Source organism: Pelomonas sp. BJYL3 (assembly GCF_027257975.1).
Lineage (GTDB): Bacteria > Pseudomonadota > Gammaproteobacteria > Burkholderiales > Burkholderiaceae_C > Roseateles_B > Roseateles_B flavus.
This window is the reverse complement of sequence record NZ_JANZKX010000003.1, coordinates 1-112406: the sequence shown is the minus strand read 5'-3', so window position 1 is coordinate 112406 and position 112406 is coordinate 1. Positions and strand designations below refer to the sequence as shown.

General features: G+C 68.9%; 101 protein-coding genes and 2 tRNA genes (1 of these 103 running past the window's edge). 52 read left to right on the top strand and 51 right to left on the bottom strand.

From position 1 onward, the window contains the following. A protein-coding gene (locus O9Y01_RS10185; RefSeq protein ID WP_269631486.1) for an autotransporter assembly complex protein TamA crosses the window boundary here: on the bottom strand, positions 1-639 show its 5' end (the start). It extends 1230 nt beyond the left edge of the window; 639 of the gene's 1869 nt are visible here — the first part of the coding sequence; its start codon is at positions 637-639; its stop codon lies beyond the left edge, outside the window. Continuing rightward, positions 636-1823 carry a vWA domain-containing protein gene (locus O9Y01_RS10180; RefSeq protein ID WP_269631485.1) on the bottom strand — a complete coding sequence of 396 codons (1188 nt, stop codon included), beginning with the start codon at positions 1821-1823 and terminating at the stop codon, positions 636-638. The genes O9Y01_RS10185 and O9Y01_RS10180 overlap by 4 nt, the downstream gene beginning before the upstream one ends. A gap of 120 nt (positions 1824-1943) precedes the next feature. Between O9Y01_RS10180 and O9Y01_RS10175 the strand changes: the two genes are divergently transcribed. Beyond that, positions 1944-3260 (top strand): EAL domain-containing protein, encoded by a 1317-nt coding sequence (locus O9Y01_RS10175; RefSeq protein WP_269631484.1) that lies wholly within the window; start codon positions 1944-1946, stop codon positions 3258-3260. 59 nt (positions 3261-3319) lie between these two features. Here O9Y01_RS10175 and O9Y01_RS10170 read toward each other — a convergent pair whose 3' ends face one another. Then, positions 3320-5356: a S9 family peptidase gene (locus O9Y01_RS10170; protein ID WP_269631483.1), complete on the bottom strand. Its 2037-nt coding sequence runs from the start codon at positions 5354-5356 to the stop codon at positions 3320-3322. 91 nt (positions 5357-5447) lie between these two features. Beyond that, positions 5448-6290 carry an AAA family ATPase gene (locus O9Y01_RS10165; RefSeq protein ID WP_269631482.1) on the bottom strand — a complete coding sequence of 281 codons (843 nt, stop codon included), beginning with the start codon at positions 6288-6290 and terminating at the stop codon, positions 5448-5450. Positions 6291-6378: 88 nt separating this feature from the next. Here O9Y01_RS10165 and O9Y01_RS10160 point away from each other — a divergent pair, with 88 nt between their 5' ends. The 4 genes from O9Y01_RS10160 to O9Y01_RS10145 all read left to right on the top strand — a co-directional run bounded on the left by O9Y01_RS10160 (position 6379) and on the right by O9Y01_RS10145 (position 11758). Next, entirely contained in the window at positions 6379-7020 is a 642-nt protein-coding gene (locus O9Y01_RS10160) for a c-type cytochrome (RefSeq protein WP_269631481.1), read from the top strand. A gap of 128 nt (positions 7021-7148) precedes the next feature. Beyond that, entirely contained in the window at positions 7149-8417 is a 1269-nt protein-coding gene (locus O9Y01_RS10155; RefSeq protein ID WP_269631480.1) for an HD-GYP domain-containing protein, read from the top strand. A gap of 124 nt (positions 8418-8541) precedes the next feature. Beyond that, positions 8542-10542 (top strand): hypothetical protein, encoded by a 2001-nt coding sequence (locus tag O9Y01_RS10150; protein ID WP_269631479.1) that lies wholly within the window; start codon positions 8542-8544, stop codon positions 10540-10542. A 91-nt stretch (positions 10543-10633) separates the two neighbouring features. Further along, entirely contained in the window at positions 10634-11758 is a 1125-nt protein-coding gene (locus O9Y01_RS10145) for a DUF484 family protein (protein WP_269631478.1), read from the top strand. Here O9Y01_RS10145 and O9Y01_RS10140 read toward each other — a convergent pair. The 3 genes from O9Y01_RS10140 to O9Y01_RS10130 form a co-directional block, all read right to left on the bottom strand. Continuing rightward, the gene (locus O9Y01_RS10140) at positions 11742-12245 is read right to left on the bottom strand and encodes a hypothetical protein (protein ID WP_269631477.1); all 504 of its coding nucleotides are present in this window, start codon (positions 12243-12245) and stop codon (positions 11742-11744) included. The genes O9Y01_RS10145 and O9Y01_RS10140 overlap by 17 nt on opposite strands. A gap of 84 nt (positions 12246-12329) precedes the next feature. Next, positions 12330-12419, bottom strand: a tRNA-Ser gene (locus O9Y01_RS10135). 40 nt (positions 12420-12459) lie between these two features. Beyond that, a complete protein-coding gene (locus tag O9Y01_RS10130) occupies positions 12460-13092 on the bottom strand; it encodes an FMN-binding negative transcriptional regulator (protein WP_269631476.1) in 633 nt (210 codons plus the stop codon). A gap of 138 nt (positions 13093-13230) precedes the next feature. Here O9Y01_RS10130 and O9Y01_RS10125 point away from each other — a divergent pair, with 138 nt between their 5' ends. Then, positions 13231-14124 carry a LysR family transcriptional regulator gene (locus tag O9Y01_RS10125; protein ID WP_269631475.1) on the top strand — a complete coding sequence of 298 codons (894 nt, stop codon included), beginning with the start codon at positions 13231-13233 and terminating at the stop codon, positions 14122-14124. A gap of 9 nt (positions 14125-14133) precedes the next feature. On the opposite strand, the gene O9Y01_RS10120 is transcribed toward O9Y01_RS10125, so the two are convergent. Further along, the gene (locus O9Y01_RS10120; RefSeq protein WP_269631474.1) at positions 14134-14961 is read right to left on the bottom strand and encodes a symmetrical bis(5'-nucleosyl)-tetraphosphatase; all 828 of its coding nucleotides are present in this window, start codon (positions 14959-14961) and stop codon (positions 14134-14136) included. Between the two features lie 118 nt (positions 14962-15079). Between O9Y01_RS10120 and O9Y01_RS10115 the strand changes: the two genes are divergently transcribed. The 4 genes from O9Y01_RS10115 (at position 15080) to O9Y01_RS10100 (ending at position 20014) form a co-directional block, all read left to right on the top strand. Continuing rightward, the gene (locus O9Y01_RS10115; RefSeq protein ID WP_269631473.1) at positions 15080-16381 is read left to right on the top strand and encodes a hemolysin family protein; all 1302 of its coding nucleotides are present in this window, start codon (positions 15080-15082) and stop codon (positions 16379-16381) included. Further along, on the top strand, positions 16378-17124 hold the full coding sequence (locus tag O9Y01_RS10110) for a SapC family protein (RefSeq protein ID WP_269631472.1): 747 nt from the start codon (positions 16378-16380) through the stop codon (positions 17122-17124). Before O9Y01_RS10115 ends, O9Y01_RS10110 begins: the two co-directional genes overlap by 4 nt. A gap of 211 nt (positions 17125-17335) precedes the next feature. Then, positions 17336-18958, top strand: coding sequence for an amidase (locus O9Y01_RS10105; RefSeq protein ID WP_269631471.1), 1623 nt, complete (start codon positions 17336-17338; stop codon positions 18956-18958). 417 nt (positions 18959-19375) lie between these two features. Next, positions 19376-20014, top strand: coding sequence for an N-acyl amino acid synthase FeeM domain-containing protein (locus O9Y01_RS10100; protein ID WP_269631470.1), 639 nt, complete (start codon positions 19376-19378; stop codon positions 20012-20014). 103 nt (positions 20015-20117) lie between these two features. Here O9Y01_RS10100 and O9Y01_RS10095 read toward each other — a convergent pair whose 3' ends face one another. After that, on the bottom strand, positions 20118-20942 hold the full coding sequence (locus O9Y01_RS10095) for an IclR family transcriptional regulator (protein WP_269631469.1): 825 nt from the start codon (positions 20940-20942) through the stop codon (positions 20118-20120). A gap of 94 nt (positions 20943-21036) precedes the next feature. Here O9Y01_RS10095 and O9Y01_RS10090 point away from each other — a divergent pair, with 94 nt between their 5' ends. The 7 genes from O9Y01_RS10090 (at position 21037) to O9Y01_RS10060 (ending at position 26999) form a co-directional block, all read left to right on the top strand. Beyond that, positions 21037-21996 carry an MBL fold metallo-hydrolase gene (locus O9Y01_RS10090; RefSeq protein WP_269632107.1) on the top strand — a complete coding sequence of 320 codons (960 nt, stop codon included), beginning with the start codon at positions 21037-21039 and terminating at the stop codon, positions 21994-21996. A gap of 71 nt (positions 21997-22067) precedes the next feature. Next, positions 22068-22610: a VOC family protein gene (locus O9Y01_RS10085; RefSeq protein ID WP_269631468.1), complete on the top strand. Its 543-nt coding sequence runs from the start codon at positions 22068-22070 to the stop codon at positions 22608-22610. 39 nt (positions 22611-22649) lie between these two features. Further along, positions 22650-24332 (top strand): FAD-dependent oxidoreductase, encoded by a 1683-nt coding sequence (locus O9Y01_RS10080; protein ID WP_269631467.1) that lies wholly within the window; start codon positions 22650-22652, stop codon positions 24330-24332. Then, the gene (locus tag O9Y01_RS10075; protein ID WP_269631466.1) at positions 24329-24538 is read left to right on the top strand and encodes a DUF2783 domain-containing protein; all 210 of its coding nucleotides are present in this window, start codon (positions 24329-24331) and stop codon (positions 24536-24538) included. The genes O9Y01_RS10080 and O9Y01_RS10075 overlap by 4 nt, the downstream gene beginning before the upstream one ends. Before the next feature lie 79 nt (positions 24539-24617). After that, complete coding sequence (gene fahA / locus O9Y01_RS10070; RefSeq protein ID WP_269631465.1) at positions 24618-25937, top strand: fumarylacetoacetase; 1320 nt, start codon at positions 24618-24620, stop codon at positions 25935-25937. A 282-nt stretch (positions 25938-26219) separates the two neighbouring features. Continuing rightward, positions 26220-26615, top strand: a complete 396-nt coding sequence (locus O9Y01_RS10065) for a DUF4844 domain-containing protein (protein ID WP_269631464.1) — start codon at positions 26220-26222, stop codon at positions 26613-26615. Positions 26616-26618: 3 nt separating this feature from the next. Then, positions 26619-26999, top strand: coding sequence for a hypothetical protein (locus tag O9Y01_RS10060; protein ID WP_269631463.1), 381 nt, complete (start codon positions 26619-26621; stop codon positions 26997-26999). 262 nt (positions 27000-27261) lie between these two features. Here O9Y01_RS10060 and O9Y01_RS10055 read toward each other — a convergent pair whose 3' ends face one another. Together O9Y01_RS10055 and gbpA are read right to left on the bottom strand one after the other, a co-directional pair. Then, a complete protein-coding gene (locus tag O9Y01_RS10055; protein WP_269631462.1) occupies positions 27262-27675 on the bottom strand; it encodes a hypothetical protein in 414 nt (137 codons plus the stop codon). 270 nt (positions 27676-27945) lie between these two features. After that, positions 27946-29361 carry an N-acetylglucosamine-binding protein GbpA gene (gene gbpA / locus O9Y01_RS10050; protein ID WP_269631461.1) on the bottom strand — a complete coding sequence of 472 codons (1416 nt, stop codon included), beginning with the start codon at positions 29359-29361 and terminating at the stop codon, positions 27946-27948. Positions 29362-29554: 193 nt separating this feature from the next. On the opposite strand from gbpA, the gene O9Y01_RS10045 reads away from it, so the two are divergent. Then, positions 29555-30355, top strand: a complete 801-nt coding sequence (locus O9Y01_RS10045; protein ID WP_269631460.1) for a helix-turn-helix transcriptional regulator — start codon at positions 29555-29557, stop codon at positions 30353-30355. A 21-nt stretch (positions 30356-30376) separates the two neighbouring features. On the opposite strand, the gene O9Y01_RS10040 is transcribed toward O9Y01_RS10045, so the two are convergent. The 6 genes from O9Y01_RS10040 to prfB all read right to left on the bottom strand — a co-directional run bounded on the left by O9Y01_RS10040 (position 30377) and on the right by prfB (position 36877). Then, positions 30377-31123, bottom strand: coding sequence for a substrate-binding periplasmic protein (locus O9Y01_RS10040; protein ID WP_269631459.1), 747 nt, complete (start codon positions 31121-31123; stop codon positions 30377-30379). 167 nt (positions 31124-31290) lie between these two features. Further along, positions 31291-31656: a VanZ family protein gene (locus O9Y01_RS10035; protein WP_269631458.1), complete on the bottom strand. Its 366-nt coding sequence runs from the start codon at positions 31654-31656 to the stop codon at positions 31291-31293. Between the two features lie 80 nt (positions 31657-31736). After that, positions 31737-31812 (bottom strand) — tRNA-Thr (locus O9Y01_RS10030). Between the two features lie 24 nt (positions 31813-31836). After that, positions 31837-32850, bottom strand: a complete 1014-nt coding sequence (locus O9Y01_RS10025; RefSeq protein ID WP_269631457.1) for a class 1 fructose-bisphosphatase — start codon at positions 32848-32850, stop codon at positions 31837-31839. 37 nt (positions 32851-32887) lie between these two features. Then, complete coding sequence (gene pepN / locus O9Y01_RS10020) at positions 32888-35575, bottom strand: aminopeptidase N (protein WP_269632106.1); 2688 nt, start codon at positions 35573-35575, stop codon at positions 32888-32890. A gap of 197 nt (positions 35576-35772) precedes the next feature. Next, positions 35773-36877, bottom strand: a protein-coding gene (prfB, locus tag O9Y01_RS10015; RefSeq protein ID WP_269631456.1) for a peptide chain release factor 2 whose coding sequence is annotated in 2 segments (ribosomal slippage) — positions 35773-36795 and positions 36797-36877 — 1104 coding nt in all. Because the reading frame shifts where the segments join, the coding sequence is not laid out codon by codon here. Between the two features lie 210 nt (positions 36878-37087). On the opposite strand from prfB, the gene O9Y01_RS10010 reads away from it, so the two are divergent. Together O9Y01_RS10010 and O9Y01_RS10005 are read left to right on the top strand one after the other, a co-directional pair. Beyond that, entirely contained in the window at positions 37088-37372 is a 285-nt protein-coding gene (locus O9Y01_RS10010) for a DUF4212 domain-containing protein (RefSeq protein WP_269631455.1), read from the top strand. Positions 37373-37613: 241 nt separating this feature from the next. After that, complete coding sequence (locus O9Y01_RS10005; protein WP_269631454.1) at positions 37614-39464, top strand: pre-peptidase C-terminal domain-containing protein; 1851 nt, start codon at positions 37614-37616, stop codon at positions 39462-39464. A gap of 189 nt (positions 39465-39653) precedes the next feature. Here O9Y01_RS10005 and O9Y01_RS10000 read toward each other — a convergent pair whose 3' ends face one another. Beyond that, entirely contained in the window at positions 39654-40565 is a 912-nt protein-coding gene (locus O9Y01_RS10000; protein ID WP_269631453.1) for an alpha/beta fold hydrolase, read from the bottom strand. A 221-nt stretch (positions 40566-40786) separates the two neighbouring features. Here O9Y01_RS10000 and O9Y01_RS09995 point away from each other — a divergent pair, with 221 nt between their 5' ends. Further along, a complete protein-coding gene (locus O9Y01_RS09995; RefSeq protein ID WP_269631452.1) occupies positions 40787-41251 on the top strand; it encodes a hypothetical protein in 465 nt (154 codons plus the stop codon). Positions 41252-41285: 34 nt separating this feature from the next. Continuing rightward, positions 41286-41777: a GNAT family N-acetyltransferase gene (locus O9Y01_RS09990; RefSeq protein ID WP_269631451.1), complete on the top strand. Its 492-nt coding sequence runs from the start codon at positions 41286-41288 to the stop codon at positions 41775-41777. Between the two features lie 21 nt (positions 41778-41798). Here O9Y01_RS09990 and arsC read toward each other — a convergent pair whose 3' ends face one another. Continuing rightward, entirely contained in the window at positions 41799-42137 is a 339-nt protein-coding gene (gene arsC / locus O9Y01_RS09985; RefSeq protein WP_269632105.1) for an arsenate reductase (glutaredoxin), read from the bottom strand. A gap of 134 nt (positions 42138-42271) precedes the next feature. Between arsC and O9Y01_RS09980 the strand changes: the two genes are divergently transcribed. After that, positions 42272-44005: an acyl-CoA synthetase gene (locus tag O9Y01_RS09980; protein WP_269631450.1), complete on the top strand. Its 1734-nt coding sequence runs from the start codon at positions 42272-42274 to the stop codon at positions 44003-44005. Between the two features lie 6 nt (positions 44006-44011). Here O9Y01_RS09980 and O9Y01_RS09975 read toward each other — a convergent pair whose 3' ends face one another. Genes O9Y01_RS09975 through O9Y01_RS09965 form a run of 3 tightly spaced genes read right to left on the bottom strand, consistent with a single transcriptional unit; the run spans position 44012 to position 45533 of the window. Further along, positions 44012-44701 (bottom strand): hypothetical protein, encoded by a 690-nt coding sequence (locus O9Y01_RS09975; protein WP_269631449.1) that lies wholly within the window; start codon positions 44699-44701, stop codon positions 44012-44014. A gap of 26 nt (positions 44702-44727) precedes the next feature. Continuing rightward, a complete protein-coding gene (locus O9Y01_RS09970; protein ID WP_269631448.1) occupies positions 44728-44973 on the bottom strand; it encodes a helix-turn-helix domain-containing protein in 246 nt (81 codons plus the stop codon). Continuing rightward, the gene (locus tag O9Y01_RS09965) at positions 44973-45533 is read right to left on the bottom strand and encodes a DUF2975 domain-containing protein (RefSeq protein WP_269631447.1); all 561 of its coding nucleotides are present in this window, start codon (positions 45531-45533) and stop codon (positions 44973-44975) included. Before O9Y01_RS09965 ends, O9Y01_RS09970 begins: the two co-directional genes overlap by 1 nt. Positions 45534-45660: 127 nt before the next feature. On the opposite strand from O9Y01_RS09965, the gene ybaK reads away from it, so the two are divergent. Genes ybaK through O9Y01_RS09950 form a run of 3 tightly spaced genes read left to right on the top strand, consistent with a single transcriptional unit; the run spans position 45661 to position 47237 of the window. Next, the gene (gene ybaK, locus O9Y01_RS09960) at positions 45661-46155 is read left to right on the top strand and encodes a Cys-tRNA(Pro) deacylase (protein WP_269631446.1); all 495 of its coding nucleotides are present in this window, start codon (positions 45661-45663) and stop codon (positions 46153-46155) included. Positions 46156-46161: 6 nt separating this feature from the next. After that, positions 46162-46890, top strand: a complete 729-nt coding sequence (plsY, locus tag O9Y01_RS09955; protein WP_269631445.1) for a glycerol-3-phosphate 1-O-acyltransferase PlsY — start codon at positions 46162-46164, stop codon at positions 46888-46890. Next, positions 46890-47237, top strand: coding sequence for a RidA family protein (locus O9Y01_RS09950; protein ID WP_269631444.1), 348 nt, complete (start codon positions 46890-46892; stop codon positions 47235-47237). Before plsY ends, O9Y01_RS09950 begins: the two co-directional genes overlap by 1 nt. Positions 47238-47312: 75 nt before the next feature. On the opposite strand, the gene O9Y01_RS09945 is transcribed toward O9Y01_RS09950, so the two are convergent. The 13 genes from O9Y01_RS09945 to O9Y01_RS09885 form a co-directional block, all read right to left on the bottom strand. Further along, complete coding sequence (locus tag O9Y01_RS09945) at positions 47313-48092, bottom strand: MBL fold metallo-hydrolase (RefSeq protein ID WP_269631443.1); 780 nt, start codon at positions 48090-48092, stop codon at positions 47313-47315. Between the two features lie 154 nt (positions 48093-48246). Beyond that, positions 48247-49557: a M56 family metallopeptidase gene (locus O9Y01_RS09940; protein ID WP_269631442.1), complete on the bottom strand. Its 1311-nt coding sequence runs from the start codon at positions 49555-49557 to the stop codon at positions 48247-48249. Further along, entirely contained in the window at positions 49554-51083 is a 1530-nt protein-coding gene (locus tag O9Y01_RS09935; protein ID WP_269631441.1) for a M56 family metallopeptidase, read from the bottom strand. The genes O9Y01_RS09940 and O9Y01_RS09935 overlap by 4 nt, the downstream gene beginning before the upstream one ends. Further along, positions 51076-51441: a BlaI/MecI/CopY family transcriptional regulator gene (locus O9Y01_RS09930; protein ID WP_269631440.1), complete on the bottom strand. Its 366-nt coding sequence runs from the start codon at positions 51439-51441 to the stop codon at positions 51076-51078. The genes O9Y01_RS09935 and O9Y01_RS09930 overlap by 8 nt, the downstream gene beginning before the upstream one ends. A gap of 272 nt (positions 51442-51713) precedes the next feature. Continuing rightward, a complete protein-coding gene (locus tag O9Y01_RS09925; RefSeq protein WP_269631439.1) occupies positions 51714-52103 on the bottom strand; it encodes a TonB family protein in 390 nt (129 codons plus the stop codon). Further along, the gene (locus O9Y01_RS09920) at positions 52100-53650 is read right to left on the bottom strand and encodes a methyl-accepting chemotaxis protein (RefSeq protein WP_269631438.1); all 1551 of its coding nucleotides are present in this window, start codon (positions 53648-53650) and stop codon (positions 52100-52102) included. Before O9Y01_RS09920 ends, O9Y01_RS09925 begins: the two co-directional genes overlap by 4 nt. Before the next feature lie 202 nt (positions 53651-53852). Continuing rightward, positions 53853-54485 carry an L-threonylcarbamoyladenylate synthase gene (locus tag O9Y01_RS09915; RefSeq protein WP_269631437.1) on the bottom strand — a complete coding sequence of 211 codons (633 nt, stop codon included), beginning with the start codon at positions 54483-54485 and terminating at the stop codon, positions 53853-53855. A 68-nt stretch (positions 54486-54553) separates the two neighbouring features. Beyond that, positions 54554-55708 carry a M56 family metallopeptidase gene (locus O9Y01_RS09910; protein WP_269631436.1) on the bottom strand — a complete coding sequence of 385 codons (1155 nt, stop codon included), beginning with the start codon at positions 55706-55708 and terminating at the stop codon, positions 54554-54556. Next, the gene (locus O9Y01_RS09905) at positions 55698-56069 is read right to left on the bottom strand and encodes a BlaI/MecI/CopY family transcriptional regulator (RefSeq protein ID WP_269631435.1); all 372 of its coding nucleotides are present in this window, start codon (positions 56067-56069) and stop codon (positions 55698-55700) included. Before O9Y01_RS09905 ends, O9Y01_RS09910 begins: the two co-directional genes overlap by 11 nt. 94 nt (positions 56070-56163) lie before the next feature. Further along, positions 56164-57030: a 3',5'-nucleoside bisphosphate phosphatase gene (locus tag O9Y01_RS09900; RefSeq protein WP_269632104.1), complete on the bottom strand. Its 867-nt coding sequence runs from the start codon at positions 57028-57030 to the stop codon at positions 56164-56166. A gap of 98 nt (positions 57031-57128) precedes the next feature. Continuing rightward, positions 57129-58694 carry a methyl-accepting chemotaxis protein gene (locus O9Y01_RS09895; RefSeq protein ID WP_269631434.1) on the bottom strand — a complete coding sequence of 522 codons (1566 nt, stop codon included), beginning with the start codon at positions 58692-58694 and terminating at the stop codon, positions 57129-57131. A gap of 175 nt (positions 58695-58869) precedes the next feature. Then, the gene (gene recJ, locus O9Y01_RS09890) at positions 58870-60606 is read right to left on the bottom strand and encodes a single-stranded-DNA-specific exonuclease RecJ (protein WP_269631433.1); all 1737 of its coding nucleotides are present in this window, start codon (positions 60604-60606) and stop codon (positions 58870-58872) included. Further along, positions 60603-61520: a hypothetical protein gene (locus O9Y01_RS09885; RefSeq protein WP_269631432.1), complete on the bottom strand. Its 918-nt coding sequence runs from the start codon at positions 61518-61520 to the stop codon at positions 60603-60605. Before O9Y01_RS09885 ends, recJ begins: the two co-directional genes overlap by 4 nt. Positions 61521-61605: 85 nt before the next feature. Here O9Y01_RS09885 and O9Y01_RS09880 point away from each other — a divergent pair, with 85 nt between their 5' ends. Together O9Y01_RS09880 and ppk1 are read left to right on the top strand one after the other, a co-directional pair. Further along, entirely contained in the window at positions 61606-62556 is a 951-nt protein-coding gene (locus O9Y01_RS09880) for a UDP-2,3-diacylglucosamine diphosphatase (RefSeq protein ID WP_269631431.1), read from the top strand. A gap of 9 nt (positions 62557-62565) precedes the next feature. Beyond that, positions 62566-64638, top strand: coding sequence for a polyphosphate kinase 1 (gene ppk1 / locus O9Y01_RS09875; RefSeq protein WP_269631430.1), 2073 nt, complete (start codon positions 62566-62568; stop codon positions 64636-64638). Positions 64639-64659: 21 nt separating this feature from the next. Here ppk1 and O9Y01_RS09870 read toward each other — a convergent pair whose 3' ends face one another. Next, the gene (locus O9Y01_RS09870) at positions 64660-66198 is read right to left on the bottom strand and encodes a Ppx/GppA phosphatase family protein (RefSeq protein WP_269631429.1); all 1539 of its coding nucleotides are present in this window, start codon (positions 66196-66198) and stop codon (positions 64660-64662) included. Between the two features lie 206 nt (positions 66199-66404). Here O9Y01_RS09870 and O9Y01_RS09865 point away from each other — a divergent pair, with 206 nt between their 5' ends. Next, positions 66405-67199 (top strand): ZIP family metal transporter, encoded by a 795-nt coding sequence (locus tag O9Y01_RS09865; protein WP_269631428.1) that lies wholly within the window; start codon positions 66405-66407, stop codon positions 67197-67199. A gap of 58 nt (positions 67200-67257) precedes the next feature. Here the strand turns inward: O9Y01_RS09865 and O9Y01_RS09860 are convergent, their stop codons facing one another. The 4 genes from O9Y01_RS09860 to O9Y01_RS09845 form a co-directional block, all read right to left on the bottom strand. Beyond that, on the bottom strand, positions 67258-67692 hold the full coding sequence (locus O9Y01_RS09860) for a universal stress protein (RefSeq protein ID WP_269631427.1): 435 nt from the start codon (positions 67690-67692) through the stop codon (positions 67258-67260). A gap of 181 nt (positions 67693-67873) precedes the next feature. Beyond that, the gene (locus O9Y01_RS09855; protein ID WP_269631426.1) at positions 67874-68728 is read right to left on the bottom strand and encodes a sulfurtransferase; all 855 of its coding nucleotides are present in this window, start codon (positions 68726-68728) and stop codon (positions 67874-67876) included. After that, positions 68725-69633 (bottom strand): DMT family transporter, encoded by a 909-nt coding sequence (locus O9Y01_RS09850; RefSeq protein WP_269631425.1) that lies wholly within the window; start codon positions 69631-69633, stop codon positions 68725-68727. The genes O9Y01_RS09855 and O9Y01_RS09850 overlap by 4 nt, the downstream gene beginning before the upstream one ends. A gap of 166 nt (positions 69634-69799) precedes the next feature. Beyond that, positions 69800-70906: an aromatic ring-hydroxylating oxygenase subunit alpha gene (locus O9Y01_RS09845; protein ID WP_269631424.1), complete on the bottom strand. Its 1107-nt coding sequence runs from the start codon at positions 70904-70906 to the stop codon at positions 69800-69802. A 354-nt stretch (positions 70907-71260) separates the two neighbouring features. On the opposite strand from O9Y01_RS09845, the gene xseB reads away from it, so the two are divergent. From xseB to O9Y01_RS09820, 5 genes are all read left to right on the top strand, one after another. Beyond that, positions 71261-71533, top strand: a complete 273-nt coding sequence (gene xseB, locus O9Y01_RS09840) for an exodeoxyribonuclease VII small subunit (protein WP_269631423.1) — start codon at positions 71261-71263, stop codon at positions 71531-71533. A gap of 3 nt (positions 71534-71536) precedes the next feature. Then, positions 71537-72424, top strand: coding sequence for a polyprenyl synthetase family protein (locus tag O9Y01_RS09835; protein WP_269631422.1), 888 nt, complete (start codon positions 71537-71539; stop codon positions 72422-72424). A gap of 23 nt (positions 72425-72447) precedes the next feature. Further along, complete coding sequence (gene dxs / locus O9Y01_RS09830) at positions 72448-74370, top strand: 1-deoxy-D-xylulose-5-phosphate synthase (RefSeq protein WP_269631421.1); 1923 nt, start codon at positions 72448-72450, stop codon at positions 74368-74370. A 181-nt stretch (positions 74371-74551) separates the two neighbouring features. Beyond that, positions 74552-75346: a GTP cyclohydrolase FolE2 gene (folE2, locus tag O9Y01_RS09825; protein WP_269631420.1), complete on the top strand. Its 795-nt coding sequence runs from the start codon at positions 74552-74554 to the stop codon at positions 75344-75346. 612 nt (positions 75347-75958) lie between these two features. Next, positions 75959-78592 (top strand): TonB-dependent receptor plug domain-containing protein, encoded by a 2634-nt coding sequence (locus O9Y01_RS09820; protein WP_269631419.1) that lies wholly within the window; start codon positions 75959-75961, stop codon positions 78590-78592. 166 nt (positions 78593-78758) lie between these two features. Here the strand turns inward: O9Y01_RS09820 and O9Y01_RS09815 are convergent, their stop codons facing one another. Both O9Y01_RS09815 and O9Y01_RS09810 read right to left on the bottom strand, forming a co-directional pair. Next, positions 78759-78935, bottom strand: coding sequence for a hypothetical protein (locus O9Y01_RS09815; protein WP_269631418.1), 177 nt, complete (start codon positions 78933-78935; stop codon positions 78759-78761). Between the two features lie 227 nt (positions 78936-79162). Continuing rightward, positions 79163-80083, bottom strand: coding sequence for a LysR family transcriptional regulator (locus tag O9Y01_RS09810; protein ID WP_269631417.1), 921 nt, complete (start codon positions 80081-80083; stop codon positions 79163-79165). A 107-nt stretch (positions 80084-80190) separates the two neighbouring features. Between O9Y01_RS09810 and lysA the strand changes: the two genes are divergently transcribed. From lysA to ahpF, 3 genes are all read left to right on the top strand, one after another. After that, positions 80191-81435 (top strand): diaminopimelate decarboxylase, encoded by a 1245-nt coding sequence (gene lysA, locus O9Y01_RS09805; protein WP_269631416.1) that lies wholly within the window; start codon positions 80191-80193, stop codon positions 81433-81435. A gap of 155 nt (positions 81436-81590) precedes the next feature. Further along, the gene (gene ahpC, locus O9Y01_RS09800) at positions 81591-82154 is read left to right on the top strand and encodes an alkyl hydroperoxide reductase subunit C (RefSeq protein ID WP_269631415.1); all 564 of its coding nucleotides are present in this window, start codon (positions 81591-81593) and stop codon (positions 82152-82154) included. Between the two features lie 182 nt (positions 82155-82336). Next, positions 82337-83902, top strand: a complete 1566-nt coding sequence (gene ahpF / locus O9Y01_RS09795; protein ID WP_269631414.1) for an alkyl hydroperoxide reductase subunit F — start codon at positions 82337-82339, stop codon at positions 83900-83902. Positions 83903-83918: 16 nt separating this feature from the next. Here ahpF and rarD read toward each other — a convergent pair whose 3' ends face one another. Beyond that, positions 83919-84809 (bottom strand): EamA family transporter RarD, encoded by an 891-nt coding sequence (rarD, locus tag O9Y01_RS09790; protein WP_269631413.1) that lies wholly within the window; start codon positions 84807-84809, stop codon positions 83919-83921. Between the two features lie 154 nt (positions 84810-84963). On the opposite strand from rarD, the gene O9Y01_RS09785 reads away from it, so the two are divergent. From O9Y01_RS09785 to O9Y01_RS09775, 3 genes are read left to right on the top strand one after another with little or no spacing between them, the layout of a single operon-like run. Next, positions 84964-85233 carry a MoaD/ThiS family protein gene (locus O9Y01_RS09785; RefSeq protein WP_269631412.1) on the top strand — a complete coding sequence of 90 codons (270 nt, stop codon included), beginning with the start codon at positions 84964-84966 and terminating at the stop codon, positions 85231-85233. 35 nt (positions 85234-85268) lie between these two features. Next, positions 85269-86357, top strand: coding sequence for a WD40/YVTN/BNR-like repeat-containing protein (locus tag O9Y01_RS09780; protein ID WP_269631411.1), 1089 nt, complete (start codon positions 85269-85271; stop codon positions 86355-86357). Positions 86358-86402: 45 nt separating this feature from the next. Next, on the top strand, positions 86403-88331 hold the full coding sequence (locus O9Y01_RS09775) for a CocE/NonD family hydrolase (RefSeq protein WP_442952742.1): 1929 nt from the start codon (positions 86403-86405) through the stop codon (positions 88329-88331). Positions 88332-88448: 117 nt separating this feature from the next. Here the strand turns inward: O9Y01_RS09775 and O9Y01_RS09770 are convergent, their stop codons facing one another. Next, complete coding sequence (locus O9Y01_RS09770) at positions 88449-89228, bottom strand: pseudouridine synthase (RefSeq protein ID WP_269631409.1); 780 nt, start codon at positions 89226-89228, stop codon at positions 88449-88451. Further along, positions 89225-89641, bottom strand: a complete 417-nt coding sequence (locus O9Y01_RS09765) for a YchJ family protein (protein ID WP_269631408.1) — start codon at positions 89639-89641, stop codon at positions 89225-89227. The genes O9Y01_RS09770 and O9Y01_RS09765 overlap by 4 nt, the downstream gene beginning before the upstream one ends. Before the next feature lie 55 nt (positions 89642-89696). On the opposite strand from O9Y01_RS09765, the gene O9Y01_RS09760 reads away from it, so the two are divergent. Beyond that, the gene (locus O9Y01_RS09760; protein WP_269631407.1) at positions 89697-92216 is read left to right on the top strand and encodes a UvrD-helicase domain-containing protein; all 2520 of its coding nucleotides are present in this window, start codon (positions 89697-89699) and stop codon (positions 92214-92216) included. Between the two features lie 385 nt (positions 92217-92601). Here the strand turns inward: O9Y01_RS09760 and O9Y01_RS09755 are convergent, their stop codons facing one another. The 5 genes from O9Y01_RS09755 to O9Y01_RS09735 form a co-directional block, all read right to left on the bottom strand. Then, on the bottom strand, positions 92602-94038 hold the full coding sequence (locus O9Y01_RS09755; protein WP_269631406.1) for a peptide MFS transporter: 1437 nt from the start codon (positions 94036-94038) through the stop codon (positions 92602-92604). Positions 94039-94251: 213 nt separating this feature from the next. Beyond that, the gene (locus O9Y01_RS09750; RefSeq protein WP_269631405.1) at positions 94252-96219 is read right to left on the bottom strand and encodes a PhoX family protein; all 1968 of its coding nucleotides are present in this window, start codon (positions 96217-96219) and stop codon (positions 94252-94254) included. Between the two features lie 180 nt (positions 96220-96399). Continuing rightward, on the bottom strand, positions 96400-97251 hold the full coding sequence (locus tag O9Y01_RS09745) for a BPSS1780 family membrane protein (RefSeq protein WP_269631404.1): 852 nt from the start codon (positions 97249-97251) through the stop codon (positions 96400-96402). Continuing rightward, positions 97252-98232, bottom strand: a complete 981-nt coding sequence (locus O9Y01_RS09740) for a homoserine kinase (RefSeq protein WP_269631403.1) — start codon at positions 98230-98232, stop codon at positions 97252-97254. A 34-nt stretch (positions 98233-98266) separates the two neighbouring features. Then, positions 98267-98635 (bottom strand): hypothetical protein, encoded by a 369-nt coding sequence (locus tag O9Y01_RS09735; protein WP_269631402.1) that lies wholly within the window; start codon positions 98633-98635, stop codon positions 98267-98269. 89 nt (positions 98636-98724) lie between these two features. Here O9Y01_RS09735 and polA point away from each other — a divergent pair, with 89 nt between their 5' ends. The 6 genes from polA to O9Y01_RS09705 all read left to right on the top strand — a co-directional run bounded on the left by polA (position 98725) and on the right by O9Y01_RS09705 (position 106090). Next, on the top strand, positions 98725-101511 hold the full coding sequence (gene polA, locus O9Y01_RS09730) for a DNA polymerase I (protein ID WP_269631401.1): 2787 nt from the start codon (positions 98725-98727) through the stop codon (positions 101509-101511). A 210-nt stretch (positions 101512-101721) separates the two neighbouring features. Beyond that, on the top strand, positions 101722-102978 hold the full coding sequence (locus O9Y01_RS09725) for a lipoprotein-releasing ABC transporter permease subunit (protein ID WP_269631400.1): 1257 nt from the start codon (positions 101722-101724) through the stop codon (positions 102976-102978). Further along, positions 102971-103663, top strand: a complete 693-nt coding sequence (locus tag O9Y01_RS09720; protein WP_269631399.1) for an ABC transporter ATP-binding protein — start codon at positions 102971-102973, stop codon at positions 103661-103663. The genes O9Y01_RS09725 and O9Y01_RS09720 overlap by 8 nt, the downstream gene beginning before the upstream one ends. 45 nt (positions 103664-103708) lie before the next feature. Beyond that, positions 103709-104578: a formyltetrahydrofolate deformylase gene (gene purU / locus O9Y01_RS09715; protein WP_269631398.1), complete on the top strand. Its 870-nt coding sequence runs from the start codon at positions 103709-103711 to the stop codon at positions 104576-104578. A 15-nt stretch (positions 104579-104593) separates the two neighbouring features. Beyond that, positions 104594-105415, top strand: a complete 822-nt coding sequence (locus O9Y01_RS09710) for a TatD family hydrolase (protein ID WP_269631397.1) — start codon at positions 104594-104596, stop codon at positions 105413-105415. A 12-nt stretch (positions 105416-105427) separates the two neighbouring features. Next, entirely contained in the window at positions 105428-106090 is a 663-nt protein-coding gene (locus O9Y01_RS09705; RefSeq protein ID WP_269631396.1) for a GNAT family N-acetyltransferase, read from the top strand. 13 nt (positions 106091-106103) lie between these two features. On the opposite strand, the gene O9Y01_RS09700 is transcribed toward O9Y01_RS09705, so the two are convergent. Then, positions 106104-106916: a mechanosensitive ion channel family protein gene (locus O9Y01_RS09700; RefSeq protein WP_442952741.1), complete on the bottom strand. Its 813-nt coding sequence runs from the start codon at positions 106914-106916 to the stop codon at positions 106104-106106. A gap of 123 nt (positions 106917-107039) precedes the next feature. Here O9Y01_RS09700 and O9Y01_RS09695 point away from each other — a divergent pair, with 123 nt between their 5' ends. The 5 genes from O9Y01_RS09695 to O9Y01_RS09675 all read left to right on the top strand — a co-directional run bounded on the left by O9Y01_RS09695 (position 107040) and on the right by O9Y01_RS09675 (position 112235). Next, on the top strand, positions 107040-107579 hold the full coding sequence (locus O9Y01_RS09695) for a DNA-deoxyinosine glycosylase (protein WP_269631395.1): 540 nt from the start codon (positions 107040-107042) through the stop codon (positions 107577-107579). Continuing rightward, positions 107527-108354, top strand: a complete 828-nt coding sequence (locus O9Y01_RS09690) for a spermidine synthase (RefSeq protein WP_269631394.1) — start codon at positions 107527-107529, stop codon at positions 108352-108354. The genes O9Y01_RS09695 and O9Y01_RS09690 overlap by 53 nt, the downstream gene beginning before the upstream one ends. Before the next feature lies 1 nt (position 108355). Then, on the top strand, positions 108356-110149 hold the full coding sequence (locus O9Y01_RS09685; protein WP_269631393.1) for a GspE/PulE family protein: 1794 nt from the start codon (positions 108356-108358) through the stop codon (positions 110147-110149). 106 nt (positions 110150-110255) lie between these two features. Continuing rightward, positions 110256-110717 (top strand): tripartite tricarboxylate transporter TctB family protein, encoded by a 462-nt coding sequence (locus tag O9Y01_RS09680; protein WP_269631392.1) that lies wholly within the window; start codon positions 110256-110258, stop codon positions 110715-110717. Between the two features lie 9 nt (positions 110718-110726). Beyond that, complete coding sequence (locus tag O9Y01_RS09675; RefSeq protein ID WP_269631391.1) at positions 110727-112235, top strand: tripartite tricarboxylate transporter permease; 1509 nt, start codon at positions 110727-110729, stop codon at positions 112233-112235. The last annotated feature ends 171 nt before the right edge of the window (positions 112236-112406 follow it).

Genomic DNA, 112406 nt, shown 5'->3' with positions numbered 1-112406 from the left:
GTCGACGTCGGCCTCGCTGGCCGCCCATCGGGCCAGCGGATAGCCCTGGGCGCGCGCCCGGGCCAGCACCGCGGACTTGGCGGAGGCCCAGGCGGCCTGGGTGAAGGCGCGGCCCTTGCCCAGCGGCCACAGCTGGCGCAGCTCCGCCTGCAGGGCCAGGGCCCGGGGGGACTCGGGCTGGCCGGCCTCGGCATCGAGCTCGCCCTGGAACTGCAGGTCCAGCTCGCCCACGACGCTTCGGGGGCCGGGGTCGACGATGAGGGTCAGGTCTTGCTGGGTGTGGTCGGCGTTGGCCTGGCGCTGGACCTCGACATGGGCGTCGAAGTAGCCCAGGGTTTCCAGCAGGCCACGCGCCTGCTCGGGCGCGACGGCCGCCAGGCGGTCCAGCTCCACCGGGCTGAGGCTGTCGCTCTCGGCGATCTGCTGGAAGCGGGCCAGGTCCAGGTGGCGGGCGAGCAGGTCCTGCACCTCGCCACTGGCCTGGATGTCCAGGCGGTAGGCGGCCTTGAGCCGTGCATTGGCCGCTGCAGTCGCCGCCGACTTCCCCCCCAGGGCCTCCTGCAGGCCGCCCAGCGTGCCGCAGGCGCTCAGCAGCAGGCTCAGGCCCAGGGCCGCGAATGCGCGCAGGGCCGCCCTCATTTGCTCAGCAGCCGCATCGCCGACTCCAGCCCCGTGATGGAGAGCGGGAACATGCGCTGGTGCATCAGCTGCTGGATGATGGAGATGCTCTGGCGGTACTGCCAGACGCCCTGGGGCTCGGGATTGATCCACGCGTATTTCGGGAAGGCATGCGTGAGCCGCTGCAGCCATTCGGCGCCGGGCTCCTCGTTGTTGTACTCGACGCTGCCGCCGGGCTGCAGGATCTCGTAGGGGCTCATGGTGGCGTCGCCCACGAAGATCAGCTTGTAGTCCTTGTTGTACTTGCGGATGACGTCCCAGGTGGGCATCTTCTCGGCGAAGCGGCGGCGGTTGTTCTTCCACACGAAGTCGTAGACGCAGTTGTGGAAGTAATAGAACTCCAGGTGCTTGAACTCGCTCTTGGCGGCCGAGAACAGCTCCTCGACGCGGTGGATGTGCTCGTCCATGGTGCCGCCGACGTCCATCAGCAGCAGCACCTTCACCTTGTTGTGCCGCTCGGGGATCATGCGGATGTCCAGCATGCCGGCGTTGGCGGCGGTCTTGTGGATGGTGTCGTCGAGGTCCAGCTCGAGCTCCGAGCCCTCGCGGGCGAAGCGGCGCAGGCGGCGCAGGGCGACCTTGATGTTGCGGGTGCCGAGCTCGAGGTTGTCGTCGTAGTCGCGGTAGGCGCGCTGGTCCCAGACCTTCACCGCGCTGCGGTTGCGGCCGCGGTCCTGGCCGACGCGCACGCCCTGCGGGTTGTAGCCGTAGGCGCCGAAGGGGCTGGTGCCGCCGGTGCCGATCCAGCGGTTGCCACCCTCGTGGCGCTCCTTCTGCTCTTGCAGGCGCTGACGCAGGGTCTCCATCAGCTGCTCCCAGCCCAGCTTCTCGATCTCGGCTTTCTGCTCGGGCGTCAGTTCCAGCTCGAGGTGCTTGCGCAGCCATTCCTCGGGCAGCTCGCGGGCGAAGTCGGTGAGCAGCTCCACGCCCTTGAAGTAGGCGGCGAAGGCGCGGTCGAACTTGTCGAAGTGGGCCTCGTCCTTGACCAGGGTGGTGCGGGCCAGGTAGTAGAAGCGGTCGACCGTGGGGCCGCCGTCCTCGGCGTCCAGCACGCCCAGCTTGAGGGCCTCGAGCAGGGTCAGGTACTCCTTCACCGAGACAGGCAGCTTGGCGGCACGCAGGGTGTAGAAGAACTGGATCAGCATGGCAGGCAGTGGGAGTCTCGCGGTGATTATCCACAGAGCAGCGCTTGCTGCAGGCCACGCCGCAAGCCTGACGCAAGGCAGGGGCTTAGCATCTTGGGATCGATTCTTGCCGGAAGCGCCATGAACCAGGACGTGGAGCGGACCATGCAGGCCCTCTATGCCGCCATCCAGGAGGAGGACGGGCGCTGGGTGGGCCAGCACCAGGGTTTGCGCATCAGCAGCCAGTTCCAGCCCATCTACAGCCTGCCGCACCGCAGCCCGGTGGGCTACGAGGCCCTGGCGCGCTTCGCGACACCGGCGGGCGAGGCGCTCGATCCGGGTCAGGTCTTTGCGCAGGTCCAGGCGCAGCGGGAGGGCGCGGGCTCGCAGATGCAGCTGGACCGCCTGTGCCGCCTGCTGCATGTCCACAACTTCGTGACGCAGCAGGTGCCCGACTGCTGGCTCTTCCTCAACATCCATCCCGAGGTCTTCGTCAGGGCCGCGCATGAGGCGCCGATGCTGGCCCGCGCCGTCAGCACCGTCGAGCAACTGGGCCTGCCCATGCACCGCCTGGTCTTCGAGGTCACCGAGGAGATCATGGCCCAGGGCGCACGCTTCGAGGACGCCGTGGAGCGCGCCCGCGCCACGGGCTGCCTGCTGGCCCTGGACGACTTCGGCGCCGGGCATTCCAACTTCGACCGGGTCTGGCGCATGAAGCCCGAGATCGTGAAGCTGGACAAGAGCCTGCCCCAGCGCGCCCTGGCCTCGCCGCGCATCGCCCGCATCATGGCGCAGATGGTGGCGCTGCTGCATGAGTGCGGCGCGCTGGTGCTGCAGGAGGGCATCGAGGGGCGGGACGACATGCAGCTGGCCCTGGATGCCGACGTGGACCTGCTGCAAGGCTTCGGCCTGGGCCGGCCCGCGGCCGACCTGCTGGCGCCCCAGGCCAATCCCACCATCGACGGCTTCTGGGACCTGATCGAGGACCGCCAGATGCTGGGCCGCGAGCGCGAGGACGAGGTCCTCCAGCCCTTCCGCAGCGCCGTGCTGACCGCCGTGGCCCGGCTGCAGGCCGGAGACAGGCTGGAGCAGGCCTGCCAGGGGGTGCTCTCGATCGCAGGGGCGCAGATGTGCTTCCTGCTCGACGAGCACGGTCATGACCTGGGCATGCGCATCCACCCTGACGTGCAGTCCGACAGCCCCGACCTGCGCTTTGCGCCGCTGGACGCCTCGGGCGATGCGCGCTGGTCGCGCCGGCCGTATTTCCGCCGCGCCATGGCCGCGGTGGGCACGCTGCAGGTGACGCGGCCCTACCTGAGCCTGCACGGCGCGCGCATGTGCGTGACCCTGTCCCTGGCCTTCTGGCAGGACGCGCGGCTGCGCGTGCTCTGTGCCGATGTGGACTGGGGCGAGGGCGACGAGCGCGGCCTCGGCCGCCCGCGCCGCGGCGCTCGCTGAATCCACTGAACCCGCAGAACCCGCAGAACCCGCAGAACCTGCAGAACCTGCAGAACTGGCTAGCTGCGCCTGCGCGCGGGCGCCCGAACGGTCTTGCGTGCCGCCCCGCGGCGCGCCGGGTCATGCGCCGCCAGCCAGCCCAGGAACTCGGCATACCAGAGCTGGCTGTTCTGCGGCTTCAGCACCCAGTGATTCTCGTCGGGGAACCACAGCAGGCGGGCATCCACGCCGCGGGCCTTGAGGGTGTTGTAGTAGGCCAGGCCCTGCGCGTCCGGCACGCGGTAGTCCTGGGCGCCGTGGATGACCAGGGTGGGCGTTTCCATGCGATGGGCAAAGGCATGCGGGCTCTGGGCCGCCACGCGGGCCGGGTCGTCCCAGTACCAGGCGCCCAGCTCCTTGGCGTGCCAGGTGTAGGCGTCGTCCGCGAACATGGCCTGCCAGTCGTAGCAGCCCGCGTGGCAGACATAGGCCTGGTAGCGCCCGGCCTTCACGTGCCCGTTCATCCAGGCCACCAGATAGCCGCCAAAGCTGCCGCCGCCGGCGAAGACGCGGTCGCGGGCGACCCAGGGCTTCTTCAGCAGCCAGTCGGTCGCGGCCTCGATGTCCTGCAGCTCCAGCTCGCCCCAGCGCTGCGTGATGGCGTCCTTGAAAGCCTGTCCGTAGCCCGAGGAGCCGTGGTAGTTCACGCAGGCCACCACATAGCCCTGCGCGGCCAGCAGCTGGGCGTTCCAGCGGAAGTGCCACATGTCGCCGAAGGCCGAGTGCGGGCCGCCGTGGATCAGGTGCAGGACGGGGTGCCTGCGCTTGGCATCGAAGCCGGGCGGGTAGGTCAGCCACATCTGGACCTCGTCGTCCTGTGCGCCCTTGAAGCTCACCGGCTCGACGCGGCCCAGGCGCAGGGGCTTGAGCAGGGCGTCGTTGAAGTTCTCGATGCGCAGGGGCGTCTCGCCCTCCATCACGCTGAGGCGGGGCGGATGCTGCGCGCTGTCATGCAGCACGACCAGGGTGCCGGCCTGCAGGTCGAAGGCCGCGGCATGGCCGCCCTCGAACTGCGTGAAGGCGGCGCAGGTCTTGACGTCGAAGCGCCAGAGGTGGCGCCGGCCCTCGTCCTCGGCGCAGAAGAGCACGCCCAGGTCGTCTTCGTCCCAGCGCAGCGGAGCCTGGACCTCGCGGTCCCAGTCCTCGGACAGCACGGCCCAGTTGCCATGCGTGTCCAGCACGCCCAGCTGGTCCGGCATGGTATGCCTGAGGCCGCGATGGCAGGCCAGGAAGGCCAGGTGGTGGCCCGCGTGGCTGTAGACGGGCGCATGCAGATGCCAGCCGTCCTCCTGCAGCAGCGTGCGCACCTGGCGGCTGCGGACCTCCACCTCGGCCAGCGCGAAGCAATGGTCCAGGCGCTTCTCGGCGGCCGGGTCGAAGGCGAAGACGATGCGCCGGCCGTCGGGGGAGATGTCGAAGCAGTCGGCGTCGGGTTCGGAGCGGCTGAGCTCCCGGTCCGTGCCCTCGAACAGGTCGCGAACCTTGCCGCTGCGCGTGTCCAGCACGTGCAGATGGGGCACGCGGTCCATGGGAACGTGGTGATCCCAGAAGCGGTAGAGCGCCTCCGAGGTCACATAGCCGCTGGTCTTGCGGGCCTGGTGCGCGGCCCAGGCCTTGGCCTGCGCGGCCGCGCCCTTGAGATGGGGCCAGACCCAGGCCACGAAGGCGATGTGGCGGCCGTCCGGGAACCACTTGAAGGCCTCGACGCCCATGGGCAGCGAGGTGGCGCGCCGCGCCTCGCCGCCATCGGGTGCGATGAGGTAGAGCTGCGGGCTGTCGTCCCTGACGCCGTCCTGCTCGCGGCGGGCGATGAAGGCGATCTGGTCGCCCTGCGGGCTCCAGCGCGGGCTGGCGTCCTTGTCGCCGGCCTGGGTCAGGCGGCGGGGTTCGCCGCCCAGCGTGGAGAGCAGCCACAGGCTGCTCTGGCTGCTGTCCTTCTCGAGCGAGGGGCTCGTGAGGCTGGCCACGGCCTGCGCTCCGTCGGGCGAGAGGCTGGGCGCGCCGAGGCGCTCGATGGCCCAGAGGGCCTCAATGCTGAAGGTCTTGCTCGTGGCCATGCGCCTTGCTCCTCGTCATGCGGGCACGCCGGTGTGCGCACCGGGCCGCAGTGTAGGGGCGACGAGGCAGGGAAACCTGCCGCGCTGGCGCTCAGCGGTTGCGGCTCTGCATGAAGACCAGCTTCTCGAAGAGGGTCAGGTCTTGCTCGTTCTTCAGCAGCGCGCCCACGAGCGGAGGGATGGCGACCTTGTCGTCCTGCGCCCTGAGCGCGTCGACGGGGATGTCCTCGGCCAGCAGCAGCTTGAGCCAGTCGATCAGCTCGGAGGTGCTGGGCTTCTTCTTGAGGCCGGGCAGGTTGCGCACGTCGTAGAAGGTCTTGAGCGCCGCGGCCAGCAGCTCCTTCTTGAGGCCGGGGAAATGCAGGTCGGCGATGCGCTGCATGGTCTCGGCCTCGGGGAACTTGATGTAGTGGAAGAAGCAGCGGCGCAGGAAGGCGTCCGGCAGCTCCTTCTCGTTGTTGGAGGTGATGAAGACCAGGGGGCGGTGCTTGGCCCGGATCATCTGCCGCGTCTCGTAGCAGTAGAACTCCATGCGGTCGAGTTCGCGCAGCAGGTCGTTGGGGAACTCGATGTCGGCCTTGTCGATCTCATCGATCAGCAGGGCCACGGGCGTGTCCGACTCGAAGGCCTGCCACAGCACGCCCTTTACGATGTAGTTGTGGATGTCCTTGACGCGCTCGTCGCCGAGCTGGCTGTCGCGCAGGCGGCTGACGGCGTCGTACTCGTAGAGGCCCTGCTGCGCCTTGGTCGTGCTCTTGATGTGCCACTGCAACAGCGGCAGGCCCACGCTCTGGGCCACCTCCTCGGCCAGCATGGTCTTGCCGGTGCCGGGTTCGCCCTTGACCAGCAAGGGGCGTTTGAGGGTGATGGCGGCGTTCACGGCCAACATCAGGTCGGCGGTGGCGACGTACTGCTCGGAGCCTTGGAACTTCATGCTGTGGATCAATGCGGGTAAGCCTGCAAACCAGTATAAGGTCCGTCCCTATAATGCGCCCCGGTGTCAGATCAAGAACTTCGGGACCATGAACAAACTGTTGAAGCTCACCTTCGCCGTTCTCGCTGGCCTCACCGCTGTCGGCGCACAGGCGCAGGACGTCAAGGCGGGTGAGAAGAAGATCGCCATGTGCATCGGCTGCCACGGCATCGTCGGCTATCAGGCGACCTTCCCCGAAATTCACAAGGTGCCGATGATCGCTGGCCAGAATGCCAAGTACATCGCCTCGGCCCTGAATGCCTACGCCAAGGGCGAGCGCAAGCACCCGACCATGCGCGGCATCGCGCAGTCGCTGAGCGAGCAGGACATCGCTGACATCTCCGCCTACTACGAGCAGCAGGCCCAGGCCCCCGCCGCCGGCGATGCCGCTGCGGCGCCGGCCAATGTGGCCGAGCTGCTGAACAAGGGCGCATGCGCTTCCTGCCATGGCGCGAACTTCAGCAAGCCCATCGACGGCGCCTATCCCAAGCTGGCCGGCCAGCACGCCGACTACCTCTACGCCGCACTGAAGTCCTACCAGACCGAAGGCAACCCTTACGTGGGTCGCGGCAACGCCATCATGGCCGGCCAGGTCAAGCAGTTCAGCCATGCCGAGCTGAAGGCCATTTCCAAGTACCTGGCCTCGCTCAATGGCGAGCTGCGCACCGTGCCCCAGAGCAAGATGCGCTGAGCGCCCGCACGGTGTCGGATCAAGCCGCCTCGCTAGGCGGCTTTTTTGTGTCCGATTTGGCTTTTCATCGGGAGGGGCACCGTCGATACTGGGCGGCAGATTTCCGCTCCGGTTCCTACCCGCCTCCCATGCTCAAAAGAATACCGACCCAGCACGTCCGGCTCGGCATGTTCTTGCAGTCCATGGAAGGCTCATGGCTGTCCCACCCCTTCTGGAAGACCAAGTTCGTGCTGCGCGAGCAGAGCGAGGTCGACGCCTTGCTCAAGAGCGGTGTGGTCGCCGTCTGGATTGACGTGGAGAAGGGCCTGGACATCCAGGAGGCCGAGCCCAGGGTCGAGCCGGTGCCTGAGCCCGCGCCGGAACCCGCGCCCCAGCCTGCCAAGCCCCAGGAGCCTCGGCCGCAGGCCGCCGCCCCTGTGCCTGCCGCAACGCCGCCCGGCATGCGCGCCAGCCTGCATGACGAAATGGGCCGCGCCGCGCAGATCGTCAACCGTTCACGGGCCGCCGTCATCCACCTCTTCGGCGAAGCTCGCCTGGGCAAGGCCATCGATTCCGAGCAGTGCCTGCCGCTGGTGGAGGAGGTCGCCAATTCGGTGTCGCGCAACCCCTCCGCGCTGATCAGCCTCGCCCGGCTCAAGACCAAGGACGACTACACCTACATGCACTCGGTGGCGGTGTGCGCCCTGATGGTGTCCCTGTCCCGGCACATGGGCCTGGACGAGGCCCAGACGCGCGAGGCCGGCCTGGCGGGTCTGCTGCATGACGTCGGCAAGATGGCCATGCCCATCGACGTGCTCAACAAGCCCGGGCAGCTGACCGACGACGAGTTCGCCGTCATGCGCTCCCACCCGGTGCGCGGCTACGAGATGCTGCTGGAGGGCGGTGCTGTGCCGGCTGCGGCGCTGGATGTCTGCCTGCACCACCACGAGAGGATCGACGGCAGCGGCTACCCCAAGAAGCTCAAGGGCGAGGAAATCTCGCTGCTGTCCCGCATGGGCGCGGTCTGCGATGTCTACGACGCCATCACCTCCACCCGCCCCTACAAGAACGCCTGGGACCCCGCCGGCTCCATCCAGCGCATGGCGCAGTGGACGGGCCACTTCGACCCGGCCGTCTTCCAGGCCTTCGTCAAGAGCGTGGGCATCTACCCGGTGGGGACCCTGGTGAAGCTGCACTCCGGGCGTCTGGCCGTGGTGGTGGAGCAGAGCCCCGTGCGCCTGACGGCACCGCTGGTGCGGGTCTTCTTCTCGACCAAGTCGCAGCTGCCCATCCCCACGGAGCTGGTCAACCTGGACCTGCCCTCGGCCACGGACCGCATCGTCTCGCGTGAGAACCCCGCCGACTGGGGCTTCAAGCACCTGGACGAACTCTGGATGAAGGCGCCGGGGCAGGCCTGACCCTGCGGCCCTGTCTGACGGGCTGCCGTCGGCCAAGGCGCGCGATATCGGCTGTTTAGCGGCGCTTTTGAGCCCTTCGCATGGCGGCGGCTGCCGGGATACTGCCTCCATCCGTCTCCTGACGATGGCTCAGCCCCTGCCCACCATGCCTGCCTCGCCCCTGCACTCCTCGCGTCCTTCCACGTCCTTGCGCCTCCTGCCTGCGGCCGGTCGGTGGCTCAGCTGGAGCCTGGCCTTTGCATTGGTGGCCTGCGGCGGCGGAGGGGGCGGAGGCAGCAGTGGCACGGACACCGGCACCGGCAGCACCACGCCGCCGGTGCTCAGCGGCGTGGCGGCCACGGGCGCCCCGCTGGGCTCGGCCAGCGTCACGGTGCTGGACGCCAGCGGCGCCACGGTGGGCACGGGCAGCACCCATCCCACCGATGGCAGCTACAAGATCACGCTCGGCAAGCAGAGCCCGCAGGCGCCCCTGCTGGTGGAGGTGCGGGGGCTCAACGCCCTGGGCGACATGGTGCTGCTGCACTCGGCGGTGCCCAAGACCTCGGCCAGCATGGTGGCCAATGTGTCTCCCCTCAGCGAGGCCCTGCTGGCCCTGACCGTGGGCGACGCGCCCGGCACCGTGTTCAACGATGTGGCGGGCAACAGCAGCGCCGTGGCCCTCGTCGGCACCCAGCTCGCGGCTGCCTCGGACTTCCTCAAGACCCTGATCAAGTCCAATATCAGCGACGCCAAGATCACAGACGCCACCACCCTGGACCTGCTTGGCGACGCCAGCTTCGCCGCGAACAAGGGCGCGCTGGACCTGCTGATCGAGGCCCTGCGGGTGGACCTGGGCAGCAGCAGTGCCGGTGCGCCGCAGCTGCTGCTGGCCAACAAGCTCAAGCCGGGCGCGCCTGTCGAGGTGGTGGTGGACCTGCCCGCGCTGAAGGCCGAGCTGGCCAAGGGCAGCTCGGCCACGCCGCTCAACGCCGTCACCAGCACGCTCAAGGCCACGACCGGCGCCACCACCCTGCTGCCCAACGCGGCCAGCCTGGACGAGCTGCCGGCTGCGATCAACAAGATGCTGGCCCAGGGCCTCTCGGCCAGCGCGATCAGCAGCCACAGCCTGCTCTCGGCCTTCACCGTCAATGACAGCCGGGACAAGAACTCCATGGCCCTGTACTTCGCGGACCTGGCCAGCAAGAACCAGCAGCTGGGCCGATTCCAGATCGTGGCCTGCCTGGACGATGTGTTCGCCTCCGGCAACTGCACCCGTCTGCAGGTCAGCGCCTACGTGACGGACAGCGCCGGCAAGGTGCTGGACATCTTCCAGACCACGGTCAACTACCTCAAGTCCACCACCGCGGGCGTGCCGTCCTGGCGGCTCTACGGCAACGGGCGCGCGCTGGAGTTCAACGTCATCCCCATGACCGTGGCGAGCTTCGGGGGCGATGGCAGCCTGAAATCCGGCACCACGGTCAATCCGCGCGCCGGCGTGCAGCTGGACCTGCAGGGCCAGACGCTGGACGCCCCCATCACCAGTGCCCTGGACAGCGGCGTGGTGCAGACGCCCAACGGCTTCGCGATTGCCATGGCCTACTGTGCCCGTGCGCGCATGTGCATCACCAAGGTCCCCGGTGCCACCAGCACCACGGCCACCGGGCAGGCCACGGACTACGCCCTGCTGCAGGACAGCGTCGGCTGGATCGGCGGGGCGGACGCCCAGCGCTCGGCCAAGTACAGCGTCAGCTTCACGCCGCCCGGCAGCACGGCCCGGACCCAGCCGGCCTACCTGCGCGCCGAGGTGCCCGTCGCCCCCGCGACCAGCCGCTTCCCGATGATCGACGAGCTCGCCACCAGCGCCCTGCTGGGCCGCCAGCTCAGCTTCGGGCGCAAGTACAGCTGGGCCAAGTGGGCCGCTGCCAACCCGGACATGCGAATGCTGAGCATGCGGCTCGTGCAGGCCACCGACCCGGCTGCGCCCTCCATCCGCGAGATCAAGCTGGCCCTGCCGGTGAGCACCGAGCAGACCCTGGGCCCCAGCGTGCTGCCCGGTGGCGCCACGCCGACGACCAGCGAGCTCTGGCTGACCGCGGCGGACTCGCAGGGACGGCGTTTCCAGAGCCGCTTCGTGCTGAACTACTGAGTCTGGCCTGCTTGCCGGGGCCATCCCGGGCGCATGCCGCTACAGTTGCCGCATCCGCCCCCGAGGCCTCATCTTCCCCGCCCTTCATCGCATGACCGAGGCGCTCCAAGCCCAGAACGACCAGCTCCGTCGACGCCTGGAATCCCTGCTGCAGCAGGCGCGCAGCAACGAGGAGAAGCTGCGGCGCTTCGAGCGTCTGGAGCATGCCCTCATCGGCGCAGGCTCGCTGCCGGATCTGCTGCGCGTGATCCTGCAGGACTACCGCGAGAGCTTCGAGCTGGACGCCGTGGGCCTGTGCCTGCTGGACGCCGGTGGCGATCTTCAGCGCTGCCTGGACGAAGCCGGCACGGATCTGGCGGCCTCGCTGCCTGGGCTCCAGCTCCTGGGCACGGCCTCCGAGCAGCCTCTGCTGCTGCAGCTGGGCCAGCGGCCCGCGCTGGGGCAGTTCCAGTCCTGGCGCCATGCGGCCCTGTTCGGACCGGAGCGCGTGCCTGGCCTGGCTTCCTGCGCTGTGCTGCCCCTGGTGCGGCAGGGCCAGCTGATCGGCAGCCTCCAGTTCGCCAGCCGGGACGTGTCCCGCTACGAGGTCGACGCCGGCACCGAGTTTCTGGAGCGCCTGGCGGCCGTCGTCGCGATCTGTCTGGACAACGTGCTCAACCAGGAACGCCTGCGCCAGGCCGGCATCACCGATGCCCTGACCGGGCTGCACAACCGGCGCTACTTCGAGCAGCGCTGCCCCATCGAGGTGGGGGAGGCGCAGCGCCACGGCCATGGGCTGGCCTGCCTGTTCCTGGACGTCGACCACTTCAAGCGCATCAACGACAGCTACGGCCATCCCGTGGGCGACGAGGTGCTGCGCCAGGTCGGCCAGCGCATCCGCCAGCAGCTGCGGGCCGGCGACACCATCGCCCGCTACGGCGGCGAGGAGTTCGTCGTGCTGCTGCCGCGCTGCCCTGACGAGCATGCTCTGGAGACCGCCGAGCGGATCCGCCGCGCCCTGTGCGAGACCAGCGTGGAGCTGCCGGACGGCGTGCGCCTGCCGGTGACGCTGTCGGCGGGCCTGTCCCTGCTCTCCCAGCTGCTGTCCAGCTCACAGCTGCCGCAGCTGGCCGGCGGCCTGGTGGCGGCGGCCGATGCGGCGCTCTACGCCGCCAAGGCGCAAGGGCGCAATCGCATCGTGATGGCGGGCCGGGGCGCCTTCAGTCCAGGCGGCTGAGCGCCGGATCCAGCGTCGCGCCCCTCGCACCCGGCCCATGGGGCTGGCGCGCAGGCAGCAGGCGAAAGCCCAGCCAGGCCCCCACGACGATGGCCAGGCTGTTCTGCAGACCCCAGAAGGGCGGCATGCGGGCCGAGGTGAGCAGGGTGAAGGGCGACCAGACCTTGGTGACATCCAGCTCGGCCAGCAGGAAGAAGCCGGCGGTGAAGGTGAACACCATGGCCAGCCCCATGCCGATGCGATACCAGAGCCAGCTGCTGCGCCGGCTGCGCTGGCGGGTGCGCAGGCTGAAGTAGGTCCAGGCCACGGCAAGCAGCAGCGAGGGCAGGGCCAGGCCCAGCAGGCGCAGGAAGACCGCGAGGCCATCCAGGCGTCCGACCAGGAGCCAGTTCAGCGGCGTGGAGGTCGCGGCCACGGCGGCCGCGAGCCCGCCCACGTATAGGACGAATCCGGAAAGAAAGGCCAGGGGGCGGCGATGGCTCTGCATGCGTTGAACTGCTGCGATGCGTCAGCCGCAGGATGCGGCCGGGGCCATGCTAGCGCCGCGGTGTTCGGGCGCCACGTGAATTGTTGGCGGAGACGGTGAGATTCGAACTCACGGAGGGGATAAGCCCTCGGCGGTTTTCAAGACCGCTGCCTTAAACCACTCGGCCACGTCTCCCGGTGGAGCGCTGCGGATTCTAGCCTTCAATCGCCACCGCTCAGGTCGCCGGACCGGCTTCCAGGCGTTCGCGGCGGCGCATGGCCAGGGCCAGCGCGTGCTGGCCGTAGCGCTCGAGGCCGGCGTAGGTGTCTTCCATCACCTCGGGCGGATCACCCTGGCCGAGCTTGAACTGCGCCTGGGTGTCCAGGATGCGGGCCCTGAAGGCCACGATGTGCTGGGCGAGCTGCGCCTTGCGGGCGCCCATCTCGCTGGCATGCCAGGGGCGGGGGTAGGGGGCCTCGACGTGGGCGACCAGGGTGTCCAGGGCGGCTGCCGCGGCCTCGGGGCTGTCCTCCAGCGTGATGTGGACCTGCAGGTGCACGGCCTCGTAGTTCCAGGTGGGCGCGTAGCGGCGGTCGCGGAACCAGCTGGTGGAGATGTAGCCCTGGGCCCCGCTGAAGGCCACGAGGGCGCGCGGCTGGCGCCGGATCAGCGCCAGCTGCGGGTTGTGCCGGGAGAAGTGGCCGATGAGCACGCCTTCGCCCCGGGCGTCGCGCTGCAGGACCAGCGGCAGGGGCGAGGCCTCGATCTGCGTGCCCTCGCTGCTGATGACCAGGGCCAGGGGGTGGTGGGCGATCAGGCGGTCGATCTCGCTGGCATGGCGGGGGCGGAAGATCTCGGGGGTGTTCATGGCGCGGCGTGGCGAGTGGGTGGATGACTGAATTCTTGGCCTTGCCGCGCGCCGACCACACAGCAGATTTGCAAGCATGGCTGGCAAAATTGCTGTTCTGTTCAGGCCGCGTCGACGGCAGCCAGGGAAGGAGCGGCGATGAAGGACTCGATGCCGGACTGGGACGACCTGCGCCTGCTCGCCCAGCTGGCCAGGGCGGGCGGGCTGGAGGCTGCGGCGGGACCGCTGGGCATCAGCGCGGCCACGCTGTACCGGCGGCTGCAGGCCGCGGAGCGCCAGCTCGGCGTGCGCCTCTTCGAACGGGGCCGGGCGGGCTACAGGCCCACGAGTGCCGGCCAGGAGGTCGTCGCGCTGGCGCAGCGCATGGCCCAGGAGGTGCAGGCGCTGACGCACAGCGTGAGGAGCCGCCAAGCCTGGCCCGGCGGCCTCGTGCGCCTGAGTGCGGGTGACACCTGGATGAGCGGACCGCTGCCCGCCCTGCTGGCGTCCTACCAGAGCCGGGCCCAGGTGCAGCTGCAGGTCGGCTCGGCCAACACGCTGACCGACCTGATCCACGGGGATGCCGACGTGGCTCTGCGCACCGGCGGCGTCCCGCCCGAGTCCCTGGTGGGCCGGCGCCTGGGATGGGTCGCGGCCACGGTCTATGCCTCGAAGAAGCTGGGCGGCGTCCGGGCGGACCGGCTGGACACCCTGCCGTGGGTGGGGGTCGACGAGACGCTCGCCCACCTCGATTCGGCGCGCTGGCTGGAGCAGCAGGGCCTGGGGCAGCAGGTGTGCATCCGCACCCATTCGCTGGTGCATGTCCACCAGTTTGTCCGCCAGGGGCTGGGCCTGGGGGCGATCCCCTGCTTCCTGGGCGATGCCGATCCGGGCCTGCGCCGCGTCTTTGACCCGCCCCGGGACTGGCGCAGCGAGCTGTGGCTGCTGACACGCCCGGAGCTGCGCAAGGTGCCGCGCATCCGCCTGCTGCTGGACGCGCTGTACGAAGGAACGCGGCCCTTGCTGGACCTGATCGAGGGGCGGGGCGCCTGAGGACCCGCCTCAGCCCGGCTGCTGTGCCTGCGCGCAGCGCACCTGGATGATGTCGCTGACGCGGCCCTGGGCATCCAGCGCCGCTGCGCTCAGCGAGCCGCCCCAGACGCAGCCGGTGTCCAGCGCCAGCAGGTCGTGCCGCTGCTGAAGGCCCAGGGTGGACCAGTGGCCGAAGGCGATGGGCTGGCCCGCGCTGCGCCGGCCGGGCACCTCGAACCAGGGCATGAAGCCCGGCGGCGCCTCGCCGGCGCCGTCCTTGGTCTTGAACTCCAGCTGGCCCTCGGCCGAGCAGAAGCGGATGCGGGTGAGCACATTGACGATGAAGCGCAGCCGGGCCGTGCCCTGGAGGCCGTCCTGCCAGCGGTCCGGCTCGTTGCCGTACATCTCGTGGAGGAAGCCGGCGAGCTCCGGGCCGCGCAGCAGGGATTCGACCTCCGCCGCCAGCGCGAGCGTCTGTGCGCGGTCCCACTGCGGCACGACGCCGGCATGGACCAGCAGCCAGCCCTGCGCTTCGGCCGCCATGCGCTGATGGCGCAGCCAGTCCAGCAGGGCGTCGCGGTCGGGGGCCTCGAGGATGTCGCGCACGGTGTCGCTCTTGCCGGGCTTGCGCACGCCGTGCGCGGTGGCCAGCAGGTGCAGGTCATGGTTGCCCAGCAGGCACTGTGCGGCATCGCCCATGCCCTGCAGGCGGCGCAGGGTGCGCAGCGAGGCGGGGCCGCGGTTGACCAGGTCGCCCAGGCAGTGGATGCGGTCGCGCGAAGGGGAGAAGTCCAGGGTTAGCAGCAGGCGCTCCAGCGCATCGCAGCAGCCCTGCAGGTCACCGATCAGGTAGTTCATCACCGGGATTGTGCGGTCGGAAACGCCACGGGCTTCTGCTACGCTTGCGCGCTTCGACTGGTTTTTTCGCGCCTGGCCAGGGTTTCCCCCGAAATGCTCCTGCCGCCCGGCGCCCCCCATGGATACCGCCTTACTTCTCTTTCTGCTGCTGCTCAACGGTTTCTTCGCGATGTCTGAAATGGCCCTGTCGGCCAGTCGCAAGGCGCGGTTGCAGGTGCTGGTGGAGTCGGGTGAGTCCGGGGCGCAGGCCGCCATGGACCTGCACGACGACCCCACCAAGTTCCTCTCGACCGTCCAGATCGGCATCACCTCGATCGGCGTGCTCAACGGCATCGTGGGCGACGCGGCCTTCTCGGCACCGCTGGCCGCCTGGCTGAAGACCGTCACGCCCCTGCACGACCGCGCCCTGGAGGTCACCGCCACCGCGCTGGTGGTGTTGATCATCACCGTGGTGACCATCATCTTCGGCGAGCTGGTGCCCAAGCGCCTGGGCCAGATCTACCCCGAGACCGTGGCCCGCATGGTGGCGCCGCCCATGGAGTTCCTCTCGGTGGTGGCCCGCCCGCTGGTGCGCTTCCTGAGCTTCTGCACGGAGGCCACGCTGGGCCTGATGGGCCTGCGCGGCAAGGCCCAGCGCAGCGTGACCGAAGAGGAGATCGCCGCCAGCCTGGAAGAGGGCCTGGACGCCGGTGTCATCGAGCAGCACGAGCACCAGATGGTGCGCAACGTCTTCCGCCTGGACGAGCGCCAGATCGGCTCCATGATGATCCCCCGCGGCGAGATCGCCTGGCTGGACGTCGAGGACACGCCCGAGGCCGTGCTCAAGATGCTGCAGGCCCACGGCTACAGCCGCTACCCTGTCTGCCGCGGCGGGCTGGACGACGTGCTGGGCATTGCCACCGCCCAGGGCCTGCTGGCGCGCGTGCTGGCGGGGCAAGACCTGGCCCTTGGCGAAGACCTGGAGCCCTCGGTCTTCGTGCCGGAGACCCTCTCGGGCATGGAGCTGCTGGAGCACTTCCGGGCGTCCAATGCGCCCCTGGTCTTCGTGGTCGATGAATACGGTGAAGTGCAGGGCGTGATCTCTGTGCGTGATGTCTTGGAAGCGATCGCGGGCGAGTTCAATGCGCCCGGCGATGGCGATGCCTGGGCGGTGCAGCGCGAGGACGGGAGCTGGCTGATGGACGGCCTGATCCCCGTGCCCGAGCTCAAGGACCGCCTGGGTCTGAAGGAACTGCCCGAAGAGGATCGTGGGCGCTACAACACCCTGGCCGGCATGGTGATGCTGCTGCTGGGGCGCTTGCCGCGCACGGCCGATGTGGTGGAGTGGAACGCCTGGAGATTCGAGGTCGTGGACCTCGATGGCAAGCGTGTGGACAAAGTGCTGGTCAGCCGACTGGCGGAAGACGGAGAGAAAGAATGAGCACCCCCCCGATGTTTGGCAGCGTGGTTCCCCTGGACCGCGAGGCTCACAAGAAGCTGCACCTGCGCACGGACCTGTCCACGGTGGACAAGGTCAAGGGCCTGAACTCGATGTTCCTGACGACGGTCGAGTTCTCGGAAGCCTGCAAGGAATTCCCCATCGTCTTCGTGCGCGCCGGTGAGGCGCCCAAGGACGGCGGCAAGCAGCCCGTGGCCCCCCTGGCCGTGCTGGGTCTCAAGCCCGGCCACAACCTGTTCGTCGAAGGCGACAAGTGGACGGCCAACTACGCACCGGCCTATGTGCGCCGCTATCCCTTCATGATGGCCCACATCGATGACCAGGGGAACATGGCCCTGTGCATCGACGACCAGTGGGCAGGCTTCTCCGAGAAGGACGGCCAGGCCCTGTTCGCCGCCGATGGCGAGGCCACCGAGTTCCTGGTCAACGCCAAGAACTTCGTCGAGAGCTACGAGCGCGAAACCGAGCGCACCCGCGCCGCCTGCCACGAGCTGGTCGAGCTGGGCATCCTGCAGGACATGCGCTTCGAGTCCACCAACGAAGCCGGCAACAAGGTCGATGTCGACGGCTTCATGACCGTGGACGAGAAGAAGCTGGCCGAGCTGGACGACGCCACGGTCGTGCGCCTGCACCGCAACGGCCTGCTGGCTCTGCTGGAGATGCACCGCCTGTCCCTGGGCAATATGGCCCGCCTGGCGCAGCTGCAACTGGCTCGCAAGGACTGAAACAGCATCTGACCGCGCCCGCGCGGTCGGCAAGGCACCAGGGGCAGGGTAACCTGCCCCTTTTTCATGGGGGCCGCGGGCAGGCGCCGCTTTGCTGCGGCCGCGGCCCGGCCTGTGCAGGCTTGTTGCATTCGTCGGGCTTGTACCGAGGCTGCTGTCACAAGCCGCTGTCAGAATCCAGCGTCCCTTTTCGTTGGGGGTTGACAGGCACATGAACAACATCCTGAGCCGCCGCGGCTTTGTCGCGGGTTCCCTGCCCTTGAGCGCCGCGCTGACGGCTGCCCTGGGCCCCGCCGAGGCATTGCCGGCCGCCCGGCCCGCCGCCCAGTCGCCAGGCCTCAATGCGCCGTGGGACCAGATGGACGTGCGCGAGCTGCAGGCCGCCCTGCGCGAGGGCAAGCTCAGCTGCGAGCGCCTGACGCGCCACTACCTGCACCGCATCGAGATGCTGGACCGCCGCGGCCCGCAGCTGCGCTCGGTGATCGAGCTCAACCCCGACGCCCTGTCCCAGGCCCGCCAGCTCGATGCGGATCGGCACAAGGCGGAGCGCGGTCCGCTGTACGGCATTCCCGTGCTGATCAAGGACAACATCGCCACCGCCGACCGCATGGCCACCACGGCGGGCTCCCTCGCCCTGGCGGGGCTTCACGCGAAGCGGGACGCCTTCATCGTCAAGCGCCTGCGCGAGGCCGGCGCCCTGATCCTGGGCAAGACCAATCTCAGTGAGTGGGCCAACATCCGTTCCAGCCGCTCCACCAGCGGCTGGAGCAGCCGCGGCGGCCAGACCCGCCACCCCTATCTGCTGAACCGCAATCCCAGCGGCTCCAGTTCCGGCTCCGCCGTGGCCATGGCTGCCGGGCTGTGCGCGCTGGCCGTGGGCACCGAGACCGACGGCTCCGTGACCTCGCCGGCCAGCATCTGCGGCATCGTGGGCCTCAAGCCCACCCTGGGGCTGCTGAGCCGCGACGGCATCATCCCCATCGCCAGCTCGCAGGACACCGCCGGGCCCATGACGCGCTCGGTGCGCGACGCCGCCCTGCTGCTCCAATGCATGGCGGGCCGCGACAGCCGCGATGCCGCCACGCAAGACCTGCCCCCGGGCGCGGCGCTCGATTTCGAGGGCGCCCTGCGCAAGGACGCGCTGAAGGGCGCGCGCATCGGCGTGATTCGTGCCGCCATGCCGCCCCAGCCCCAGGTCATGGCCCTGTTCGAGCAGGCCCTGGAGGTGCTGCGCCAGCAGGGCGCGGTGCTCGTCGACAAGCTGGAAATTCCCAACCAGGCCAAGTACGCCGAGACCGAGCTGACCGTGCTGATGCACGAGCTCAAGGCCGGCCTGCGCGACTACCTGGCCGAATTCCAGCCGGATGCGCCCGTCAAGAACCTCGGCGAACTGATCGCCTGGAACCGCCAGCATGCCGGCACGGTCATGCCCTTCTTCGACCAGGAGCTCTTCGAGCAGGCCGAGGCCACCGAAGGCCTGGAGGCGGCCGCCTACCGCGAGGCACTGGCCACCAACCGCCGCTACTCGCGTGCCGAGGGGCTGGATGCGCTCTTCGCCGAGCACCAGCTGGACGCCGTGGTGGCACCCACCGGCAACGTGGCCTGGCTCACCGATCCCGTGCTGGGCGACCACTTCACCGCGGGCGGCTTCACCACGCCCTTCGCCGTGGCCGGCTATCCCCATATCACCGTGCCCATGGGCATGGCTGCGCGCCTGCCCGCCGCCCTGTCCTTCGGCGGCCTGGCCTGGCAGGACGCCAAGGTGCTGGGCCTGGCCCATGCCTATGAGCAGGCCAGCCGCCGTCGCGTGCTGCCGGCCTTTCTGAAGGACTGAAGGCCCGGAGCAGGATGCGAATGCACGGAGAGCACTGGACGAGGGTCAGGTCTTGCCGGGGGCAGGCCTTGCGAGGGTCAGGACTTGTCACAGGAGTCCGGGGACGTGGCGGCAGGCCCACAGGGAAGATCCGGGAAATCCCAGTGAATCCGGTGTTAACCCTGTGCTGATTTGGTCCATGTCAGAGGGGCTGGTGTAAGACTTTGTGTATGTTGTACGAAGCGATGTTTTTAACGGTTTTGATTCCGAATCGTCGCTAGACTGCGTCGACCTTGAACACCTTGAGGGAGTCTTTGGATGTTTGCTGACAGTGCAGGTTTTCTTGCCGCCGGGGCCGTTGACGCCCTGCGTGCGACCCTGCGGTCTGGGGGCGCCAACACCATTGCTCCCGTGCGAGCGTTCCGCATCAGTGCGGCCATGTCTGCCAGCCAGCGCCTGCAGGCGCGGGAGCTGGTGGGGCGCAAGTACGCCGCCCGTGGCTATGCCATCGCCGCCAAGGCCGGGCAGGCCGCTGCCAATGGCCGTGAAGGCCAGGAAGCCGATCTGCTGACCCTGACCGCCGCCCGCGAAGGCACCGTGCTGGGCACCCTCAGCGTGCGCTTCGACGGCAGCGAGGGCCTGGCCGCCGACCAGGTCTTCAAGACCGAGATGCGCCAGCTGCGTGCCGGCGGCCGCCGTCTCTGCGAATTCACCCAGCTGGCCATGGACATCGACGAAGCCTCCAAGCGCGTCCTGGCCTGCCTCTTCCATATGGCCTATCTGCAGGCCTTCCGCCTGCGCGGCGCCGAGCTGCTCGTGGTGGAGGTGAATCCGCGCCACGTGGGCTACTACCAGCGCATGCTGGGTTTCCGCATCTGCAGCGAAGAGCGCATGAACCCCCGTGTGAAGGCCCCGGCCGTGCTGATGTGCCTGGACTTCCAGTACGCCCAGCAGCAAGTGCTCCGCTACGGTGGCCAGCCGCACCTGGGCCCGGTGGCGCGCTCCCTGTACCCCTTCGGCTACTCGCCCTCGGAAGAGGCGGTGCTGCTGGAGGAGCTGACGTCTTCCCGCCAGTGAGCGCCTCCGGCCCCCTCCTGCACGCATGATCAACCGGCTTCGGCCGGTTTTTCTTTGCCTGTTTCAGTGGGTCGGGGTCAGATCTGGTGCCTGCGGGAGGTCCTCAGGGATGCTGGGCTGCCATGCCACCGTCTCGCCAGCCCAGCTGCCGGGACAGTTCACGGGCGACGCGCTTGAGCTCCCGGGCCGGCAGGCCCGTCTCCTGCAGCTCGAAATTGCCGCTCGGGCCGATGGCCGTGAGGCTGAGCACCATGCGCCCTCCATCATCGAACACTGGCGCCGCCAGGGCGGAAACGCCTGCCACCACCCCGTCGCGGGACTGGGCCAGGCCCGCGCTGCGGGTCTCGGCCAGGATGCGCTCGAAGGCAGGGCTCAGCGCGGGTGGCTCGCCGTCCGCGGCCTCATTGAGGCGCAGGGCCTCCAGGACCTGGGCCTGGGGGAGGAAGGCCGCGAACAGCCGGCCCGAGGCCGTGCCGCGCAGGCTCATCACCGTGCCATGCCGCATGCTCACATGCACCGGTGAGGGGGCTTCCGCCACCCGCACGATGGTGGGGCCGCGGTTGCCCCAGACGGCGATCGCCACCGTGTGGCCCAGGCTCAGGGCCAGTTCCTCGATGCGGGGGGTGGCCAGGCGCACCGGTTCGTACTGCTGCAGGCTGATCAGGCCCAGCTGCAGCGCCAGGGGGCCGAGACCGTAGCGCCCGCCGCCGGCTTCCTGCTCCACCAGTCCCAGCTTGATGTAGCTCACCAGATAGGGGTGGGCCTTGGCGGGCGTCATGCCGGCCTCGCGGGCCAGGTCCTTCAGGGCCAGGGGACGGCCCTGGTGGGCCAGGGCGATCAGCAGCTGGCCGCCCACCTCCACGCTCTGGATGCCGCGCGGGCCGCGGGTTTCACTGTCTTTGCCGGGGAAATCGGTGTCGTCGGACATGGTGCGCAGATCGGGGTGGCGGCGCATTATCGGGTGCGCTGGTGTTGCGATCTTAAATTAGATATAGTCAAACGCATTCGCAAGGATTGAATTGATCATGAGCAAGACCTTTGCCTCCCAAGCCGATCTGGAAGAGAAGCGCGTCAGCTTCGAGAAGCTCTCGGACCACGCCTACGCCTACACCGCCGAAGGGGACCCGAACACCGGCATCGTGATCGGCGATGACGCGGTGATGGTCATCGACACCCAGGCCACGCCCGTCATGGCTCAGGACGTGATCCGCCGCATCCGCGAGGTGACGGACAAGCCCATCAAGTACGTCCTGCTCTCGCACTACCACGCGGTGCGCGTGCTGGGCGCCTCCGCCTATGAGCCTGAGCACATCATCGCCAGCCAGGACACCTTCGACCTGATCGTCGAGCGCGGCGAGCAGGACAAGGCCAGCGAGATCGGCCGCTTCCCGCGCCTCTTCCGCAATGTCGAATCCGTGCCCGCCGGCCTGACCTGGCCAACCTTGACCTTCACCGGCAAGATGACCCTGTGGCTGGGCAAGCTGGAGGTGCAGATCCTCCAGCTGGGCCGTGGCCACACCAAGGGCGACACCGTGGTCTGGCTGCCCCAGGACCGCGTGCTGTTCTCGGGCGATCTGGTCGAGTTCGATGCCACGCCCTATGCCGGCGACGCCTACTTCCAGGACTGGCCGCAGACCCTGGAGAACCTGGCCGCCCTCAAGCCCGCCAAGTTGGTGCCCGGCCGCGGCGCCGCGCTGCAGACGCCCGAGCAGGTCCGTGCCGGCCTGGAAGGCACGCGCGCCTTCGTGTCCGAGCTCTATGCCGCCGTGAAGACCGGCGTGGCCGCCGGGCGTGACCTCAACACCGTCTACCGCGAGGCCTATGCCGCGCTGGAGCCGAAGTATGGCCAGTGGGTCATCTTTGCCCACTGCATGCCCTTTGACGTGACCCGAGCCTTTGACGAGGCCAGCGGCCACACCCATCCCCGCATCTGGACCGCCGAGCGCGATGTCGAGATGTGGCGCGCCCTGGAAGGCCAGTGAGCGTCACCTGCAAGACCTGACCCCTGACCAGACGCAAGACCTGACCCCCAACGAGGACCCGAGGAGAAGCCATGAAGATCGAACGCATCCACCACGTCGCCTATCGCTGCAAGGACGCCAAGACCACCGTCGAGTGGTACGTCAAGCACCTGAACATGGACTTCGTGCTGGCCATCGCCGAGGACAAGGTGCCGTCCACCCAGGCGCCGGATCCCTACATGCACCTGTTCCTGGACGCTGGCAACGGCAACATCCTGGCCTTCTTCGAGCTGCCCAACTCGCCCGACATGGGCCGTGACACCAACACGCCCGAGTGGGTGCAGCACATCGCCTTCAAGGTCGACAGCGTGCAGACCCTGGAGGAGACCAAGGCCCGCCTGCAGGCCGCGGGCATCGAGGTGATCGGCGTGACCGATCACACCATCTTCAAGAGCATCTACTTCTTCGATCCCAACGGTCATCGCGTCGAGCTGGCCGCCGATGTCGGCACGCCCGAGATGTACAAGGCCCTGGACGCCTGCAAGTGGGAGATGCTGGAAGAGTGGAACCAGACCAAGCGCGCACCCAAGCACGCCGCCTGGATGCATGACAAGGCGCTGGCCGCACCGCAGTAAGCCCGCCCCCAGCTCCATCGGCACCCAGCAGGACCGACCATGCTCAGCACCTACCAGTACCCCGTCTTCGACTACTACCAGAGCGAGGAGCAGCGCCTCGGCCAGCCTCAGGCGCACACCGTGGTGGTGGTGGGTGCCGGGCCCATAGGCCTGAGCCTCGCGCTGGACTGCGCCTCCCGCGGCCTGCGTGTGGTGGTGCTGGATGACAACAACAGCGTGAGCATCGGCTCCCGCGCCGTCTGCTATGCGAAGAGGACCCTGGAGGTCTGGGACCGCCTGGGCGTGGCCGAGCCGCTGGTGCAGCAGGGCGTGAAGTGGAAGGTCGGCAAGGTCTTCCATGGCGAAGGTCTGGCTTACCAGTTCGACCTCCTGCCCCAGGACCGCCACAAGCTGCCGGCCATGATCAACCTGCAGCAGTACTACCTGGAGGAGCGCCTGGTTGCGGCCTGCGAGGCTTCGCCCCTGGTGGAGCTGCGCTGGAAGCACAAGCTGCTGTCCTTGACGCAGGACGATGACGGCGTGAGCCTGCAGGTCGAGACGCCCGACGGCGTCTTCCCCATGCGCACCCAGTGGCTGCTGGCCTGCGACGGCGCCGGCAGCGACACCCGCCGGATGCTGGGCGCGGAGTTCCGCGGGCAGGCTTTCCAGGATCGCTTCCTGATCGCCGACGTGGTGGTCGAGCCTCAGGCTGCCGATGCCGCCGACGACGGCTTGCGCGGCCACGGCGCCACCCTGCGCCGCCTGGGCGCCGAGCCGGAACGCTGGTTCTGGTTCGATCCGCCCTTCCATCCGGGGCAGTCGGTGCTGCTGCACAAGCAGTGCGCCAACGTCTGGCGCATCGATTTCCAGCTGGGCTGGGGCGCAGATCCGCAGGAGGAGAAGAAGCCCGAGCGCGTGATCCCGCGCATCGAGGCCATGCTGGGGCCTGACGTGCCTTTCACGCTGGAATGGGTCTCCATCTACCAGTTCGCCTGCCGCCGCATGGAGCGCTTCCGGCATGGCCGCGTGCTCTTCGCGGGCGACGCGGCACACCAGGTGTCGCCCTTCGGTGCGCGCGGCGCCAACACGGGCGTGCAGGACGCCGAGAACCTGGCCTGGAAGCTGGCGGCCGTCGTCCACGGCGATGCGCCTGCGGCCCTGCTGGACAGCTACGACCACGAGCGCACCTTCGCGGCCGACGACAACCTGCTGAACTCCACCCGCTCCACCGACTTCATCACGCCCAAGAGCCGCGCCTCGCTGCGCCTGCGCAATGCCGTGCTGGAGCTGGCGCGCACCGAGCCCTTCGCGCGGCCGCTGGTGAACAGCGGCCGGCTGTCCACGCCCACGCCCTATCTCGACAGCAGCCTCAGCACGGCCGATGCGGCCGATGCCGGCTTCCCGCCAGGCAGTCCGCGCCCGGGGCATCCGCTGCTGGACGCGCCGCTGCGTGTGGGCGGGCAGTCCGCGTGGCTCAGCGAGCAGCTAGGGCGCGGCTTTCAGCTGCTGAGCTTCGGCCCCGCCCGGCCGCTGCAGGTGGGGCGCGTGGCGGTGGAGGTGCTGGAGGTGGGCCGCGACCTCATCGACAGCGAAGGCCTGCTGGCCCAGCGCTATGACGGCCGCCCCGGCACCGTCTACCTCTTCAGGCCCGACCAGTACGTGGCGGCCCGCTGGCGGCATTTCGATGCGGCCCGGGTCGAAGCGGCCGTTCGCAAGGCCCTGGCACAGGAGCTCCCGGCATGAACACGACCCACCTGATCCGCACGCCCAACCTGCCGGACCCGGACGGCTTCTACGAGCAGCTGATCGATGCGCAGCGCGACCTCTCCGATGAGCAGGCCGACCTGCTGCTCGCCAAGCTGGTGCTGATCCTGTCCAATCACATCGGCGACCGCCGCGTGCTGGCCGAGGCCCTGCAGCTGGCGCGCGACAACACGCTGGGGGCCTGAGCCCTGGCGATCGATTCCCCCGCCGGACCGAGGGCCGGCTTCCCCTGAAAATCCAAGCGACGACAAGACCAAGACTGCCATGAGCCTCATCGACCACACCCACGACCCGGCGGCCCTGAGCTGGGTGGCCAGCGCCAACACGCCCGACACCGATTTCCCGATCCAGAACCTGCCCTACGGCCTCTTCCGCCGCGCCGGCAGCAATGACAGCGCCCGCGTGGGCGTGGCCATCGGCGACCAGATCCTGGACCTGCGCCTGGCCGCCGCGGCCGGCAAGTGGAGCGCCGCGGACGCCGTGCTGCTGCACCACCTCGCCCAGGGCGACCTCAACGCCGTGATGGCCAAGCCCGCCGCCCAGCGCCGCGCGCTGCGCCATGCGCTCTTCGCCGCCCTCCAGGCCGGCTCGAAGCAGGAGACTGCCCTGGCCACCTGCCTGGTGCCGCAGGTCGAGGCCCAGATGGCGGTGCCCTGCCGCATCGGCGACTACACGGACTTCTACACCGGCATCCACCACGCCACTACGGTGGGCAAGCTCTTCCGTCCGGACAATCCGCTGCTGCCCAACTACAAGTGGGTGCCCATCGGCTATCACGGCCGGGTGTCCTCCATCGGTGTCAGCGGTAGCAGCGTGCGCCGCCCCTTGGGGCAACTCAAGGCGCCTGATGCCGCCGTGCCTGTGCTGGCCGCCTGCAAGCGCCTGGACTACGAGCTGGAGCTGGGTCTGTTCGTCGGTCCGGGCAATGCGCTGGGCGAGCCCATCCCGATGGCCGAGGCCGAGTCCCATGCCTTTGGCGTGACCCTGCTCAACGACTGGTCCGCCCGCGATGTGCAGGCCTGGGAGTACCAGCCTCTCGGCCCCTTCCTGGCCAAGAACTTCGCGACCACGATCTCGCCCTGGATCGTCACCCTGGAGGCCCTGGAACCCTTCCGCTGCGCCTTCGAGCACCCGGCCGAGGACCCGCAGCCGCTGCCCTACATCGACAGCGAGCAGAACCGCCGCGAGGGTGGCTACGACATCGAGCTGGAAGTCTGGCTGCAGACCGAGGCCATGCGCGCCGCCGGCCAGCCCGCCACCCGCCTGATGCGTTCCAACTTCAAGCATGCCTACTGGACCCTGGCCCAGATGCTGACCCACCACGCCAGCAACGGCTGCAACCTGCAGCCGGGCGACCTGCTGGGCACCGGCACGCAGTCCGGCCCGAATCCGGAAGAGGGCGGTTCCCTGCTGGAGCTGAGTCTGGGCGGCAAGCAGGCCTTGACGCTGCCCAATGGCGAGACGCGGACCTTCCTGCTGGACGGTGACACGGTCACCCTGCGCGGCTACGCCGTGAAGGACGGCGCGCGCCGCATCGGCTTCGGGGATTGCGCGGCGACCATCACGCCGGCGCCGGTGATGTGAGGCGGGGCTGAATCGCCGGCGCGCGAGGGGCCGTGAGGGCCCTTTGCGCGGTGGGGCAGCCGGCGATGCAGGCCGGACGCCGTGGGAGGTGCTCCTGCCCCGGCGCTGTGGGGGGTGTCCAGCGCCGCCAGCAAAGCCAGATCGCTGCCTGGAAGCGGGACACGGCAGTGCTGGCCGAATACCATAGGCGCCCATGTCCCGGTGTGCCTTCCCGCACGAGATGGGTCCCTTGACCGCGAAGCCGCACGCTTGATGCAACGACGCCGACTGATGACTGCTGCCATGGCTGCCGGACTGGGCGCCACCGCCCTGGCGCACCAGATGCTGACGGGTTCGGCCACCCCTGCGCTGCTGGCGCTGGACAGCGAGCGCCTGGGCCGGCTGCGTGCGCTGCGTGCCGAGCCCAAGTTCATTGATGCGCCGGGAGCGCTTGGCGCCGAAGAGCGTCGCCGCCTGGAGCCGCTCATCAACGAGTTGCTGGACCGCCTGATTGCAGGGCTGGGTGACCATCCCAACGAGGCCTGGGTGCTGGCCCAGATGGAGCCAACGGTGGAGGCCTTCCATCTCGAGGATACCGAGGCGCGTGAGCGCTGCTTGCACTACATCGACGCGATGTTCCGGATTCTGGGCATGCCCGATGATCGCGGGGCCTTCCGCAAATACATGATCTTCTGGTGACGCATGGTGGAGATCGCCTCCCTGTGCCTGCTGCTGGCCTGCGCCGAAACCCTGCACGGCATCGCCCGCACCACCCTGCTCATTCCGCGTATCGGCAAGGACCGCGCAATCAAGCTGAGTGCGCTGACTGGCACGCTGCTCGCGTTCGGCATTTGCTGGTGGTGGGTGCCCGGCATCGGCCTGCGCTCAGCCGGGGCGCACCTGGCGCTGGGCCTGGGCCTGGCGGCCTTCATGGCCGGCTTTGATGTGGCTATCGGGCGGTGGCTGATGCGGAAGTCGTGGACCAAGATCTGGCCCGACTTCGATCCGCGCAGCGGCAACTACCTGTTGTTCGGTCTGATGGCGCTGTGCGGCATCCCGCTGCTGGTCTGGCTGGGGCAATGAGCCCGGGCCTTCAAGTGCCTGCGGGCCCGGTCCCGCAAGCACTGGCGGCCCGTGCCGCATCCGCCAGAGGCGGAGATCTGCGTGGCGAAGGGGCCCGGCACATGGCGGCTTGACTGGAGCTCAGCCCGGGGCGCTCTGCATGGGGCTCGACCGGCCAAACCGCGTCGTTCGGGCCTACGACAGGCTGTGCTCCAGCCCTTATTTCCTGCAATCGTGAGAAGGTGGAAAAGAACCTCGGGCGTGCGACGCCCTTGGCAAGGTCTTACTTCGTGGCCACCGCGCGCAGCTTCCCGTCATTGGTGGGCTCGAACTCGCCGAAGCCGGTGGAGCCGTCCGCGAAGAGGACCAGCAGGCGGGACCCCATGAAATCACCCACGCGAACGCCGGAGGAGACATCCCCCTGGAAGTCTGGGTCGATGCCGGAGAACTTCACCGACTTGTCCGGCGAGAAGTTGGCAAAGCGGGCCGTCACCACCTCGGTGTCCACGCCATCGACGCCCACCAGGGTGGCAGGGCCGGAGAAGCCGCCGAAGGTGTCGAAGAGGATGGGGAACTTCGCCGTCCTTGCGCTGATGCCGACCTCGCGGATGTCCGTGCTGCTGGCGTTCTGCAGGTTGAGATTGATGCTGAAGCTGTTGAGCGGCCCGTCAAAGGTCGCGACCAGTTCCTGTGCCATGATGTACCTCACTGAGTTGGCTGTGAACGGCAGGCGCAGGGCCTGCCACCTCGATGCGGCCAGTGGCTTGCACTGCCCGCCAGCACACTATTGGTTCATCCGCGCATGTACGCATCCCCAAATCTGACCACTTGGAGGCGCGCCGGCTGAGCAATCTAGGGGGTAGCGTGCCCGGCCCGAGGTCGGTGAGGCACGCAGGCGGCCTGAAGGCCCGGCCCCCAGCGAACAAGGGGGCCTCGGCCCCCTTGTTGCATCACGACGCGCACAGGCTCAGCGCGCGATCCATGCATCCGCCCAGGCGGCGCCCACGCCGGGTTCGTAGGCATTGTTGCTGCTGCTCCAGATGTTGCACCAGCCGCTGTAGGGCGAGGGCCGGCATTCGTAGACCTTGCCGTTCTTGTTCTGCAGCACCCGGGTGCCGGCCTTGTAGCTGCCCAGGCCGGTGGGGAAGACATAGTCGTAGCTTGTGCTGCCGGCGGCCTTGAGGTTCACCGCGTAGGTCTTCTGGACCACGGTGCCGCCACTCTTGGGCGTGCCCTTGACGACCAGCTGGTAGCTGCCGGCCGCTGGCTTGCTGAGGGGCAGGCTCAGGCTCTGGCCGCTGTTGTTGAGCGAGGCGTTGGCACTGGCGCGGGCCACGCCGGCGGCATCGAACAGGGTGGCGTTGACGTCCAGCTGGCCGACGGCGGTGACGCTGAATCCGAGCGTCAGGTTGCCGTCACTGCCGATGGTGTATTCGGCGGCCAGGCCGCTGACCAGCACGTCGTTGGCGGGCGGCGGGGCTTTGTCGATCTGGATCTCCACGCGGGTGTAGGGGCTGTCGCTGCGGGCGAAGACCTCGTTCTGGCCATAGGCGGGGTTGATGCTGCCGTCCGCGGCCTTCTGGCCCGCCCGGAGCAGGGACTGTTCGGCATTGACCCGCGTCGCGAGGAGGTAGGGCCAGGTGGTCTTGGCGCCGTCGGCGGCGCTGCCGATGGTGATCCTGGTCGAGACCTCAGGGTGTTCGCCGGCGGCATCGAAGACGCGGGTGGAGGCCTTGTCCCCCACCGCCAGGTCGACGCTCGGGTAGATGGTGCCCTTGGCCGACCAGCTGTAGACCGGCGGCGTGCCGTCGAACTGCAGGTCCAGCAGGTTGTAGAAGCTGTTGGTGGTGTCCGCGATCTCCCAGACGGCCAGCACCAGCTGATAGCCGGCCCGCACGGGCACATTGCAGCTGTGGGTCAGCGGGCTTGGGGGCTGCTTGCCACCGCCATCCACCTGGCAGAAGGGCGTGGACTCGAAGCTGGCGCGGCTGAGCTTCACATTGGGATTCCAGTCGGCCCGGGTGATGTAGTAGCGCCAGTTGCGGGTGGCGTGGTTGGCGGTGAAGGTCCAGGTGAAGTTCTGCAGGCCGGACTTCATCGGGCGCTTGGTCCAGCGGGTGGCCGTCTGCTCGTCCAGCTCGGCGAACTGGGTCAGGCCGGCGCTGGCGATCCTGCCGTCGGCCGGGCCGGTGGCCGGATAGCCGGATGGCGCCTCCAGGCTCTGGGGCTCGTACTGGATGGCGCCGCAATTGCTGTTGCCGCCTTGCTTGCACAGCAGGGAGCGCGACTCCGGGCTGCTGACGTAACCGTGTGGGTACGCGCTCAGCGGCACGGCGAGCAGAGCGCACAAGGCGAAGCAACTACCCCAGAGACTTGTCCTCATCATGACCTCCATCGTTGTGGGCCCGATTGTGAAAATGGTGCGAATGACGCGCAAGTGGTTCTTTGTTGGTATTTATCCGGTATTTGTTTCGGTCCGTATCGCCTAAGGCAGTTGACGGCTTTCAAACAAGTGACATGCGCAGCCCCTAGGCTCATCCCTGCTCGCCACAAGGGACGACGCAGGGGGAGACCACATGACTCAGGACAGCGCACAGGCGTGCATCGAATGGGCCAGCCAGCGCCAGGCGGAAGCCTTCTGGCAATGCGCCGAGACGGCCCAGGCGGTGAGGCGGCGCCATCAGTTCTTCATCTGGACCCAGGCCAGCCTGCAGCGCCTGCTGCCCCACCAGCTGATGCTGTGCAGTGCCTGGTCGCCCCTGCGGCGGCAGCTGCAGCCCGAGCTGTTCAACAGCCTGCCGCTGCCCGAGCCGGTGCTGCAGTGGCTCCAGGACCCGGCCAGCCTGGCCTGGCTGCAGCAGGGCTGGCTGCGCGCGGGCAGCCAGGCCCAGACCCTGCCGCTGGCCGGGCTGGTGGCCTCCGGCGAAGGCACTGCGCAGGCCCTGAGCCTGCTGCAGACGGCGGGCTTGCAGCACCTGTCCGTCCTGGGGGTGTCGCGTCCGCAGTGCGCCGAGGAGCTGGAGAGCTTCTTCCTGCTGGTCTCGCGGGAGCCCCTGCCGTCCCCCCTGCTGAACCTGATGACGCCGCTGCTGCACTGCGTCTGGCGGCGCGTGCAGGCGCAGGAGCTGCAGCTGCAGCACAGTCCGGCCCAGGGCGGCGCGAGCACGCAAGGCGTGACCGAGCGCGAGCGCCAGGTCCTGGCCTGGATGCGTCAGGGCAAGAGCAACCAGGAGATCGGCCTGCTGCTGGGCATCAGTGCGCTGACGGTCAAGAACCATGTGCAGAAGATCCTGCGCAAGCTCTGCGCCAGCAACCGGGCGCAGGCGGTGGCGCAGGCGATGAGCCTGCAGCTGCTCAAGGAGAACGGGCTGCGCTGAGCCGGTCCGGCGGGGGCGGCGTCAGCGCCACTTCCAGCGCTGCTTCATCTCTTCGACCTGGGCGATCCGGTCGCGCATGAAGTCGCGCATCGCCAGCACCTCGGCGGGGTGCTTGTACGAGGACAGGTACCAGTGCCCGCTGGCATGGGGCAGGTCCGGGTCGAAGACCGGGGCCTCGCCGCTGTCGGTGCCCGCATGGGCGAAGTAGTACTCGGCAATGCGCGTGTTGAGGTAGGCCCCGTCCACACGACCCCTCTGCAGCTTTTCATAGAGCCGGTCGTACTGCACCGACTCCTCGATGCGCATCTGCCCTGAGTTGATCAGCTGCTGGTAAGGGTAGGGCGTGAAGCCGTTGGGGATGCCCAGCACCTTGATGCGCGCCACGCCCTTGCCCAGGTCCTGCGGGCGGACCAGCACGCCGTCGGTGAACTCCATCATGGGCGCGTAGGCGATGCGCAGATTGCCCTTGAGCGTCGTCACCCAGTTCGGGTTGTCGGGGAAGATGAAGTCCAGGTCCCCGCGCACGAACATGGCGTCGCGGCGCTTCAGGGGCAGGACCACATAGCGGAACTCCAGGCCGCGGGTGCTCGCGAAGGCATCGAGCATGTCGCGCCCCAGGCCGCTGTAGACGCCGTTCTTCCATTCCGAATAGGGCAGGAAGTTCTCGTAGTCTTCCACGCCCACGGTGTAGATGCGGCGGGCCTGGGCCCGGGCTGGGGCGGCGGCCGTCGTCAGCAGGGCGGACAGGAGCAGGTGGCGTCGCTTCATGGAACCTCCCGGTGCAGGGTATGGAGCGATGAAGAGGGCGGGTCGACAGCCACAGTGTCGCGCAGCGCGGGCCGGCTGAACAGCGGCAGGGCCGCCGCGGGTGGGCGATTCCTCAGGCGACCTTCAAGCGTCCTTGGCGCGACCTTGAAGCGACCTTGAAGCAACCTTCAGCGGCGCACCCGCCCGGCAAGGCGCCGCAGCACCCGCGTCAGCGCGAGGCCCAGCAGGATGCCGATGCCGTCCGCCAGCAGGTCCGCCCACTCGGCGGAGCGGCCCGGTACCTGGGTCTGCAGCAGCTCGATCAGGCCGCCGTAGGCCAGCAGTGCCGCCGCCGGGCGCCACAGTCGGGCAGGCCAGCTCAGGCCGCCCAGGACGGTCAGCGTGCCAAAGGCGGCGAAGTGGTTGAGCTTGTCCCAGCCCAGGTCCGCGGCCTTGGGAGGCGCGGGGCTCAGGGCGAGGTAGCTGACCGCGAGGAGGGTCAGGGCGAAGAGGGCGGGCGCCAGGCCGAGGAGGCGGCGTAGCAGGGGCGTCATGGCGGGAAGGCGCAGGCAGTCGTGAGCGAGCCGGGCAAGAAAAAAGCCAGACCCTCGCGGATCTGGCTTGATTCAATTTTTGGTGCCGGTGAAGAGAGTCGAACTCCCGACCTTCGCATTACGAATGCGCTGCTCTACCAACTGAGCTACACCGGCGAAAGACTGCGACTATAGCAGAATTTACTGTGCCTGCTCAAGGTGGTAGCGCGTCACACGCTCCACCTCGTTCTTCGAGCCCAGCACCACGGCCACGCGCTCATGCAGCTTGGTGGGCTTGAGGTCCATGATGCGCTCGCGGGCGTTGGTGGCCGCGCCCCCGGCCTGCTCCACGAGGAAGGCCATCGGGTTGGCCTCGTACATGAGGCGCAGCTTGCCGGCCTTGTTGGGCTCGCGCTTGTCCCAGGGGTACATGAAGACGCCGCCGCGGGTGAGGATGCGGTGCACGTCGGCCACCATGGAGGCGATCCAGCGCATGTTGAAGTTCTTGCCGCGCGGGCCTTCCTCGCCCGCCAGGCATTCGTCGATGTAGCGCTTCACCGGGGCGTCCCAGTGCCGCATGTTCGACATGTTGATGGCGAACTCCTTGGTGTCCTCGGGGATCTTCACGTCTTCCTGCGTCAGCACGAAGCTGCCCTGCTCGCGATCCAGGGTGAACATGGCCACGCCGTCGCCCACGGTGAGCACCAGCGTGGTCTGCGGGCCGTAGACGCAGTAGCCCGCGGCAGCCTGGGCGCTGCCGGGCTGCAGGAAGTCGTCCTCGCTGATGCCCTTGCTGCCTTCAGGCTTCTTCAGCACAGAGAAGATGGTGCCGATGGACACGTTGACGTCGATGTTGGACGAGCCATCCAGCGGGTCGAACATCAGCAGGTACTCGCCCTGCGGGAAGCGGTTGGGCACCAGGTAGATGCCCTCCATTTCCTCGGAAGCCATGGCCGCCAGGTGGCCGCCCCATTCGTTGGCCTCGATCAGCACCTCGTTGGCGATGATGTCCAGCTTCTTCTGGACCTCGCCCTGCACGTTCTCGCTGCCGGCCGTGCCCAGCACGTCACCCAGGGCGCCCTTGTTGACGCTGATGGCGATGCGCTTGCAGGCGCGGGCCACGACTTCGATCAGCAGGCGCAGCTCCTGCGGGATGTGGCCGTGCTGGCGCTGTTGCTCGATCAGGTACTGCGTGAGGCTGATGCGACGGGTCATGGAAACACCTTGAAGTTGCGAATGCGGGGCTGGGCGCTCAGGCGGTGGCGCCGCCGGAGGCCAGGGCGCGCTCGACGATCTCGCGCACGTCATTGGACAGCTCGGGCTTGGCGGCCACGCGGGCGATGGCCTCGCGGGCAGCGGCGCGGTAGGGCTCGGCCAGCACCGTCCAGCGGTCCATGGCGCGGGCCACGCGGCCGGCCAGCTGCGGGTTGATGCCGTCTAGCAGCTGCACCTGTTCGGCCCACAGCACGTAGCCGGCGGCATCAGCGCGGTGGAAGGCGGCCGGGTTGAACATGCACAGCGAGGCCAGCAGGCTGCGGGCGCGATTGGGGTTCTTCAGCGTGAAGTCCGGGTGCTGCAGCAGCTGCTTGACGCGGGCGAAGGTTTTGCCGCCGTTCTCGGTCGCGCGGGCCTGCAGGGCGAACCACTTGTCCACCACCAGGGCCTCGTGCTTGAACAGCGCGTGGAAGCGCTGCAGCGCGGGCTCGGCCAGCTCGGCATGGGCGTTGACCAGGGCGGACAGGGCGCCCAGGCGCTCGGTCATGTTGGTGGCGTCCTTGAAGCGCTGGTAGGCGCGGCCGGGCCAGACGGCGTCGCCGTTGCGGGTGGCATGGAGCACCAGCATGGACAGGGCCAGGTTGGCCAGGGCGCGCTGGCCGGACTGCACCGGGCTGGGCTCGTAGCCGGCCTTGACCTGGTTGGCCTCGTAGGCGGCGGCCCAGTCGTCCGCCAGGGCGGCGGCCAGCTGCACATGCGCGGCCTCGACGGCGGCGTGGATCTCCTGCGGGTCGACCACCTCCAGCTGCTCGGCCACATAGCCTTCGCCCGGCAGGGTCAGGGCCAGTTCCTTGAAGGCGGCGTCCAGCTGCGGGTCGCGCAGCACGGCGCGCATGGCATCCAGGTAGGCGGCATCCAGCACCAGGGCCTCGCCGGTGCGCACGGCCTGCAGGATGCGGTTCAGTGCCAGGCGCTGGCTGGCTTCCCAGCGGTTGAAGGCGTCGGCGTCATGCTGCAGCAGGACCAGCAGCTCGGCGTCAGTGAGGCCGTCGTCCAGGATCACCGGAGCCGAGAAGCCGCGCAGCAGCGAAGGCACAGGCTCGCTGGCCACGCCGGTGAACACGAAGCACTGCTCGGCCTGGTCCAGCACCAGCACGCGCTCGGTGCCCACCGGGGCGGCTTCGCCCTGCAGCTGCAGGGGCAAGACCTGACCCTCACGGCTCAGCAGGCCCATGGTCACGGGGATGACCTGGGGCAGCTTGTGCTCCTGGCCGGGCGTGGCGGGGTTGTGCTGCTTCAGTGTCAGGGTGTAGGTCTGGGCAGCGGCGTCGTAGCTGCCGCGGGCCTGCACACGCGGCGTGCCCGACTGCGAGTACCAGCGCTTGAAGGTCTCCAGGCGGGTGCTCAGGGCGGAGCCGGGGTTGGCGTCGGCGATGGCAGCGGCGAAGTCGTCGCAGGTCACGGCCTGGCCGTCATGGCGCTCGAAGTAGAGCTTCATGCCGGCCTCGAAGCCCTGGCGGCCGACCAGGGTCTGGTACATGCGCACCACTTCCGAGCCCTTCTCGTAGACCGTCGGGGTGTAGAAGTTGTTGATCTCGACGTAGGAGTCGGGGCGCACCGGGTGGGCCATGGCGCCGGAGTCCTCGGGGAACTGCACGCTGCGCAGCGCGCGCACGTCCTGGATGCGGCAGACGGCACGGGCGCTGGGCGCGGCGGCCATGTCCATGCTGAATTCCTGGTCGCGGAAGACGGTCAGGCCTTCCTTCAGCGAGAGCTGGAACCAGTCACGGCAGGTGACGCGGTTGCCGGTCCAGTTGTGGAAGTACTCGTGGGCGACGATGGACTCGATGCGGGCGAAGTCCGCGTCGGTCGCGGTGGCCGGCGAGGCCAGCAGGGCGCTGGTGTTGAAGATGTTGAGGCCCTTGTTCTCCATGGCGCCCATGTTGAAGTCGGACACGCCGACCACCATGAAGCGCTCCAGGTCCAGGGGCAGGCCGAAGCGGGCCTCGTCCCAGACGATGGAGGCGATGAGGCTGTTCATCGCATGCTCGGTCTTCTCCAGGTCGCCGCGGCGCACGTAGACCTGCAGCAGGTGGTCCCGGCCGGCGCGGGTGCGGATGCGCTGCTCGCGCGAGACCAGGTCCGCCGCGACCAGCGCGAACAGATAGCTGGGCTTGGGGAAGGGGTCGTGCCACTTGGCCAGGTGGCGGCCGTTGTCCAGCTCGGCGGTCTCCAGCAGATTGCCGTTGGAGAGCAGCACGGGGTACTTGGCCTTGTCGGCGCGCAGGGTGACCGTGTAGACGGCCATCACGTCCGGGCGGTCCAGGAAGTAGGTGATGCGGCGGAAGCCCTCGGCCTCGCATTGCGTGAAGAAGCCGCCGCCCGAGGTGTAGAGGCCCGACAGCGAGCTGTTCTTCTCGGGGGCGCAGGTGTTGCGGATCTCGAGGGAGAAGTCGGCGTCCGGCGCGCTCTCGATGATCAGCTCATGGCCCTCCTGGCGGAAGGACACGCTCTCGCCATCGATCAGCACGCGCAGCAGGTTCAGCTCCTCGCCGTGCAGGCGCAGCGGGCCGTGCGGCACGGCGGCATTGCGCTCGACCTTCATCTTGCTGGTCACCAGCGTCTTCGCCGGGTCCAGGTCGAAAGTCAGGTCGACGGTGCGGATCCAGTAGGCCGGAGCCACGTAGTCTTCGCGGCGGATCAGTGCGGCGGTGCCTTCACGCATCATGGCGGACTTCCTCGAGTTGTGTTGTCAGCGCCCCAGGCTCATGACCCGGAGCTGTTGGATTCAATCGGTTGAGACGCGCCAGATGGCACGCCTCAACCTGCATTCCCCAGCGGGTCCCGCTGATCCGGCTTTGCCGGGCAGTCGGGGCCGCCCCCTCGAGGGGGCCGGCGCAGCCGGTAGGGGGGGGAGCCTGTTCAGACGCCCTGTTTCAGGGACGCAGTGATGAAGGCGTCCAGGTCGCCGTCCAGCACCTTCTGGGTGTTGGAGACTTCCACGTTGGTGCGCAGGTCCTTGATGCGGCTCTGGTCCAGCACATAGGAGCGGATCTGATGGCCCCAGCCCACGTCCGTCTTGCTGTCCTCGAGCTTCTGCTGCTCGGCCATGCGCTTCTTCATCTCGTGGTCGTACAGGCGCGAGCGCAGGCGGCGCCAGGCGACGTCACGGTTGCTGTGCTGCGAGCGGCCGTCCTGGCACTGCACCACGATGCCCGTCGGGATGTGGGTCAGGCGCACGGCCGAGTCCGTCTTGTTGATGTGCTGGCCGCCGGCGCCGGAGGCGCGGAAGGTGTCGGTGCGCACATCGGCCGGGTTGATGTCGATCTCGATCGAGTCATCGATTTCCGGGTAGACGAACAGCGAGGCGAAGGAGGTGTGGCGGCCGCCCGAGGAGTCGAAGGGGCTCTTGCGCACCAGGCGGTGCACGCCGGTCTCGGTGCGCAGCAGGCCGAAGGCGTACTCGCCCTCCACCTTGATGGTCGCGCTCTTGATGCCGGCCACGTCGCCCGGCGTCTCGTCTTCCATCGTGGTGGTGAAGCCCTTGCGCTCGCAGTACTTGAGGTACTGGCGCAGCAGCATGCCGGCCCAGTCGCAGGCCTCGGTGCCGCCGGCACCGGCCTGGATGTCGATGAAGCAGTTGCTGGGGTCGGCCGGGTTGTTGAACATCCGGCGGAACTCCAGCTCCTCGACCTTCTCGGTCAGCTTGGCCGCGTCGGCTTCGATGGCCTCCAGCCCAGCGAAATCCTCGTCGGCCTTGGACATCTCGTAGAGCTCGGAGTTGTCGGCGAGATTGCTCGTGAGGTAGTTGATGGTCTCGACCACCTGCTCGAGCGAGCGCTTCTCCTTGCCCAGCTCCTGGGCGCGCTTGGGCTCGTTCCAGACGTTGGGGTTCTCCAGCGCCGCATTGACTTCATTCAGCCGCAGAGACTTGCGGTCGTAGTCAAAGATACCCCCTTAGCGCGTCGGTACGCGCTGTGAGGTCGGCGAGGGTCGTGCCGATTTGGTTGATGCGTTCGATGTCCATGACGGATCCTGATTGGTGCCCGTGGTGCTGCCTTCGCGTTCAGCGGGGCCAGCCGGGGGCTGGCAGCGGCTCGGCCGGGCCATGTCTTGTGAGCAACCGCGCATTTTAAGCTGGCCCGGGGCGGATCCCGGCTGCCCGGGCCGCCGAAATGGGGCCGGCCCGCTGTCGCCCGTGCGGCGGCTGAGGCACACTGCGCACCGGACACCCGCCATGGACCCCCTCCACCAGCCCGCCACGCCCGCCCGCGAACGCCGCCATCGCCGCTACTGGCGGGCCACGCGGCGCCTCACCCTCGTCCTGCTGGGCGGCTGGACCGTGCTGAGCTTTGGCCTCACCTGGTTCGCGCGGGACCTCAGCTTCAGCTTCTTCGGCTGGCCCTTCAGCTTCTGGGTGGCCTCGCAGGGCGCGCTGATGGGCTATCTGCTGATCGTGGTCCTCTATGCCTGGCTGATGGCCCGGCACGACGACGAGCACCGCGAGGACGCCGGCGACTGAGCCCGCGCCGCCAGACCGGCGCCTGCCAGGCTTCGCGCGGGCAGCCCATCAGGGTTGCCACGGCTGTCAATGCTGACACTTGGGCGATCAACGCCCGCTGACCATAGTCCGCATGGCGCCAGCATGCCGGCGGCATTCTGTGCCGGCGCTGGCCCGTCCCCGGCGCCGCAATGGCCGGCAGTACCCCGTTGCGATGCTTCACCCGCGGCACCGACCGCGTCTCCACACCGAGAGATCGTCCATGAAGCGTATGTTCCATTTCCCTTCGTCCCACGCACGCCTGCCGGCGCTGATGCTGGCCTGCCTCGCCGCCTGCTCGGCCACGTCCGCCCTGGCCGCCGATGGCACCGAGCTGGGCAGCGCCAGCGGCCTGATCCAGAGCCTCAAGCAGCAGCACCAGGGCCGCCAGGCCCTGAGCCTGCAGGCCCAGGACGGCACGGCGCTGCCGGTGCTGGTGCAGGACTTCTTCGAGCAGGGGGGCAAGGTGTCCATCGCCGGCCGCCACCGCGATGCCGAGGACTCCATGTTCTTCCTCAAGGGCGACGGCAAGACCCTGCGCGGCTTCCTGGTCCTGCACGGCCAGAAGAAGGCCTGGGAGTACAGCACCGACGCCCGTGGCGTGGTCAGCGTCAAGGCCGTGCCGCTGAGCCGCGTCTACCCCGACCTGGACGAGGACTTCCAGCGCAGCAACCGCAGCACCGCCAGCCTGGCCCAGATCGCGGCGGCGCACCCCGTCTACAGCCCCATGGCCCTGCGCCAGGCGCCCCACATCGGCCCCTACAACAACCAGGACGTCACCAAGCTGGAGAGCAAGCCCGGCAGCCCCTACGTCTTCTACCTGAACACGGCCGCGGTGATGAGCGGCAGCACGCCGCTCAACGGCGTGACCAAGGAGAACATGTACCGCGCCTGGCAGTCGGTGGCGGACCAGTACTCGATGCTGCAGCTCAACGTCACCACCAACAAGGCGGTCTATGACGCCGCCAAGGCGGCCAGCCTGCTGCGCACCGGCGTCATCAACTTCGTCAACCAGGACGGCCGCAGCTTCGCCCCGCTGCACTCCTTCGGCACCACCTCGGCCGGCACGCTGTACCGCAACCCCGCCAGCGGCTTCGACTACGGCTACGGCATCGGCATGACCGGCGCGCACGAGGTCGGCCACCAGATGGGCATGAACCACGATGGCGGCGGCACCGGCGGCGAGTACTTCGAGGGCATTGCGGCCTATCAGTGGGGGCCCATCATGGGCAACTACTGGATGGGCGGCTCCTGGACCAACCAGCTCTTCACCTGGAGCAAGGGCGAGTACAACACCGCCAGCAACAAGGAAGACGACCTCAAGATCATGACGGTCGACGAGGGCGTGCCCTACATGGCCGACGACAACGTCAACGGCAAGCCCCTGGCCCTGCGTGCCGGCGGCGAGATCAACCCGGCGGACAACTGGGGCCAGATCGAGCGCAACACCGACACCGACGTCTTCACCTTCAGCCTCGGCAGCGCCGGCACGCTGAACCTGCGGGTCGATCCCATCGAGTACCTGCGCATGCTGGACGTCGACGCCACCATCACCACCGCCGCCGGCACCCAGGTGGCGCGCAGCAACCTCTCGGTGAACCGCTCGGCGGAGTTCGTCAACCTGAACCTGGCGGCGGGCGACTACAAGCTCATCATCCAGGGCGGCGCGGAAGGCACGCCGGCGAACGGCTTCTCCAAGTACAGCTCCCTGGGCTACTACGCGATGAAGGGCACGCTGAGCGCCGCCACCACGCCTTCGACCATCCCGCTGACCAGCGGTGTGGCCCTGGGCAACCAGTCGGCGTCCACGGGCACCTGGACCTACTACTCCATCCAGGTGCCGGCGGGCAGCACCAAGCTCGTGGTCAACCTCGCCGGCAGCAATGGCGACGCCGACCTCTTCGTTGGCGCCGGCCAGAAGCCGACCGGCACCAGCTATGCCTGCAAGTCCGACGGCTCCACGAGCACCGAGACCTGCACGGTGAACTCGCCGGTGGCCGGGACGTACTACGTGGGGGTGCAGGCCTATGCCACGTACAGCGGCCTGAGCGTCAAGGCGACGGTGAGTCCTTGATCCCCCTACCGGCTTAGCCGGCCTTGCAGGCCGCGCCAGGCCAGAGGCCTGGCCCTTCGGCAGGCACAAACGGCAGGCACAAACTGCAGGCCGTTTGTGTCCGGCCTCAGCCCCCCAGGGGCGCGCGCATGTAGGACCGGCAAAGCCGGATCCTCATGCGCCGTGCGGGGCGGCCGGCGTCGGTCTCGCTCAGCGCAGGAAGTCCTCCAGCACGGCGGCCAGCGCCTCGGGCTGGTCGTGGTGCAGCATGTGGGCGGCGTCTTCGAGGCGAGCGCGGGTCAGCTGGGGCACGAGGGCGAGACGGGCCTCGAAATCCTCGCGCGGGTAGCGCTTGCCCCACCACTGGCTCAGCTCGGTATGCGCGCCTTCCACCCACAGCGTCGGGGCCTGGATGGACTGCCAGCAGGCCAGGGCCTCGGCCTTGCGGTACAGCACCGGATTGGTCCGCTTGTGGGCCGGGTCGCCGAGGATGTGGAAGGCGCCGTCGCGCTGCTCGGACCAATGCGGCGCCAGCCAGGCGGCCTTGGCGGGCGAGAGGCGCGGGTTGGTCTTCATCAGGCGCTGGGCCACTTCGTCCAGGCTGGCATAGGGCTTGAGCTGCTGGGGCTGCTTGAGCTCGTCCAGCCACTGCCGCAAGCGCTTGGGCGCTTCCTCGGGCTGGGTGTCGGGCAGGCCGAAGCCTTCGAGGTTGACCAGGCGGCGGATGCGCTCCGGCCGCACGCCGGCATAGCTCATCACCACATTGCCGCCCATGCTGTGACCCAGCAGGTCCACCGGCCGGTCGGGGCTGATGGCGTCGAGCAGGGCGTCGAGGTCTCCCAGGTAGTCGGGGAACCAGTAGGCGTCGCTGGCCGTCCAGTCGCTGAGACCGAAGCCGCGCCAGTCCATGGCCACCACATGGCGGTCCGAGGGCAGGGCGTCGACCACGAACTGGAAGGACGCACCCACGTCCATCCAGCCGTGCAGCATCACCAGCAGCGGGCGCTCTGGCGTCTCCATCGAGGCGTCGCCCCAGTGCATCACATGGTGGTGCAGGCCGCGCAGCAGGAGCATGTCGCTGCGGAAGCCGCGGCGTTCGGTGTAGGCGGTGGGGGTGTTCATGGCGGCGACTCTAGCGGCTTGCGGGAGGGTCTGCTGTCCGCGCAGTGACAGGCCCTGGCCGCCGTCGGGATCACCGGACACAGCGGCTATCGTCAGGCGCGCCCAGCGCAGGTCGCGACGGCGGTGGCATAGTCCCGTGCAGCTCGCAAGGGCGCACCCTCCGCAGCTCTATGCTTCAACGTGGCCGCTGGCCTTCTTGGATCGAAATCAGGGATCGTGCAGTGACAAACCTCGGGCCGTGGCACACAGAAGACTTTGAAGCGCTGTCCTGGCACGACGTGCATGTCCACGGCTTTCGCTTCGCGTCGTTCAACAAGGACAATGGCAGCGCCGAACTCGTCCTGGATCTGGACTACATCCTGAAATGGGAGTCGTCCGCGGACCAGTGCCTGTTCACCCTTTGTCGCGCTGAGCTCACCTTCCATGACGTCTTCGGGCTCAAGCTCGATGTTGACTACGCGACGCCCAAGGCAGGCATGTGCCCCTTCATGATTGATGGCATCCACCGGGAAGCGCTGGAATTTCCCACGGGGTTCAAGTCATTCCGCTGGCATATCGCCCTGAGCTGGCCGGAGGGCTCCTTGCGGTTCGAGGCGCCGGCATTCACGCAGGCGCTGATCGGGACGCCCGTCGTCAAGGCAGGCATTCAGTCGCTGACCTCGCAGGAACGCGACGAAACGGCCTAGACCTAGAACTGGACAGTCGAGCCAGAATCCGGCCATGAACAAGCAAGACTTCTCCATCCGCCCCGCCGAACCCCGCGACCTCGGCGCCGTCGTCGGCCTCATCCGCGAGCTGGCGGACTTCGAGCGGCTCACCCACCTGCTGCAGGTCGACGAAGAACGGCTGCGGCCGCATCTCTTCGGGCCCAGCCCCAAGGCCGAGGCCGTGGTGGCAGAGGACGGCACGGGCCAGGTGGTGGCCTTCGCGCTCTTCTTCCACAACTTCTCGACCTTCCTGGCCCAGCCCGGGCTCTACCTGGAAGATCTGTACGTGCAGCCCGCGCAGCGCGGCACGGGGCTGGGGCGTGCGCTGCTGACGCATCTGGCGCAGCTGGCAGTGGCCCGCGGCTGCGGTCGATTCGAATGGAGCGTGCTGGACTGGAACCGGCGCGCCATCGACTTCTACGAGGGCATGGGCGCCACGGTGATGCCGGACTGGCGCATCTGCCGCCTCAGCGGCGAAGCCCTGCAGGCCTTGGGCAAGACCTGACCCCGCCAGCGGGCCTGGGCTTCAGAGCCAGGCTTTGAGCCGCTCCGGCGGACGGGCGATCAGGGCCTGCTCGCCGCGCACGACGATGGGCCGCTGCAGCAGCTGCGGGTGGTGCAGCAGGGCATCGAGCAGCTGTTCGTCGCTGGCGTCGGCCAGGCCCAGCTCGGCATAGAGCGCCTCGCTGCTGCGCAGCAGCTCGCGCACCGGCAGGCCCAGCTGGCGCACCAGGGCTTTCAAGGTGCCCAGGTCGGGCGGCGTCTTCAGGTACTCGATGACTTCAGGCGCCAGGCCGGCCTCCTGCAGAAGGGCCAGGGCCTCGCGGGACTTGGAACAGCGGGGGTTGTGGAAGATCTTCATGATCGCAGGGCAGAAGCAAATGCGGCCGGCGCAAAAGGCGCAGTGTAGAACCGGCGGGCTTGGTGGAATCCATGAGGATCCCGCCGGGCCGGCTCGATAGCATGCGGCGCTTGACCTGCCGACGCAAGGAGGGCCCGATGGCCCAGGATGCCCTCGCTGCCCCCGCCTCCCGCCCTGCGGACGCCCCGGGCGATCTCCACGCCGCCCTGCATGCCGGCTTCCGCTGGCGGGTCCCGCCGGACTTCAGCCTGGCCGAGGCCTGCTGCGGCCGCTGGGCCCGGGACACGCCCGAGGCCACCGCCGTGATCTTCGAGGACGAAGGCGGCAGCCGCGCCAGCTACAGCTACGGCCAGCTGCAGCGGGCGGCGAACCGGCTGTCCAACGCACTCGCGCGCCGCGGCGTGCGGGCGGGCGAGCGCGTGGCCCTGATCCTGCCGCAGCGCTTCGAGACGGCCGTCGCCCACATCGCCATCAACCAGCTGGGCGCGGTGGCGGTGCCGCTGTCCATGCTCTTCGGCCCTGAAGCCCTGCAGTACCGGCTGCAGGACAGCGGTGCCGTGCTGGCCATTGCCGAGGGCAGCGTGCTCCCAGCCTTGCGAGGCCTGCGCGACAGCTGCCCGGCCCTGCGCGAGCTCATCGCCGTGGGCGAGGGCGCCGGCGCCGGAGAGAGCGCCTGGATGGACGCCCTGCAGTCCGAGGACGCCCGCTTCACGTCCGCCGCCGCCCACGCCGACGCGGCCGCCGTGCTGATCTACACCAGCGGCACCACCGGCCCGCCCAAAGGCGCGCTGATCCCGCAGCGGGCGCTGATCGGCAACTTGAGCGGCTTCGTGGCCAGCCAGAACTGGTTCGGCTTCGACCCTTTCGACGCCAGCCGCCCGAGCGGCGCGGTGTTCTGGTCCCCCGCCGACTGGGCCTGGACCGGCGGCCTGATGGACGCCCTGCTGCCCACGCTCTACTTCGGCCGCCCCATCGTGGCCTTCCAGGGCCGCTTCTCGCCCCAGCGGGCCTTCGAGCTGATGCAGCGCCACGGTGTCACCCACAGCTTCCTCTTCCCCACGGCACTCAAGGCCATGATGAAGGCGGTGCCGGAGCCGCGCCGCCACTACCGGCTGCGCCTGGAGGCGGTGATGAGCGCCGGCGAGGCCGTGGGCGACGCCGTCTTCCGCTGGTGCCAGCAGGCCCTGGGCCTGACCGTCAACGAGATGTTCGGCCAGACCGAGATCAACTACGTGGTGGGCAACTGCAGCCGCCTCTGGCCGGCGCGGCCGGGCAGCATGGGCCGGGCCTATCCGGGCCACCGGGTGGCCGTGATCGACGAGGCAGGCAAGACCTGCCCCCCGGGCACGCCTGGCGATGTGGCCGTGCACCGGCGCGACGTGCATGGGGATCCCGACCCGGTCTTCTTCCTGGGCTACTGGAACCGGCCCGAGGCCACGGCGGCCAAGTTCACCGGGGATCCGGCCGACAGCTGGTGCCGCACCGGCGACACGGCCGTGATGGATGCCGAAGGCTATCTCTGGTACCAGGGCCGCAGCGACGACGTCTTCAAGTCTGCCGGCTACCGCATCGGCCCCAGCGAGATCGAGAACTGCCTGGTCAAGCACCCGGCGGTGGCCAATGCCGCCGTCGTGCCCAAACCCGATGCCGAGCGCGGCGCCCTGGTCAAGGCCTTCGTGGTGCTGGCGCCGGGCCATCAGGGCAGTGATGCGCTGGTCGAGGCGCTGCAGGCGCTGGTCAAGGGGCAGCTGGCGCCTTACGAGTACCCCAAGGAGATCGAGTTCATCGAGGCCCTGCCCATGACCACCACGGGCAAGGTGCAGCGCGCCGTGCTGCGGCAGCTGGAGGCGCAGCGCGCGGCAGGGGCCTGAACGACGTCAGCGCTCCCGCATGGACGCATGGGCGCCGTTGCGACCGCTGGGCTCGGGGGGCGGCGGGCCGGCGGGCGGCGGGCTGCCCTTGGCGCATTTGCCCGTGGCCTCGGCCAGCAGGTAGAAGGGCGCGCTGAGCAGGCCCATGCCGCCGCCGGCGTACTGGCCCTTGGCGCAGTCGCCATAGCCGGCCTGCTGCATCTTGCGGCCCAGCTTGTCGCTGGCGCTGACGCCCATCTCCTGCTCCTGCGCCATCAGGTGCTTCTCGCCGTTGAGCGGCTCGCGGGCGGCCTGGCGCAGGGCCGAGCGGGTGGCAGCGCTGTCGATCAGGCGTTCCGGGCTGGCCGATGCGGCGGGCGTGGCAGGCAAGGCCAGGCTCTGGGGCACCTCTGCGGCACGGGGCGCGGGCGCCTCGGGCTGGATGCCCGGGGCCGGCGCGGCGTCTGGCCTGGGCCTGGCCAGCGAGGGAGCGGGCGAGCGCCGGGCCGGCGCTGCGGGGGGCTGGAGGGCGGCCGGCGTGCGAGGGCGGCGCTCCTGCAGCAGGGTCACGGTGATGCGTTGAGCCTCGTGCGCCTGCGGGGCCGCTGGGTGGCGCAGGCCCGCGCGCAGGCCGGCGAGCAGGAGCAGGTGCAGGGCGATGACCAGCAGAGTCAGCGGCCATCTTCTGGGCGTGGCGGGGAGGGGGGCGTGGTCCATGGGAGGCGGGAAATCAGGCGGGGCGCTCAGTCCTGCGCCTCGGGTTCGTCGGCGTCATCGGCCTCGGGACCGGGCTCGTAGGCCAGCAGCTCGCCGGGCTGGCATTGCAGCTCGCGGCAGATGCGGGCCAGGGTGTCGAAGCGCACGCCCTTGACCTTGCCGGACTTCAGCAGCGAAAGATTGGCCTCGGTGATGCCCACCCGCTCCGCGAGCTCCTTGGAGCGCATCTTGCGGCGGGCCAGCATCAGGTCCAGGGTGACGACGATGGGCATCAGACGAACTCCGCGTTCTCCTGCGCCACCCGCACGGACTCGCGCATGATGCGCGCCATGGCCACCAGCACCAGGCCCAGCATCAGCAGCGTGTAGTGGTCCGAGCTGATGCCCACCAGCAGCTGGCGCTGCCCCGGTGGGTTGTGCCAGCTCAGCGTCAGCACGGCCAGGGTGTGGCTCAGCGGCCGGGCCGCTGCCAGCGCCAGCAGGCCCCAGCCCAGCCACTGCAGATGGCGCACCGAGGCCAGGTCGAACACGCGCCCCGCGGCGTAGTGGCCGAACAGCCGCCACACATGCCATAGCAGCAGCAGGCCCGACACCAGGGGCAGGCTCAGAGACAGCCACAGCGCGGCCAACGTCGGCCCGTCCGGCGTGCGGTAGGGCAGCTCGGGCGCCACCTCGTGCAGGACGTACTGGATCATCAGCTCCGGGGCCCAGGCCAGCTGCACGCCGTACTGGGCCAGGCCGAAAGCGCCCAGCAGCGCGAGGATCTGCACGGCCCGTGCCAGGCCCTTGAGGGCGAAGGGCGAAGGCGGGGAAGGGCGGTGCGAGGCGGCCATCATCAATTTCGAAGTCTGAGAATTATTGTATGACAGCAATAAATTGATGTGCCAATGAAATTCGTCAGGGTGGGTTTGGCGGGCTGAGGCACACTGCGCTGCCTGCATTTCCCTTTGCTCCGCCTGCATGTCCAAGAAGTCCGCCCATGTCAGCGAAACCCCGGCCACCCAAGTGCTGCGCCGGCACGGCATTGCCTTCACCGAGCATGTCTACGACTACGTCGAGCATGGCGGCACGGGCGAGTCTTCCCGCCAGCTGGGCGTGCCCGAGCATGAGGTGGTCAAGACCCTGGTGATGCAGGACGAGAAGGCCCAGCCCCTGATCGTGCTGATGCATGGCGACCGCACGGTGAGCCTCAAGGAGCTGGCGCGGCAGATTCCCTGCAAGAAGGTCGAGCCCTGCAAGCCCGACGTCGCGCAGCGCCACAGCGGCTACATGGTCGGCGGCACTTCGCCCTTCGGCACGCGCAAGGAGATGCCGGTCTTTGTGGAGGCCAGCATCCTCGAGCTGGCGCGCATCTGCATCAACGGCGGCCGGCGCGGCTACCTGGTGGGCATCGAGCCCCGGGTGATCACCGAGCTGCTGCAGGCCCGGCCGGTGCAGTGCGCCAGTGCAGAATAGCGGCCCATGCAAGACCTCCTCTACCCTCTGCTGGCCGGCGTGGCCGGCTATCTGCTGGGCTCGCTCTCCTTCGCGGTGATCGTCAGCCGCGTGATGGGCCTGTCCGATCCGCGCAGCTACGGCTCCGGCAACCCGGGCGCGACCAATGTGCTGCGCTCGGGCAACAAGAAGGCCGCCCTGCTGACCCTGCTCTTCGACGCGCTCAAGGGCTATGTGCCGGTGCTGCTGGTGCTGCTCTACGGCGAGCGCTTCGGCCTGGGCGAGGACAGCGCCGCCTTCGTGGGCCTGGCCGCCTTCCTGGGCCATCTGTGGCCGGTGTTCTTCAGGTTCGAGGGCGGCAAGGGCGTGGCCACGGCCGCCGGCGTGCTGCTGGCGATCAACCCGCTGCTGGGCGGCGCCACCCTGCTGACCTGGCTGATCATTGCGTACTTCAGCCGCTATTCTTCGCTGGCCGCCATCGTGGCGGCGGTGTTCGCCCCCTTCTACCAGATGCTGATCTGGGGGGCCTCGCCCACGGTGCTGTACGTTGCGCTGATGGGCCTGCTGCTGGTGTGGCGCCATGAGGCCAACATCAGGAAGCTGCTGAACGGCACCGAAAGCAAGCTCGGCCAGAAGTCCGGCAGTGCCACGCCGCCCCAGGGCAGCAGCAAGAAGCATCCGCATGGCGAGGGCTACCAGGCTCGCGGCCATTCGCACCATCACACGAAGAACCAAGCCAAGAAGAAGGGCAACTGATGACGATCCAACGCTTTGATGTCGGGCAGCGCATGTCCGAGATGGCCGTGCACAACGGCGTGGTCTACCTGGCCGGCCAGGTGGCCTCGGACGCCAGCCTGGACATCACCGGCCAGACCGCCGACGTGCTGGCCCAGATCGACGCCCTGCTGGCCCGCGCCGGCAGCGACAAGACCAAGATCCTGCGCGCCCAGATCTACATCGCCGATGTGGCCGAGTTCGCCGGCATGAACGCCGCCTGGGACGCCTGGGTGCCGGCGGGCCACACGCCGCCGCGTGCCACCGTCGAGGCCAAGCTGGCCAAGCCGGAATGGAAGGTGGAGATCGTGGTCACCGCCGCGGTCTGATCCTCGATCCCGCAAGGCAAAGGCCCCGTCCGGCAGATCGCCGGCGGGGCCTTTGTCATGGGAGGGCGTGGGCGCTTACTCGGGGATCTGGTATTGCGCCGAGCCCATGAGGTCGATGCCGCACTGCAGGTTCTCGGCCCAGTCGATGAAGTCCTTCACCGCCGGGCCCGCCATGGGCGCGCCATGCTGGGGCACGATCATCTTGATGTCCAGCTGGCGCACCATGCCGGCCCACAGGCGCATCACCTTGTTGCTGACCATGTAGCGGCGGTGGAAGCCTTCCATGCGCTTGAGATGGGGGCCCAGGTCGGTGACGGTCTTCTCGGGGTTCAGGTCAGCGCCGATGGAAGCGCCCAGGTCGCCCGAGAAGAGGATGCGGCTCACCGGGTCGTAGAACTGGAAATTGCCCTCGGAATGCAGGAAGTGCGCAGGCAGGGCGATGAGGTCGAAGGCTGCGCCGCCCTCTCCCAGCCGCAGGCGCTGGCCCGGGTCGGGGATGCCCGCGATGCGGCCCACGGTCTTGCCGGGCTTGCAGAAGTGCGGGGCGAAGCGCTCCCAGATGCGCGAGATGTAGACGGTGGCGTTGGTCGCCGTCATCCAGCGGTCCAGGGAGGCAATGATGTCCGGATCCGCATGCGAGGCCAGGATGGCGGCCAGCTTGTGCGGCGGGAAGTGCTGGGACATGCCCAGGTACAGCTCGTTGTAGGCGAGGTTGCCACCCGGGTCGATGATGCAGCCCGTACCCTTGTTGACGATCAGGAACTGGTTGGACTGGACGGCCTCGCCTTCCTCCTCGCTCAGCTTCGCGAACATCAGACAGACGTGATCGTCCTTGCGGAACAACTCGATGGCCACGGGCTCTCTCCCTGCATTGGATGAGCCCCTACTCTAGGTGGGGTGGTGGGCCCGCGGCTTGAGGCATCTCAAGACGGACGGTGAATTCTTGGCCTGGATCAAGAAAGGCCGGGCCCTTTTCACGGGGCCGGCCGCGGACTTGTCGCAGTGGGGCCTACAGGACGGCCGTCTTTTGGCCTGTCTCCCGGGCCGGGTCCCGCGCCGGGTCCAGGGGCTGGGCCAGGAGGTCGATGCGCAGGGCGCGGCCCGCCTCGTTGACGTCCACGCGGATGGGCTCCCCGGCCTTGAACTCCAGGCGAGGCTGGGCCACCAGGGTCAGGGGCTGGCCCTGCTCCAGCTTCAGCACCACGTGATAACGGTTGCCTGCCACGGCCTGGGTCGTGATGCCCAGGCGCAGGGGCTGGCCGGGCTGTGCGCCGTCCTCGCTGCGGATTTCGACGGCCGCGGCCTGGCCGTCCTGCACCACCAGGCGGGGGCGGCCCAGCAGGGTCTCGCCCTCATGGATGCTGAGGTGCAGGTCGATGGGCTGTGCAGCGGGCTTGCTGCCCTGGGCCTGGACGCCATAGCCGAGGCCTGCCAGCAGCACGGCACACAGGCCGGCGCCGACGCGGGCCCGCCAGCGGTGGGTCGCGTGCAGGGGATGGGTCTTGAGCATCAGGATTCTCCTTTTGAGTGGATGGCAGTCTTGCCAGGAAGCGGCCAGCGCGGGCCAGGCCGCCTCGGCATCGGGGGCCTGCCCGGCCTTGAGCAGGGCGTGGGCGTAATGCGCCAGGTCCTGGGCGCCGGCCTGCTGCAGCACGAGGGCGTCGCAGGCCAGCTCCTGGTCTTGCGCGAAGCGGCGCAGCGCCCACCAGGCCAGCGGGTTGAACCAGTGCAGGCAGGCCAGCAGCCGGGCCAGCAAGGTCCAGGCGTTGTCGCCGCGGCTTGCATGGGCCGCCTCGTGGGCCAGCACCAGGGCCTGCTCGGCGGGCGTGAAGCGCTGCTCGAAATCAGCCGGCAGGACCAGACGCGGCCGCCACAGGCCGATCAAGGCCGGGCTGCAGCCGGCCTGGCTGCGCCAGGGCTGCTGGCGGCGGTCCAGCTGCTGCAGCACACGTGCGTGGGCCCGCCATTGAAGCAGCAGCAGGGCCAGGATGCCCGCCAGCCAGCCCAGCACCAGCAGTGCCGGCCAGGCCCTGCCCTGCGCGGCGGCCGCGGGCGCCGCGCTCCAGGGCAGCAGTGCGTCCGGGGGCGCCAGGCGCAGCAGGGGCAGGGGCGGCAGGGTCGCCGGCGTGGGCAGCAGAAGCCCCAGCAGGCCCAGGGGCAGGGCGATCCAGGCGGCATGCACCGCCCGGGGACCCGCCGCCCGCATCAGCAAGGGGCGCAGCAACGTGAGCAGCAGCAGCGCGAGGCTCAGAAAGGCGGTGCAGCGCGCCAGGCCCTGCAGGACGGCCGTGGCGTCCAGCCAGTCAGGCAGTGGACTCAAGGCTGCTCCCCGCGGGACAGGCGCCAGGCCTTGTCCTGGGCCTGCAGTGCCGAATGGTTGCGGCTGTGTTCGTCGATGTACTCGGTCATGCGGGCGAGCTGCTGAGGCGACATCTCCTCGATCTGCCGACGGTAAATGGCCTTGAAGCCCTCCGAGCGGGGATCCTCGAGGCGCAGGCTGACCTGGGCCTGCACGACCTCCTGCACGTCCTGCGGCAGGCGGGCCATGAGGCTGGTCTGACCCTTGCCCAGGACAACGGGCTGCAGCTCCGTGAGCGTCTTCCTGCAGTCCTTGTCCAGGATCTCGGTCTGGGGGCGGAACTCGCCGCCGGGCATGCGGTAGAGGTGCATGCCCAGGCACCAGTCCTTCATGGGCGCGACCAGCTGCATCTGAGAGTAGGTGTCTTGCAGGGTGTGGGCAAAGGCAAAGACCAAGTCCTTGTGCTTCCAGCCTTCCTGCCCTTGCTGACTGTCCAGCTGCACGACGAGGCCGATGGGACGCGCGCCCATGGTGGCCGACTCCTTCTCCAGGTACTGCATCATCCGCTCGAAGGCCTCCGGGCCAGAGACCGGCTGCGCGGCCCGGGCCAGCACGGTCAGGCCCAGGCACAGGCCGATGGCGCTGCCGCGGCCCAGCACGCGCTGCCAGGCCGGGCGGCGGTGCAGGCGCAGGCCCTTCACCCGCTCCAGCAGCGGATGGCGGTGTGCCCACCCGGTGCTCAGTACGGGCAGGGCGCGCTGGGGATGGGACTTCAGCAAGGCGTTGACATAGGTCTTCACAAGGGGCTCCTCTCCTGGGTTGTGGGGATGTGCTTGATTGAGTACGGCGGCGTCGCAGGCCACTTCCTGGTCCAGGCGCATGGCACGCAGGGCCCACCAGGCCAGTGGGTTGAACCATTGCAGGACCAGCAGGCCTGCGGCCAGCAGGTTCCAGGCGTTGTCATGGCGGCGTGCATGGACGGCCTCGTGCGCCAGGATCAGCGCCTGTTCACTGGCGCTGAACCGTGTCTCGAAGTCCTGAGGCAGGACGAGGCGGCCATGCCAGAGGCCCATCAGCGCGGGGCTTTCGCCAGCCGGGGCGCGCCAGGCATCGGCCTGGCGCAGCAGGCGGTCATTGAATCGGCGCTGGCGCTGTGCCAGCAGGGCGAGCAGGGCCAGGGCGCCCAGGCCCCAGCCGGCGAGCGCGAGCGCCTGGGGGGCCGGCCGGCCCGGGGCGGCGTCCGGCTGGGGCCGCGCTGCCGGGGTGCTGGATGCAGGCGTCTGCGCAGCGGCCGCCGGAGGCGCCCGCAGCCAGGCGGGCACGGCGCGCTCCAGCGTCTGCACCGGCGAAGGCAAGACCTGACCCTGCAGCAGGCGTGGCAGCGCCGGGCTCAGCATCATCAGGGGCACCAGCAGCCAGGCCAGGTAGACGGCGCCGGCGTCCAGCAGGCGCCGCAGCAGGGGGCGCAGCAGGGCCAGCAGCAGCACGGCGGCGCTGAACAGCAGGGTCTGCGTTGCCAGTAGCTGGATCCAGGGGGTCTCAGTCATTTTCATGCTCCCGGATCAGTTGCTTGAGGGCCTGGATGTCGGCCTCGCTGAGCTTGCGCTCGGACGAGAACTGCGCCACCAGGGGCGCCAGGCTGCCGCCGAAGAGGCGGTCCAGCAGGCCCATGCTCTGGCGCTTGAGCCAGTGCTCGCGCTGCAGCACCGGGCTGTAGAGGTAGCGCCTGCCGTCCTTCTCGGCGCTGATGGCGCCCTTGTTGAGCAGGCGGTTGAGCAGGGTCTTGATGGTGGCCAGCTGCCAGTCCTGGCGGTCCTGCAGGGCGGCGGCAATGTCCTCGGTGCTTTGCGGGGCATGGCCCCACAGCACTTCCATGATCTGGGCTTCGGCGTCGCTGATGTTCATGGTTAGATTACGGTTGTAAACGTTGATATTGTTTACGCGTGTAATCGAATGAGGCAAGGGCCCACTGCTAGGGACTTACCCGAGCCTGGCTCGGGCATGAAAAAACCCGCCGAGCGGCGGGTTTGCGGGGGGAGGCGGCCTGGCGCCTTGGCGCCTGCATGCGCCAAGCCCTGACGCAGGCAGAAGTGGCGGCTCTGGAGGCTTGGCGCTTGCATGCGCCAAGCCCTTCGCCAGGCACAAGACATGCCGCAGGGCATGTCTTGTGTCCTGCCTCAGTCCTCGTTCTTGAAGACGAGCTTGACTTCGTGGGTCTGCTTCTCGCCCGTGCCCTCGAAGCGCCATTCCATCAGCGCATTGGTCACCGCACGGTCGAAGATGCGCTTGGGCTCGGCCTCCAGGATCTCGACGCCGGTCACCTTGCCATCGGCATCGATCAGGATCTTGGCCTTGACGCTGCCGCCATTCACGCCCTTCTGCGTGGCCTCGCGCGGGAACTCCGGCGGCACCTTCTTGACGATCTTGGGGCTGGCGTGCGCTGCAACGCTCAGCAGGGCGGCGCCCACAAAGGCCAGCAGCCAGCGGGAGATGCCTGTCTTGTCGAACATGGGGTTCATGGCCTTGCGCTTCATCTGCATGGTGTTCCCTGGATGGTGGTGGTTCATGTGCCGGTACGGAAGAAGTCTACGGCCTGCAGCAGGCGCGAAGAGCTGTCGGTCAGGGCCTCGGTGGAGCGGGTCAGCTCGCTCACCAGGCTGGCGTTCTGCTGGGTGCTGCGGTCCAGCTCGTTCATGGCCTGGTTGACCACGCCCACGCCGCTGGCCTGCTCCTGGGCCGAGTGCGAGATCTCCTCGATCAGCTGGCCCATGTTGTTGACCTCGTCGACCACACTGCGGATGGTGGCGCCGGCATTGTTGACGTGGCCCGTACCTTGCTCGACGCGCACGGAGGATTCCTGGATCAGGACCTTGATTTCCTTGGCCGCCGCGGCCGCACGCGAGGCGAGGGCGCGGACTTCCGAGGCCACCACCGCAAAGCCCTTGCCGTGCTCGCCGGCACGGGCCGCCTCCACGGCCGCGTTCAGGGCCAGGATGTTGGTCTGGAAGGCGATGCCGTCGATGACGCCGATGATGTCGCCGATCTTCTTGGAGCTGGCGCTGATCTCCTGCATGGTCTCGACGACCTGGGCCACGGCATTGCCACCGGCCGAGGCCGACTGGCGGGCCTTGCCGGCGATGTTGGCAGCCTTGCGGGTCAGCTCGCTGGCGCCGCTGAGGTTGGCGGCGATCTCCTCCACCGAAGCGGCCGTGGTCTGCAGATTGGACGCCGATCGGGCGGTGCGCTCCGAAAGGTTGTTGTTGCCTCCGGCGATGTCCCCGGAGTTCTGCGCCACCTCGCGGGCGGCGGTGCTCACGCTGCTGACCACGCCGCGCAGGGCGCGCTGCATCTCCTGCATGGCGTCCAGCATCTGGCCGAGCTCGTCGCTGCCCATGGTGCGGATGTCGTGCGTCAGGTCGCCCTGGCTGATGGCCTCGGCGGCGCTGCGGGCCTCGTGCACCGGCACGATGATGCTGCGGGTGATCAGCAGGCCGCCCCCGGCACCCAGCACCACCGCGGCGATCACCAGCACCACGGTGACGATGACGGAATTGCGCGCCACCTCGCCGTCGGCGATGGCGAGGTCCTTGGCCGACTCGAACTGCAGGTCCACCAGCTGCTTGAGCCCGTCCTGGTAGGCCTGCTGGGCGGGGCGGACGTCAGTGATCAGGCTCTCGCGGGCTTCGTCGGGGCTGCCGTCGGCCTGGACCTTGAGGAACTTGGCGACCGAGGCGAAGAACTTGGCCTGGCGTTCCTTGACGCTGTTGAGGACCTCGGTCTCCTTGGGGGTGTCGATCTGCTGCTGCAGGGCGCCCAGCTGCTTGTCGATCTCCTGCAGGGCGCCGTCGATGGCCGCCTTCTGCTTCTTGATCTGGCGGGCCTCGTCCAGCAGCAGCAGGTCGCGCGAGGCGCGGGCAATGACGTTGACGTTGCCCTCCAGCGCATTGGCTGCCGCGATCTTGACCAGGCTCTGGTTGGCCGTGCGATCCAGATCCTTGGCCAGGCGGTTGGCGCTGTTGGCGCCATAGGCACCGATGACCACCAGCAGCACGATCAGCAGGCCATAGCTGAGAGAGAGGCGCTGGCTGATGCGCAGGCTTGTCAGAAAGCTCATGTTCTTGTCCTCGCAGTTGGCGCCCTGGAGGCGCAGGTTCAGGCTTCCAGGACGGGCGCGGGATGCTGGCGGGACCGGTGCCGCATCAAGCCGTGCCTGTTTCCGATTGTGTCGGCAGCACTCGCTCTTTTGGGTGGGTCAAATGCGCCTGATTTGATGCGCATTTCGCGGTCCGGGGGCAAATATGCGGCGTGTCGGGCGCCTACTCGAGCTGCAAACCGAGGCTCTCCGGGTTACCCCTGCCCTGTCGGATGAGCACGGGTTCGTCGCCGCTGAGGTCGATCACGGTGGTGGGCTGCATGGGGCAGGCGCCGGCGTCGATGATGGCCTGCAGCTGGCGGTCGAAGCGCTCGCTGATCTCGTGGGCGTCATTGAGGGGCTGCTCCTCGCCGGGCGGGATCAGGGTGGTGGCCAGCAGGGGCTGGCCCAGCAGCTCCAGCAGGTCCAGCGTGACGCGATGGTCCGGCACGCGCAGGCCAATGGTGCGGCGTGACGGGTGCGAGACCCGGCGCGGTACTTCCTTGGTGGCCTCGAGGATGAAGGTGAAGGGGCCCGGCGTGGCGGTCTTCAGCAGGCGGTACTGCCTGTTGTCCACCTTCGCGTAGGTGGACAGCTCGCTCAGGTCCCGGCACAGCAGGGTGAGGTGGTGCTTCTCGTCGACCCCGCGCACGCGGCGCAGGGCGTCCGCGGCGGCCTTGTCGTCGAGGTGGCAGACCAGGGCATAGCTGGAGTCGGTGGGGATGGCGACCACGCCGCCGGCATGCAGGATCTGCACGGCCTGGCGCAGGAAGCGGGGTTGCGGGTTGTCCGGGTGGACTTCAAAGAATTGGGCCATGGGGGCATTGTGTGCCTCCCATGGCCCGGGGGTGTGGCGTGGACGCCGCGGGAGGGCTGTGCGAAGGGTCAGTCGTAGCGGAACACGAAGTGCTGCTCCACCTCCAGGCCGCCCTGGGGCGACGTGCAGCCATAGCGGCTGATGGCCTCGCGCACCGTCTCGCGCAGCTGGGGCTCGCCGACCACGCGGATATTGGACGTCTCGCCCTTGGCATTGATCTCGAAGCGTGCGGTCAGCGAGTACTCGCCCTTGAGGTTCAAGTCAGGGACAACGGGCCGTTCCATCTGCGGGCAGGCCTGGGCCGCCGTCAGAGGGGGCTGGGTGGGCCCGGCCCGCAGGGCCTGGACGCCCGCCGTGGCGAGCAGGGCGGCCGCGCACAGGCCCAGGCGGCCAAAGCGACGGCGCCACAGGGGCAGGGTGGAATCGGACTTCAGCATGGCGATCCTCTCTTTCAGGGGGTGGCTGTGCTGCCAGGCCGAGGCAGCGATCGGTACTGCGGGAACGGTGAACTGGGGATCGGTCTTCAGCAGGGCCTGGGCATAGCGCCTCCACTGGCCGGGCTGCTGGCGCAGCAGGGCGGCGTCGCAGGCGAGTTCCTGGTCCTGCCGCAGGGCGGGCAGGGCCCACCACAGCAGCGGGTTGAACCAGGCCAGGGTCTGGAGCAGGGCGGCCAGCAGGCGGACGGCGTTGTCGTGCCGGCGGGCATGCATGGCCTCATGGGCCAGGACCCAGGCGCGCTCCTCGGGTGTGAAGCGATCCTCGAAATCCAGGGGGAGCAGCAGCCGGGGCCGCCACACGCCCACCAGTCCTGGCGAGCTGCCGCGCGGGGTGCGCAGGCAGGCCTGCGGGTCCTGGGGCAGGGCGTGCATGAAGCGCCAGTGCTGCAGCCCGTGCCAAGCCGCGACCAGCACGGCGCCCAGCGCCCACAGCAGCGGGCCGGCCCGCGCAGGCAGGGCGGTCGCCTGCGCGCTGGCCGCGAGTGAATCCCGGGCCGCCTGCCAGAGCACGGGCGCCAGCTGCAGGCGGGGCAGGCCGGTCTCCGGCAGGGCGGCGCAGGCCATGCACAGCAGCGGCAGCAGCCACAGCGCATAGGCCTCCCGGGGCCCCGCGATCCGGCGCAGAGGCCGGCGCAGCACGGCCACGGCCAGCAGGCCCAGGCTCAGGCCCAGATGGGCCTGCCAGAGACCGTGCAGCAGGGCATCGACTCCGGGCTCAGTGCTCATCGTCGTGCTCCTTCAGCAACTGGCGCAGGGCCTCGGCATCCTCGGCGCTGAGCCTGCGCTGGGCCGAGAAGTGCGCGACGAGCGGCGAGAGCCGGCCGCCGAAGACGCGGTCCAGCAGGCCCATCGATTCCGAGCCTTCCCACTGCGCCCGGTCGATCAGCGGCTCGTAGAGGTAGCGCCGGCCCTCGCGCTCGGCCTTCACGGCGCCCTTGTTGAGCAGCCGGTTCAGCAGGGTCTTGACGGTGCCCAGCTGCCAGCCGCCCTCGGCGGGCAGGGCGGCGAGGATGTCCTCGGCACTGAGCGGGTGCTGGCCCCAGAGGGCCTGCATGATCTGGGATTCGGCGTCTGAGATGGTGCTCATGATTCGACAACAGTTGTTGACGAATTGATTGTCAACACGTGTTGTCGAAGTGCCTAGATCAGGCAAACCCTAGGATGGCCGGGGTCGCAAAGCCTCAGTGGGAGGGGGCGATGATGCGCGGCTGCAGCGCTTCCCAGACCGGCTTCAGGCGGCCCGAGAGGGCGGCCAGCTTGCCGAGGTCGGTGTGGCTTTCGTCCGGGCTGTGGAAGTCCGAGCCGCGCGAGGCCAGCAGGTCGAATTCCAGGGCGGTCTCGGTGTACTTGGCCGCCTCGGCCGCGGTGTGGCTGCCCGTCACCACCTCGATGCCACGGCCGCCGTGAGCCATGAACTCGGTGATCAGCGCGTATTCCTCGGTGGGCGTGAAGTCGTAGCGCCCGGGATGGGCGATCACGGCCTCGCCGCCGGCCTGGGTGACCCAGCGCACGGCATCGCTCAGGCGGGCCCAGCGGTGGGGCACGAAACCGGGCTTGCCTTCGGTGAGGAATCGGCGGAAGACCTCGGGCACGTCCTGGCAATGGCCGGCGTCCACGAGGAAGCGGGCGAAGTGGGTGCGGGAGATCAGCTCGGGGTTGCCCACGTACTTCAGCGCGCCCTCATACGCGCCCTTGATGCCCACCTGGGCCAGGCCCTCGGCCATGTCGCGGGCGCGCTCGCCGCGGCCGCCGCGGGTCTCGCGCAGGCCCTGCACCAGCGCCTCGTCCTCGTGGTCGAAGCCTAGGCCGACGATGTGCACCACGCGGCCGGCAAAGGTCACGGAGATCTCGCAGCCGGTCAGGTAGTGCAGGCCCAGGCGGCCCGCGGCCTCGATGGCGCGGGCCTGGCCGCCGACCTCGTCATGGTCGGTCAGGGCCCACAGCTCGACGCCGTTGGCCTGCGCGCGCGCGGCCAGGGCCTCGGGCTCCAGTGTGCCGTCGGACACCTTGGAGTGGCAGTGGAGGTCGGCGTTGCTGAGGGCATGGATGGTGTTCACGCGCCCATTTTAGAGGGCCCACCCTGGAGGCCCGCTGCGCTGCAGCAAAGCCCCTGCGGGTCGCACAGCAGGCGCCCCGTTCGCCGCGATCAGGCGCGCCGCGGGCTCACGCGGAAGCTGCTGATGGCGGCCGTCAAGCCGACGGCCTGGTCGCGCAGGCTGCTGGCCGCGGCGGCGCCCTGCTCGACCAGGGCGGCGTTCTGCTGCGTCATCTGATCCAGGTTGGTGATGGCCTGGCCGACCTCACCGATGCTGGTGCTCTGCTCCAGCGTGGAGGCGCTGATCTCGCCCATGATGTCGGTGACGCGCTGCACGGAGCTGACGATCTCCTGCATGGTGCTGCCGGCCTCCTGGACCAGGCTGGCGCCGGCCTCGATGCGGTCCATGGAGCCGGTGATCAGGCTCTTGATCTCCTTCGCGGCCTCGGCGCTGCGCTGGGCCAGCGAACGCACCTCGCCGGCCACCACCGCAAAGCCGCGGCCCTGCTCGCCGGCCCGCGCGGCTTCCACCGCGGCGTTCAGCGCCAGGATGTTGGTCTGGAAGGCGATGCCGTCGATGACGCCGATGATGTCGCCGATCTTGCGCGAGCTGGTGCTGATCTCGCCCATGGTGTGCACGACCTGCTGCACCACATCGCCCCCGCGCTGGGCCACGCTGGAGGCGCTGCTGGCCAGCTGGTTGGCCTGGCGGGCGGAGTCGGCGTTGTGGCGCACGGTCTCGGTCAGCTGCTCCATGGAGGAGGCGGTCTCCTCCAGGCTGGCTGCGGCCTGCTCGGTGCGGGCCGACAGATCCTGGTTGCCCGTGGCCACCTCGGACGCCGCCACCTGGATGGACTCCGAACCCTCGCGCACCTTCAGCACGATGCCGCGCAGGCCCTCCTGCATGTGGACCAGGCTGGTGGACAACGCGGTCAGCTCGTCCTTACCCTCGATGTGCAGGTGCTCGTCGAGGTTGCCGTTCTCCACCGCCGAGGCGAAGGCCATGCCCTGCTGGATGGGCAGCAGCAGCGAATGGGCGATGCGCCAGCCGATGAAGGCCGCCAGGCCCATGCCCGCCAGCAGGGCCACCACGATCACGGTGGTGATGGTGGCGTAGACGCCGGCGATCTTGTCGTGGGCCATCTCGACGAAGCGGTCCACCGTGGTCAGCGCCTGCTCCAGACCCTGCTCGGCGAGGTCGATGGACTTCTTGGCCTCGCGCGGGGCGTCCCAGGCGGCCTTGAGGTCCCCCTCCATGCCGCCCTTGGCGAGCTGGGCCATGACCGACTGCATGCCACTGCGGTAGGCGTCGAAGTTGTTGCGGATGAGGGTCAGGCCTTCACGCACCTTGGGGTCCTTGACCCGCAGCTCCAGGTCCTTGAGGCCTTTGTCCGCGGACTTCATGGCCTCCTCCCAGCGCTCCTGTGCCCGCTTGAAGTCGGCCACGCCGATGGCGGCGAAGATCATGTCCTTCTCGTAGCGGCGTGCCGTGAGCATGCCCGAGCGCAGGTCGTCCACGCTGCGCAGCGAGGCCACGACCGAGGTATTGAAGGTCTCGAAGGCGCCGAACATCGCGCGGGTGGCCAGCCAGCCGCCCCCGCCCAGCACCAGCATCAGCAGCACCATCAGGCTGAAGGCCAGGCCCAGTCGGGCTTTGATGGACAGTTGTCGCAGCATGGCGGCGTCTCCTTTTCTTGTGGCTTGTGGCGTCAGGGCTGCGCCCCACGGAGAAAGCCTCCGGCCGGACCGGGCGCAGCCTGCAAGCATGCGCTTCGCCGCAGTCCCCCAGCAAGCAGAAATGCAGGGCAGCCGTGGCGCTCTTCACGCGAGCGGGCTGCGCGTGCTCAGGCACTCAGACGATGGCTTCCACCACCATCTGCACCCGCTGCTGCCCCTGGTATTCGTCCAGGCTCAGGCGGTAGGCCATGCGGGCCTGCTCGGGGACCGGGTCGGTGTGGCCGAACCAGATGGCGTCGCGCAGCAGGCCGCCCTGGCGCACCCGCAGCTTGAGATGGCGCTCTCCCACGATGCGCTGGGCCACGATCTGGACCTCGTCGCAGAACAGCGGGGCCTCGAAGGCCTGGCCCCAGACCTGGGACTCCAGCTCCTGCACGGTCTGGGCGTTGAAGGCCTCGGCGGGCAGGGGGCCGTCGGTGCGCAGCGTGCGCTGCAGCGAGGCCTCGTCCAGCCATTCGGCGGCGACCTGGGTGAAGGCCTGGCGGAAGGTCTCCACCCCGCCTTCGGCCAGGGTGCAGCCGGCCGCCATGGCGTGGCCGCCGAACTTCTTCAGCAGCTCGGGGTGGCGCTTGGAGACCAGGTCCAGCGCGTCCCGCAGATGAAAGCCGGTGATGGAACGCCCCGAGCCCTTGAGCTGCCCATCGGCACCGCGGGCCAGCACGAAGGTGGGGCGGTGGGCGGCGTCCTTGATGCGCGAGGCCACGATGCCCACCACGCCTTCGTGGAAGTCCTCGTCGAAGATTACCAGCGCAGGCGGCGTCTGCTGCTCCAGGCGGGTCTGCAGGCGGGCCAGCTGGGCCTCGGCCTGCTCGCGCATGCCGGCTTCGATCTCGCGACGCTCGCGGTTGATGGTGTCCAGCAGGCGGGCCAGCTCCAGCGCGCGGGCCGGGTCCTCGCAGAGCAGGCATTCGATGCCCACGGTCATGTCGGACAGCCGCCCCGCCGCATTGATGCGCGGGCCCAGCGCGAAGCCCAGGTCGAAGGTGTTGGCGCGGGCGGCGTCACGGCCCGCGGCGGTGAAGAGGGCGGCCACGCCCGGCTGCATGCGGCCCGCGCGCATGCGGCGCAGGCCCTGCGCGACCAGGCGGCGGTTGTTGGCGTCCAGCCGCACCACGTCGGCCACGGTGCCCAGCGCCACGAGGTCCAGCAGCCCGTCCAGGCGCGGCTGCTCGCGGCCCTCGAAGGCGCCGCGGCGGCGCAGCTCGCCCCGCACCGCCAGCAGCACGTAGAAGGCCACGCCCACGCCGGCCAGGTTCTTGCTCTCGAAGGCGCAGCCTGGCTGGCTGGGGTTGACCAGGGCATCGGCCGCGGGCAGCTGCACCACCTCGTCCACCAGGGCGGGCAGATGGTGGTCGGTCACCAGCACCTTCAGCCCCAGGGACTTGGCGTGCGCCACGCCGGCCAGGCTGGCGATGCCGTTGTCCACGGTCATCAGCAGCTGCGGCTGCAGCGGCAGGGCGAGGTCCACGATGGCCGGCGTCAGGCCGTAGCCGTGGATGGCGCGGTCGGGGACGACATAGTGCAGGGTGTCAGGTCTTGCCCCCAGCAGGCCCAGGCCGCGCAAGGCAACGGCGCAGGCGGTGGCGCCGTCGCAGTCGTAGTCGGCGACCAGGCAGATGCGCTCGCCTTGCTGGATGGCATCGGCCAGCAGGGCGGCCGCCGCGGCGATGCCCTTGAGGCCCTCGGGCGGCAGCAGCTTGTCCAGGCCGGCGTCGAGCTCGTCGGCGCTGCGCACGCCGCGGGCGGCGAAGAGCCGGGCCAGCAGCGGGGAGACGCCGGCCTGCTCCAGCGCCCAGGCGGCACGCGGAGGGGCGTCGCGGGTCAGCAGGGTGGGGCTGAGGGAAGGATTCACAGGCTCTCCAGGAGGCGGGCGGCCTGCCCGCGGGTCGGGCGCAGCTGCTGCCACAGGCGCTGCGTCCAGGAGCGCGGCTGCGGGCGAAGGGTCAGGGCTTGCCGCTCGCCGGCCAGGCTCAGCGTGGCGGTGCCGGCGGCGAGGGCGGGCAGCAGCGGGGCGATGCGCCGGGCGTCCAGCAGGCGCCACGCCTCGGCCCAGGCCGTCCAGTCGCCGGCGATCCAGGCGGTGCGCAGCTGCTCGTCGAGCTCGATGTCCGCGGGCAGCGCATGGCCCGCCGCGCTGCCGCAGCCCCAGATCCACACGCTGTTGATGGGGCGCAGGCCCGCCTGTTCGCGGGCGGTGTTCAGGGGATGGCCGTGCAGGGTCATCTGCGCCTCCATCTGCAGGCGCAGCAGCTGGCGCGGCTCGGGCAGCCAGGCATCGACATTGCGATGGATGACGCGGTCCAGGCTGGCGGTCTCCTGTCCTGCCAGGGCCTCATGGGCCACGAACCACTCGCCCGGCGCCACGTGCAGGCGGGTCCAGCCTTTCTCGTCCGGGAACAGCGGGGCCAGGGCCTCGAAGAAGGCCAGGGAGGCGGCCGTATCGAGGCCCAGCTGGGCGGGGTCCAGGGCCGTGACCTGGTCACTGCCCACATCGCAGTGCAGGGGCGTGAGGCGGGCCCAGACCTGCGAACCGGCCGACGCGCCCAGGAACCAGGCGGCCAGGGGCGGCGGGCTCTCGTCAGGCAGGCCGGCGAGCGCGGCGAGCAGGCGCTCCTGGGGCAGGGCGGGGCTGTATTCGTCGCCGCCGAAGCGGGGGGCGGCGCCCAGGTCGGCCAGGGCACGGTCCAGGGCCGGCAGCTGCAGGTCGGCCAGGACGGCTCGGGCCTGCGGGTCCATGGCGCTGGCATAGGGAATCACGAGATGCATGGGGCGGATTATCCGGTGCGGCCTGTCATCGCCCGGCCATGGTCCGGACATCAGGCGGACATCGCACGGCGGCAAGCTGCGCGGCATGCAGCACGACACCCTCCTGGCGCGCGCCGCCACCCTGGTCCCCGGCCTTCGCGGCGTTCCCGGCGCCGACGGCGAGGCGCCGGCCGAGGCTGGCGAGGGTCTGCCGCGGCTGCGGGTGCGCACGGTCTGGATCTCGGACCTGCACCTGGGCACGCCCGGCTGCCAGGCCCGCCACCTGCTGGACTTCCTGCGCACCGTGGAGTGCGAGCAGCTCTTCCTGGTGGGCGACATCATCGACGGCTGGCAGCTGCGGCGCAGCTGGTACTGGCCGCAGGCCCACAACGACGTGGTGCAGAAGCTGCTGCGCAAGGCGCGCAAGGGCTGCCGGGTGATCTTCATCCCCGGCAACCACGACGAGTTCGCCCGCAAGTACCTGCAGCACAGCTTCGGCGGCATCGAGGTGGCCGAGGACTGGATCCACGAGACCGCGGATGGCCGCAAGCTCTGGATCACCCACGGCGACCTCTTCGACGGCGTCATCCAGTGCGCGAAGTGGCTGGCGCACGTGGGGGATTCGCTCTACGAGTTCACCCTGCGTCTCAACCGCCACCTCAACAGCCTGCGGGCGCGGATGGGGCTGCCTTACTGGAGCCTGTCCCGCTACCTGAAGCTCAAGGTCAAGCGGGCGGTGAGCTATGTCTCGCAGTTCGAGGAGGCCGTGGCGCGCGAGGCGCGGCGCCGCGGCGTGCAGGGCGTGGTCTGCGGCCACATCCACCATGCGGAGCTGCGCACCATCGACGGCGTGCTCTATGCCAACGACGGCGACTGGGTCGAGAGCCTCACCGCCCTCGTCGAGCATGCCGACGGCCGCCTGGAGATCCTGGACTGGACGAGCTTCAGCCAGAACGCCGGCCAGGGCGGTGGCCTGGCGTCCGCTGCGCGCACGGCAGAATCGGCAGCGGCCGCATGTGCCGAACAGCGTCATGCGCCTGTCACGATGCCTTCATAAAGTGAGGACATGACCCTGATGCCTCCCGCCCTGCTCAATCGCGAACAAGCCATCCTGGAATTCAATGCCCGCGTGCTGGCCCAGGCTCAGCGCGAGGACGTCCCGCTGCTGGAGCGGCTGCGGTATGTGTGCATCGTGTCGTCCAACCTGGACGAGTTCTTCGAGGTGCGCTTCGCCGACATGCTGGACGCCGCCCGTGAGCCGGGCAGCGCGGTGAGCAACCGCGACATCGAGCGCGTGGCCGGCGAGGCCCACGCGCTGATCGACCGCCAGTACGACGTGTTCAACGAGCAGATCATGCCCAGGCTGCTGGAGCAGGGCATCGTGATCCACAACCACGCCGATCGCGACGAGGCGCAGCGCCACTGGGTCTCCCGCTTCTTCGAGCGCGAGGTCAAGCCCCTGCTGGTGCCGGTGGGCCTGGACCCGGCCCATCCCTTCCCGCAGGTGGCCAACAAGTCCCTGCATTTCGTGGTGAGGCTCTCGGGCAAGGATGCCTTCGGGCGCGACAACCGCATCGCCATCGTCAAGGTGCCGCGCGTGCTGCCGCGGGTGATCAAGCTGCCGGCGCAGATCAGCGGCGGGCGGCAGGTCTTCGTGCTGCTGACCAGCGTGATCCGCGCCCACCTCGAGGAGCTGTTCCCGGGGCGGCAGGTGGAGTCCTTCTCGCAGTTCCGCGTGACCCGCGATTCGGACCTGGAGGTAGACGAGGAAGAGGTGGCCAATCTGCGCCACGCCCTGCGCTCGGGCCTCACCACGCGCCACTTCGGCCGCGCCGTGCGCCTGGAGGTGGTCAACTCCTGCCCCGAGGAGCTGTCGCGCTTTCTGCTGGAGCAGTTCCAGCTGCCGCACGCGGCCCTGTACCGCGTCAACGGGCCGGTGAACCTGGTGCGGCTCAACGAGCTGATCGACCTGACCGACGCGCCCGAGCTGCGCTTCCCGCCGCACGAGCCCCTGTGGCCCCAGGCCAGCCTGCCGCGCCAGAAGCGCTGCTTCGAGCGCCTGCGCAAGGGTGACGTGCTGCTGCACCATCCCTTCGAGAGCTTCGAGCCCGTGGTGCAGTTCCTGCGCGAGGCCGTCGAGGACCCGGACGTGCTGGCCATCAAGCAGACCATCTACCGCACGGGCAGCCAGTCCGTGCTGATGGACCTGCTGATCGAGGCCGCGCGCCGCGGCAAGGAAGTGATGGCGGTGGTGGAGCTCAAGGCCCGCTTCGACGAGGAGGCCAACATCAACTGGGCCGAGCGCCTGGAGGCCGTCGGCGCGCAGGTGGTCTACGGCATCGTCGGCCTGAAGACCCACGCCAAGATGCTGCTGGTGACGCGGCGCGAGGGCAAGCCCGGCGGCAAGCACGTGCTGCGCCGCTACGCCCACCTCTCCACCGGCAACTACAACCCCAAGACGGCGCGGCTCTACACCGACATCGGCTGCCTCACGGCGGATCCGGATCTCACCGCCGACATCGACAACGTCTTCCGCCAGCTGGCCTCGCTGGGCAAGGCCAGGCCCGCGAAGCGCCTGCTGCTGGCGCCCTTCCACATGCACGAGCGCATGGTCGAGTGCCTGGCGAGGGTGGAGCAGTCAGCCCGCGAGGGGAAGGTGGCGCGCGTGGTGCTCAAGGTCAACGCGTTGACCGACGCCGAGCTGATCCACGCCCTGCTGCGCTGCGGGCAGGCCGGTGCCGAGATCGACCTCATCGTGCGCGGCGCCTGCATGCTGCCGCCGCAGCTGCCGGGCATCTCGGACCGCATCCGTGTGCGCTCCGTGGTGGGCCGCTTCCTGGAGCATTCGCGCGTCAGCTACTTCCGCTGGGGCGAGGGTGAGGAGGACGAAGCCCTGTACCTCTCCAGCGCCGACTGGATGAGCCGCAATATGTTCCGCCGCATCGAGGTGGCCTGGCCGGTGCTGGACCCCAAGCTGCGCCAGCGCCTCATTGACGAGACCCTGCAGCCCTATCTGCACGACAGTCTCGATGCCTGGGAGCAGCTGCCGGATGGGCACTACCGCCGCATCGAAGGCGAGGGTGAGGGCCGCGGGCTCAGCGCCCAGCAGGCCCTGATGCGGCGCTACGCCGTCGAGTGAAGCCGGGCCGCCGGCGCGGCCTCAGGTCTGGAGGCTCAGCTGCAGGCGGTCCAGCTTGCGCCAGGCCTCCAGCTCCTCGTTGAGCAGGTACAGCGCCCGCGGGTGCGAAGGCGCCCAGCCCTCGGCCATGCGCACCGTCACCCGGTCGCCCTCGCGCTGCAGGCGCATGGCCTGAGGGGCGATGGGCTGGCGGGCATGGCACATGATCAGCGCCAGGCGCAGGGCCAGCAGCTGCCACAGCAGGCTGTCGTCCTGCAGCTCCTGCTCCAGCTTGCGCAGCCCGCCGCGCTGGCCCAGGGCCAGGTCGCCCAGGCGGCGCAGCTGGTTCTGGGAGAAGCCGGGGGCATCCACATGGGCCAGCAGGTAGGCGCTGTGGCGGTGGTGGTCGTGGTGCGACACCATCATGCCGATCTCATGCAGCTTGGCCGCCCAGGCCAGCTCGCGCTGGCGCTCGCGCTCGGCCTTGGGGGCGAGCTGCTCGTGCAGCTGAAGGGTCAGGTCTTGCACGCGCTGGGCCTGCTCGGTGTCCACACCGAAGCGCAGCTGCAGGGCGGCCACGGACTGGTCCCGCATGTCACGGCCGCGGCTGAGCTCGCCCTGGCTGGCCTGCAGGCGCTCGGCGAGGTCGAAGACCACGCCCTGGCGCAGCGCACCCTTGGCCGGCTGCAGGCGCTCAATCTGGAACTGGCTCAGCAGGGTGTAGAGGATGCACAGGCCGCCGCCCACCACGGCGCGGCGGTCGTCCTTGAGGCCGGGCAGGTCCAGCGCGTCCATGTGGCCGGCGTCCAGGCAGCGCTCGATGCACCAGCGCAGGGCCTCGGGCGTGATGCTGCCGTCGGTGACGCCGCTGGCGGCCAGCAGCTGCGAGACGGCGCCCACCGTGCCCGAGGAGCCCAGGGCTTCCTGCCAGACCGGCTGGGAGCGCTCGCGGGCGAAGAGGTTCAGCGCCTCTTCCAGCTCGGCACCGGCGGCCACCTGGGCCGCGCGGAAGGCCTCGGGCGTGAAGCGGCCGTCGGGGAAGTAGCGCAGGGACAGGCTGACACTGCCGATCTGGAAGGACTCCGCCTTCAGCGGCTTGCGGCCCAGGCCCAGGATCATCTCTGTGGAACGCCCGCCGATGTCGATCACCAGGCGCGGCCGCTCGGAGGGCTGCAGCCGGGCCACGCCGGCGAAGATCAGGCGGGCCTCCTCGCGGCCCGAGATGACCTCGATGCCATGGCCCAGCGTCTTCTGCGCCATCTCCAGGAAGGCGTTGCGGTTGCGCGCCTCGCGCAGGGTCTGGGTGGCGACGGCGCGCACGCGGCCGGCCGGGAAGTCGCGCAGGTGTTCGGCAAAGCCGGCCAGGCAGTCCAGGCCGCGCTGCATGGCCTCGGCGGTGAGCATGTTGTCGCCGTCCAGGCCGGCGCCGAGCCGCACCGTCTTCTTCAGGTAGAGCTGGCGCTTGTACTGGCCGCGGTGCAGCTGGGCGATCTCCAGCCGGAAGCTGTTGGAACCCATGTCGATGGCGGCCAGGGCCTCGCCGGTCGGGGCGAGCGTGGAATCGGTGCGGAGCGCGTTCATGGCGACGGATTGTCGCGGCTGACGCGGGGTGTCATTGTGTAAGCGTGCGCGGGGTGTGGCGGCCTGCACAAAGCTTGCCGTTCCGTTCGCCGCTCTGCGCGGCGGCCCGGCTCCGGCGAGGTCATTGACAGGTCTGAGAGAATCCCGGCATGTGCAAACCCTGAAGGCGCGCCACCCGGTGCGCCTTTTGTTGTCGAGCGCCGGGCATGACGGCGCGCCTCGCCTCACGCATGACCCTGTCCTACATCCTGCTCGCCACCTTTGTCGGCGGCCTGCTCTCCGTGCTGATCGCCGCCAGCCTCACGGTGGCCCTGCTGGGGCGCCTGGTGCGGCATCTGGTCAGCCTCTCCACCGGGGTGCTGCTGGCCACGGCCCTGCTGCATGTGCTGCCCGAGGCCTTCGAGCGCCAGGCCAGCCCTCACGCCCTCTTCATGACCCTGCTGGGCGGGCTGATGTTCTTCTTCCTGCTGGAGAAGGCCGAGCTGTACCGCCACACCCACCACCACGAGGGCGACGGCCATCACCACCACCATCATTTCGATGCGGAACAGGCGGGGCGCGGCGGGCTCTCCGTGCTGGTGGGGGACAGCATCCACAACTTCTGCGACGGCCTCATCATCGCGGCCGCCTTCCTGGCGGACCAGCACCTGGGCTGGGTCACGGCGGCGGCCATCATCGCCCACGAGATCCCGCAGGAGGTGGGCGACTACATCGTGCTGCTCAACGCCGGCTTCAGTCGCGGCAAGGCCCTGCTGTTCAATGCGCTGTCCGGCCTGGCGGCGGTGGCGGGCGGCCTGCTGGGCTACTTCGTCGTGGGCCCTTGGGAGTCGCTGTTCCCCTATCTGCTGGTGCTGGCCTCCAGCAGCTTCATCTACGTGGCCGTGGCGGACCTGATCCCCCAGCTGCAGCGCCGCCTGCCCTGGCGCGAGACCGCCGCGCAGCTCTTCTGGCTGGCCGCGGGCATGGGCTTCATCGTGCTGGTGCTGGGCAGCAGCCACTGAACAAGCGCCCATGAAAAAGCCCGCCTCAGGGGCGGGCCTTGTCGAGGAGCGCGGGGTCTCAGCGCACCACGAGGACCGGGATGGTCGAGTGGGTCAGGACCTTCTGGGTCTCACTGCCCAGCAGCAGCGCCTGCACGCCGCGGCGGCCGTGCGAGGCCATCACCACGAGGTCAGCCTCCACGCGCTTGGCATGCTCGATGATGGCCTCCCACGGGTGCAGGGCCTCGATGCTGTGCGCCTCGGCGGGCACGCCGGCCTTCTCGGCGGCGGCCAGCACGGTGCGCAGGCGGGTCTGGGCGATGCGCTCCTGGGCGTCGAAGAACTCCTGCGGCGGCGTGGGCTGCATCTCGGAGACGGCGCTGTAGGGGAAGGGTTCCTTCACGCTGATCGCGAAGATCTTGGCGCCCAGTTCCTGGGCCAGGGCCAGGGCCTGTTCGAGGGCCTTGGCGGTGATGTCGGAACCGTCGGTCGGGACGATGATGCGCTTGTACATGCGAGCCTCCTTTGAGCTGATCCTGAAAGCCTTGGGTGAAGACCTCGCCGGACTTCTGGGGCGGCTGTGTCGGCCGCTGCTGAAATCCGGTGCTGATGCACAGAGTGTTGCTGTTCAGTAGGCCGCCGCGCTTGCGCTATGTCAAGACTCGGGCTCGCATCGCCGCGAGGGCGTCAGGGGCTCAGCCCTGGGCCACCGGGCGGCGCGGATCGCCCGACCATTCGCTCCACGACCCCGGGTAGAGACGCGAGCCGCGCAGGCCCGCATGTTCCATGGCCAGCAGGTTGTGGCAGGCGGTGACGCCCGAGCCGCACTGGTGCACGACCTCCGAGGCGGCGAAGGGCGGCAGCAGGGCTTCGAAGTCCGCCCGCAAAGCGTCCGCCGGCTTGAAGCGGCCGTCGGCCTGCAGGTTGTCCTTGAAGAAGCGGTTCAGCGCGCCGGGAATGTGGCCGGCCTGCTTGTCCAGGGGTTCGACCTCACCGCGGTAGCGTTCGCCGGCCCTGGCATCCAGCAGGCGCACGCGGCCCAGCTGGGCCTGCAGCGAGTCGGCCTGGATCGACGGGGCGAGCGAGGCGCTGGCCTGGAAGCTGCCGGCGCGGGTGGCGGGGACGTCGGTGCCCAGCGCGCCGCCGGCCGCCTGCCAGGCGGTGAGACCGCCGTCCAGCACGGCCACGGCCTCGTGGCCCAGCCAGCGCAGCATCCACCAGACGCGGGCGGCGTACATGCCGCCCTGCCCGTCATAGGCCACGACCTGCATGCCGGCGTCCAGCCCCAGGGCCGACAGGCGCTGCGCGAAGGCGGCCGGCTCGGGCAGCGGGTGGCGGCCGGTAAAGACCTGACCCTCCGCCGCCTTGGCGCCGCTGAGATCGCGGTCCAGGTGCAGGTAGTGGGCGCCGGGCAGGTGGCCCTGGGCATAGGCGCGCTCGCCGGCGGCGGTATCCGCCAGGTCGAAGCTGACGTCCAGCAGCAGGAGTGGGCGGGCAGCGGCCTGCAGGGCTTGCAGTTCCTGGGCGCTGATCAGGGTGGTGTGGCTCATGATTCGCTCGTGCCTTGCGGGCTGTCGGAAGGAAGGCTGCGTGTGCGCAGCAGCGTGGCCGCGAGGCCGGCGCCGATGATCAGCAGCATGCCCAGTATCGCAGCGGGCTCCAGGTGCTCCTGGAAGATCCAGACGCCGTAGAGGCAGGAAAAGACGATGCCCAGGTACTGCAGGCTGGCGTTCACCAGCGTGCGGCCCTTGCGGTAGGCGGCCGTCATCAGCAGCTGGGCCGCGGTGGCCAGCAGGCCCACGGCCAGCAGCAGCAGCAGGCCGCGGCCACTGTGGCCGTGCCACGCCTGGGGCTGGCCCCATTGCTGCGCGACATTGACCAGCGCGCCGGCCAGCGCGCCACCCAGGGAGAAGTAGAAGACGATGCGGTACTCCGGCTCACCCGCCCGCCCCAGGGCCGTGACCTGCAGATAGGCCAGGGCGGCCAGCATGCCTGCCAGCAGGCCGGCCAGGCCGTACCAGGCCTGCTCCTGGTGCATGCTGGGGCGCAGCACCAGGGCCACGCCCAGGAAGCCCGCCAGCACGCAGGCCACCAGGCGGCCGTCCACGCGGCGCCCGCCCATCAGCACGCTGCCGCCGATCAGGAACAGGGCCATCCAGACCGAGGACATGTAGTTCAGCGTCATCGCCGTCGGCAGGGGCAGCTTGCCGATGGCATAGAACCACAGGGACAGCGCCGCCACGCCGGACAGGCCCCGCCAGAAATGCATGGCCGGCACCGCGGTGCGCAGGCTCAGCCCGCGAGCCAGCACCAGGCCCGAGACCATGACCACACCGACCAGGCCGCGGTACATGACGATCTCGCCCGAGCTGTACTCGGCCGAGGCCAGCTTGACGCAGACACCCATGGTGGCGAAGAGCAGGGTGGCCAGGGCCATCATGAGGGAAGCAGGCATCGTGCGGCGGACTGTAGTGGCAAAGAAAAGGCTCTTTGCGCGTTGGGTCGTGATGCAGGGCCGGCGGCATGGCGCGAGCCCCTGGCGATCCCCACTTAGAGCGCAAGGAGCCAAGAAAAACCGCCCAGGGCACGGGGCCGATGGGCGGTTGGCGGACGCGGAGGCGTCAGAACTTCATCTCGCGGCGGTACCACTCATGGAAGTGCTTCATGCCGTCCTCCATGGGGCTCTGGTAGGGCCCGACCTCGTTGTCGCCGCGGTCCATCAGGGCCTTGCGGCCCCAGTCCATGCGCTCGGCGATTTCGTCGTCCTCGATGCAGGTCTCCATGTAGGCGGCCTGGTTGGCTTCGACGAACTCGCGCTCGAAGGCGGCGATCTCCTCGGGGTAGTAGAACTCGACGATGTTGGTCGTCTTCTGCGGACCCTTGGGATGAAGGGTGGAGACCACCAGCACGTGCGGGTACCACTCGACCATGATGTGCGGGTACAGCGTCAGCCAGATCGCGCCCTGCTCGGGCGGCTGGCCATTGCGGAAGCCCAGCACCTGCTCGTGCCACTTCTTGTAGACGGGCGAGCCGGGCGTCTTCAGGTCCTTGTGGATGCCCACGGTCTGCACCGAGTGGTTGCTGCCGAACTCCCAGGCGAGGTCGTCGCAGGTGACGAACTGGCCGAGGCCGGGGTGGAAGGGGCCGACGTGGTAGTCCTCGAGGTAGACCTCGATGAAGGTCTTCCAGTTGTAGTCGCACTCGTGCACCTGGACCTTGTCCAGCACATAGCCGCTGAAGTCCAGGTCGCGAGCCTTGGCGATGCGGGAGAGCTCCCCGGCGATGTCGCGGCCGTTGTCCTCGAACAGCAGGCCGTTCCATTCCCGCAGCTTGTAGCGGTTCAGGTGCTGGCAGGGGTCGTGGTCGAAGTGCGGGGCGCCGATGAGGGTGCCCTTGAGGTCGTACGTCCAGCGGTGCAGCGGGCAGACGATGTTGCTCTTCGTGTTGCCACGGCCGCGCAGCATCACCGCCTGCCGGTGGCGGCAGACGTTGGAGATCAGCTCGATGCCCTCCGGCGTGCGCACGAGCGCGCGACCATCGCCCTCCTGGGGCAGGGCGTAGTAGTCGCCTACCTCGGGCACGCTCAGGGCATGGCCGAGGTAGCGGGGTCCTGGCTGGAAGATGAGCTCGAGTTCCCTGCGGAACAAGCCCTCGTCGAAGTAGGAGGAAACGGGCAGCTGGGTGGTGCTGCTGTCAAGCGCTGAGAGAGTGAGGCTCAGGTCGGACATGATCCAAGAGGGTCTCCAAGAAACCAATGTCAACCCCCCGGGCCCGTCATTGGGGCTTGCTGCCTGAGGTGCGGGACCGGGTTTGTGTCAAAAAGCCCGGCCTATCTTGCTGAGGGGCGCGGCCTGTCGATGGAGGTCGATGTGCTGCGCCGCCATGCGATGGCCGGGCTCCCGAGGTCCGCCGCCTGGTGGGGCAGCGGGCGAGGGCGGGATTGTACCCGGGGCGCGGGAGCGCTGCTTGCTGAGTTGGATCAAGAGCCAGGGCCTTTGGCTGCGGCGCTCTGGTTACATTGCTCCAGCGCGCGGCAAGCCGGGCATGTTGGTACCCCACTACAATGCGCCTTTCGCATTTCTATGAGCAAAGCCACAGCGACTCACCGTCTGGCCTCCGGCGCATCATCCGATGAGCCAGGAACCCCCCAGCAACTCAGCTACGAGCAGGCGCTCGACGAGCTGGAGCGACTCGTGTCTGCCATGGAGGCGGGGCAGCTGCCCTTGGATCAGTTACTTGACAGTTACCGTCGGGGCGCCGAGCTCCTGGCCCTGTGCCGGGATCGCCTGCAGGCCGTCGAACAGCAGGTCAAGGTGCTGGAGACGGGCGAGATGCGTCCGTGGGAGGACGAATAAGGAATGGATGCAGGCGTGTTTGATCAATGGGCCGCGCGCAGTCTGGCGCAGGTGGAACAGGCATTGGATGAGTGGACGCCGGCCGATGCCCCGGCGGGTCTGGGCGAGGCCATGCGCTATGCCGTGCTCGGGGCCGGCAAGCGGCTGAGGCCGCTGCTGGTGCTGGCGGCTGCCGAGGCGGCTGCGGCGCAAGGCGAGGCCGCGCTGCGTGCCGCCTGTGCCGTCGAGCTGATCCATGCCTACTCGCTGGTCCACGACGACATGCCCTGCATGGACAACGACGTGCTGCGCCGTGGCAAGCCCACCGTGCACGTGCAGTTCGGCGAAGCGCAGGCCATGCTGGCCGGCGATGCCATGCAGGCCCTGGCCTTTGACGTCCTGACGCCCGACGGCGGCATGGACGCCGCGCTGCAGGCGCGCCTGTGCCGCCTGCTCGCGCGAGCCTCCGGCCACGCCGGCATGGCGGGCGGCCAGGCCATCGACCTCGCCAGCATCGGCAAGGCCCTGACCGAGGACACCCTGCGCGACATGCACCGCCGCAAGACCGGCGTGCTGCTGCAGGCCAGTGTGCTGATGGGCGCCGCCTGCGGCGACGTCTCCGAGTCGGCCTGGCAGGCCCTCAGCGATTACGGCTCCGCCCTGGGCCTGGCTTTCCAGGTGGTCGACGACATCCTGGACGTCACCCAGGACTCCGCCGTGCTGGGCAAGACCGCCGGCAAGGACCAGGCCTGTGACAAGCCCACCTACGTGAGCCTGCTGGGCCTGGACGGCGCCCGCAGCTATGCCGAGCAACTGCGCACCCAGGCCCATGCGGCGCTGGCGGCCAGCGGCCTCGAGAACACGGCCTGGCTCAGCGTGCTGGCCGACAAGGTCGTGGACCGCGACAACTGAATCCAAGAAGAGCAGGGTCCCCCATGAGCTTTCCCTTGCTGCAGACCATCTCCAGCCCCGCCGACCTGCGTCGCCTGCCGCGTGCGCAGCTCAAGCAGCTGGCTGACGAGCTGCGCGCCTACGTGCTGGAGAGCGTGTCCAAGACCGGCGGCCATCTGGGCTCCAACCTGGGCACGGTCGAGCTGACGGTCGCACTGCACTACGTGTTCAACACGCCCGAGGACCGCCTGGTCTGGGACGTGGGCCACCAGACCTATCCGCACAAGGTGCTGACGGGCCGGCGCGATCGCATGTCCGGCCTGCGTCAGCTGGGCGGCATCAGCGGCTTCCCCCGCCGCGACGAAAGCGAATACGACACCTTCGGCACCGGCCATTCCTCGACCTCGATCTCCGCGGCCCATGGCATGGCCATGGCGGCCAAGATCAAGGGTGAGGACCGCAAGGCCGTGGCCATCATCGGCGACGGCGCCATGACCGCGGGCATGGCCTTCGAGGCACTGAACAACGCCGGCGTGGCCCACGGCGGCCTGATGGGCGATGTGCTCGTCATCCTGAACGACAACGACATGTCGATCAGCCCGCCCGTCGGCGCCCTCAACAAGTACCTGGCCCGCCTGATGAGCGGCAGCTTCTACGCCGCCGCCCGCGAAGGCGCCAAGAGCGTGCTCAAGAACACGCCGCTGTACGAGTTCGCCCGCCGCTTCGAGGAGCACACCAAGGGCATGGTGGTGCCCGGCACCATCTTCGAGGAGTTCGGCTTCAACTACGTCGGCCCCATCGACGGTCACGACCTCGACTCCCTGATCCCCACCCTGGAGAACCTGCGCGACCGCGGCGGCCCGCAGTTCCTGCACGTGGTCACGAAGAAGGGCGCCGGCTACAAGCTGGCGGAGGCCGACCCGGTCAAGTACCACGCCGCCTCGGGCAAGTTCGACCCGGCCGTGGGCTTCGTCAAGTCCGCCACGCCGGCCAAGCCGACCTTCACCCAGATCTTCGGCGAGTGGCTGTGCGACATGGCCGAGCAGGACCCGCGCCTGGTGGGCATCACGCCGGCCATGCGCGAGGGCTCGGGCATGGTGGACTTCCACAAGCGCTTCCCGACCCGCTACCACGACGTCGGCATCGCCGAGCAGCACTCGGTGACCTTCGCCGCGGGCCTGGCCTGCGAGGGCCTGAAGCCCGTCGTGGCCATCTACTCGACCTTCCTGCAGCGCGCCTACGACCAGCTGATCCATGACGTGGCGCTGCAGAACCTGGACGTGCTCTTCGCCCTGGACCGCGCCGGCCTGGTGGGCGCCGACGGTGCCACGCACGCCGGCAACTACGACATCGCCTTCACCCGCTGCATTCCGCTGATGAGCGTGCTGACCCCGGCCGACGAAAACGAGTGCCGCCAGGCGCTCTACACCGGCTACCAGCACGAAGGTCCGGTGACGGTGCGCTACCCGCGCGGCGCCGGCGTCGGCACGGCCATCGAGAAGGACATGAAGGCCTGGCCCTGGGGCAAGGGGGAGATCCGCAGGGAGTCCGGCAGGCCGCAAGGCCGCGCCGGCGCGCCGCGCATCGCCATCCTGGCCTTCGGCACGGTGCTGTACCCGGCCCTGCAGGCGGCCGAGCAGCTGGACGCCTCCGTGGCCAATATGCGCTTCGTGAAGCCGCTGGATGTCGAGCTGGTCCGCCAACTGGCCGAAAGCCACGACGCCCTGGTGACGGTCGAGGAGGGCTGCATCATGGGCGGCGCCGGCAGCGCCGTGATGGAGGCCCTGCAGTCCATGGGCCTGAACCTGCCGGTGCTGCAGCTGGGCCTGCCGGACCAGTTCGTCGAGCATGGCGACCCGGCCAAGCTGATGGCCATGTGCGGCCTGGATGCGGCGGGCATCGCCCAGTCCATCCTGCAGCGCTTCGGCGCGCGGCCCGAGCTGCTGCGCCCGGCCGTCAACGAGTGAGGGCGCGGGCAGGCCTGCGGGCCTGCCGCCCCATCCTGACCGGGCGAGCCGCGGGCGGCCACCGCCGGCGCCCGATGTCACGCGGCAGGCATTTTTAGAGACCTTGCCCGCACGGGTTTCCCCGGGTCGTGTCATGCTTGCGGCTTCCGGTGCTTCCCCTGGCCGGCCGTATTCCCCGCTTATGAACCAAGTCACCAGCAGTCTCCACATCCCCGACACCCAGAGCGAGCGCGACGAGCGTCATCTCGTGATCCAGCGCGTCGGCGTCAAGGATGTGCGCTACCCGCTGCAGCTGCGCCTGGACCGCGACACCCAGCCCACCGTGGGCACCTGGGCCCTGGACGTGATGCTGCCTGCCGAGAAGAAGGGCACCCACATGTCCCGCTTCGTGGCCTGGCTGGATGCGCTGAAGCAGCCGCTGGACGCCGCCGTGCTGCGCGCCCTGCACGAAGAGATGCTGGCCAAGCTGGAAGCGCGCGAGGGCCGCATCGAGGTCCGCTTCACCTTCTTCCTGCGCAAGCGCGCGCCGGTCTCGGGCATCGAGAGCCTGCTGGACTACCAGGGCGCCTTCATCACCGAGACCCGCGAGGGTCGCAGCCGCGTCTGGCTGGAGATCGCGGCGCCGGTGAAGAGCCTGTGCCCCTGCTCCAAGGAAATCTCCGACTACGGCGCTCACAACCAGCGCTCGCTGGTGACCATCCGCGTCGAGCTGCTGGACGACAGCCTGGGCCTGGCCGAGCTGGTGCGTGCCGCCGAGCTCAGCGCCTCCAGCGAGATCTGGCCCCTGCTCAAGCGGGCCGATGAAAAGTGGATCACCGAGCACGCCTACGAAAACCCCAAGTTCGTCGAGGACCTGGTGCGTGACGTGGCCCTGCGCCTCAATGCCGAGCCGCGCATCGGCGCCTACCGGGCCGAGGTGGAGAACTTCGAGTCCATCCACAACCACAGCGCCTACGCCTGCATCGAGCGCGCCTGAGCGCCTGCATCTGGCTGTCGGCAGGGGGGCAGCGCACGGCTCATGCCCGCTGCGCCTGCGGCCCGGCGCTCGACGCAGGCCCGGCCCGCCTTGCGGCATCGACGCCACAGTCCCCGCCGCCGCGCCGGTCAGGACTTGCCCCTAGCCCCGTGAATTGTTGGCAGAGTGGCCCGCGCGAGGCCGAATTTTGTTCGGCGCCAGGCCGCCCCATCCGAGGGCGCGCCCGCACCACTTCTCAGGGTCCCTCCGGAGGCGCGTGCCTTGTGCGAGGGCCGGCTCGGCCAGACGGGCACCTGGCAATGGGCGGGCGCCCCTATCTGCGTTCGCCAGTAGCGAACGCGGCGTTCGTGTCTTCGGTGTGCTAGCGAACTTCCGAGTTCCGCACCACAGGGATAGGGCGCGAGTGTGGCCTGCTGGCCTCACCATTCTTGCGCCGGAAATTAGCGAAACATTCTGTAATCAGCTCCCAAGAATGCAATCTGCCAGACAGCGGATCTTCTGAAATCCGCGCCCGGCAAGCGCCGCGCCGGCCTCACGGCTGGCGTCATAAGAGACGAGGGACTGGCCGCCACATACCTACATCAACGGTGGCCGCATGCAGGAGCACTTGAAATGAATCATTCCTTGGGTAAACGCCGGGCCCTGGCCCTGGGTACCGTGGCTGCCGCCGCCGCCTTTGCTTGCACCGCCGGCCATGCCGACGAGGCGCCGAAGCAGCTGGAGCGCGTGGTGATCGTCGGCTCCAACCTGAAGCGCATCGACGCCGAAGGCCCGTCGCCGGTGCAGGTGTACAAGCGCGCGGACATCGAGGCGACCGGCGCCACCACGCTGGTGGACGCCCTGTTCACCATGAGCTCGACGACCGGCGGCTTCGACGGCACCAACAGCAATTCCTTCGCCCCCGGCGCCGCCGCCGTGTCGCTGCGCGGCATGGGTGAGAAGAACGTGCTGGTGCTGCTGAACGGCCGCCGCCTGGCCAACTACGGCTTTGCGCAAGGCACCGATTCCACCTTCGTGGACCTGAACAGCCTGCCGCTGTCGGCCATCGATGAGATCCAGGTGCTGCGCGACGGTGCTTCCGCGATCTACGGCTCGGACGCCGTGGCCGGCGTGATCAACTTCGTGACCCGCCGCGACTTCAAGGGGCTGGAGCTGGGCGCCAAGTACTCGCAGAACACCGCGGGCGACCTGAAGACCGGCTCGGCCAACATCACCGCCGGCTTCGGCGACCTGGGCCGTGACCGCTTCAACCTGCTGGCCACGCTGGACCTCTACCAGCGCGGCGCCAAGATCGCCGGCAAGCACGAGTTCACCCGCACGAACGACCTGCGCTCCATCGGCGGCCAGGACAACCGGGCCACCGACCGGAGCCCGGGCTCCTACTACAACGTCGGCACCGGCGAGCGCCATGCCATGCCCGGCTGCGCGGCACCTTCCGTCGTCGAGGTGGACGACCGTGGTGACGAGTACTGCCGCACCGACGTCGATGGCGGCACCAAGCTCACGCCCAACCTGAAGCGCGCCACCGGCATCCTGGTCGGCACCTTCGAGCTGAGCAAGGACACGCAGCTCTTCGGCGAACTCTCGCTGAACCGCAACAAGACCGACTGGGCCGACAGCTACTCCAGCATCGAGACCTACCAGGCTGACCGCTACATCATGCCGGACTGGGGCTCCTACAAGCCCGCGCTCGGCGGTGGCGAAGCGCTGATGGTGTTCCGCTCGGTGTACGAGGCCGGCCGCTCGCAGTCCCATGCCACCTCGGACAACACCCGCGTGCTCGCCGGTGCCCGGGGCTCCTTCGGCAACTATGACTGGGAAGCTGCCGCCAGCTACAGCAACAACTCCCTGTCCCTGGGTCAGGACGGACTGCTCAAGCGCGATGCCGTCACCCAGGCCCTGAAGACCGGCAGCTACGACCCCTTCGCGCTGAAGAACCCCGAATCGGCCTGGCGCCCCCTGCTGACCTCGGTGGAGCGCACGGCTTCGTCCAAGCTGAGCACGCTGGATGCCAAGATCAGCAATCCCGAGGCCTTCAAGCTGGGCGGCCCGGTGGGCATTGCCGCGGGCGTGCAGTTCATGAGCGAGTCCATGCGTGACACGCCGGATGCGCAGATCCAGGCTCACAACATCGAGAACTATGGCGGCACCGGTTCGGATGGCAGCCGTCGCGTGAGCTCGGCCTTCGTCGAGATGAGCCTGCTGCCGATCAAGAAGCTGGAAGTGCAGCTGGCCCTGCGCAGCGACCACTACAGCGACTTCGGCAACACCGTGAACCCGAAGCTGGCCGTGGCCTTCCGTCCCACGGACAGCCTGCTGCTGCGCGGTGGCTACAACACGGCCTTCAAGGCGCCGACCCTGCCGCAGATGCACATGGCCGAGACCACGGCCTACTCCTCGGGCGTGGCTGACTGGGTGCGCTGCCGTCCGCTGGGCTACGGGCCCGACCAGTGCCACTACTACCCCAAGATGCTGCTGGTCTCGAACACGGAGCTGAAGCCGGAGAAGACCAAGATTGCCTCCTTCGGCGCCGTGTTCAACCCGACGCGCGACTTCCTGCTGAGCCTGGACTACTACCGTCTCGAGCAGCGTGACGCGATCCAGCTGCTGGACGGCCAGTACCTGCTGGACCACGAGTTCGACACCCCGGGCTTCGACAAGCTGGTGATCCGTGATCCGCGCAATCCCGCCCTGGAGGCTCGCTTCCCCGGCCTGCGCCATGGCCGCCTGAACACCATCGTCACGCCCTTCATCAACGTGGGCCGCGTGAAGACCGATGGTGCCGACATCGAGGGCCGCTACGCCTTCGAACTGGCCGGTGGCAAGTTCTCGCTGCGCAACGAACTGAACTACCAGTTCCACTTCAAGCAGTCCGACGTGCAGGACCAGGACCCGACCGAGCGCCTGGACAGCTACTACCGCCCGAAGTGGCGCAATGTGCTGAGCCTGGGCTACGAGCGCGGCGCCTGGGCCGGCAGCCTGCGTGCGAACACCAGCGCCAGCGTCCTGAACATCGACGATCCCACGCACATCCAGGACGGCCAGGAAGTGGACCGCCTGCCCAGCTACACCACGCTGGACTTCAACGTCCGCTACAAGGGCTTCAAGAACATGGTGGTCAACGCCGGCATCACCAACTTCACCGACAAGCGCCCGCGCTTCTCGACGCAGTACGGCAACTTCCTGGAGGGTGACTCCAGGGATGGCCCCAACGCCTACGTCAGCGTCCGCTATTCCTTCTATTGATCCGGCACGGGGGCGACCCCGTCCTGATTCCCACGAGGCCCGCGCAAGCGGGCCTTTTTCATTTCGCAGGCGCCAATGACAAGTGCCCGCCGCAAGCCATCTGACGGGCACCGAGGTGCTCAGCGCTGTGGCGCTGAGTGGGTGTCTTGAATCGCTGGCGCTGCTCTTACAGCGGAGGAGGGGACGTCTCGTCGGGCTCCGGCGTCAGGCGGTCCTTGCGGGGCGGGTCGAACAGCGCACCACCGTCGCCAGGCTTGTTGCTGCTGCCGTCGACGGTGACCGTGGGCAGGGTGTTGGTGCCGCCAGCGACGGCCAGCAGCTCGTCAAGAGTCAGTGCGATCATGGATCTCCCTTCTTGGATGATTCGAGTTGGTTTGGATGCCATCGCCTGGTGCAGCTGGCATGACCCAGGAGCACACCGAACTCGCAGGTGGACGGCCTCTGCGCCTGTTGCCTGCCGGCGAGCTCTGCAATGGTGAAGGGATTCTAGTCAGGTGCTAACGCTGGAAATGCGTGCCTGGTTCTCGCTGTGCGAGGAGTGAGGCAGACGCTGCGCCCGGCGGGCACCGCTCAATGCGGCGACAGGGCTTGCCGGGCTGCAGCGGCTTCCTCCTGAATGGCCTGGCACAGACTCGCCCGCAGCGCATGGCGGCTGCGCAGCAGCGGCCGGATGATGTAGATCCGATAGGGCACCGACACCTGGAGCCGCCGCAGCTGCAGGCCCTGACCGCTGAACTGCAGGGCCGTCAGCGGGTTCAGGATGGACAGCCCCAGCCCCTGGCGCACGCATTCGCAGATGGCGGCGGCGCTGTGCGTCTCCAGCTGCAGGCGGCGCGCGATGCCGGCGGCTTCGAAGAGGGCGTCGAGCTGCTGGCGGTAGGGGTCCTGGCTGGCCAGGCTGATGAAGGCCTGGCCGCGCAGGTCCTCCAGGGCCAGGCTGGCGTGCGCGAGCAGCGGGTGGCCGTCGGGCAGCACGCAGACCTCGTCGGCCTCGAACAGCAGCTCGCTGTGCGTGCCCGGCGGCGAGGTCGCCTGCTCGCTCAGGCCAAGGTCGTAGCGCTGCTCGCTGAGCCACTCCTCCAGCAGGGGCGACTCCTGCGGCGTGATGCTGATGCGCCCTTCGGGGGCCAGGTCTTGCCAGCGCTTGCAGGCGCCCGGCAGCAGGGCCTGGGTCAGGGCCGGCAGGCTCAGCAGCTCCAGCACCGTCTCGTGGCCCTGGGCCAGGGCGCGGGCCCGCTGCACGATGCGGTCCAGGCCGGCGTAGCTGCGCTGCACCTCTTCAAAAAGACTCAGGGCCGCCTGCGTGGGCTTGAGTCGGCCGCGCACGCGGTCGAACAGCGCATAGCCCAGCAGGAACTCGAGCCGGGCCAGCTCGCGGCTCAGCGTGGGCTGCGAGGTGTGAAGGGCGCGCGCCGCCTCGCTGACCCCGCCGCTGAGCATCAGGGCGCGGAAGATCTCGATGTGCCGGTGGCTGATCAGGTCGGGATTCATGCCGAAAGCATATCAAGCATGAATGTATGATGAACAAAATGCTATTTGCGGATATGGGAAGGCGCCTGCATGCTGTGAAGCATCCCAGACCTCTCCCGGTGCCGACCATGACCCTGCCCCTGAACCCCGCCCGCATCCAGCAACTGGCCCAGCAGTTCGGCACGCCGCTGTGGACCTATGACGCGCCCACCATCCGCGAGCGCATCGCGGCGCTGAAGTCCTTCGACACCATCCGCTTCGCCCAGAAGGCCTGCTCCAACACCCACCTGCTGCGCCTCATGCGCGAGCAGGGTGTGAAGGTGGATGCGGTGTCGCGCGGCGAGATCCTGCGTGCCCTGGCCGCGGGCTACGAGCCTGGCACGCCGGCCCAGGAGATCGTCTTCACCGCCGACCTGCTGGACCGCGCGACGCTGGACACCGTGGTGCAGCACCGCATTCCCGTGAACGCCGGCTCCATCGACATGCTGCGCCAGCTGGGCCCGCGCTCGCCGGGCCACCCGGTGTGGCTGCGCATCAACCCCGGCTTCGGCCATGGCCACAGCAACAAGACCAACACCGGCGGCGAGCACAGCAAGCATGGCATCTGGCACGCCGAGCTGGGCGCCGCGCTGGCCGAGGTGAAGGCGCAGGGGCTGCAGCTGTACGGCCTGCACATGCACATCGGCTCCGGCGTGGACTACAGCCACCTGGCCCAGGTCTGCGATGCCATGGTCGATCTCGTGAAGCAGGTGAAGGCCGCGGGCCTGGACCTGCAGGCCATCTCCAGCGGCGGCGGGCTTTCCATCCCCTACCGCGAGGGGGACGCTGTGGTCGACACGGCCCACTACTTCGGCCTCTGGGACAGCGCCCGCAACACGGCCCAGGCGCTGCTGGGCCACGCCCTGCACCTGGAGATCGAGCCGGGCCGCTACCTGGTGGCCGAGTCCGGCAGCCTGATCACCGAGGTGCGGGCGGTGAAGGACGCCGGCCGCAATCACTTCATGATGGTCGATGCCGGCTTCAACGAGCTGATGCGCCCCGCCATGTACGGCGCCTTCCACGCCATGAGCCTGGTGCCGCAGGACGGCGCCCAGCGCCCGCTGCGGCCCACGGTGGTGGCTGGCCCGCTGTGCGAATCCGGGGATGTGTTCACCCAGGGCGACGGCGGCGTGGTCCAGCCCCAGCCGCTGCCGCAGGCGCAGGTGGGCGACCTCCTGGTGATCCATGACACCGGGGCCTATGGCGCCTCCATGTCCAGCAACTACAACTCGCGGCCCCTGATCGCCGAGGTGCTGCTGGACGGCGAGAACACCCGCCTGATCCGCCGCCGCCAGACGGTGGATGAGCTGCTCGCGCTGGAGTTGGGCCTGTGAAGGCCGAATGACAGAAAATTTCTATCAACCATGCCATTCGATAGGGTCGCTTAATAGCCAGGGCCAATAGGGGCGATTTGATAAATCAAAGCTAAGGGAGTCGGGATGACCATAAGATTCAGTCCATCCCAACAACCCTACAGCGGAGAGTCCCGATGTCCCTGATCAACACCCAAGTCCAGCCCTTCAAGACCGAAGCCTTCCACAACGGCAAGTTCGTCGAGGTGAGCGACGCCAGCCTGAAGGGCAAGTGGTCCGTGCTGGTCTTCATGCCGGCCGCCTTCACCTTCAACTGCCCGACCGAAGTCGAAGACGCCGCTGACCAGTACGCCGAGTTCCAGAAGGCCGGTGCCGAGATCTACATCATCACCACCGACACCCACTTCTCGCACAAGGTGTGGCACGAGACCTCCCCCGCCGTGGGCAAGGCCAAGTTCCCCCTGGTCGGCGACCCCACCCACAAGCTGACCCGCGCCTTCGGCGTGCACATCGAGGAAGAAGGCCTGGCCCTGCGCGGCACCTTCGTGATCAACCCCGAGGGCGTGATCAAGACCGCCGAAGTGCATGACAACGCCATCGCCCGCGACATGAAGGAAACGCTGCGCAAGCTGCGCGCCGCCCAGTACGTCGCCAGCCATCCCGGCCAGGTCTGCCCCGCCAAGTGGAACGAAGGCGCCAAGACCCTGACCCCTTCGCTGGACCTGGTCGGCAAGATCTGACCCCAGCTAAGCGTCACCGTTTGTCGTGAGACAGACCCGAGCCGCCGGCCCCGCAGGGCTGGCGGCCCTCCCAGCGCGCATCGAGCGACGCTGAAAGCGCCCCGGCGGCCCCGGCGGGTGTTTTCAGGGTGGCTTGGATGGCCACATCTGTACGAAACACACGCAAGGAAAGAGAGCCCGCCATGTTGGACGCCGCACTGAAGGAACAGCTCAAGGCCTATCTGGAGCGCGTTCGCGAGCCCTTCGAGATCGTCGCCTCGCTGGACGACTCGGCCACCGCGGCCGAGATGAAGGAGCTGCTGCAAGAGATCGACGGCATGTGCGACAAGATCCAGCTGCGCCTGGATGGCACCGACGCCCGCAAGCCCTCCTTCAGCCTGCAGCGCCTGGGCACGCAGCAAAGTCTGCGCTTTGCCGGCCTGCCGCTGGGTCATGAGTTCACCTCGCTCGTGCTGGCCCTGCTGTGGACCGGCGGGCACCCGCCCAAGGTCGAGCAGGACGTGATCGACCAGATCAAGGCCCTGGACGGCGACTTCAGCTTCGAGGTCTACATGAGCCTGAGCTGCCACAACTGCCCGGACGTGGTGCAGGCGCTGTCGCTGATGGCCGTGCTCAATCCCAAGGTGAAGACCGTGGTGATCGAGGGGGGCGCCTTCCAGGAGGAGGTCACCACCCGCGAGATCATGGCCGTGCCTTCGGTCTATCTGAACGGCCAGCACTTCGGCTCGGGCCGCATGACCGTGGAGGAGATCGTCGCCAAGCTGGACACCGGCGCCGCCGCCCGCGACGCCGCGAAGCTGAGCGCCAAGGATCCCTATGAAGTGCTGATCGTCGGCGGCGGCCCCGCTGGTGCGGCTGCGGCCGTGTACGCCGCCCGCAAGGGCATCCGCGTGGGCGTGGCGGCCGAGCGCTTCGGCGGCCAGGTCAACGACACCCTGGGCATCGAGAACTACATCTCCGTGCTGGAGACCGACGGTCCCAAGTTCGCGATGGCGCTCGAGGCCCATGTGAAGGCCTATGACGTGGACATCATGAACCTGCAGCGCGCCGAGAAGCTGATTCCCGCCACGCAGCCGGGCGGCCTGATCGAGGTGCAGCTGGCCAATGGCGCGGTGCTCAAGAGCCGCAGCGTCATCCTCTCCACCGGGGCCCGCTGGCGCAACATCAATGTGCCCGGCGAGGCCGAGTACAAGAACAAGGGCGTGGCCTACTGCCCGCATTGCGACGGTCCGCTGTTCAAGGGCAAGCGCGTGGCGGTGATCGGCGGTGGCAACTCGGGCGTCGAGGCGGCCATCGACCTGGCGGGCATCGTGTCCCATGTGACGCTGCTGGAGTTCGGCGACCAGCTGCGCGCCGACGCCGTGCTCGTGGACAAGCTCAAGAGCCTGCCCAATGTGGCCATCCACACCCAGGCCCAGACCACCGAGCTGACCGGGGACGGCAACAAGCTGGGCGGCCTGCGCTACACCGACCGCGCGACGGGCAGCGAGCACCACGTCGAGCTGGAAGGCGTCTTCGTGCAGATCGGCCTGGTGCCCAACACCGAGTGGCTCAAGGGCACGGTGGAGCTGTCCAAGTTCGGCGAGATCATCGTGGACCACCACGGCCGCACCTCGCTGCCCGGCGTGTTCGCCGCGGGCGATGCCACGACCGTGCCCTTCAAGCAGATCGTCATCGCCGCGGGAGACGGCGCCAAGGCCGCGCTGGGCGCCTTCGACTACCTGATCCGCACGCCGGCCGCGGCCTGAGCGGGCCGGGCCAGGGTCAGGCCAGGGCCGGCTGGCGGCTGCGCCACCAGCCCTCGGCGCTGTAGACGGCCAGGGCGGCCCAGATCAGGGCGAAGCCCAGCACGCGGCCGGCCGAGAAAGGCTCGTGGTACAGCCACACGCCCAGGATGAACTGGATGCTGGGCGAGATGTACTGCAGCAGGCCCAGCGTGGCCATGGGGATGCGGCGCGCGCCGGCCGCGAAGAGCAGCAGGGGCGCGGCCGTCAGCGGGCCCGCCAGCAGCAGCAGGCCGATGAGGCCAGCGTCGCCGCTGTTCAGCGCGCTGTGGCCCTGCTGGCCCCACCAGGCCAGCGCCGCGATCGCCACCGGTGCCACGACCAGGCATTCCAGCACCAGGCCTTCCAGCGCGCCCAGCACGGCGATCTTGCGCAGCAGGCCATAGACACCGAAGCTGCCGGCCAGGATCAGGGCCACCCAGGGCAGACGCCCGGTCTGCACCGTCAGCCACAGCACGCCGGCCGCGGCCAGGCCCACGGCCACCCACTGCGCGGGCCGGGGCCGCTCGTGCAGGAAGAAGAAACCCAGGGCCACATTGACCAGGGGGTTGATGAAGTAGCCCAGGCTGGCGTCCAGCACATGGTCGTGCTGCACGGCCCAGACATAGGTCAGCCAGTTCGCCGACAGCAGCAGGGCCGAGGCCGTGAAGGCTCCCAGCACCTTGGGGCTGCGCAGCACCGGGCCCAGCCAGGCCCAGCGCTTCATGACGCTCAGCACGACCACCATCAGCAGCAGGCACCAGACGATGCGGTGGGCCACCACCTCCATGGACGGCACGCCGCCCAGATGCTTGAAGTAGAGCGGGAACAGGCCCCACATGGCATAGGCGAGGGCGGCGCTGATGACGCCGTGGCGCAGGGAAGCGGTCATGAGAAGGGGCGTTGGTACTGCTGAAGGTGCGGCATTGTCGCGGGCCGTGCCGGGTCTGTCCTGCCGCGGGGCATTGCGCCCGGGGGATGGGTGCACAAAGTCATGGCGGGTAAGTCCGCTTCGGGACGGAAGTCCTTCGCGGCCTAATGCGGCCATGCCCCGCATCGTCTTCACGCCCCAGTTGCGGCGTTTCATCGAGGCGCCCGAGTTCGAGGCCACGGCCCTGGTCCTGCGCGAGGCGCTGGAGCAGGCCTTCGCCGCCCATGGGCTGCTGCGCGGCTATGTGCTGGACGACCAGGGGCATCTGCGGGCAAATGTGGTGGTCTATGTGGACGGGCGGGTGGTGCATGATCGCCAGCGCCTGGACCAGACCCTGCAGCCGGCTTCGGTGATCCACGTGCTGCAGGCGCTGTCCGGCGGCTGAGGCGACCGTCATCTCTCTTCCCGAAGGAGCCACGCATGAGTCTTCAAGCCTGGATTGCCACCCGCAAGGGGCTCTTCGAACTGCGCCACGAGGGCGCCCGCGGCTGGCAGGTGGCGGGCACCAGCTTCCTGGGGGACCCCGTCAGCATGGTGCTGCCGCGCGGTGCCGGGGCGCACGCCGGGCGCATGCTCGCCGGCTTGAACCTGGGCCATTTCGGCGTCAAGGTGCAGGCCTCGGATGACGGAGGCAAGACCTGGCACGAGCTGCCGGCCCCGGCCTATCCGCCACAGCCTGAAGGCGCGCCGGGCCCGGCCTGGAAGCTGGCGCAGATCTGGTCCCTGGAGCGCGATGGCCAGCGGCTCTGGTGCGGCACCAACCCCGGCGGCCTGTTCCGCAGTGATGACGGCGGTGCCAGCTGGGCCCTGCAGCATGGGCTGTGGGACCGACCCGAGCGCCCCGAGTGGTTCGGCGGCGGCTACGACAGCCCGGGCATCCATTCCATCTGCCCGCACCCGCAGGCGGCGGACGAGCTGCTGCTGGGCATCAGCTGCGGCGGTGTCTGGCGCAGCAGTGATGCGGCGGCGAACTGGGAGCTGCTGGGCGAGGGCCTGCTGGCCGAGTACATGCCGCCGGAGCTGCAGGGCGCGCTGAACACGCAGGACCCGCACCGCATCGTGCGCTGCGCGGCGCAGCCTGAGGTGCTGTGGTGCCAGCACCATTGCGGCATCTGGCGCAGCACGGACAACGGCCGGCGCTGGCAGCGCCTGCAGGGCCCGGTGTCCAGCTTCGGCTTCGCGGTGGCCGCCCACCCGACGGACGGCGGCACGGCCTGGTTCGTGCCTGCCATCAAGGACCAGTGCCGGGTGCCCGTCGACGGCGCCCTGTGCGTGCAACGCACCCGCGATGGCGGCCAGAGCTTCGAGGTGCTGCGCACCGGCCTGCCGCAGCAGGGCTGCTATGACCTCGTCTACCGTCATGGCCTGGCCGTCGATGCCAGCGGGCAGCACCTGCTGATGGGCAGCACCACCGGCGGCCTGTGGGCCAGCGATGATGGCGGTGACCACTGGCAAGACCTGACCCTGCGCCTGCCTCCCATCTATGCCGTCCGCTTCGAGGGCTGCTGAGCCCACGCCGCGGATCCTCCTCCACTCCACTGTCCTATGTCTTTCGTGAAGCCCACCGTCCTCCTCCCCTGCGCCCTGTCGCTGCTGAGCCTGGCCTGCCAGGCGCAGACCCCCGCTCCCGCCACGCCGGCCCCCTACGACCTCAAGGCCAACTACACGAAATATGAGTTCCGCGTGCCGGTGCGGGACGGCAAGAAGCTGTTCACCGTGGTCTATGTGCCCAAGGATGCGGAGGCCTCGGGCAAGCGCTATCCCTTCCTGATGACGCGCACGCCCTACAGCTGCGGCCCCTATGGCGTGGATCGCTACGGCAGCCGCTTCGCGCCGTCGGAGGACTTCCTCAAGGCCGGCTACATCTTCGTGTGCCAGGACGTGCGGGGGCGATTCATGTCCGAGGGCGTCTACCAGGAGATGGCGCCCATCAAGACGGGCAAGGGCCCCCGGGATGCCGACGCCAGCACCGACATGCACGACACCGTGCAGTGGCTGCTGGACCATGTGAAGGGCCACAACGGCAAGCTGGGCATCTGGGGCATCTCCTACCCGGGCTTCTACACGTCCACGGCCATCATCGATTCGCACCCGGCCATCAAGGCGGCCTCGCCGCAGGCGCCCATCGCCGACTACTTCCACCGCGATGACGGCTACCACGGCGGCGCCGTGATGCTGGCCCACAACTACGGTTTCCTGACCGGCTTCAAGCCCCAGGACAACCCCACGGTGGAGCCCAAGCGCTGGGCCAGCTTCGACTACAACAGCAAGGACGCCTACGACTACTTCCTGAAGCTCGGCAATCTGGACAACATCGCCAAGTCCATCGGCAAGGATCGCAACCCGTACTTCGACGAGCTGATCGAGAACGACCGCTACAACGACTACTGGAAGGCACGCTCCGTCGGCCCTCACCTGAAGAACATCAAGGCCGCCGTGCTGACGGTGGGCGGCTGGTTCGATGCCGAGGACCTCTCGGGCGCCCTGGCCACCTACCAGTTCATCGAGAAGCAGAACCCCGGCATCAGCAATGCCCTGGTGATGGGTCCCTGGGTGCATGGCGGCTGGGTGCGCAATGTGGGCAAGGGCCTGGGCGCGGTCGACTTCGGCAGCAAGACGAGCGAGCACTTCCAGAAGCAGATCCTGCTGCCTTTCTTCGAGCAGCACCTGCGCGGAGGCAGTGACGCCAAGCTGCCCGAGGCCAGCATCTTCGAGACGGGCACCAACGTGTGGCGCCAGTACAGCGCCTGGCCGCCCGTGGAGGCCAAGCCGCGCGCCCTCTACCTGCAGGCGGGCGGCAAGCTCGGCTGGACGGCGCCTGCCGCCGGCAAGGCCGAGTTCGACAGCTATGTCAGCGACCCCAACAAGCCCGTGCCCTTCATCGGCTACACCTCGCTGGGCATGCCGCAGGAGTACATGGTCGCGGACCAGCGCTTCGCGGCCACGCGGCCTGATGTGCTGGTCTACCAGACCGAGGTGCTGGAAGAAGACGTGACGGTGGCAGGGCCGGTGAGCCCGCGGCTCTTCGTGTCCACCTCGGGGACGGATGCCGACTGGGTGGTCAAGCTGATCGACGTCTACCCGCCGGACCTCGGCGAGGAGCCGATGCGCAACCGCGAGCAGATCGCCGACGTGCCGCCGCCGCCGGGCTTCCAGCTGGGCGGCTACCAGCAGCTGGTGCGCGGCGACCCCCTGCGCGGCCGCTTCCGCAAGAGCTTCGAGAAGCCCGAGGCCATGGTGCCGGGGCAGGTGGAGGAGATCCGCTTCGACATCCCGGACGTGGCCCACACCTTCCGCCGCGGGCATCGCATCATGGTGCAGATCCAGAGCTCCTGGTTCCCGCTGATCGACCGCAATCCCCAGAGCTTCGTGCAGATCCGCAGCGCCAAGCCGGAGGACTTCAAGGTGGCAACGCAGAAGGTCTTTCACTGGAAGGATCAGCCATCGGCGGTGCAGCTGAGGGTGATCGAGGGCGGGCGCTGACAAGGCGCTACGTCGATCGAAGGGCGCCACCTGGCGCCCTTTTTCCCTTGCGCGCAAGGGAGCGCCGCCCCGACGCGGGCTCTTCCGTCACTGAGCTGCTGTCAGCGCGCGAGGCGATCAGCGGGGGAGTGCCAGTGCCTCTCGCTCGTGTGCGGCATTGGCAGTCCAGCGCCAGTCGCCCCGCTTCAGCATGTCTGACCACTCCGGCCCGGGCTGGGCCTGAAGCGTCAGGAGTGCTCCCGTCTGCGGGTGACGAAGCTGCAGCGTCCACGCATGCAGCCACAGCCGCTGCAGCCCCAGGAACGCCGCCACCGCGCGGTTGTGCGTGCCCTTGCCATGCGTGGCGTCTCCGACCAGGGGGTGGGCGATGTGCTTGAAGTGGCGGCGGATCTGGTGGCGGCGGCCGCTGTGCGGCGCGGCCTCGACCAGGGCGTAGCGGCTCTCAGGGAAGCGGCCGTCCACGCTGAAGGGCCAGGCCACGCGGGCCAGGCAGCGGTAGTCGGTGCGGGCGTCGAGCAAGACCTGACCCTGCGAAGGCCGCTCCGGATCGCGCGCCAGCGGATGCTCGATCACGCCAGCGTCCTCGGGCCAGCCGCGCACCAGGGCCAGGTAGCGCTTGCGCGGCTCGCCCTGCTCGAAGGCCTGGCCCAGGCGCGAGGCGGTGTCGGCATCCAGCGCGAAGACGAGCAGGCCGGAGGTGCCCTTGTCCAACCGATGCGCGGGCCAGACCGGGCGGCCCAGCTGGTCCCGCAGCAGCTGCAGGGCAAAGCGCTCCTCGTGGGCGTCCAGCGCGGTGCGGTGCACCAGCAGCCCAGGGGGCTTGTCGATGACGGCGAGGTGCTCGTCGAGATGGAGCACCTTCAGCTGCGATTCGGGCGCCTCGCCCAACGCCGTCAACGCAGGTCTCCGTCCAGGTAGTGCCACTGCCCGTCCAGACGCACGAAGCGGCTGGTCTCGTGCAGGCGCCAGGCGCGGCCGCCCAGCTTGGACCGCGCGACGAACTCGACGGTGGCGTGGTCCGGGTCCTGCTGGGCCCGGGACTTGATCTGCAGGCCCAGCCACTTGAGGCCGGGCTCGTTGGGCTCCAGCGCGGCCGGGCGGGTGTCGGGGTGCCAGGTGGCGCGCAGGTAGTCCAGCAGGTTGAGGGTGAAGGCGCTGTAGCGCGAGCGCATCAGCGCCTCGGCATCCGGCGCGTCCCATCGGCCGGTGCTGGCGAAGCGCTGGTGCAGGGCGCCGCAGCAAGAGGCGTAGGGCAGGGGCCTGGACCGGGCGTCCAGGCGGCCGCAGGGGCAGGGGTCGGCATCGAGCATGGCGGCATCATGCCAGCTGACAGGACCGGGCCGGCGGCCTCTCTAAAATGCGCGGATGACCGCCCACCCCCACGACGCCCCCGGCACCGACTCCCTCGACGACCTCTTTGGCGACGCGCCCTCGCCGCGGGCGTCCTTCGCCGGATCAGGCGCCGGCGAGGCCCAGAACGGCCTGCTCAAGGGCCTGAACCCCGAGCAGCTGGCTGCCGTCACGCTGGGGCAGGAGCCGGCGCTGATCCTGGCCGGCGCGGGTTCGGGCAAGACCCGCGTGCTGACCACCCGCATCGCCTGGCTGCTGAACCAGGGCCACGTCGGCCCCGGCGGCATCATGGCCGTGACCTTCACCAACAAGGCCTCCAAGGAGATGCTCACCCGCCTCTCCGCCATGCTGCCCTACAACGTGCGGGGCATGTGGATCGGCACCTTCCACGGCCTGTGCAACCGCTTCCTGCGCGCGCACTGGAAGCTGGCCGGGCTGCCGCAGGGCTTCCAGATCCTCGATGCCTCCGACACTGTCTCCGCCGTCAAGCGCGTGATCAAGGCCATGAACCTGGACGAGGAGCGCTTCGTGCCCAAGCAGGTCAGCTGGTTCATCGCCGGCGCCAAGGAAGACGGCCTGCGCCCCAAGGACATCGACCTGCGCGACGAGCAGACCCGCAAGCTCGCCGAGATCTACCAGGCCTACGAGGACCAGTGCCAGCGCGAGGGCGTGGTCGACTTCGCCGAGCTGATGCTGCGCGCCTACGAGCTGATGCGCGACAACGCCGCCCTGCGCGAGCACTACCAGCACCGCTTCCAGTACCTGCTGGTGGACGAGTTCCAGGACACCAACAAGCTGCAGTACGCCTGGCTGAAGATGTTCGCGCCGCCGGGCCGCGGCCAGGGCGTGTTCGCCGTGGGCGACGACGACCAGAGCATCTACGCCTTCCGCGGCGCGCGGGTCGGCAACATGAGCGACTTCGAACGCGAATACCGCGTGCGCCGCGTGGTCAAGCTGGAGCAGAACTACCGCAGCTACGGCCACATCCTGGACGCCGCCAACGAGCTGATCAGCCGCAACAGCCACCGCCTGGGCAAGAACCTGCGCACCGAGATGGGCCCGGGCGAGCCCGTGCGCGTCAACGAGGCCGCCAGCGACTTCAACGAGGCCCAGTGGCTGCTGGAGGAGGCGCAGGCCCTGCACCGCCAGGGGCTGCCGCGCTCGGAGATCGCCATCCTGTACCGCAGCAACGCGCAGTCGCGGGTGATCGAATCGGCGCTGTTCAATGCCGGCGTGCCCTACCGCGTCTACGGCGGCCTGCGCTTCTTCGAACGCGCCGAGGTGAAGCATGCGCTGGCCTATCTGCGCCTGATCGAGAACGCCAACGACGACACCAGCTTCCTGCGCGTGGTGAACTTCCCGGCCCGCGGCATCGGGGCGCGCACGCTGGAGCTGCTGCAGGACGCCGCGCGCCAGAGCGGCCGCAGCCTCTACCAGAGCGTGGCCGCGGTGCCTGGCAAGGGCGGCAGCAACCTGGCGGCCTTCGTGAACCTCGTCGAGTCCATGCGCAACCTGACGCAAGGCCTGACCCTGCGCGAGATCATCGAGCAGATGCTGGAGACCTCCGGCCTGGCCGAGTTCTACCGCACCGACAAGGACGGCGCCGAGCGCCTGGAGAACCTGGCCGAACTGGTCAACGCCGCCGAGGCCTTCGTCACCCAGGAGGGTTTCGGCAAGGACGCAGTGGCGCTGCCGGTGGATGAACTGGGCGGCTTCAGCCCCGGCCAGATCGCGGCGGGCGATCCGCCTGCCATCGCCGCGGTGAACCTCACGCCCGATGCCGAGACCGGCGAGATCGTCTCGCCCCTGGCCGCCTTCCTGACCCACGCCTCGCTGGAGGCCGGTGACAACCAGGCGCAGGCCGGCCAGGACGCCATCCAGCTGATGACGGTGCACTCGGCCAAGGGCCTGGAGTTCGACGCCGTCTTCATCACCGGGCTGGAAGAGGGCCTGTTCCCGCACGAGAACTCGCTGTCCGACGGCGACGGGCTCGAGGAAGAGCGTCGCCTGATGTACGTGGCCATTACCCGGGCCCGCCAGCGTCTCTACCTGAGCTTCAGCCAGACGCGCATGCTGCACGGCCAGACGCGCTACAACGTCAAGAGCCGCTTCCTGGACGAGCTGCCCGAGGCCTCGCTGAAGTGGCTCACGCCGCGCAACCAGGGCTTCGGCTCGGGCTTTGCGCGCGAGTACCAGCAGGCTTGGGAGCGGGGCTCGGGGCTGAAGTCCATGGTGGGCGCCGGCCGGGTCGAGCGGCAGGCACCGGCCTGGCAGCAGGAGCGCGAGGGCAAGGACGCGCCGTCCTTCGGCGGCGCCCCCGTGCCCAAGACCATGAAGCAGTCCGCGGCCGCCAAGGTGGGCGACGAGCACGGCGGCCTGCGCGTGGGCAAGCCCGTCTTCCACAACAAGTTCGGCGAGGGCGTGCTGCTGACGCTGGAAGGCAGTGGCCCGGATGCGCGCGCCCAGGTCAACTTCGGGCGGCATGGGACCAAGTGGCTGGCGCTCTCGGTGGCGAAGCTGACGCCGATCGACTGATTGTCGAGTGCCTTCGTTGAAGCGCAGGCCGGCCGGCAGCCCGCCGCCGGGTTCAGTGCGTACGGGCCGCCCCTGCGGGCCGGCTCCCCTCGGTCCTCGCGTCACGGGTCGGGGTGCCGAACTCGCTCCATTCGCTGCGCTCATTGCGCTCGGACAGCGGCACCCAGTCAGTCATTGAAGCGTGCCCTGCGGGCCCGCCGACCCGTGCCGCTGCGGTCTCGGCCGTCCGCAATTCACCCGGCGGCGGGCTGCCGGCCGACCTGTGGACGCACCGAGTCTTGGCCCGACACTTTCAGAAATCACCCGCTGCCGTGCCCGCTCCACCGCCCGCTGAAAAAAAAATGGCCGGGTCACCCCGGCCATTCCGTCTCAATCGAGAAAGCGATCAGGCCGCAGCCGGCTTCGCGTGCTCGTCATCCAGCAGCTTGCCGAAGGCCAGCTTGATCAGCAGCAGCAGCACCGCCGCCGAACCCACCAGCCCGGCGTGCAGGGCCCAGAAGCTGGGGCCGCTGATCTCGTCCAGCAGGCCAGCCAGCCAGCCCACGAAGGTGTTGCCCAGGAAGAGGTGCAGGTAGTAGCAGCCGATCATCAGCCCTTCCATGCGCTGGGGCGCGGTCCGCGAGTACAGCGCCAGGCCCACGGGCAGGATGTTGGCGAAGCCCAGGTTGTTGAGCAGGTTGTAGCCGATGGTCCAGACCAGGCTGACGCGGCCGTGGTCCTGCTCGATCATGCCGGCGGCCAGCACGATCAGCAGCGGCGCCGTGCAGGCCAGGGCGGAGCCCAGGGCCATCTTGGTCAGCTCGTCGGGCTCGCGTCGGCGCTCGGCCCACCAGCGCCAGAAGGCGATGGAGCCCAGCATGGTCAGCAGGCTGGTCGTGGCATCCAGGGCCTGCAGCCAGGTCAGGGGCACGGACCAGCCGAAGAGCACCATGTCCATGTGCTTCTGGGCCCACAGCGGGTAGGCGTTGTTGAACTGCTGGTTGCCCACGATGGACAGCATCAGCACCGGGATCATGCACACCAGCAGGACCAGGCGGCGCTTGTCGCGGCCGCTCATGGGGGCCTTGGGGGCGCTGTCCTGCGCCTTGGTCTGGCGCGGCTCCTCGGCCGGCAGGTAGCGGCGGCCGGCCAGGTAGACGATCAGCCCGATCAGCATGCCCACGCCCGCGGCGCCGAAACCCCAGTGCCAGGCCACCTTCTCGCCCAGCGTGCCGCAGACCAGGGGCGAAGCGATTACCGCGATCTGCACCGCCAGCATGAAGATCTGGAAGGCGCTGGCGCGGCGCTTGTCCTCGGGCTTGTAGAGCGAGCCGACCTGCGCGGCGATATTGCCCTTGAAGGCGCCCACGCCCACCAGCAGGCAGGCGATGGCCAGCAGGAAACTGCGGTCGAAGGCCATCAGGAAGTGGCCCAGGGCCATCAGCACGGCGCCGATGGTGATGGTGCGGGTGCGGCCCAACCAGCGGTCCGCCACGATGCCGCCCAGCAGGGGCGTCAGGTAGACCAGACCGGCATAGAGACCGAAGACGATGGACGCCAGCTGCTGTGTCTTGCGCGGGCCGGTCACGGATTCGATCATCGCCCGCAGGCTGTCGATGCCGGCCACGTTGCCGATGTTCTCGGGCAGGAACAGATAGTTGCTGAGGTACAGCACCAGCAGCGCCTGCATGCCGTAGTAGGAGAAACGCTCCCAGAACTCGCAGAAGGCCAGCCAGCCCAGGCCGACGGGGTGTCCGAGGAAGGCACGGTCCAGGCGGTCAGCTGGCGCGGCAGTGGGTGGTGCGCCGCTCGTGGCGGCATCGGAAGGCAGGACGGCAGACATGGCAGGCCTTGTCAGTGGATGAAGGGGGCTACTGCAAAAAGGTCCGCCACTGTGGCTGAACTGGGAGCGGAGCGCCATCCAGGCTTCCCTGGATGACGATATATCGCGATATGCGACGGAAAGAAGCCCCTGGAGGACCGGGGGAGCCAGCAAAAAGGCCCCCGGCGAAGCGGGGGCCAAGCGAGACAGGCGGTGTGTACGGGTGCCGGGTGCTCAGACCTTGTTCAGCTTGAGGCTGGTCGCCTCGCTGGTCAGGTAGCCCACGCAGGCGCCGAAGCGGTTCTTGTAGTTGGTGTTGATCAGCGGCTCCAGCGTGCCCTTGACCACGCTGTGGATGGAGCCCCAGTCGCCCGGGTGCTGGAAGTTGCTGGTGATGTAGGTCCAGCCGTTGAGGTCGTCCACCACGCCAAGGCCGGTGGCTTCGGCGCCGGAGGGCATGGAGACCAGGCGGCTGAGCTGCTTGGTGTCGACGTTGTAGGCCCAGACGAAGTTGTTGACGTGCTGGCTGCTGTCCTCGCCGATGAAGAGAGTGCGCAGCTTCTCCGAGAACTTCAGGTTGTCGGGGTTGGCGACCTTGTCGGGGTGGCCGGTGTTGCCCAGGGCGTCGGCCGCGATGTCCTCGCCGACCAGCAGGGCGCGGGTCAGGCTGGGCACCCAGTCGCTGCTGATGGCGGCGCCGGCCGTGTCCTTCTGGCCGGTGCTGAGGGTGTGGGCGAACACGCCGCCGGCATTGAGGGCCTTGTCCACACCGACGCCGTAGGCCTCGTTGTAGGCCGCGTTGCCCTTGACCATGGAGGACTGGATGTTCTGCAGGGCCGAGTAGGCGATCTTGTCCTTGGCGTTGACCGTCGTGCCTTCCATCTTGGTGAAGGCCATGGAGGCCCCCTTCAGTGCGGCGTAGCGGTGGGTCTCCAGGAAGGCGGCGGCCTTGTCCATGCCGGCCTTCACGCGCACCCACTGCACCTTGCCGCCCAGCCAGATCTTGGTGAAGGAGGCGTCCTTGGGATCGGCGGTGGCCACGTCCATGATGTCCGTGGGCTTCAGGGTGTTGGCCAGGGCCTCGATCTCGGCACTGGTGGCCGAGCCCAGCTTGATCCAGCTGATGGGCGCGCCCGCGGCGGCCGGGTCCAGCGAGAAGCCGGCGCCGAACTTGGCCACGTACAGCGAGCCCGAGGACAGGTCCTTCTCCTTGTCCGCGACGAACATGAAGAAGCCGCCGTTGGTGGCGTCGTCACCCATGATGGCCGTGCGGTTGTCGGGCATCACCTGGATCAGCTCGTGCGAGATGCGGCCCAGGCAGTAGTGCTTCTTGATCGTGCCGGTGCCGTCCGGGTTGACGGTGACCTCGGGCAGGTGGCCGTAGTGGTAGGGGTTGGCCTTGGTCTCGTCGCCGAACAGGTTCTTGCTGTAGGCCTTGAACATGCTGTTGGACGCGATGGTGAAGGCGTCCGGCTCGTACTCTTCCGAGGACAGGTGGGTGCCCCAGGGCGAGAGGCTGGCGCCGCAGGTGATCCACAGGCCGTGGGCGGCCGAGGTGTCCACGTTGTGGTACTTCACCAGGCTCAGCTTGCCGGTGGTCTGGTCCTGGTCCAGGGTCAGCACGGCGATGGGGGAGGGCAGCTTGCCGTACATGTCGGTCTTGCCGTCCTGGGCCCAGGTCGTGTACTCGAACTGCACCACCGCGAACACGGCCTTGCCCTTGAGGCCGGTCACGGTGGGATTGGGCAGGCTCAGCAGCGAGGTGCCGTCCGGCGAGTCGCTGAAGAACTGGCGCTCCTTGCCAGCCACCGTGGTGTCCATGATGGGCTTGCCGTTGATGTCCACATAGGCGCCGGCCAGCACGGTGCCGCCCTTGCCGTCCGACACCAGGTCACCGGTCATGAAGAAGGGCTGGTAGGCCAGCTTGAAGCTCTGCTTGCTGGCGTCGCTGAGGGTCACATCCAGCGTGGAGGCCACCAGGGTCTTGGCCATGCCGGCCGGGTCGGCCAGCGTGGGCGCGGCCATCGCGGCGAAGCTGGCGGAGGTGAAGGTGGGGGCGGGCTTGGGGGCCGGGGCAGGGCTGTCGTCGCCGCCGCTGCCGCAGGCGCTGAGCACCGAGGTGGCGGCCACGCCGCTCAGCGGCAGCATGATGGGGGCGCCCAGGAACTTCAGGGCTTGGCGACGATTGGGTGTGCTGGACATGGTCTGGCTCGTTCTCTAAAGGATCCACGAACCGCGTCCCGGGTTGGGCGCGGTGCATGGGCCGGCACTCTAGGCAGGGGCCATGTCAGCGGCGTGAAGCTTTGATGGCGGCGCTGACACAAAAGCACGAGAGGCTCCCGGGGGAGCCTCTCTCACGCGATGAGCCAGGGGGGCAGGGGGTCAGGTCTTGCTGTCCAGCACGTCCTTGGGGGCGCCGAACATGAAGCAGTCCACGAAGGTGAAGTACAGCGAGGCGTAGAAGGCCGAGCCCAGGGCATACATCGCGACGATGCCCATCAGGGGCAGCAGGGCCTCCATCCCCACCAGCGCGAAGGCCGCGCTGAGCATGGCGCCGGCCAGGCTGGCGACGAGCTGCACGCCCAGCCAGCCGGTCATGTAGACCGCGAAGGCGCCGCGGTTGCGCCACACGCCCAGGGTGCTGGAGAACAGCGCCTGCAGCGCGCCCTGGCCGCCCCAGTGCACCAGGGCGGGGGCGTGCCAGTAGGGCGTGCTGATCAGTGCGATCCAGGACAGGCGCAGCAGGAAGCCGCTGAACAGGGCGGGGTCTGGCGCGGGCAGCTCGGCCGGCTGCTTGCCGCCCTCCTGGCTGACCTTGGCCATGGCGTCCATGAACTTGTCCAGGGCGCTGCCGAAGGCGCCGCCGTCCAGCTGGTCCAGCAGCAGCAGGCCGCCAACGGTCAGCAGCGCGAAGCTGAAGCCCAGCACCAGCTGGGTGTTGCGCCGTTCGGCCGTCAGCTGCAGGGGCGCGATGAAGACGCTGGGCACAGGCCGCTTGCCCTGCAGCACCAGGTGCGAGGCCAGCATGAAGCCCAGGGAGAACAGCGGCATGGTGGCCAGCAGCAGGAAGCGCAGCGGCGCGGGCAGGGCCAGGGTCAGCAGGTTCAGCAGCATCAGCGCCGAGAACAGGCCCACCATGCCCAGCGGCGCGCGCTGCACGATCTTGAAGCCGTGGCGCACCCACAGCAGGCCGTTGGCCGCGGGGACGTTCTGCAGATGGAGGGTCAGGGCCATTCAACGTTCCTGAGGGGCGAGAGCGTGCCAGGCGTGCGCCAGGCGCTCGCGCAGCACACGCTCGAAGTGGGTGGGGTCGTGCGGCTTGAGCAGCGAGGCCTCGCGGGGCAGGTGGTAGTCCCACAGGCGCGAAACCCAGAAGCGCAGGGCTGCCGCACGCAGCAGGGCCGGCATGAGGCGGTGCTCGGCGCCGCTCAAGGGGCGCTCGCGCTCGTAGGCCTGCACGAAGGCCTGGGCGCGGGCCTCGTCCAGGCGGCCGCTGGCGAGGTCGATGCACCAGTCGTTGAGGCATACGGCGATGTCGAACAGGAAGGTGTCGACACCGGCGAAGTAGAAGTCGAAGATGCCGCTGAGCTGCTCGCGGCCGGGCAGGCCCTCGAACATGACGTTGTCTCGGAAGAGGTCGGCGTGGATGGGGCCGCGCGGCAGCTCGGCATGGCTCTGCGAGGCCGCCAGCTGCTGCTGGAAGGCCAGTTCGCTGGAGAGCAGCTCGGCCTGCTCGGGGGTCAGATAGGGCAGGACCACGGGGACCGTCTCGGTCCACCAGGCCAGGCCGCGCAGATTGGGCTGGCTCAGGGGGAAGTCGCGCCCGGCGAGGTGCATGCGAGCCAGCATGGCGCCGACCTGCTCGCAATGGAAGAGGTCCGGTGCCAGCCGGTGGCCGCCGAGCAGCTTGTTGACCACGGCGGCGGGCTTGCCCTGCACGCGGTGCAGGATCTCGCCGGCCTCGTCGGCCTGCGGGTCCGGCACGGGGATGCCGCGGCCCGCCAGGTGCTTCATCAGGCGCAGGTAGAAGGGCAGCTGCTCGAAGCTCAGGCGCTCGAAGATGGTCAGCACGTAGTCGCCGCGCTCGGTGCTGACGAAGTAGTTGGTGTTCTCGATGCCGGCCGTGATGCCGCGAAGGTCGGTGACGGTGCCCAGTTGCAGGCGGTCCATCAGGACCTGGGCCTGGGCGGAGGAGACTTGGGTGAAAACGGCCATGGCGGAAGACGGGACGCGGCAGGCACCGCGCGAATCAGAAGCTGAACAGGCGCCAGACGCGCTGGCCGGCCCCGGCCTTGGCCGTACCGGCACCGGGGCTCAGGTCGCGGCCGGGCTCGCCCAGCAGGATCTCGTACTCCGGGGCCTTGCCCTTGGGCTTGACCTTGGCGCTGACCGTCTGGCCGCGCACGCGGAGTTCCTCGATGCGGACGCTGTCATCTTCCAGCTGGATCTCCTGCACCGCGGGTTCGGGCGGATCCTTGGGAAGGGGCGGGGCGGCCGGGGTCTCGGCCGCGTGTGCCACGGCGGCCAGGCAGGCGATCAGCCCGGTGGCCAGGGACAGGGCAGCCCGTGCCCCAGGCCGGGCCGGCGATGGCAGGAGGAGGGGAGACGGGTTCTGCATCCGGCGATTCTATGCGGCAGCCACCCCCGGCCCGGCACCCCCGGACTGCTGACAGCATCCAGCGGTGCCTTGCGTGACAATGCGCCCCCATGAGCAAACCCATCCTGCTGCTGGTCGACGGCTCCAGCTTCCTCTACCGCGCCTTCCACGCCCTGCCGGACCTGCGCGGCCCCGAGGGCCAGCCCACCGGCGCCGTGCATGGCTTCGTGGCCATGATGAAGAAGCTGCGCGACGACATCGGCGCCGAGCACGCGGCCTGCGTGTTCGACGCCAAGGGCCCGACCTTTCGCGATGACTGGTACCCCGAGTACAAGGCCCACCGCCCGCCCATGCCCGACGACCTGCGGGCGCAGATCGCCCCCATCCACGAGGTGGTGAAGCTGCTGGGCTGGCCGCTGCTGGAGGTGCCGGGCATCGAGGCGGATGACGCCATCGGCACGCTGGCCCGCCTGGGCGCCGAGAGCGGTCACCAGGTCGTGGTGGCCACGGGGGACAAGGACCTGGCCCAGCTGGTCAATGCCGACGTCAGCCTGATCAACACCATGGCCAAGCCGCCCGAGCGCCTGGACGTGGCGGGGGTGCTGGAGAAGTTCGGCGTGCCGCCGGACCGCATCATCGACTACCTGACGCTGATGGGCGACGCGGTCGACAACGTGCCCGGCGTCGAGAAGGTGGGCCCCAAGACCGCCGCCAAGTGGATCGCCGAATATGGCTCGCTGGACGGTGTCGTGGCCAACGCTGACAAGATCAAGGGCGTGGCCGGCGAGAACCTGCGCAAGGCCCTGGACTGGCTGCCCACGGGCCGCCGCCTGGTGACCGTCAAGCTGGACTGCGACCTGAACGGCCACGTGCCGCAATGGCCGGCCCTGGACGCCCTGGCCCTGCAGCCCGTGGACAAGCCCGGCCTGCTCGATTTCTTCACCCGCTACGGCTTCCGCACGCTCAAGCGCGAGCTGGAGGCGGAGCTGGGCGGTGGCGCGGCGCCCGCGCCCAAGGCTGCTGCAGCGGCGCAGGGCACGACGGGCGACCTCTTCGCGGATGCCGCGCCGCCGGCCGAGGCCGCGCAGGTCGAGCGCCGCTACGACACCCTCCTGGACTGGACCGCCTTCGACGCCTGGCTGGCACGCCTGCAGGCCGCACCCCTGGTCGCCCTGGACACCGAGACCGATTCCCTGGACCCCATGGCCGCGCGCATCGTGGGCCTGTCCTTTGCCGACAAGCCCGGCGAGGCCTGCTACATCCCCCTGCGCCACAACGGCCCGGACGCGCCCGCGCAGCTGCCGCTGGACGAGGTCCTGGCGCGGCTGAAGCCCTGGCTGGAGGATGGCACGCGGCCCAAGCTCGGCCAGAACGTCAAGTACGACCTGCACGTCTTCGCCAACCACGGTATTGCAGTGCAGGGCTATGTGCACGACACCATGCTGGAAAGCTATGTGCTGGAGGCGCACAAGACCCACGGCCTGGAAGCCCTGGCCGAGCGCCACCTGGGACGCCATGGCCTGAGCTACGAGGACCTCTGCGGCAAGGGCGCGCACCAGATCCCCTTCGCCCAGGTCGACGTGGCCCGGGCGGCGGAGTACTCCAGCGAGGACTCCGAGATGTGCCTGCACGTGCACGAGCTGCTGGAGCCGCGCCTGCAGGCGGATGCCGGGCTGGACTTCGTCTACCGCCAGATCGAGATGCCGGTGGCCCTGCTGCTGGCGCGTATCGAGCGCCACGGCGTGCTGATCGACGGCGCGCGCCTGCAGGCCCAGAGCCATGAGCTGGCGCAGCGCCTGGTGGCCATCGAGCAGCAGGCCTACGAGATCGCCGGCCAGCCCTTCAACATGGGCAGCCCGAAGCAGATCGGCGAGATCCTCTTCAACAAGCTGGGCCTGCCCGTGGTCAAGAAGACCGCCACCGGCGCGCCCTCGACCGACGAAGAGGTGCTGGACAAGCTGGCGCAGGACTACCCGCTGCCGGCCAAGATCCTCGAATACCGCGGCCTCGCCAAGCTCAAGAGCACCTACACCGACAAGCTGCCGCTGATGGTCAACGCGCAGACGGGCCGGGTGCACACCTCCTACTCGCAGGCGGTGGCGGTGACGGGGCGGCTGTCCAGCAACGATCCGAATCTGCAGAACATCCCCATCCGCACCGCGGAAGGCCGCCGGGTGCGCGAGGCCTTCGTGGCGCCGCCGGGGCATGTGATCGTCAGTGCCGACTACTCCCAGATCGAGCTGCGCATCATGGCCCACATCAGCGAGGACCCGGGCCTGCTCAAGGCCTTCCAGGACGGGCTGGACGTGCACCGCGCCACGGCTTCCGAGGTCTTCGGCGTGCCCGTCGACGCCGTCACCAGCGAGCAGCGCCGCTATGCCAAGACCATCAACTTCGGCCTGATCTACGGCATGGGCGCCTTTGGGCTGGCGCAGTCCCTGGGCATCGAGCAGAAGGCGGCCAAGGACTACATCGACCGCTACTTCACCCGCTTTGCCGGCGTGAAGACCTATATGGACGTGACCCGCCAATCGGCCAAGGACAACGGCTACGTCAAGACCTACTTCGGTCGGCGGATCTATCTCCCCGAGATCAACGGCGGCAACGGCCCGCGCAAGGCCGGTGCCGAGCGCCAGGCCATCAACGCGCCCATGCAGGGCACGGCGGCCGACCTGATCAAGCTGGCCATGATCGCGGTGCAGAAGGCGCTGGACGACGAGGGCAAGCACAGCCGCATCGTGATGCAGGTGCATGACGAATTGGTCTTCGAGGTGCCTGAGGCAGAGTTGGACTGGATCCGCGCCGAAGTGCCGCGCCTGATGGCGGGCGTGGCCGAGCTGAAGGTGCCACTGCTGGCCGAGGTGGGCGTGGGGGCCAACTGGGATGAGGCACATTGACCCCCCCCTACCGGCTGCGCCGGCCCCCCCAGGGGGGCGAGCCCGTAGGCCCGGCGGAGCCGGATCCTCGGGCTCCGTGCCTGGCGCCGGGCTGCGCCGGCGGGGGAGGGCGCTATGCCTGCTTCGCTCGCTAAGCCGGTGTCCTGGCGAAGCGGGATTGTCGGGGCCCACAGATTCAAGGCCGCGCAGGCGGCGCATGCAAGGTGATTGATGGATTTACCGTATGAATGGCAGGTCGGCTGGCGCTACACGCGTGCGGGCCGGGGCGGGCGGCGCAACCGCTTCATTTCCTTCATCTCCGGGGTGTCGATGCTGGGCATCGCGCTGGGGGTGGCGGCGCTGATCATCGTGCTGTCGGTGATGAACGGCTTCCAGAAGGAGGTGCGGGACCGCATGCTGTCGGTGGTGTCGCACATCGAGCTGATGGGCTGGCAGGGCGAGAGCTTCCCGGACTGGCTTCAGCTGGCCGAGAAGGCGAAGCAGAACCCGCAGGTGAAGGCGGCAGCGCCCTTCGTGGCCAACCAGGTGCTGGTGGCGCGGGGCGAGGACATGCGCGGCGCCATCGTGCGCGGCATCGACCCGGCCCTGGAGCCGTCCATGACGCCGCTGGCCGCCGAGCTCAAGGACACGGCGCTCAAGCGGCTGGTGCCCGGCGAGTTCGGCGTGCTGATCGGCGTGGAGATGGCCCGCGCGCTGCAGGTGCGCGAGGGCGACCGCATCACCCTGGCCGCGCCCACGGGCGACGTGACGCCGGCCGGCGTCTCTCCTCGCTTCAAGCAGTTCAAGGTGGTGGGCATCTTCAGTGCCGGCCACTACGAGTACGACAGTGCGCTGGCCCTGATCCACATTGGCGATGCCGAGCGCTTCTTCCGTGTCGAGGGGCCGACCGGCGTGCAACTGCGCCTGGCCGATGTGCACCAGGCCCGCGAGGTGGGGGACCAGCTCTCGCTGAGCTTCGGTCCGTCCATCCGTGTGCGTGACTGGACCCGCACCAACGCCAGCTGGTACGACGCCGTGCAGCTGGAGAAGCGCATGATGCGCATCATCCTGACCCTGATCGTCGCGGTGGCGGCCTTCAACCTGGTCTCGACCCTGGTGATGACGGTGACCGACAAGCAGAGCGACATCGCCATCCTGCGCACCCTGGGCGCGAGCCCGCGCTCCATCATGGGCATCTTCATGGTGCAGGGCGCTGCGGCCGGGGTGATCGGCACGGTCGGCGGCACGCTGCTGGGCCTGGTGACGGCCTTCAACATCGATGTGATCGTCCCCGCCATCGAGCGCCTATTCAACACGAGCTTCCTGCCCAGCAGCGTCTACGTGATCAGCCGCATGCCCAGCGATCCGCAGTGGTCGGACATCATCCCCATCGCCCTCACGTCCCTGGTGCTGGCCTTCCTGGCCACCCTCTATCCGAGCTGGCGTGCCAGCCGCGTGCAACCGGCGGAGGCGCTGCGCTATGAATGACCGTTCGAACGAGCGGGTGCTGCAGGGCACCGCGCTGAGCCGCCGCTTCAAGGAAGGCCCGCTGGACGTGACCGTGCTGACGGGCGTGGACATCAGCGTGCGCCGTGGGCAGACCCTGGCCATCGTGGGCGCCTCGGGCTCGGGCAAGAGCACGCTGCTGCACCTGCTGGGCGGCCTGGATGCGCCCAGCACCGGCCGCGTCGAGCTGATGGGCCGCGACTTCGCCGCCATGAGCCCCGCCGAGCAGGGTCGCTGGCGCAACGAGCACCTCGGCTTCATCTACCAGTTCCATCACCTGCTGCCCGAGTTCACCGCCCTGGACAACGTGGCCATGCCCCTGCGCATCCGCCGCCTGCCCGAGGCCGAGGCGCGCTCGCAGGCGCGGGCCATGCTGGAGCGCGTGGGCCTGGGCCAGCGTGCGATGCACCGGCCGGCCGAGCTCTCCGGTGGCGAGCGCCAGCGCGTGGCCATCGCCCGCGCCCTGGTCAGCCGCCCGGCCTGCGTGCTGGCGGACGAGCCCACCGGCAATCTGGACCGCGGCACGGCGGACGCCGTCTTCGGCCTGATGCTGGAGCTGGCCGCCAGCCAGGGCACGGCCTTCGTGATGGTGAGCCATGACCAGCAGCTGGCCGCGCGCTGTGAAACCCGTTTGAACCTCGTGAGTGGGCGGCTCCAGCAGGATTGAGCGCGGGCTGCAGTAGGATCGGTGCCCCACTGTCCTGGAGGCCCCATGTCTGCTGTTTCGCCCCGCTACATCCTCAAGCTCAGCTGCCCGGATCGGGCCGGCATCGTCCATGCCGTGACGGGTTTTCTGCTGGAGCAGGGCGGCAACATCCTGACCTCGGCCCAGCACGGGGACGCCGACCACCAGCGCTTCTTCATGCGCATCGAGTTCGAATGCGGCCGCGCCACGCCGGTGCCCGCCTTGCGCGAGGCCTTCGCGCCGCTGGCCCAGCAGCTGCAGATGGACTGGGAGCTGGTCGGCCGCGAAGCCAAGACCCGCGTGCTGCTGCTGGTCTCCAAGCTGGGGCACTGCCTCAACGACCTGCTCTTCCGTGTGCAGACGGGCCACCTGCCCATCGAGATCCCGGCCATCGTCTCCAACCACCGGGACTTCTACCAGCTGGCCGCCTCGCACAACATCCCCTTCCACCACTTCCCGCTGCTGAACGCCTCGCCCGAGCAGAAGGCGGCGCAGGAGCGCAAGATCCGCGAGGTGGTCGAGGAGAACCGCATCGACCTCGTCGTGCTGGCCCGCTACATGCAGATCCTTTCGGGCGAGATGTGCGAGTACCTCTCGGGGCGCGCCATCAACATCCACCACAGCTTCCTGCCCAGCTTCAAGGGCGCACGGCCCTACCACCAGGCGCATGAGCGCGGCGTGAAGCTGATCGGCGCCACCGCGCACTACGTGACCTCGGACCTGGACGAGGGCCCCATCATCGAGCAGGAGGTGGCCCGCATCGACCACAGCATGCCGCCCGAGCAGCTGGTGGCCATCGGCCGGGATACCGAGTGCGTCACCCTCGCCCGCGCCATCCAGTGGCATGCCGAGCACCGCGTGCTGATGAACGGCAACCGGACGGTGGTCTTCCGCTGAGGCCGGGGCGCTGGCATGTGGATCGACACCCACTGCCACCTGGATGCGCCCGAGTTCGAGGCGGACCGGGACGCCGTCGTGCAGCGCGCGCGGGACGCCGGCGTGCGGCAGATCGTGATCCCCGCCGTCGCGGCCTTCGACTTCGACAGCGTGCACGCGCTGGCGCATCGCCACGGCTTCGCCTATGCGCTGGGCATCCATCCGCTGTACGTGATGCAGGCCGCGGAGCAAGACCTGACCCTGCTGGCCGATCGCCTGCGGGCCTGGCGCGACGACCCGCGTCTCGTCGCCGTGGGCGAGATCGGCCTGGACTTCTTTGTGCCAGGCATCGACGGCGCGCGCCAGCAGCAGTTCTATGTGGCGCAGCTGAAGCTGGCGCGCGAGCAGGGTCTGCCCGTGCTGCTGCATGTGCGGCGCAGTGCCGATCAGCTGCTGGCGGGGCTGCGCCGGACCGCCGTGACGGGCGGCATCGCCCATGCCTTCAATGGCAGCGAGCAGCAGGCGCAGGCCTTCTGGCAGCTGGGCTTTCGCCTGGGCTTCGGTGGCACGCTGACCTTCGAGCGCTCCCTGCAGATCCGGCGCCTGGCGGCTGCGATGCCGGCCGAGGCCCTGGTGCTGGAGACGGATGCGCCGGACATCCCGCCGCACTGGCTCTACAAGACGGCGGCGCAGCGCGCGGCGGGCGAGTCCAGCCGCAACGAGCCGGCCGAGCTGCCGCGCATTGCGGCGCAGCTGGCCGACCTGCGGCGCTGGACGCTGGACCAGGCCGCCGAGCGGACCTGGGCCAACGCCATCGCGGCGCTGCCACGCCTGGCCTCCCTGGGAGGGCTCCCATGAAAGCTTCTGCAGATGGCCGAGCCCCTTGATCGAGACCGTCCGGACCTCGCGGTCTGGATCCGGGCCTGGCTGGCAGCCCGCTCGGCAGCACGCGGGCTGCCGGCGCCCGTCGACGATGCGGGGGGCTACCGGGTCGACGTCCATGCGCCGGACGAAGTGCGGCGCTGGGTCTTCCCCCGGGTCGGCCCGACCGTGACAGCCCTCGCGCAGGGGCTCGCGCAGCCGCGGCATTTCATCAAGGCCTGCGCCCCGCCCGATCAGTTGCTGGCGGCGCTGCCGCCGGCGTGGCGGATCGCGCTGCCGGGCTACTTCATGCTGGGCCCCGGCCGGGCACCGCAAGCGCTGCTGGTGCCGGGCTACCGCTGCGAGCGGCGTGTCGAGGCGGGGCTCAGCGAGGTGCGCATCCTGACCGAGGCCGGCGAGCTCGCCGCCAGCGGCCATGCCGCGGAGACGGCCGGCGTGTTCATCTACGACCGCATCATCACCGAGCCCGCCCACCAGCGGCGGGGGCTGGGCCGGCTGCTGATGCGCGAGCTCGGTGCGTGCCGGATCGAGGCCCGCTCACCGGAGCTGCTGGTGGCCACGGCCGCCGGGCGCGCGCTCTACGAGGCCCTGGGCTGGACGGTGATCAGCCTGTTCTCGACGGCCTTCCTGCCGGACCTCCCTGCCGGCTGAATGACTCGGCCGCTCAGCGGTTGCGGGGGGTGATGGGGGTCTCGGGCACCGGGTAGCCCGCCGCGCCGAAGGTGGCGACCACCGCCTTGTGCGTGTCGAAGTAGACCTGCCAGTAGTGGTCGGTGTGGGTGTAGGGACGCACGCAGAGCAGAGGGCCTTCGGGCGTGAAGCTGAGGATCTCGACGTCAGGTGCGGGCGAATTGGCCACGTTGGGGATCTGTGCCAGCGCCGTCTTCAGCCGCGCAATGGCATCCAGCGGGTCCACGCTGTTGGCGATCTTGGCCACGCAGTCCACGCGCCGGAAGGGCAGGCTGGAGAAGTTCTGGATGGTGTCCGAGAAGATCTTGTTGTTGCCGATGATGGTCTGGACGTTGTCCGGCGTGACCAGCGTCGTGCCAAAGAGGCCGATCTCCAGCACCGTGCCCGTGACCCCGCCCACCTGCACGAAGTCGCCCACCTTGAAGGGGCGCAGCACCTGCATGAAGATGCCGGCGGCAAAGTGCGTCAGCAGGCCGCCCCAGGCGGTGCCGATGGCCAGACCGGCGCCGGCCAGCAGGGCGGCGAAGGAGGTGGTGTGGATGCCGAAGATGTCCAGGATGGCCAGCACCAGGACGATGTTCAGGATCACCGACAGGATGGAGCGCAGGTAGGTGGACAGCGTGGAATCGATGCGCTTGCCGCGCTCCAGCGCCGCGCCCATCAGTCGCAGCACCAGGCCGATGACCCAGCGGCCGATGATCCATGCGGCCAGTGCGGCCAGGACCTTGAGCCCAAAATCCATGCCCTGGGTGCTCAGGAAAATCCAGATGGCTTCGGTATTCAACATTGCAATCCTCCGTGTACTTGAATGAATGACATGGCACGACGAACGCCCCCGGCCGACGGCCGGATGACAGCGGGACTGGCAGGGGCGACGGGCCCGTCGATTGAAGCGGCCCCGGGCACGCCCGTGCTCCAGGGTTTGCCCGCGCTGGCCTCGCCTCAGGCGCGGTTGCTGGTGCTGGGCAGCTTCCCGAGTGTCGCCTCCTTGGCCGCCGGGCAGTATTACGGCCATCCGCGCAACCAGTTCTGGCCGCTGCTGTCGGCGCTGTGGGGTCAGGACTTGCGTGCCATGCCTTACGAGCAGCGTTGCGAGTGGGTGACCCACCGCGGGCTGGCCGTCTGGGACGTCTATGCCAGCTGCCAGCGCGAGGGTAGCCTGGACGCCGACATCCGGGCCGCCGCGCCCAATGATTTGCAAGCACTGGTGAGAGGTCTGCCGGAGCTGCGGGCAATCGCTCACAATGGCGGGGAATCGGCGCGCAGCCTGCGCGTCACGCAAGCCCTCGGCCTGCCTGTCTTTCGCCTGCCCTCGACCAGCCCGGCCAATGCCAGCTGGAGCTTCGAGCGCAAGCTGCAGGCCTGGCGCGAGGTCTTTGCCTTTGCCGGACTGCTGGATGAGCACCAAGAAGAAGACGAAGGAAGCAAGCGGCCGCACGGCCAGCCCTGAATGGACCCACGCGACGCTGTCGGAATTCGACGGCGTGCGTTTCCTGCACCTGGACAGCATCTGGGTCCAGGGCGCCATGCGCATCCGCAAGCCCCAGGTCCTGGAGCTGGAGTACATCCAGCGCATGATGGCCTGGATGCTGTGGCGGGACAGCGAATCCCTGCGCGAAGGCCATGCCGTGCAACTCGGCCTGGGCGCCGCGGCGCTCACCCGCTTCTGCCACAAGGTGCTGCGCATGCAGACCACGGCCGTGGAGATCAACCCCACCGTGATCGCCGCCTGCCGCAGCTGGTTCCACCTGCCCGAGGACGACGAGCGCCTCACCGTCCTCAACCAGGATGCCGCCCGCTGGGTGACCGACCCGGCGAATCTGCAGACGGTGCAGGTGCTCAATGTGGACCTCTACGACCACGACGCCGCCTCGCCCGTGCTGGACGACGAGGCCTTCTATGCCGCCTGCCGCGGCGTGCTGGCCGACGGCGGCCTGATGACGGTCAACCTCTTCGGCCGCGCCGCCAGCTTCGCCCGCAGCGCCTCGCGCATCGCCCGGGTGTTCGGCAGCGACCAGGTCTGGAGCCTGGCGCCCACCAAGGAAGGCAATACCGTGGTGGTGGCGGCCCGCGGCGTGCAGGTGCCGGACCGCGAGGAGCTGGAGCGCCGCGCCGATAAGATCGAGGAACGCTACGGCAGTCATGGCCTGCCGGCGCGCAAGTGGCTGCGCCTCGTGCGCCCCCTGCCGATGAGCATCATTGAACTGATGGCGGAGAAGGCCTGAGATGAACAGTGCATCCAAGAGCGAGTCCGCCGCCGTGGCCCAGCCGGGCGGCCGCCTGGAGTGGCGGCCCCTGCTGCGCTGGCTGCAGGAGGACGGCCTCATCGACGCCGAGGCCGCCCAGCGCGTGGAACAGCGCTTCGGCGCCGGGGACAGCGCCCAGCACCCCCTGCTGCGCCTGGCCGGCGCCGGCCTGCACCGCCTGTCCAATGGCAAGCTGCTGGATGTGGAGGCGCTGACCGCCTGGCTGGCCGAGCGGGCGCGCCTGCCCTATCTGCGCATCGACCCGCTCAAGGTGGACGTGGGCCGGGTGTCCGACGTGATGTCGGTCAGCTATGCCGAGGCCAAGCGCTGCCTGCCCATCCAGTTCGGGCTGATGGACATCACGATCGCGACCAGCGAGCCCTTCGACATCGGCTGGGTGGCCCAGATCGAGTCGCACACGCGCAAGCAGATCAAGCTGGTCGTGGCCAGCCCCAATGAGATCGCGCGCTATACGACCGAGTTCTTCACCCTGGCCAAGTCGGTGCGCGAGGCGGCCAAGAACGGCGCCGTGGCGCCCTCCGCCAGCTTCGAGCAGCTGGTGGAGCTCGGGCGCTCCAACCGCCAGCTGGATGCCAACGACCAGGGCATCGTGCAGGTGGTCGACTGGCTCTGGCAGTACGCCTTCGACCAGCGCGCCAGTGACATCCACCTGGAGCCGCGCCGCGAGATCGGCCTGATCCGCTTCCGCATCGACGGCGTGCTGCACACCGTCTACCAGCTGCCCCCGACCGTGCTCGGGGCCATGACCTCACGCATCAAGCTGCTGGGCCGCATGGACGTCGTGGAGCGCCGCCGGCCCCTGGATGGCCGCATCAAGACGCGCAATCCGCTGGGCGAGGAGGTGGAAATGCGCCTCTCGACCCTGCCCACCGCCTTCGGCGAGAAGATGGTGATGCGCATCTTCGACCCTGACAACGCCGTCAAGGACCTGAGCGAGCTGGGCTTTTCCCGGCATGACTCCGAGCGCTGGAACAAGCTGGTGGCCAAGCCGCACGGCATCATCCTGGTCACCGGCCCGACCGGCAGCGGCAAGACCACCACGCTCTATTCCACCCTCAAGCGCCTGGCGACGGAGGAGGTCAACGTCTGCACGATCGAGGATCCGATCGAAATGATCGAGCCGGCCTTCAACCAGACCCAGGTCCATTCGGCCATCGACTTCAACTTTGCCGAAGGACTGCGGGCGCTGATGCGCCAGGACCCGGACATCATCATGGTCGGCGAGATCCGCGACCTGGAAACCGCCGAGATGGCCGTCCAGGCCTCCCTCACCGGTCACCTGGTCTTCAGCACCCTGCACACCAATGATTCGGTGTCCGCCGTCACCCGGCTGCTGGACCTGGGCGTGCCTGCCTATCTGATCAATGCCACGGTGATCGGCGTCCTTGCGCAGCGACTGGTCCGCACCCTGTGCGAGCACTGCAAGCAGCCGGACGACAGCATCACGGCAGAGACCCTCAACGAGACGCTCAAGCCCTGGCGCATGAATGGCAAGGTCAATGCCTACAAGCCAGTCGGCTGCCTGGAGTGCCGCAACACTGGCTACCGCGGCCGTGCCGGCCTCTACGAACTGCTGATGCTCAGCGAGGCCGTGCGCAAGCACCTGCATGCCCAGGCCGACATGCCTGCCATGCGCCGCCAGGCCATGCAGGAGGGCCTGCGTCCCCTGCGCCTGGCCGGCGCCATGAAGGTGGCCGAAGGGCAGACCACGCTGGACGAGGTACTGCGCAGCACCCCGCAGTGGGAGCATTGACCCGCTCACCCGGCTGCCCGCCCCTGTTGCGCTTACGTGGAAACCACAGACGGTGGAAGGCGGAGCGCTGCCTAGAATCGTTCGACAACTGCATGAGAGGCGCTCTGTGAAGATCAAGAGCCAAAGAGACTTCTGGTCCGGTCTGTTGTTTTTGCTGGTCGGTCTGGCTTTTGCCTGGGGCGCCACGGAATACAACTTCGGCTCCTCGGCAAAACCTGGCCCCGGCTACTTCCCCTTCGGCCTGGGCATCCTGCTGGCCCTGCTGGGCGGCCTGGTGCTCTTCAAGGCGGTGACCATCGAGTCGCCCGGTGGTGATCCCGTCGGCGCCATCGCCTGGCGCCCGCTGCTGGTCATCGTGGGTGCCATCGCCATGTTCGGCCTGGCCCTGCCCAAGCTGGGGCTGGTGGTTACGCTGCCGCTGCTGATCTTCGTCTCCTCGCTGGCCGGAGATGAGTTCCACTGGAAGGACGCGCTGATCAGCGCCGTGGTCCTGACGGCGGGCAGCTGGGTGATCTTCGTCTGGGGACTGAAGCTCACCATCCCCGTCTGGCCTGTGTTCCTGGCTTGAGGAGTGCCCATGAGTCTGCTTGACAACCTCCTGCTCGGGTTCCAGACCGCGCTGACTTTCCAGAACCTGCTGTACGCCTTCATGGGCGCGATGCTGGGAACGCTGATCGGCGTGCTGCCGGGCCTGGGCCCGGTGGCCACCATCGCGATGCTGCTGCCCTCCATCTACGCGCTGGATGCGACGCCGGCGCTGATCATGCTGGCCGGCATCTATTACGGCGCCCAGTACGGTGGCTCGACCACGGCCATCCTGATCAACGTGCCGGGCGAGTCCAGCTCGGTGGTGACGGCCATCGACGGCTACCAGATGGCCCGCCAGGGGCGCGCGGGTGCGGCCCTGGCGGTGGCCGGGCTGGGGTCCTTCTTCGCCGGCTGCGTGGGCACCATCATCATTGCGGCATTCGCCCCGCCGCTGACCGAGATGGCCTTCAAGTTCGGCCCGGCCGAGTACTTCTCCCTGATGGTGCTGGGCCTCATCGGCGCCGTGGTGCTGGCCTCGGGCTCCCTGGTCAAGGCCATCGCCATGATCGTGCTGGGCCTCCTGCTGGGGCAGATCAACACTGACGTGATCTCGGGAACGCCGCGCTTCTCCTTCGACATCCCCGAGCTGTCTGACGGCATCGGCTTCGTCGTCATCGCCATGGGCGTGTTCGGCTTCGGCGAGATCATCGCCAACCTGGGGCAGCCGGCCGAGCACCGCGAGGTGTTCACCAAGGAAGTCAAAGGCCTGTGGCCGACCCGCGAGGACTTCAAGGACGCCTGGCCCTCGGTCATCCGCGGCACGGCGCTGGGCTCCGTGCTGGGCGTGCTGCCGGGTGGCGGCGCGCTGCTGGCCTCCTTTGCTGCCTACACGCTGGAGAAGAAGGTGGTGCGCAAGCCGCGCCATGCCTTCGGCAAGGGCGCCATCCAGGGCGTGGCCGGCCCGGAAAGTGCCAACAATGCCGGTGCACAGACCAGCTTCATCCCCATGCTGACGCTGGGCATCCCGCCCAATGCGGTGATGGCCCTGATGGTGGGTGCGATGACCATCAAGGGCATCCAGCCCGGCCCACAGGTGATGACCAGCAATCCCCAGCTCTTCTGGGGGCTGATCGCCTCGATGTGGGTGGGCAATCTGATGCTGGTGGTGCTGAACCTGCCGCTGATCGGCATGTGGATCAAGCTGCTGACCGTGCCCTACCGCTTCCTGTTCCCGGCGATCGTGACCTTCTGCTGCATCGGCACCTACACCCTGAACAACAACAGCTTCGACGTCTTCCTGACCGCTGGCTTCGCCCTGCTGGGCTATGTGTTCTACAAGCTCAGCTGCGAGCCGGCGCCGCTGCTGCTGGGCTTCATCCTGGGGCCCATGATGGAAGAGAACCTGCGCCGGGCGCTGCTGCTGTCACGGGGTGACTGGGGCACCTTCGTCAGCCGGCCGCTGTCCGCGGGCCTGCTGGGCGCAGCCCTGCTGCTGGTCTTGGTGGTGATGCTGCCCACCATCCGCAGCAAGCGGGAAGAGGCGTTCCAGGAAGACTGAACAGCCCACATCCGGTGAGAGCAATGGAGGAGGGCCGGGAGGCCCTCCTCAAGAAATTCTTTCGAATCTCTTGCGCGGGCCGAAAAAGCTGTGCTACAGTCTAAGGCTTCGCTGCTGATGCAGTGCTTCGAAACGAAGCGCAAACAGGCAGTGAGGCGCAACAAGGTTTCG

Excerpts from the sequence above, each read along its gene's own strand:
- O9Y01_RS09965 (WP_269631447.1), bottom strand. The coding sequence starts at position 45,533 with ATGGCCGCCTCGCACCGCCCTTCCCCGCCTTCGCCCTTCGCCCTCAAG.
- O9Y01_RS09745 (WP_269631404.1), bottom strand. The coding sequence starts at position 97,251 with ATGGCCCTGACCCTCCATCTGCAGAACGTCCCCGCGGCCAACGGCCTG.
- O9Y01_RS09970 (WP_269631448.1), bottom strand. The coding sequence starts at position 44,973 with ATGCCCATCGTCGTCACCCTGGACCTGATGCTGGCCCGCCGCAAGATG.
- O9Y01_RS10065 (WP_269631464.1), top strand. The coding sequence starts at position 26,220 with ATGGCTGCCGGACTGGGCGCCACCGCCCTGGCGCACCAGATGCTGACG.
- O9Y01_RS09820 (WP_269631419.1), top strand. The coding sequence starts at position 75,959 with ATGAATCATTCCTTGGGTAAACGCCGGGCCCTGGCCCTGGGTACCGTG.
- O9Y01_RS10025 (WP_269631457.1), bottom strand. The coding sequence starts at position 32,850 with ATGACCCGTCGCATCAGCCTCACGCAGTACCTGATCGAGCAACAGCGC.
- O9Y01_RS10140 (WP_269631477.1), bottom strand. The coding sequence starts at position 12,245 with ATGCAGAGCCATCGCCGCCCCCTGGCCTTTCTTTCCGGATTCGTCCTA.
- O9Y01_RS09880 (WP_269631431.1), top strand. The coding sequence starts at position 61,606 with ATGCAGCACGACACCCTCCTGGCGCGCGCCGCCACCCTGGTCCCCGGC.
- O9Y01_RS09705 (WP_269631396.1), top strand. The coding sequence starts at position 105,428 with ATGGCCGAGCCCCTTGATCGAGACCGTCCGGACCTCGCGGTCTGGATC.
- O9Y01_RS09675 (WP_269631391.1), top strand. The coding sequence starts at position 110,727 with ATGAGTCTGCTTGACAACCTCCTGCTCGGGTTCCAGACCGCGCTGACT.
- ahpF (WP_269631414.1), top strand. The coding sequence starts at position 82,337 with ATGTTGGACGCCGCACTGAAGGAACAGCTCAAGGCCTATCTGGAGCGC.
- ppk1 (WP_269631430.1), top strand. The coding sequence starts at position 62,566 with ATGACCCTGATGCCTCCCGCCCTGCTCAATCGCGAACAAGCCATCCTG.
- O9Y01_RS10075 (WP_269631466.1), top strand. The coding sequence starts at position 24,329 with ATGAACACGACCCACCTGATCCGCACGCCCAACCTGCCGGACCCGGAC.
- O9Y01_RS09845 (WP_269631424.1), bottom strand. The coding sequence starts at position 70,906 with ATGTCCGACCTGAGCCTCACTCTCTCAGCGCTTGACAGCAGCACCACC.
- O9Y01_RS09935 (WP_269631441.1), bottom strand. The coding sequence starts at position 51,083 with ATGACTGAGACCCCCTGGATCCAGCTACTGGCAACGCAGACCCTGCTG.
- O9Y01_RS09895 (WP_269631434.1), bottom strand. The coding sequence starts at position 58,694 with ATGCTGCGACAACTGTCCATCAAAGCCCGACTGGGCCTGGCCTTCAGC.
- O9Y01_RS09815 (WP_269631418.1), bottom strand. The coding sequence starts at position 78,935 with ATGATCGCACTGACTCTTGACGAGCTGCTGGCCGTCGCTGGCGGCACC.
- O9Y01_RS10105 (WP_269631471.1), top strand. The coding sequence starts at position 17,336 with ATGAACAACATCCTGAGCCGCCGCGGCTTTGTCGCGGGTTCCCTGCCC.
- O9Y01_RS10095 (WP_269631469.1), bottom strand. The coding sequence starts at position 20,942 with ATGTCCGACGACACCGATTTCCCCGGCAAAGACAGTGAAACCCGCGGC.
- O9Y01_RS09980 (WP_269631450.1), top strand. The coding sequence starts at position 42,272 with ATGGCCCAGGATGCCCTCGCTGCCCCCGCCTCCCGCCCTGCGGACGCC.
- ahpC (WP_269631415.1), top strand. The coding sequence starts at position 81,591 with ATGTCCCTGATCAACACCCAAGTCCAGCCCTTCAAGACCGAAGCCTTC.
- O9Y01_RS10165 (WP_269631482.1), bottom strand. The coding sequence starts at position 6,290 with ATGAAGTTCCAAGGCTCCGAGCAGTACGTCGCCACCGCCGACCTGATG.
- O9Y01_RS09905 (WP_269631435.1), bottom strand. The coding sequence starts at position 56,069 with ATGAGCACCATCTCAGACGCCGAATCCCAGATCATGCAGGCCCTCTGG.
- O9Y01_RS09925 (WP_269631439.1), bottom strand. The coding sequence starts at position 52,103 with ATGAACCACCACCATCCAGGGAACACCATGCAGATGAAGCGCAAGGCC.
- O9Y01_RS10060 (WP_269631463.1), top strand. The coding sequence starts at position 26,619 with ATGGTGGAGATCGCCTCCCTGTGCCTGCTGCTGGCCTGCGCCGAAACC.
- O9Y01_RS10000 (WP_269631453.1), bottom strand. The coding sequence starts at position 40,565 with ATGAACACCCCCACCGCCTACACCGAACGCCGCGGCTTCCGCAGCGAC.
- O9Y01_RS09885 (WP_269631432.1), bottom strand. The coding sequence starts at position 61,520 with ATGCATCTCGTGATTCCCTATGCCAGCGCCATGGACCCGCAGGCCCGA.
- O9Y01_RS10150 (WP_269631479.1), top strand. The coding sequence starts at position 8,542 with ATGGCTCAGCCCCTGCCCACCATGCCTGCCTCGCCCCTGCACTCCTCG.
- plsY (WP_269631445.1), top strand. The coding sequence starts at position 46,162 with ATGCAAGACCTCCTCTACCCTCTGCTGGCCGGCGTGGCCGGCTATCTG.
- O9Y01_RS10085 (WP_269631468.1), top strand. The coding sequence starts at position 22,068 with ATGAAGATCGAACGCATCCACCACGTCGCCTATCGCTGCAAGGACGCC.
- O9Y01_RS10100 (WP_269631470.1), top strand. The coding sequence starts at position 19,376 with ATGTCTGCCAGCCAGCGCCTGCAGGCGCGGGAGCTGGTGGGGCGCAAG.
- O9Y01_RS09760 (WP_269631407.1), top strand. The coding sequence starts at position 89,697 with ATGACCGCCCACCCCCACGACGCCCCCGGCACCGACTCCCTCGACGAC.
- O9Y01_RS10055 (WP_269631462.1), bottom strand. The coding sequence starts at position 27,675 with ATGGCACAGGAACTGGTCGCGACCTTTGACGGGCCGCTCAACAGCTTC.
- xseB (WP_269631423.1), top strand. The coding sequence starts at position 71,261 with ATGAGCAAAGCCACAGCGACTCACCGTCTGGCCTCCGGCGCATCATCC.
- purU (WP_269631398.1), top strand. The coding sequence starts at position 103,709 with ATGTCTGCTGTTTCGCCCCGCTACATCCTCAAGCTCAGCTGCCCGGAT.
- O9Y01_RS10010 (WP_269631455.1), top strand. The coding sequence starts at position 37,088 with ATGGACCCCCTCCACCAGCCCGCCACGCCCGCCCGCGAACGCCGCCAT.
- dxs (WP_269631421.1), top strand. The coding sequence starts at position 72,448 with ATGAGCTTTCCCTTGCTGCAGACCATCTCCAGCCCCGCCGACCTGCGT.
- O9Y01_RS09720 (WP_269631399.1), top strand. The coding sequence starts at position 102,971 with ATGAATGACCGTTCGAACGAGCGGGTGCTGCAGGGCACCGCGCTGAGC.
- O9Y01_RS09835 (WP_269631422.1), top strand. The coding sequence starts at position 71,537 with ATGGATGCAGGCGTGTTTGATCAATGGGCCGCGCGCAGTCTGGCGCAG.
- O9Y01_RS10005 (WP_269631454.1), top strand. The coding sequence starts at position 37,614 with ATGAAGCGTATGTTCCATTTCCCTTCGTCCCACGCACGCCTGCCGGCG.
- O9Y01_RS09690 (WP_269631394.1), top strand. The coding sequence starts at position 107,527 with ATGAGCACCAAGAAGAAGACGAAGGAAGCAAGCGGCCGCACGGCCAGC.
- O9Y01_RS10045 (WP_269631460.1), top strand. The coding sequence starts at position 29,555 with ATGACTCAGGACAGCGCACAGGCGTGCATCGAATGGGCCAGCCAGCGC.
- O9Y01_RS09860 (WP_269631427.1), bottom strand. The coding sequence starts at position 67,692 with ATGTACAAGCGCATCATCGTCCCGACCGACGGTTCCGACATCACCGCC.
- rarD (WP_269631413.1), bottom strand. The coding sequence starts at position 84,809 with ATGACCGCTTCCCTGCGCCACGGCGTCATCAGCGCCGCCCTCGCCTAT.
- O9Y01_RS09990 (WP_269631451.1), top strand. The coding sequence starts at position 41,286 with ATGAACAAGCAAGACTTCTCCATCCGCCCCGCCGAACCCCGCGACCTC.
- pepN (WP_269632106.1), bottom strand. The coding sequence starts at position 35,575 with ATGCGTGAAGGCACCGCCGCACTGATCCGCCGCGAAGACTACGTGGCT.
- O9Y01_RS09975 (WP_269631449.1), bottom strand. The coding sequence starts at position 44,701 with ATGGACCACGCCCCCCTCCCCGCCACGCCCAGAAGATGGCCGCTGACT.
- O9Y01_RS09780 (WP_269631411.1), top strand. The coding sequence starts at position 85,269 with ATGAGTCTTCAAGCCTGGATTGCCACCCGCAAGGGGCTCTTCGAACTG.
- lysA (WP_269631416.1), top strand. The coding sequence starts at position 80,191 with ATGACCCTGCCCCTGAACCCCGCCCGCATCCAGCAACTGGCCCAGCAG.
- folE2 (WP_269631420.1), top strand. The coding sequence starts at position 74,552 with ATGAACCAAGTCACCAGCAGTCTCCACATCCCCGACACCCAGAGCGAG.
- O9Y01_RS09700 (WP_442952741.1), bottom strand. The coding sequence starts at position 106,916 with ATGTTGAATACCGAAGCCATCTGGATTTTCCTGAGCACCCAGGGCATG.
- O9Y01_RS10110 (WP_269631472.1), top strand. The coding sequence starts at position 16,378 with ATGAGCACCCCCCCGATGTTTGGCAGCGTGGTTCCCCTGGACCGCGAG.
- O9Y01_RS10170 (WP_269631483.1), bottom strand. The coding sequence starts at position 5,356 with ATGGCCACGAGCAAGACCTTCAGCATTGAGGCCCTCTGGGCCATCGAG.
- O9Y01_RS10080 (WP_269631467.1), top strand. The coding sequence starts at position 22,650 with ATGCTCAGCACCTACCAGTACCCCGTCTTCGACTACTACCAGAGCGAG.
- O9Y01_RS10125 (WP_269631475.1), top strand. The coding sequence starts at position 13,231 with ATGAAGGACTCGATGCCGGACTGGGACGACCTGCGCCTGCTCGCCCAG.
- O9Y01_RS10130 (WP_269631476.1), bottom strand. The coding sequence starts at position 13,092 with ATGAACACCCCCGAGATCTTCCGCCCCCGCCATGCCAGCGAGATCGAC.
- O9Y01_RS09910 (WP_269631436.1), bottom strand. The coding sequence starts at position 55,708 with ATGAGCACTGAGCCCGGAGTCGATGCCCTGCTGCACGGTCTCTGGCAG.
- O9Y01_RS09740 (WP_269631403.1), bottom strand. The coding sequence starts at position 98,232 with ATGGCCGTTTTCACCCAAGTCTCCTCCGCCCAGGCCCAGGTCCTGATG.
- O9Y01_RS09855 (WP_269631426.1), bottom strand. The coding sequence starts at position 68,728 with ATGAGCCACACCACCCTGATCAGCGCCCAGGAACTGCAAGCCCTGCAG.
- O9Y01_RS09765 (WP_269631408.1), bottom strand. The coding sequence starts at position 89,641 with ATGCTCGATGCCGACCCCTGCCCCTGCGGCCGCCTGGACGCCCGGTCC.
- O9Y01_RS09865 (WP_269631428.1), top strand. The coding sequence starts at position 66,405 with ATGACGGCGCGCCTCGCCTCACGCATGACCCTGTCCTACATCCTGCTC.
- O9Y01_RS09685 (WP_269631393.1), top strand. The coding sequence starts at position 108,356 with ATGAACAGTGCATCCAAGAGCGAGTCCGCCGCCGTGGCCCAGCCGGGC.
- O9Y01_RS10180 (WP_269631485.1), bottom strand. The coding sequence starts at position 1,823 with ATGCTGATCCAGTTCTTCTACACCCTGCGTGCCGCCAAGCTGCCTGTC.
- O9Y01_RS10115 (WP_269631473.1), top strand. The coding sequence starts at position 15,080 with ATGGATACCGCCTTACTTCTCTTTCTGCTGCTGCTCAACGGTTTCTTC.
- O9Y01_RS10175 (WP_269631484.1), top strand. The coding sequence starts at position 1,944 with ATGAACCAGGACGTGGAGCGGACCATGCAGGCCCTCTATGCCGCCATC.
- O9Y01_RS09810 (WP_269631417.1), bottom strand. The coding sequence starts at position 80,083 with ATGAATCCCGACCTGATCAGCCACCGGCACATCGAGATCTTCCGCGCC.
- O9Y01_RS10160 (WP_269631481.1), top strand. The coding sequence starts at position 6,379 with ATGAACAAACTGTTGAAGCTCACCTTCGCCGTTCTCGCTGGCCTCACC.
- ybaK (WP_269631446.1), top strand. The coding sequence starts at position 45,661 with ATGTCCAAGAAGTCCGCCCATGTCAGCGAAACCCCGGCCACCCAAGTG.
- O9Y01_RS09710 (WP_269631397.1), top strand. The coding sequence starts at position 104,594 with ATGTGGATCGACACCCACTGCCACCTGGATGCGCCCGAGTTCGAGGCG.
- O9Y01_RS09755 (WP_269631406.1), bottom strand. The coding sequence starts at position 94,038 with ATGTCTGCCGTCCTGCCTTCCGATGCCGCCACGAGCGGCGCACCACCC.
- O9Y01_RS10040 (WP_269631459.1), bottom strand. The coding sequence starts at position 31,123 with ATGAAGCGACGCCACCTGCTCCTGTCCGCCCTGCTGACGACGGCCGCC.
- O9Y01_RS09735 (WP_269631402.1), bottom strand. The coding sequence starts at position 98,635 with ATGCAGAACCCGTCTCCCCTCCTCCTGCCATCGCCGGCCCGGCCTGGG.
- O9Y01_RS09750 (WP_269631405.1), bottom strand. The coding sequence starts at position 96,219 with ATGTCCAGCACACCCAATCGTCGCCAAGCCCTGAAGTTCCTGGGCGCC.
- O9Y01_RS10145 (WP_269631478.1), top strand. The coding sequence starts at position 10,634 with ATGACCGAGGCGCTCCAAGCCCAGAACGACCAGCTCCGTCGACGCCTG.
- polA (WP_269631401.1), top strand. The coding sequence starts at position 98,725 with ATGAGCAAACCCATCCTGCTGCTGGTCGACGGCTCCAGCTTCCTCTAC.
- O9Y01_RS10035 (WP_269631458.1), bottom strand. The coding sequence starts at position 31,656 with ATGACGCCCCTGCTACGCCGCCTCCTCGGCCTGGCGCCCGCCCTCTTC.
- O9Y01_RS10155 (WP_269631480.1), top strand. The coding sequence starts at position 7,149 with ATGCTCAAAAGAATACCGACCCAGCACGTCCGGCTCGGCATGTTCTTG.
- gbpA (WP_269631461.1), bottom strand. The coding sequence starts at position 29,361 with ATGAGGACAAGTCTCTGGGGTAGTTGCTTCGCCTTGTGCGCTCTGCTC.
- O9Y01_RS09870 (WP_269631429.1), bottom strand. The coding sequence starts at position 66,198 with ATGAACGCGCTCCGCACCGATTCCACGCTCGCCCCGACCGGCGAGGCC.
- O9Y01_RS09850 (WP_269631425.1), bottom strand. The coding sequence starts at position 69,633 with ATGCCTGCTTCCCTCATGATGGCCCTGGCCACCCTGCTCTTCGCCACC.
- O9Y01_RS09950 (WP_269631444.1), top strand. The coding sequence starts at position 46,890 with ATGACGATCCAACGCTTTGATGTCGGGCAGCGCATGTCCGAGATGGCC.
- O9Y01_RS09785 (WP_269631412.1), top strand. The coding sequence starts at position 84,964 with ATGCCCCGCATCGTCTTCACGCCCCAGTTGCGGCGTTTCATCGAGGCG.
- O9Y01_RS09725 (WP_269631400.1), top strand. The coding sequence starts at position 101,722 with ATGGATTTACCGTATGAATGGCAGGTCGGCTGGCGCTACACGCGTGCG.
- O9Y01_RS09930 (WP_269631440.1), bottom strand. The coding sequence starts at position 51,441 with ATGAACATCAGCGACGCCGAAGCCCAGATCATGGAAGTGCTGTGGGGC.
- O9Y01_RS09920 (WP_269631438.1), bottom strand. The coding sequence starts at position 53,650 with ATGAGCTTTCTGACAAGCCTGCGCATCAGCCAGCGCCTCTCTCTCAGC.
- O9Y01_RS09915 (WP_269631437.1), bottom strand. The coding sequence starts at position 54,485 with ATGGCCCAATTCTTTGAAGTCCACCCGGACAACCCGCAACCCCGCTTC.
- O9Y01_RS10120 (WP_269631474.1), bottom strand. The coding sequence starts at position 14,961 with ATGAACTACCTGATCGGTGACCTGCAGGGCTGCTGCGATGCGCTGGAG.
- fahA (WP_269631465.1), top strand. The coding sequence starts at position 24,618 with ATGAGCCTCATCGACCACACCCACGACCCGGCGGCCCTGAGCTGGGTG.